The organism is Gluconobacter potus, from assembly GCF_015244705.1.
GTDB classification, from domain to species: domain Bacteria; phylum Pseudomonadota; class Alphaproteobacteria; order Acetobacterales; family Acetobacteraceae; genus Gluconobacter; species Gluconobacter potus.
Genome location: NZ_JABCQF010000002.1, coordinates 342768 through 458110, shown reverse-complemented (window position 1 = coordinate 458110; position 115343 = coordinate 342768). Strand labels below are relative to the sequence as shown.

102 protein-coding genes and 1 tRNA gene (2 of these 103 cut by a window edge) are annotated in these 115343 nt (G+C 61.9%); 42 read left to right on the top strand and 61 right to left on the bottom strand.

All coding sequences use genetic code 11. The features are described from left to right. A protein-coding gene (rpoZ, locus tag HKD31_RS06200) for a DNA-directed RNA polymerase subunit omega (RefSeq protein ID WP_024716831.1) crosses the window boundary here: on the bottom strand, positions 1–196 show its start. The gene continues 200 nt to the left of window position 1, outside the view; the window shows 196 of its 396 coding nt (coding positions 1–196); its start codon is at positions 194–196; its stop codon lies beyond the left edge, outside the window. Between the two features lie 199 nt (positions 197–395). Here rpoZ and HKD31_RS06195 point away from each other — a divergent pair, with 199 nt between their 5' ends. Both HKD31_RS06195 and HKD31_RS06190 read left to right on the top strand, forming a co-directional pair. Then, positions 396–1004 carry a LabA-like NYN domain-containing protein gene (locus tag HKD31_RS06195; RefSeq protein ID WP_062456370.1) on the top strand — a complete coding sequence of 203 codons (609 nt, stop codon included), beginning with the start codon at positions 396–398 and terminating at the stop codon, positions 1002–1004. Continuing rightward, positions 1001–1564 (top strand): uracil-DNA glycosylase family protein, encoded by a 564-nt coding sequence (locus HKD31_RS06190; RefSeq protein WP_041112070.1) that lies wholly within the window; start codon positions 1001–1003, stop codon positions 1562–1564. The genes HKD31_RS06195 and HKD31_RS06190 overlap by 4 nt, the downstream gene beginning before the upstream one ends. 16 nt (positions 1565–1580) lie before the next feature. On the opposite strand, the gene msrQ is transcribed toward HKD31_RS06190, so the two are convergent. Together msrQ and msrP are read right to left on the bottom strand one after the other, a co-directional pair. Continuing rightward, positions 1581–2207 (bottom strand): protein-methionine-sulfoxide reductase heme-binding subunit MsrQ, encoded by a 627-nt coding sequence (gene msrQ, locus HKD31_RS06185; RefSeq protein ID WP_194264148.1) that lies wholly within the window; start codon positions 2205–2207, stop codon positions 1581–1583. Next, positions 2207–3145 carry a protein-methionine-sulfoxide reductase catalytic subunit MsrP gene (gene msrP / locus HKD31_RS06180; RefSeq protein WP_194264149.1) on the bottom strand — a complete coding sequence of 313 codons (939 nt, stop codon included), beginning with the start codon at positions 3143–3145 and terminating at the stop codon, positions 2207–2209. The genes msrQ and msrP overlap by 1 nt, the downstream gene beginning before the upstream one ends. A gap of 80 nt (positions 3146–3225) precedes the next feature. Between msrP and HKD31_RS06175 the strand changes: the two genes are divergently transcribed. Then, positions 3226–4098, top strand: a complete 873-nt coding sequence (locus HKD31_RS06175; protein WP_194264150.1) for an NAD(P)-dependent oxidoreductase — start codon at positions 3226–3228, stop codon at positions 4096–4098. A gap of 68 nt (positions 4099–4166) precedes the next feature. After that, positions 4167–4775, top strand: a complete 609-nt coding sequence (locus HKD31_RS06170) for a superoxide dismutase (RefSeq protein ID WP_011253320.1) — start codon at positions 4167–4169, stop codon at positions 4773–4775. Between the two features lie 90 nt (positions 4776–4865). Here the strand turns inward: HKD31_RS06170 and yajC are convergent, their stop codons facing one another. Then, complete coding sequence (gene yajC, locus HKD31_RS06165; protein ID WP_024716829.1) at positions 4866–5210, bottom strand: preprotein translocase subunit YajC; 345 nt, start codon at positions 5208–5210, stop codon at positions 4866–4868. 119 nt (positions 5211–5329) lie between these two features. Between yajC and HKD31_RS06160 the strand changes: the two genes are divergently transcribed. Together HKD31_RS06160 and HKD31_RS06155 are read left to right on the top strand one after the other, a co-directional pair. Further along, positions 5330–6208, top strand: coding sequence for an ATP-binding protein (locus HKD31_RS06160; protein WP_194264151.1), 879 nt, complete (start codon positions 5330–5332; stop codon positions 6206–6208). 53 nt (positions 6209–6261) lie between these two features. After that, entirely contained in the window at positions 6262–6717 is a 456-nt protein-coding gene (locus HKD31_RS06155) for a hypothetical protein (protein WP_194264152.1), read from the top strand. Positions 6718–6759: 42 nt separating this feature from the next. On the opposite strand, the gene HKD31_RS06150 is transcribed toward HKD31_RS06155, so the two are convergent. After that, positions 6760–8973 (bottom strand): TonB-dependent receptor, encoded by a 2214-nt coding sequence (locus tag HKD31_RS06150; protein WP_370543900.1) that lies wholly within the window; start codon positions 8971–8973, stop codon positions 6760–6762. A 479-nt stretch (positions 8974–9452) separates the two neighbouring features. Here HKD31_RS06150 and HKD31_RS06145 point away from each other — a divergent pair, with 479 nt between their 5' ends. Next, the gene (locus HKD31_RS06145) at positions 9453–10625 is read left to right on the top strand and encodes an aromatic ring-hydroxylating oxygenase subunit alpha (protein ID WP_228120255.1); all 1173 of its coding nucleotides are present in this window, start codon (positions 9453–9455) and stop codon (positions 10623–10625) included. A gap of 1 nt (position 10626) precedes the next feature. Continuing rightward, on the top strand, positions 10627–11634 hold the full coding sequence (locus tag HKD31_RS06140; protein WP_194264154.1) for a bifunctional GNAT family N-acetyltransferase/(deoxy)nucleoside triphosphate pyrophosphohydrolase: 1008 nt from the start codon (positions 10627–10629) through the stop codon (positions 11632–11634). A 1-nt stretch (position 11635) separates the two neighbouring features. On the opposite strand, the gene HKD31_RS06135 is transcribed toward HKD31_RS06140, so the two are convergent. Continuing rightward, complete coding sequence (locus tag HKD31_RS06135) at positions 11636–12529, bottom strand: SMP-30/gluconolactonase/LRE family protein (RefSeq protein ID WP_194264155.1); 894 nt, start codon at positions 12527–12529, stop codon at positions 11636–11638. Between the two features lie 99 nt (positions 12530–12628). Here HKD31_RS06135 and HKD31_RS06130 point away from each other — a divergent pair, with 99 nt between their 5' ends. Beyond that, complete coding sequence (locus HKD31_RS06130) at positions 12629–13399, top strand: competence/damage-inducible protein A (RefSeq protein ID WP_194264156.1); 771 nt, start codon at positions 12629–12631, stop codon at positions 13397–13399. Positions 13400–13445: 46 nt separating this feature from the next. Here the strand turns inward: HKD31_RS06130 and HKD31_RS06125 are convergent, their stop codons facing one another. From HKD31_RS06125 to HKD31_RS06115, 3 genes are all read right to left on the bottom strand, one after another. Beyond that, positions 13446–14420: an acetyl-CoA carboxylase carboxyltransferase subunit alpha gene (locus HKD31_RS06125; protein ID WP_194264157.1), complete on the bottom strand. Its 975-nt coding sequence runs from the start codon at positions 14418–14420 to the stop codon at positions 13446–13448. Between the two features lie 63 nt (positions 14421–14483). Continuing rightward, on the bottom strand, positions 14484–15419 hold the full coding sequence (locus HKD31_RS06120; RefSeq protein ID WP_194264158.1) for a tyrosine recombinase: 936 nt from the start codon (positions 15417–15419) through the stop codon (positions 14484–14486). 10 nt (positions 15420–15429) lie between these two features. Continuing rightward, a complete protein-coding gene (locus HKD31_RS06115; protein ID WP_194264159.1) occupies positions 15430–15840 on the bottom strand; it encodes a hypothetical protein in 411 nt (136 codons plus the stop codon). Positions 15841–15900: 60 nt separating this feature from the next. Between HKD31_RS06115 and aroB the strand changes: the two genes are divergently transcribed. The 8 genes from aroB (at position 15901) to mtnK (ending at position 26118) form a co-directional block, all read left to right on the top strand. Beyond that, the gene (aroB, locus tag HKD31_RS06110) at positions 15901–17592 is read left to right on the top strand and encodes a 3-dehydroquinate synthase (protein ID WP_194264160.1); all 1692 of its coding nucleotides are present in this window, start codon (positions 15901–15903) and stop codon (positions 17590–17592) included. 316 nt (positions 17593–17908) lie between these two features. After that, positions 17909–19048, top strand: coding sequence for an OmpA family protein (locus HKD31_RS06105; RefSeq protein ID WP_041112059.1), 1140 nt, complete (start codon positions 17909–17911; stop codon positions 19046–19048). A 167-nt stretch (positions 19049–19215) separates the two neighbouring features. Continuing rightward, positions 19216–19779 (top strand): GtrA family protein, encoded by a 564-nt coding sequence (locus HKD31_RS06100; protein ID WP_194264161.1) that lies wholly within the window; start codon positions 19216–19218, stop codon positions 19777–19779. An 83-nt stretch (positions 19780–19862) separates the two neighbouring features. Further along, entirely contained in the window at positions 19863–22502 is a 2640-nt protein-coding gene (gene alaS / locus HKD31_RS06095) for an alanine--tRNA ligase (protein ID WP_194264162.1), read from the top strand. A 117-nt stretch (positions 22503–22619) separates the two neighbouring features. Beyond that, entirely contained in the window at positions 22620–23303 is a 684-nt protein-coding gene (locus HKD31_RS06090) for a carbonic anhydrase (RefSeq protein ID WP_024716826.1), read from the top strand. Between the two features lie 17 nt (positions 23304–23320). Next, positions 23321–24163, top strand: a complete 843-nt coding sequence (locus HKD31_RS06085) for an exonuclease/endonuclease/phosphatase family protein (RefSeq protein WP_194264163.1) — start codon at positions 23321–23323, stop codon at positions 24161–24163. A 72-nt stretch (positions 24164–24235) separates the two neighbouring features. Further along, positions 24236–24934 carry a hypothetical protein gene (locus HKD31_RS06080; protein WP_194264164.1) on the top strand — a complete coding sequence of 233 codons (699 nt, stop codon included), beginning with the start codon at positions 24236–24238 and terminating at the stop codon, positions 24932–24934. Next, positions 24931–26118: an S-methyl-5-thioribose kinase gene (gene mtnK / locus HKD31_RS06075; protein ID WP_194264165.1), complete on the top strand. Its 1188-nt coding sequence runs from the start codon at positions 24931–24933 to the stop codon at positions 26116–26118. The genes HKD31_RS06080 and mtnK overlap by 4 nt, the downstream gene beginning before the upstream one ends. 39 nt (positions 26119–26157) lie before the next feature. On the opposite strand, the gene HKD31_RS06070 is transcribed toward mtnK, so the two are convergent. The 3 genes from HKD31_RS06070 to rpsD all read right to left on the bottom strand — a co-directional run bounded on the left by HKD31_RS06070 (position 26158) and on the right by rpsD (position 29091). Next, positions 26158–27705: a peptide chain release factor 3 gene (locus tag HKD31_RS06070; protein WP_194264166.1), complete on the bottom strand. Its 1548-nt coding sequence runs from the start codon at positions 27703–27705 to the stop codon at positions 26158–26160. Between the two features lie 201 nt (positions 27706–27906). Further along, the gene (locus HKD31_RS06065; protein WP_228120253.1) at positions 27907–28311 is read right to left on the bottom strand and encodes a hypothetical protein; all 405 of its coding nucleotides are present in this window, start codon (positions 28309–28311) and stop codon (positions 27907–27909) included. 162 nt (positions 28312–28473) lie between these two features. Next, positions 28474–29091: a 30S ribosomal protein S4 gene (gene rpsD, locus HKD31_RS06060; protein ID WP_011253300.1), complete on the bottom strand. Its 618-nt coding sequence runs from the start codon at positions 29089–29091 to the stop codon at positions 28474–28476. Positions 29092–29455: 364 nt separating this feature from the next. Between rpsD and HKD31_RS06055 the strand changes: the two genes are divergently transcribed. Both HKD31_RS06055 and HKD31_RS06050 read left to right on the top strand, forming a co-directional pair. Next, complete coding sequence (locus HKD31_RS06055) at positions 29456–29926, top strand: BON domain-containing protein (protein ID WP_194264167.1); 471 nt, start codon at positions 29456–29458, stop codon at positions 29924–29926. A gap of 100 nt (positions 29927–30026) precedes the next feature. After that, positions 30027–31241 carry an MFS transporter gene (locus HKD31_RS06050; protein ID WP_194264168.1) on the top strand — a complete coding sequence of 405 codons (1215 nt, stop codon included), beginning with the start codon at positions 30027–30029 and terminating at the stop codon, positions 31239–31241. Here the strand turns inward: HKD31_RS06050 and HKD31_RS06045 are convergent. After that, a complete protein-coding gene (locus tag HKD31_RS06045) occupies positions 31195–32589 on the bottom strand; it encodes an MATE family efflux transporter (protein WP_062495841.1) in 1395 nt (464 codons plus the stop codon). The two genes, HKD31_RS06050 and HKD31_RS06045, sit on opposite strands and share 47 nt — an antisense overlap. An 86-nt stretch (positions 32590–32675) precedes the next feature. Here HKD31_RS06045 and cysS point away from each other — a divergent pair, with 86 nt between their 5' ends. The 4 genes from cysS to HKD31_RS06025 are packed head-to-tail and all read left to right on the top strand — an operon-like array spanning position 32676 to position 36708. Beyond that, positions 32676–34034 (top strand): cysteine--tRNA ligase, encoded by a 1359-nt coding sequence (gene cysS / locus HKD31_RS06040; protein ID WP_194264169.1) that lies wholly within the window; start codon positions 32676–32678, stop codon positions 34032–34034. A 2-nt stretch (positions 34035–34036) separates the two neighbouring features. Next, positions 34037–34813, top strand: a complete 777-nt coding sequence (locus tag HKD31_RS06035) for an RNA methyltransferase (RefSeq protein WP_194264170.1) — start codon at positions 34037–34039, stop codon at positions 34811–34813. Between the two features lie 31 nt (positions 34814–34844). Beyond that, positions 34845–35810, top strand: coding sequence for an ion channel (locus HKD31_RS06030; RefSeq protein WP_194264171.1), 966 nt, complete (start codon positions 34845–34847; stop codon positions 35808–35810). 13 nt (positions 35811–35823) lie between these two features. Continuing rightward, positions 35824–36708, top strand: coding sequence for an aldose 1-epimerase family protein (locus HKD31_RS06025; protein WP_194264172.1), 885 nt, complete (start codon positions 35824–35826; stop codon positions 36706–36708). Between the two features lie 44 nt (positions 36709–36752). Here the strand turns inward: HKD31_RS06025 and gltX are convergent, their stop codons facing one another. From gltX to alkB, 5 genes are all read right to left on the bottom strand, one after another. Beyond that, on the bottom strand, positions 36753–38087 hold the full coding sequence (gltX, locus tag HKD31_RS06020; protein ID WP_194264173.1) for a glutamate--tRNA ligase: 1335 nt from the start codon (positions 38085–38087) through the stop codon (positions 36753–36755). Positions 38088–38186: 99 nt separating this feature from the next. Then, complete coding sequence (locus tag HKD31_RS06015) at positions 38187–38651, bottom strand: hypothetical protein (RefSeq protein ID WP_194264174.1); 465 nt, start codon at positions 38649–38651, stop codon at positions 38187–38189. After that, positions 38648–39862 carry a nicotinate phosphoribosyltransferase gene (locus HKD31_RS06010; protein ID WP_194264175.1) on the bottom strand — a complete coding sequence of 405 codons (1215 nt, stop codon included), beginning with the start codon at positions 39860–39862 and terminating at the stop codon, positions 38648–38650. Before HKD31_RS06010 ends, HKD31_RS06015 begins: the two co-directional genes overlap by 4 nt. Next, positions 39859–41250 (bottom strand): class II 3-deoxy-7-phosphoheptulonate synthase, encoded by a 1392-nt coding sequence (locus HKD31_RS06005; RefSeq protein WP_194264465.1) that lies wholly within the window; start codon positions 41248–41250, stop codon positions 39859–39861. Before HKD31_RS06005 ends, HKD31_RS06010 begins: the two co-directional genes overlap by 4 nt. 47 nt (positions 41251–41297) lie before the next feature. Then, positions 41298–41951, bottom strand: coding sequence for a DNA oxidative demethylase AlkB (gene alkB, locus HKD31_RS06000; protein WP_194264176.1), 654 nt, complete (start codon positions 41949–41951; stop codon positions 41298–41300). A gap of 219 nt (positions 41952–42170) precedes the next feature. Between alkB and HKD31_RS05995 the strand changes: the two genes are divergently transcribed. Beyond that, positions 42171–42578: a hypothetical protein gene (locus HKD31_RS05995; protein ID WP_081107264.1), complete on the top strand. Its 408-nt coding sequence runs from the start codon at positions 42171–42173 to the stop codon at positions 42576–42578. Between the two features lie 64 nt (positions 42579–42642). Further along, entirely contained in the window at positions 42643–43467 is an 825-nt protein-coding gene (locus HKD31_RS05990; protein ID WP_194264177.1) for an alpha/beta fold hydrolase, read from the top strand. A 6-nt stretch (positions 43468–43473) separates the two neighbouring features. Here HKD31_RS05990 and HKD31_RS05985 read toward each other — a convergent pair whose 3' ends face one another. The 3 genes from HKD31_RS05985 to HKD31_RS05975 all read right to left on the bottom strand — a co-directional run bounded on the left by HKD31_RS05985 (position 43474) and on the right by HKD31_RS05975 (position 47901). Further along, the gene (locus HKD31_RS05985; RefSeq protein WP_194264178.1) at positions 43474–45513 is read right to left on the bottom strand and encodes an FUSC family protein; all 2040 of its coding nucleotides are present in this window, start codon (positions 45511–45513) and stop codon (positions 43474–43476) included. Between the two features lie 80 nt (positions 45514–45593). Beyond that, entirely contained in the window at positions 45594–46988 is a 1395-nt protein-coding gene (gene gorA / locus HKD31_RS05980) for a glutathione-disulfide reductase (RefSeq protein ID WP_194264179.1), read from the bottom strand. Positions 46989–47013: 25 nt separating this feature from the next. Next, on the bottom strand, positions 47014–47901 hold the full coding sequence (locus HKD31_RS05975) for a ferredoxin--NADP reductase (protein WP_062456300.1): 888 nt from the start codon (positions 47899–47901) through the stop codon (positions 47014–47016). Between the two features lie 135 nt (positions 47902–48036). Between HKD31_RS05975 and HKD31_RS05970 the strand changes: the two genes are divergently transcribed. Further along, positions 48037–50538 carry a helicase-related protein gene (locus HKD31_RS05970; protein ID WP_194264466.1) on the top strand — a complete coding sequence of 834 codons (2502 nt, stop codon included), beginning with the start codon at positions 48037–48039 and terminating at the stop codon, positions 50536–50538. Between the two features lie 36 nt (positions 50539–50574). Here the strand turns inward: HKD31_RS05970 and HKD31_RS05965 are convergent, their stop codons facing one another. From HKD31_RS05965 to HKD31_RS05920, 10 genes are all read right to left on the bottom strand, one after another. Further along, positions 50575–51186, bottom strand: coding sequence for a helix-turn-helix domain-containing protein (locus tag HKD31_RS05965; protein WP_194264180.1), 612 nt, complete (start codon positions 51184–51186; stop codon positions 50575–50577). A 253-nt stretch (positions 51187–51439) separates the two neighbouring features. Then, complete coding sequence (locus HKD31_RS05960) at positions 51440–52183, bottom strand: META domain-containing protein (protein ID WP_194264181.1); 744 nt, start codon at positions 52181–52183, stop codon at positions 51440–51442. 12 nt (positions 52184–52195) lie between these two features. Beyond that, complete coding sequence (gene serS / locus HKD31_RS05955) at positions 52196–53458, bottom strand: serine--tRNA ligase (RefSeq protein WP_194264182.1); 1263 nt, start codon at positions 53456–53458, stop codon at positions 52196–52198. 27 nt (positions 53459–53485) lie between these two features. Further along, entirely contained in the window at positions 53486–54271 is a 786-nt protein-coding gene (tatC, locus tag HKD31_RS05950; protein ID WP_011253278.1) for a twin-arginine translocase subunit TatC, read from the bottom strand. After that, entirely contained in the window at positions 54268–54870 is a 603-nt protein-coding gene (locus HKD31_RS05945; RefSeq protein ID WP_194264183.1) for a twin-arginine translocase subunit TatB, read from the bottom strand. The genes tatC and HKD31_RS05945 overlap by 4 nt, the downstream gene beginning before the upstream one ends. 9 nt (positions 54871–54879) lie before the next feature. Next, positions 54880–55491 (bottom strand): SMC-Scp complex subunit ScpB, encoded by a 612-nt coding sequence (gene scpB / locus HKD31_RS05940; RefSeq protein WP_370543894.1) that lies wholly within the window; start codon positions 55489–55491, stop codon positions 54880–54882. Beyond that, on the bottom strand, positions 55467–56231 hold the full coding sequence (locus tag HKD31_RS05935; RefSeq protein ID WP_062456284.1) for a segregation and condensation protein A: 765 nt from the start codon (positions 56229–56231) through the stop codon (positions 55467–55469). Before HKD31_RS05935 ends, scpB begins: the two co-directional genes overlap by 25 nt. A 10-nt stretch (positions 56232–56241) precedes the next feature. Next, on the bottom strand, positions 56242–57363 hold the full coding sequence (locus tag HKD31_RS05930) for an SPOR domain-containing protein (protein WP_194264184.1): 1122 nt from the start codon (positions 57361–57363) through the stop codon (positions 56242–56244). Further along, entirely contained in the window at positions 57360–59168 is a 1809-nt protein-coding gene (gene argS / locus HKD31_RS05925; RefSeq protein WP_194264185.1) for an arginine--tRNA ligase, read from the bottom strand. The genes HKD31_RS05930 and argS overlap by 4 nt, the downstream gene beginning before the upstream one ends. Before the next feature lie 43 nt (positions 59169–59211). Next, positions 59212–60375: a deoxyguanosinetriphosphate triphosphohydrolase gene (locus HKD31_RS05920; protein WP_194264186.1), complete on the bottom strand. Its 1164-nt coding sequence runs from the start codon at positions 60373–60375 to the stop codon at positions 59212–59214. Positions 60376–60609: 234 nt separating this feature from the next. On the opposite strand from HKD31_RS05920, the gene HKD31_RS05915 reads away from it, so the two are divergent. Together HKD31_RS05915 and HKD31_RS05910 are read left to right on the top strand one after the other, a co-directional pair. Beyond that, positions 60610–60954, top strand: a complete 345-nt coding sequence (locus HKD31_RS05915; RefSeq protein WP_194264187.1) for a HesB/IscA family protein — start codon at positions 60610–60612, stop codon at positions 60952–60954. A gap of 4 nt (positions 60955–60958) precedes the next feature. Continuing rightward, the gene (locus HKD31_RS05910) at positions 60959–61735 is read left to right on the top strand and encodes an exodeoxyribonuclease III (protein WP_194264188.1); all 777 of its coding nucleotides are present in this window, start codon (positions 60959–60961) and stop codon (positions 61733–61735) included. Positions 61736–61778: 43 nt separating this feature from the next. Here HKD31_RS05910 and HKD31_RS05905 read toward each other — a convergent pair whose 3' ends face one another. The 5 genes from HKD31_RS05905 to HKD31_RS05885 all read right to left on the bottom strand — a co-directional run bounded on the left by HKD31_RS05905 (position 61779) and on the right by HKD31_RS05885 (position 67322). Beyond that, on the bottom strand, positions 61779–62051 hold the full coding sequence (locus HKD31_RS05905; RefSeq protein WP_024716818.1) for a YXWGXW repeat-containing protein: 273 nt from the start codon (positions 62049–62051) through the stop codon (positions 61779–61781). Positions 62052–62249: 198 nt separating this feature from the next. After that, positions 62250–62813 (bottom strand): ferritin-like domain-containing protein, encoded by a 564-nt coding sequence (locus HKD31_RS05900; protein ID WP_194264189.1) that lies wholly within the window; start codon positions 62811–62813, stop codon positions 62250–62252. A 136-nt stretch (positions 62814–62949) separates the two neighbouring features. Further along, positions 62950–64746, bottom strand: coding sequence for an aspartate--tRNA ligase (aspS, locus tag HKD31_RS05895; protein WP_194264190.1), 1797 nt, complete (start codon positions 64744–64746; stop codon positions 62950–62952). A 93-nt stretch (positions 64747–64839) separates the two neighbouring features. Further along, the gene (locus HKD31_RS05890) at positions 64840–66411 is read right to left on the bottom strand and encodes an FAD-dependent oxidoreductase (protein WP_194264191.1); all 1572 of its coding nucleotides are present in this window, start codon (positions 66409–66411) and stop codon (positions 64840–64842) included. A 143-nt stretch (positions 66412–66554) separates the two neighbouring features. Further along, positions 66555–67322 carry a DUF2076 domain-containing protein gene (locus tag HKD31_RS05885; RefSeq protein WP_062495939.1) on the bottom strand — a complete coding sequence of 256 codons (768 nt, stop codon included), beginning with the start codon at positions 67320–67322 and terminating at the stop codon, positions 66555–66557. A gap of 165 nt (positions 67323–67487) precedes the next feature. Between HKD31_RS05885 and HKD31_RS05880 the strand changes: the two genes are divergently transcribed. The 3 genes from HKD31_RS05880 to HKD31_RS05870 are packed head-to-tail and all read left to right on the top strand — an operon-like array spanning position 67488 to position 72454. Further along, a complete protein-coding gene (locus tag HKD31_RS05880; RefSeq protein WP_041112029.1) occupies positions 67488–68366 on the top strand; it encodes a glycine--tRNA ligase subunit alpha in 879 nt (292 codons plus the stop codon). Next, the gene (gene glyS, locus HKD31_RS05875; RefSeq protein ID WP_194264192.1) at positions 68359–70416 is read left to right on the top strand and encodes a glycine--tRNA ligase subunit beta; all 2058 of its coding nucleotides are present in this window, start codon (positions 68359–68361) and stop codon (positions 70414–70416) included. The genes HKD31_RS05880 and glyS overlap by 8 nt, the downstream gene beginning before the upstream one ends. Before the next feature lie 4 nt (positions 70417–70420). Further along, complete coding sequence (locus tag HKD31_RS05870) at positions 70421–72454, top strand: DUF2075 domain-containing protein (RefSeq protein ID WP_194264193.1); 2034 nt, start codon at positions 70421–70423, stop codon at positions 72452–72454. Here HKD31_RS05870 and rodA read toward each other — a convergent pair. From rodA to HKD31_RS05845, 5 genes are all read right to left on the bottom strand, one after another. Beyond that, on the bottom strand, positions 72451–73626 hold the full coding sequence (gene rodA, locus HKD31_RS05865; RefSeq protein WP_370543899.1) for a rod shape-determining protein RodA: 1176 nt from the start codon (positions 73624–73626) through the stop codon (positions 72451–72453). The two genes, HKD31_RS05870 and rodA, sit on opposite strands and share 4 nt — an antisense overlap. A gap of 11 nt (positions 73627–73637) precedes the next feature. Next, positions 73638–75647: a penicillin-binding protein 2 gene (mrdA, locus tag HKD31_RS05860; RefSeq protein WP_194264195.1), complete on the bottom strand. Its 2010-nt coding sequence runs from the start codon at positions 75645–75647 to the stop codon at positions 73638–73640. A 77-nt stretch (positions 75648–75724) separates the two neighbouring features. Continuing rightward, entirely contained in the window at positions 75725–76291 is a 567-nt protein-coding gene (locus HKD31_RS05855; protein WP_194264196.1) for a hypothetical protein, read from the bottom strand. 5 nt (positions 76292–76296) lie between these two features. Next, positions 76297–77226 carry a rod shape-determining protein MreC gene (mreC, locus tag HKD31_RS05850; protein ID WP_194264197.1) on the bottom strand — a complete coding sequence of 310 codons (930 nt, stop codon included), beginning with the start codon at positions 77224–77226 and terminating at the stop codon, positions 76297–76299. Positions 77227–77245: 19 nt separating this feature from the next. Beyond that, positions 77246–78295: a rod shape-determining protein gene (locus tag HKD31_RS05845; RefSeq protein ID WP_194264198.1), complete on the bottom strand. Its 1050-nt coding sequence runs from the start codon at positions 78293–78295 to the stop codon at positions 77246–77248. Positions 78296–78590: 295 nt separating this feature from the next. Between HKD31_RS05845 and HKD31_RS05840 the strand changes: the two genes are divergently transcribed. Next, entirely contained in the window at positions 78591–78845 is a 255-nt protein-coding gene (locus HKD31_RS05840; RefSeq protein WP_194264199.1) for a glycine zipper domain-containing protein, read from the top strand. 48 nt (positions 78846–78893) lie between these two features. Further along, positions 78894–79400, top strand: coding sequence for a hypothetical protein (locus HKD31_RS05835; RefSeq protein WP_194264200.1), 507 nt, complete (start codon positions 78894–78896; stop codon positions 79398–79400). Between the two features lie 25 nt (positions 79401–79425). Here the strand turns inward: HKD31_RS05835 and HKD31_RS05830 are convergent, their stop codons facing one another. The 3 genes from HKD31_RS05830 to HKD31_RS05820 all read right to left on the bottom strand — a co-directional run bounded on the left by HKD31_RS05830 (position 79426) and on the right by HKD31_RS05820 (position 82973). Further along, positions 79426–80193 (bottom strand): sulfite exporter TauE/SafE family protein, encoded by a 768-nt coding sequence (locus HKD31_RS05830; protein ID WP_081108443.1) that lies wholly within the window; start codon positions 80191–80193, stop codon positions 79426–79428. 163 nt (positions 80194–80356) lie between these two features. Further along, on the bottom strand, positions 80357–81928 hold the full coding sequence (locus HKD31_RS05825) for a 2-isopropylmalate synthase (protein WP_194264201.1): 1572 nt from the start codon (positions 81926–81928) through the stop codon (positions 80357–80359). Positions 81929–82136: 208 nt separating this feature from the next. After that, positions 82137–82973, bottom strand: coding sequence for an N-acetylmuramoyl-L-alanine amidase family protein (locus tag HKD31_RS05820; protein ID WP_194264202.1), 837 nt, complete (start codon positions 82971–82973; stop codon positions 82137–82139). Positions 82974–83527: 554 nt separating this feature from the next. Between HKD31_RS05820 and HKD31_RS05815 the strand changes: the two genes are divergently transcribed. Further along, complete coding sequence (locus HKD31_RS05815; RefSeq protein ID WP_194264203.1) at positions 83528–86338, top strand: Rne/Rng family ribonuclease; 2811 nt, start codon at positions 83528–83530, stop codon at positions 86336–86338. A 93-nt stretch (positions 86339–86431) separates the two neighbouring features. Here the strand turns inward: HKD31_RS05815 and HKD31_RS05810 are convergent, their stop codons facing one another. Both HKD31_RS05810 and xseA read right to left on the bottom strand, forming a co-directional pair. Continuing rightward, positions 86432–86794 (bottom strand): hypothetical protein, encoded by a 363-nt coding sequence (locus tag HKD31_RS05810; RefSeq protein ID WP_062495776.1) that lies wholly within the window; start codon positions 86792–86794, stop codon positions 86432–86434. A gap of 36 nt (positions 86795–86830) precedes the next feature. Then, a complete protein-coding gene (gene xseA / locus HKD31_RS05805) occupies positions 86831–88384 on the bottom strand; it encodes an exodeoxyribonuclease VII large subunit (RefSeq protein WP_194264204.1) in 1554 nt (517 codons plus the stop codon). 66 nt (positions 88385–88450) lie between these two features. On the opposite strand from xseA, the gene purD reads away from it, so the two are divergent. Beyond that, a complete protein-coding gene (gene purD / locus HKD31_RS05800) occupies positions 88451–89680 on the top strand; it encodes a phosphoribosylamine--glycine ligase (RefSeq protein ID WP_194264205.1) in 1230 nt (409 codons plus the stop codon). Between the two features lie 19 nt (positions 89681–89699). Beyond that, the gene (locus HKD31_RS05795; protein ID WP_194264206.1) at positions 89700–90851 is read left to right on the top strand and encodes a hypothetical protein; all 1152 of its coding nucleotides are present in this window, start codon (positions 89700–89702) and stop codon (positions 90849–90851) included. A 14-nt stretch (positions 90852–90865) separates the two neighbouring features. Here HKD31_RS05795 and HKD31_RS05790 read toward each other — a convergent pair whose 3' ends face one another. From HKD31_RS05790 to polA, 3 genes are read right to left on the bottom strand one after another with little or no spacing between them, the layout of a single operon-like run. Then, positions 90866–92521 carry an ABC transporter substrate-binding protein gene (locus HKD31_RS05790; protein ID WP_194264207.1) on the bottom strand — a complete coding sequence of 552 codons (1656 nt, stop codon included), beginning with the start codon at positions 92519–92521 and terminating at the stop codon, positions 90866–90868. Beyond that, complete coding sequence (locus HKD31_RS05785) at positions 92522–93130, bottom strand: SCO family protein (RefSeq protein ID WP_062495766.1); 609 nt, start codon at positions 93128–93130, stop codon at positions 92522–92524. A 13-nt stretch (positions 93131–93143) separates the two neighbouring features. Beyond that, positions 93144–95978: a DNA polymerase I gene (gene polA, locus HKD31_RS05780; RefSeq protein ID WP_338085540.1), complete on the bottom strand. Its 2835-nt coding sequence runs from the start codon at positions 95976–95978 to the stop codon at positions 93144–93146. A gap of 117 nt (positions 95979–96095) precedes the next feature. Between polA and HKD31_RS05775 the strand changes: the two genes are divergently transcribed. Further along, positions 96096–97064, top strand: coding sequence for an alpha/beta hydrolase (locus HKD31_RS05775; protein WP_228120251.1), 969 nt, complete (start codon positions 96096–96098; stop codon positions 97062–97064). A gap of 87 nt (positions 97065–97151) precedes the next feature. Beyond that, positions 97152–97228: transfer RNA gene (locus HKD31_RS05770), tRNA-Arg, on the top strand. 85 nt (positions 97229–97313) lie between these two features. On the opposite strand, the gene ade is transcribed toward HKD31_RS05770, so the two are convergent. Next, positions 97314–99011: an adenine deaminase gene (gene ade, locus HKD31_RS05765; RefSeq protein WP_194264208.1), complete on the bottom strand. Its 1698-nt coding sequence runs from the start codon at positions 99009–99011 to the stop codon at positions 97314–97316. Between the two features lie 58 nt (positions 99012–99069). Continuing rightward, positions 99070–99897 carry a pantoate--beta-alanine ligase gene (gene panC, locus HKD31_RS05760; RefSeq protein WP_194264209.1) on the bottom strand — a complete coding sequence of 276 codons (828 nt, stop codon included), beginning with the start codon at positions 99895–99897 and terminating at the stop codon, positions 99070–99072. Positions 99898–99971: 74 nt separating this feature from the next. Between panC and HKD31_RS05755 the strand changes: the two genes are divergently transcribed. The 4 genes from HKD31_RS05755 (at position 99972) to HKD31_RS05740 (ending at position 106265) form a co-directional block, all read left to right on the top strand. Beyond that, complete coding sequence (locus tag HKD31_RS05755) at positions 99972–101195, top strand: TIGR03862 family flavoprotein (RefSeq protein ID WP_194264210.1); 1224 nt, start codon at positions 99972–99974, stop codon at positions 101193–101195. A 4-nt stretch (positions 101196–101199) separates the two neighbouring features. Beyond that, positions 101200–102639: a helicase HerA domain-containing protein gene (locus tag HKD31_RS05750; RefSeq protein WP_194264211.1), complete on the top strand. Its 1440-nt coding sequence runs from the start codon at positions 101200–101202 to the stop codon at positions 102637–102639. A 111-nt stretch (positions 102640–102750) separates the two neighbouring features. Beyond that, a complete protein-coding gene (locus HKD31_RS05745) occupies positions 102751–105147 on the top strand; it encodes a TonB-dependent receptor (protein WP_194264212.1) in 2397 nt (798 codons plus the stop codon). 11 nt (positions 105148–105158) lie between these two features. Continuing rightward, on the top strand, positions 105159–106265 hold the full coding sequence (locus tag HKD31_RS05740) for a glycerophosphodiester phosphodiesterase family protein (protein WP_194264213.1): 1107 nt from the start codon (positions 105159–105161) through the stop codon (positions 106263–106265). A gap of 70 nt (positions 106266–106335) precedes the next feature. Here the strand turns inward: HKD31_RS05740 and HKD31_RS05735 are convergent, their stop codons facing one another. The 10 genes from HKD31_RS05735 to HKD31_RS05690 all read right to left on the bottom strand — a co-directional run. After that, positions 106336–106863, bottom strand: coding sequence for a type 1 glutamine amidotransferase domain-containing protein (locus HKD31_RS05735; RefSeq protein ID WP_172492904.1), 528 nt, complete (start codon positions 106861–106863; stop codon positions 106336–106338). 56 nt (positions 106864–106919) lie between these two features. Next, on the bottom strand, positions 106920–108362 hold the full coding sequence (gene aldA, locus HKD31_RS05730; protein ID WP_194264214.1) for an aldehyde dehydrogenase: 1443 nt from the start codon (positions 108360–108362) through the stop codon (positions 106920–106922). Positions 108363–108507: 145 nt separating this feature from the next. Further along, a complete protein-coding gene (locus tag HKD31_RS05725) occupies positions 108508–109374 on the bottom strand; it encodes a LysR family transcriptional regulator (RefSeq protein WP_194264215.1) in 867 nt (288 codons plus the stop codon). Positions 109375–109429: 55 nt separating this feature from the next. Next, positions 109430–109957 (bottom strand): YaiI/YqxD family protein, encoded by a 528-nt coding sequence (locus HKD31_RS05720; protein WP_194264216.1) that lies wholly within the window; start codon positions 109955–109957, stop codon positions 109430–109432. A 3-nt stretch (positions 109958–109960) separates the two neighbouring features. After that, positions 109961–110497, bottom strand: coding sequence for a gluconokinase (locus HKD31_RS05715; RefSeq protein ID WP_194264217.1), 537 nt, complete (start codon positions 110495–110497; stop codon positions 109961–109963). A 2-nt stretch (positions 110498–110499) separates the two neighbouring features. Then, complete coding sequence (gene rpiA, locus HKD31_RS05710; RefSeq protein WP_011253230.1) at positions 110500–111195, bottom strand: ribose-5-phosphate isomerase RpiA; 696 nt, start codon at positions 111193–111195, stop codon at positions 110500–110502. After that, positions 111192–111932, bottom strand: a complete 741-nt coding sequence (gene pgl, locus HKD31_RS05705) for a 6-phosphogluconolactonase (protein WP_194264218.1) — start codon at positions 111930–111932, stop codon at positions 111192–111194. The genes rpiA and pgl overlap by 4 nt, the downstream gene beginning before the upstream one ends. After that, positions 111929–112789, bottom strand: coding sequence for a Cof-type HAD-IIB family hydrolase (locus HKD31_RS05700; RefSeq protein WP_194264219.1), 861 nt, complete (start codon positions 112787–112789; stop codon positions 111929–111931). Before HKD31_RS05700 ends, pgl begins: the two co-directional genes overlap by 4 nt. 106 nt (positions 112790–112895) lie before the next feature. Continuing rightward, positions 112896–113894 (bottom strand): phosphogluconate dehydrogenase (NAD(+)-dependent, decarboxylating), encoded by a 999-nt coding sequence (gnd, locus tag HKD31_RS05695; RefSeq protein WP_062497486.1) that lies wholly within the window; start codon positions 113892–113894, stop codon positions 112896–112898. 3 nt (positions 113895–113897) lie between these two features. Then, positions 113898–115343 carry the 3' portion of a bifunctional transaldolase/phosoglucose isomerase gene (locus HKD31_RS05690; protein WP_194264220.1) on the bottom strand. The gene runs 1428 nt beyond the window's last position, so only the last 1446 of its 2874 coding nucleotides appear in the window; its start codon lies off the right edge, out of view; the stop codon is at positions 113898–113900.

The window sequence follows — 115343 nt, the reverse complement described above, 5'->3', positions numbered from 1 at the left end:
CTTCGCGCAGGACAGGCAGGCTCACCTTGTCTTCGGCGATTTCGCGCAGGGCGACGACCGTGTTCTTGTCGTTTTCACGATCCAGACGGATTTCCTCACCGCGCGACAGGCCGCGTGCACGCTGTGCAGCAAGCAGAACCAGTTCGAAACGGTTAGGAACCTTCTCGATGCAATCTTCGACGGTTACGCGCGCCATGCGACAGGCCCCCTTCGGGTAAGACTAGGAATAAAATAAGAGAGAATGCTGGCAATAACATGCGGTTCATGCGATTGCAATCCGCACCTGCCTCACCTCCGGAATTGAACCTGAGTGCATCCAAGCTCGTTCGCAGCTGGAAGGCAGCCTCTGCCCCTGTCGTACAGGGAAACATATTTTACATACCAGGATTACCATTATGCTTCTGCGCCAGAACGAACGCACAGCCCTTTTCATCGACGGCGCCAGCCTCCATCACGCAGCCCGCAATCTGGGGTTTGAAGTCGACTTCCGCAGCCTGCGCAACCTGTTTGAAAGCCAGTGCCTTTTCCAGCGTGCCTTCTATTACGCCGCAATGCCCGAAACGGACGACTATTCCCCCCTTCGTCCCCTGACCGACTGGCTGGCCTATAACGGCTACCACCTCGTGCTGAAAAATGCCCGGGAGTTTACGGATCATTCAGGAAGACGGCGTATCAAGGGAAACATGGATGTCGAACTGACAGTGGATCTTCTGGAGCAGGCCGGCCGTCTCGATCACGCCGTGATCGTGAGCGGTGATTCCGACCTGCGGCGCGCCGTGGAAGCGGTACAGGCGCGCGGGGTCCGGGTCACGGTCATTTCCTCGATGCGCTCGACGCCCCCCATGATCGGGGACGACCTGCGCCGTCAGGCTGACCTGTTCGTGGAACTGGCCGACATTGCGCCCTCGTTCACGCGCCGTCAGGCGGAACCGCGCAATCCCCCCAGACAGGGACCTGTCCGTCATCCTGCCGACATCAACAGTGACGAGACCAGCGATTCATGACACCTCGGGCTTCTACCGGACCGACCGCTTCCCCGCCGCCGCCTCTTCCCGCTTCGGAAGGGGGGCGCTCAGGGATTGGGCCTCTTTCAGCCGAGATGCTGATCGTGTGCCTCGATCCGGAAGACGCCGTGGAGACTCTGGGCTCCTTTCTGCGGGCCAACACTATCGTTTTCGATGCAGCGCCCGCATCGCCGGACGCGATCGTGGGGCGCATCACCACCGTGATGCAGCCCCTCTCTCCCCAGCCGCTGGCCCTTCCATCCGAACTTGAAGAGTGCAGCGCGGCCCTGTGTACCGAACTGCAGAACATGCACAGGCTGAAGCTGGTCCTGACGCTCGGGATCAGCGCGCACATCGCCGTGCTCGGGGCATGCGGAATTCCGCTTTCGCGGCTTGATTTCCGGCCCGGCGAAATCACCCATCTGCCGGACGGGTTGCTTCTGGCGGATGGATGTCACTTCCCGACCCGCCCCATCCCGGCTGACATGCTGACGCAGCGGCGCTCGGCCCTGACGGAGCTCTCTCCGAAAATCCGTGCAGCCCTGCGGCCGGCAGCCTGAGCAGCCTGCCTTGTGACTAGGTCCCGTTTCCTATCCGTGACCGCGGCAGGAAACGGCTCAGCAGAATCAGGGCCAGGGCTGCGAGATAAGGAGCGGACACACTGTTCAGGGTCTTGAAGGACAGGAAAAAGTGGATGCCCGCCAGAATTGCTGCGGGATAGATCAGCCGGTGCAGAAACTTCCATCGCCGCTTGAGCAGACGCATGGACAGGGCATTGGACGTGAGGGCAAGCGGAATGAGCAGGACGAGCGCACTCATTCCCAGAATAATGAAATAGCGGTGTGTCATGTCCGACCACAGGACTGACCAGTCAAAGCCGTGATCGAGGCCGACATAGGCCAGCAGATGCAGACTGGCATAGAAAAACGCCAGCAGGCCGGTCAGGCGCCGGTATCGGAGCAGGTTCAGGCCTGTGAAACGCCTCAGCGGCGCAAGGGCGAGACAGGCCAGCAGGAACCGGAACGCCCAGAGACCCAGTGAGCGTTCAAAGACATTGACCGGATCAGCGCCGAGCGCGCCATGCTGCCCCTGCCAGACGAGCCACACTGCCGGGATCATGCCGACGGGATACAGAACCAGGCGCCAGTGCCGTTTCAGAACGCCGGGTATCTTTGAAACGGCAGGCGGGGGGCGTGCCGGCATCAGAAGTTTTTCCGCAGATCCATGCCACGATAAAGATCTGCGACCTGCTCCCCGTAACCATTGAACATCAGGGTCGGCTGCCGCGTGGCGCCGAACAGGGAATGCGCGCCGATGACCCGCTCGGTCGCCTGGCTCCAGCGGGGATGATCGACCTGCGGATTGACGTTGGCGTAGAAGCCGTATTCGTCAGGAGCGAGCCTGTTCCATGTTGTCGGAGGCTCGTGGTCCAGCAGGCTGATGCGCTGGATCGACTTGATCCCCTTGAACCCATATTTCCAGGGGACGACCAGACGCAGGGGCGCACCGTTCTGGTTCGGCAGGGTCTCACCGTAAATGCCCAGTGCCAGAAGGGTCAGCGGGTTCATGGCTTCGTCCAGACGCAGTCCCTCAACATAAGGCCACTGGATTCCGGAGAGCGCCTCGTTCTGACCGGGCATTTCGGAGGGCCGCACGATGCTTTCGAAAGCGACATGCGTGGCGCGAGGATCAGGATCAGCATCCTTCAGCAGCGTGGCAAGCGGGATACCATCCCAGGGGATGACCATGGACCACGCCTCTACGCAGCGCATGCGGTAGATGCGTTCCTCAATCGCCGGGGAGCGTAGAAGCTGCTCCACATCCAAGCGGACCGGCCTGCGAACGAGGCCGGTGATTTCGAGCGTCCACGGCAGAGGATGGAAAGCCTGCGACTGAGTCGCGGGGTCAGCCTTGCCCATGCCGAATTCATAGAAGTTGTTGTAATGCGTCACGTCTTCGTGTGGCGTGGGCGTAAGGTTTCCCGAATATGGCCCTGGATGTGTCTGGAGTGTTGCTGCGTCAGCAGTGGCGGAAACTGCGCCCAGCGCTGCCGCACCGCCGATGAGGCTGCGTCGCGAGAGATACATCTCCCTCGGCGTGATTTCGGACGGCAGGGGGCGGGGATAGCGAAAAAGCGCCATGATCAATTTCCGGACTCTGCGAAACTCTGGCACCTATGATGCGTGAGTCTGTTGCAACGCATCACAAGGAGCCAGTTTCCATGTCCAGTCCAAAGATCGGTTTTATCGGTTATGGCGCCATGGCCCAGCGTATGGGGGCCAATCTTCGGAAAGCCGGTTATCCGGTGGTGGCTTATGCCCCGTCGGGCGGCAAGGACGAGACCGAAATGCTCCCCTCGCCCCGTGCGATTGCCGAAGCTGCCGAGATCATCATCTTCTGTGTGCCCAACGATGCGGCGGAAAACGAATCCCTGCATGGCGAGAACGGAGCACTTGCGGCCCTGACACCCGGCAAGCTCGTTCTCGATACCTCCACCGTCTCCCCCGATCAGGCCGACGCCTTTGCCAGCCTTGCTGTCGAACATGGGTTCTCGCTGCTTGATGCCCCCATGTCCGGCAGCACGCCTGAAGCCGAGACCGGCGATCTGGTCATGCTCGTGGGCGGCGATGAGGCGACGGTCAAGCGTGCGCAGCCGGTGCTGGACGTCATCGGCAAGCTGACGATCCATGCCGGTCCTGCCGGTTCGGCGGCGCGGCTGAAGCTGGTTGTGAATGGCGTGATGGGGGCTACGCTCAACGTCATCGCGGAAGGCGTCTCTTACGGGCTGGCCGCAGGACTGGATCGTGATGTCGTATTCGACACGCTTCAGCAGGTGGCTGTTGTCAGTCCGCACCACAAGCGCAAGCTGAAGATGGGCCAGAACCGCGAGTTCCCGTCCCAGTTCCCGACCCGCCTCATGTCCAAGGATATGGGGCTTCTGCTGGATGCCGGGCGCAAGGTCGGCGCGTTCATGCCCAGCATGGCCGTCGCCGATCAAGCGCTGGCCCTTTCGAACCGTCTACATGCGAATGAGGACTACTCGGCCCTCATCGGTGCGATGGAACACAGCGTTGCCAATCTTCCCCATAAATGAGAACGATATGCGGGAGCGGCCGCCCCTGAGGGCGGTCACCTCGTCTTATTCTGCCAAGGAGTGACATCATGGCTTTCGAACTTCCCCCCCTGCCCTACGCAGAAAACGCCCTCGCCGGTGCCGGCATGTGCCAGGAAACGCTGGAACTGCACCACGACAAGCACCATCAGGCCTATGTCACGGCACTGAACGGTTTCGTCGAGAGCAAGCCGGAACTGGCTGGCAAGACGCTTGAGGAGATCATCGCGTTCTCCTACGGCAAGCCCGAGATCGCTCCGGTCTTCAACAATGCAGGCCAGCACTGGAACCACATCCTGTTCTGGAAGAACCTGTCCCCCAAGGGCGGTCAGATCCCGACCGGCCTGGAAAAGAAGATCGCTGAGGACTTCGGTTCCGTCGAAGAGTTCAAGAAGCTCTTCAAGCAGGCTGCCACGACGCAGTTCGGCTCGGGCTGGGCCTGGCTGGTTCTGGACAAGTCCGGCAAGCTGGCTGTCACGAAGACGGCAAACGGCTCCAACCCGCTGGCTGAAGGTCAGGGCAAGGCACTGCTGGGCCTCGACGTGTGGGAGCACGCCTATTACCTCGATTTCCGCAACCGTCGTCCGGACTACATCACGAACTATCTGGACAAGCTCGCCAACTACGAGTTCGCGGAAGCCGAACTGAAGTCTGCCTGATCCCTTCCGGGTTCATCAGAATAAAAAAAACGCCCCGTCCGGTTTTCCGGGCGGGGCGTTTTTCATGAACGGGTCTTGTAGAAGACCAGATCAGGAATCGTTGGCGGGCTTGTCGCGCGGCATGATGTTCGTGATCGTGCTGCGGACGATCTTCACGCGCACGCCCTGAGCGATCTCGACATCCACTTCGTCGCTGTCATCGCGGGTCGCCTGCACAACGCCGACGATACCGCCTGCCGTCACGATCCGGTCACCGCGACGCAGGGAGCCCTGCTCGTCACGCAGCTTGCGGGCGCGCTGCTGCTGGGGACGGATCAGCAGAAAGTAGAACACCACGAAGATGAAGATCATCGGGGCGAACTGAAGCACCTGCGGATTGGACAGGAGGCCACCACCATCGGCGGCCTGGGCGGAAGAAATGAACAGACTGCTCATGGATGTAAGGGTCCAGTCTTGAGTGAAGCTGGCGGGGACCATATCGTCCGGGGGCTGCCCGTCAAGCACGGCGCCGATGTCTTTTGATCTCAACCCCTTTCGTTTCGGGACCGTTTTCCATGACCGACCATGCCCTGCTCAGTGCTCTCGAACGTATTGCCGACAGTCTGGAGAGGATGAGTCCGCCTCCGCCGAGTGCGGATATCCTGCACAGGCACGACGCCTTTCTGTGGCAGGCTGCTCTGGGTGTGCTGACACCGGTCGAGAAGGTTTCGGGTGTGCCGCTGTCGCTGCTTCAGGGCGTGAAGCGACAGATGGATCAGGTCATGACCAATACCCGGCATTTCGCGGAAGGCTTCAGCGCGAACAACGTGATGCTGTGGGGCGCGCGCGGAATGGGCAAATCCTCGCTGGTGAAGGCGTCCGTCGCGGCCGTGAACGAGGAACAGCGGGCAAAGGGCGGCGGCACACTCGCGCTGATCGAGATCCAGCGTGACGAGCTGTCTTCGCTGCCGAAGCTGCTGGCCGTTCTGCGGACCACGAAGCGTCGCTGCATCCTCTTTTGCGATGACCTGTCGTTCGAAAGCCAGGATGCGGATTACAAGTCTCTCAAATCCGTTCTCGATGGCGGGATCGGGGGACGGCCGGAGAACGTGCTGATCTATGCGACGTCGAACCGGCGCCACCTGATGCCGCGTGACATGATCGAGAATGAAACAGGCAGCGCGATCAACCCATCGGAAGCCATTGAGGAAAAGGTCTCGCTTTCAGACCGGTTCGGGCTGTGGATCGGGCTGTATGGCGCGACGCAGGACGATTATCTGGCGATCGTCGAAGCGTATGCGGCTTATTACAAGCTGCCGGTTCCGCGCGATGAGCTCCGCCGGAAAGCCCTGCAATGGGCCATGGCGCGCGGCAGCCGATCCGGTCGTGTGGCCTCGCAGTTCATCAGCGATCTGAGCGCCGAACTGGGTGTAACCCCCGAACAGGATGCCTGAATTTCAGGGCTGTTTGTGCTCGCACAAGACGTTGAACGCACGAGAGTAGCAATATGATCATCCTGATGATAATCGCCGCATTTTTTCTGGCTTATGCGGCTCCAGATACATCTATCGGCAAAATCTGTCGTGATCGGCTTGTGACACGTCCCGTCAGATGGGTGAGAGAGTTTCCCTACACTGCAGGCATTCTTGCGCTGGGAACTCTTCTGCTTGTGGGCTGTGCCACGTGGCTACTGGGCCATGATGGTTTTGCCGCAAGCCTACAGATGGCTCCGGATGTTCTTGGTTTCGCTACCAGTTTTGAAGTTATGTCCTTCGTCGAAGCGGCGTCCAGCCTTGCGTTCGCGATGCTGCTGACGGGAGCAGGAAAAAATATCCTCGTTCTGTGGCAGTTGTTCCGACGCACTGTGAGCCGGAGCAGACGTGTTGTGAGTAAGGCCCGCGCATGTCTGACGGGACGAAACGCCGACGACCCTGACCCGGCCGTTTTGCCCGTTTTCTCCTGACCATGAAGGCAGGCGCTCGAAGTCGCCTGCCTCTTCCGCCAGTCAGAATGACGCGCTGATGGTTCCGAAAAACTCCCGAACGGCGCCGCGCTCCATCGACTGGTAGTCGCCGACGGCAGGGTTGTCGTTCTCGCCCATCATGGAAATGTATTTGGTGTTGAACAGGTTATAGACGTTAAAGCTTGCCGTGACGTCCTTGAGAACGCTCAGCTTGCCGAAACGGTACTGTGCACCCGCATTGGCCAACCAGTATCCACCGATCGAAGTGTCGTTCATGAAGCTGTAATACCGGCGGCTGTAGTAATTCGCATCGAAATGCGCGGTCATGCCTTTCCAGCTATAGGCAATCGCTGCCTTGTACATCCAGGCCGGGTAATTGACGATGTTCTTGCCAGCCAGGGCGTAATAGCCGCCAACCGTGTCGACATTTCGGTCGTAAGTGCCCTTGTTGTAGCTCAGATTGTTGCTGATACTAAGGCCGTCGATCGGGGTGAGGGTGATGTCACCATTCGCACCCGTCATGGAAATGTGGCCGAAATCGATGACCTGCGAGACCGGATTGGTCAGGGAGCCAACCGCGGCCGCCAGGATCGGGTGGATCAGGCTGGCATGATAGACGGTGGCGTTCGCCTGAAGGTACTTCGACGTATAGCGGTAGCCGCCGAGATAGACCCACGCCTTGGACGGTTCGAGGGACTTCTTCTGGGCCTGAAACGTGGCCTGATCCTGCACGGAATAGACCGAGTTCGCCACGCCATAGGCCGAGACCTCGTAGGCGCGCATATTCTCCGCCACGTCCACATAGATCTCGTGGTGGCGGTTGATGTGCCAGTCCAGATTGACGTGCGGCAGGAAGGCCTGTGAGGCGGTCAGAGAACCATTCGGCAGAGCATCGGCCCCCGTCCAGTCAGCATTGTTGTACTGCGCACCGCCGGACGTGGTGGCCGTCATGGACTTGAAGCCGGCATGCAGCGTCAGACCCTGAGCGAGCTGGATGCTGTCCTGCAGATGGAACTGCATGACGTTCGTGGTCCACTGGAAGTTGTAGCCTTCGAGGAAGGCCGGGCCGTAAACGTCATAAGGACCCACGGCCTTGAGCGGCGCACCCTGCCCCAGAAGCGGTTCCTGATAATTGAACAGGCCTGCCTGCTGGTTGTTGTTCTCGTACCACACGCCCCCCTCGAAAGTATGACGGCCCCACTTGTAACGCAGGCTGGTGTCGAGACCGTAACGCTCCTGACGGTTCTGCCAGACCTCTTCGGAGAATGGCGCCCCATTCGGCGAGGGATCGTCCGAGTCCGTATAGCTGTAATAGCCGGTCTGACTGTGACCGTAGATCGTGGTGTTCCAGGTCAGGTGATCGGTCAGGGCGAGGTCAAAATGCAGGCCACCCATATAGTTGGTTTCAGCCTGGCCACCGTCATACATGGCGATGTTTGAGCCATCGATACCCGGTACATTCCCGTAACCGGCCGGCAGCGGACTCGTCCCGTTGGCAATCCCGTAAGCCAGACCATAATTCGGATAGAGATGTGGTGTGCGCCAACCGAGGCTCTTCAGGATGCCGATGGACGTATCCGGATAGTTCCACTGCGCCAGACTGGACCAGTTGAAGAAAGCCGACATGCGGCTGCGTTCATTGATCGGCTGGACGAGCTTGGCATCGACCTGCTGCATGAACTGGTCGCCGCTCCCCATCCACATGCCTTCATCGGTGCGGGCATAGGAGGTGTAGAACTTCGTGCCGGTCGGGTTCAGCTTGCCGGAGTCCAGACGGACATAGGTGCGATACGACCCGTAGCTGCCGAAAGACTGGCTGACCTTGCCGCCACGCTTGTCCTCGGGGTCCGAGGAACCGATCTGGATCGTGCCGCCCAGCGTGTTGGTCGAGGGCAATTCGACCGAACCTGCACCCTGCGACATGCGCATGGACTGGATGTCGTCGGGGATGATGGCGGAGGCGAGGCTCATGCCACTGACGGACTGGTACGTCTGATCGTTCAGGGGAACGCCATCCACCGTGACGCCCATCTGGTTCATGAAGAAGCCGCGGACGTAGAGATTGGCGCCGAAGCTGTCGATTCCGAACGGATCGGTGGACGAGAAGCTCACGCCCGGCGTGCGATCCAGCATCTTGTAGGCGCTGGTTCCCGGAACATACTGGCGCATGATGGCCTTGGAGACGGCCTGCTCGGCATCGCGCCCGGTCAGCTGACGGCCGGTAACAGCGACACTTTCCGTTGCACGGGATTCCAGCGTCTCGACCTTATGGCGTGCAGACGTATGCCGGGGCGGCGTGTTTTTGGCTCCCGCGACCGGAGCGGCGTTTCCAGCATGGCGCGATGCCGCATGGGTGCGGGCATGGGCCGTGACCGCCGCCGCATCGTCGGCTGCCGGAAGAGGCTGGTGACCTGCGGCCAGTGCTGACTGACGGACTGCAAACAGTGCGATGGAGGAAAGAAGCAGGGATCTGGTTCGCACCGTGGCCGAAACTCCGGAATCTGGGATTTATGAACTTTGGGAAGCGGTCTCCTAAACGTGCCTGCATCGCCCGAAAAGCGCCAGCATTGCCAGATGATGTTTCAATGACACGAAAAAAATGGTTTTTGTGCCGCATGTTGCGGGAAAGACGCGCTGCGGCCGTGAAGAATGATCTCTTCCTGTGGTGGGGCTTTGCCTGTTAGGCTGATGCCCAACAAGACGACGTCGCGGTTTCATCACGGATCAGGATACTCATGTCGCAGACTATTTCTGCCTCTTCTGCTACTGTCGAAAGCACATCTCCGGACACCGATCGGGTCATCGCCCCGGATATCGGTGAATATTCTCCTGTGGAAGATGTGGTCCGGAAGACCGGGGATCTCCGGCGCGTGCTGTCCAATCCCGACTACTGGTATCCGGTCGCCTGGTCGCGCGAACTCAAACGCGGCAAGACCATCGGCACGCGCTATGCCGGGCAGCCGATCGCGCTCGTACGCCCCATGGACGGCAGCGTGTTTGCGCTGGAAGACCGCTGTGCTCATCGGCAGGTTCCGCTCAGCCTTGGCAAGGTGAGTGGTGAAGCGGTCCAGTGCTGCTACCACGGATGGGCCTATGGCCGTTCGGGCCGCTGCATCGACGTGCCATATCTGGGCAAGGGCAAGCTCCCCAATGGTGTTCGGACTTATCCGTGCCGTGAGGAAGGCGGGCTGATCTTCATTTTCCCGGGCGATCCGGCAAAAGCCGAGAGCACACCATTTCCGCAGCTGGGCTCGGTGGGCAACCCCGAATACAAGACCCGCCGTTTCGGTGAGACGGTCGCCTGCCATTACAGTTTCATGCATGAGAACCTGATGGATATGAACCATCAGTTCATGCACATGAAGCAGATGGGCCAGATGAAGCCGCGTTTCCTCGGCGGCAGGGACGAGCCGACGCTGGTCGAGGCGCGCTACAGCTTCGCCCGTACCGGCGGCAAGCAGCCCTGGGGCGAGACGTTCATCTTCGGTGAGCGTCGCGACGCAAGCGAGAAATACGCCCACAAGGATGTCATGACGATCCGGACGGAATATCCGTACCAGACGCTGCGCATCGCAACCGGTGACGAGCCGCCGGTCATGGATCTGTGGATCGTGTACGTGCCGCAGGACGCTGAAGAGAAAACCTGCCGCGTGTTCGGGCTGCTGTCGATCCGCCGCCCGAAGGCGAAGCTGGTTCTCGACATCGCCTGGCCGTTCCTCGTCGCGTTCACGGAGCGGATCTTCAAGGAAGACCGGGACATCGTGGAGCTGGAACAGGCGGCCTGGAACGAACTGGGCGGCGACCACAACCAGGAAGTCTTCCCGGTCATCAACATGCTTCGCAGGCTTCTGGCCCGGTGTGGCGTTCCGGCCGACAAGCCGGCGGGCAACCAGGTGTCTTCGTCCTGACATGACACCGGAACTCAAGGCAGGGAGACTCGTTCTGCGCTCCCTGCATCCGGGTGACGCCCCGGCAATCCATCGTCTCATCAATGACTGGAGCGTCGTCCGGATGCTCAGTCGCCTGCCCTTCCCCTATCCCCGCGAACTGGCGGAGCAATGGATCGACTCCACCCGTCGCGACAGCGCCCAGGGCAGCGCGCATCATTTTGCCATGACCCGTGACGGAGCGCTTCTGGGGGCGATCGCGCTCGTGCTCTCCGATGACCGGCGTTCCGGCTCGCTAGGATACTGGCTAGCCCCCACGGAATGGGGGCAGGGCCTGACCACGCAGGCGGGTCAGCGCGTCGTTGAATGGGGGCTGACGGTTCTGCGACTGGAAAAGATCACGGCAGATGCCGCGCAGGACAATGTCGCGTCAGCAGCGGTTCTGGGAAAGCTCGGCTTTGTGAAGACGGGAACCTCCAGCCGACGTTTCGTCTCGCGCGGACAGGACTGTCCAATCGATCTGTTCGAACTGCCGCGCGCAACGTTCCTCGCCAAGACGCAGGAACCAGTCGAGGCCCCCGCTCCACCCTCGGCTGAGGTCACTCCGGTCGTCGCCGAACCGCCCAAACCCCGGACATTGCTGGTCGTAGCGGCTGCCCTGCTCGACGCGCAGGGGCGGATCCTTCTTGCCAAGCGTCCGGAAGGGAAACGTCTTGCGGGACTTTGGGAGTTCCCCGGCGGCAAGGTCGAACGGGATGAGACGCCGGAACAGGCGCTGATCCGGGAAATGCGCGAGGAGTTGGGGCTGGATCTGACGGGGGCCTGCCTAGCGCCCTTCACCTTCGTCAGCGAAAACGCCGGGCCGTTTCATCTGCTGATGCCGCTTTATGTGGTGCGGCGCTGGCGGGGTGTTCCCACCCCGCGCGAAGGCCAGACGCTGGAATGGGTCGCGGCCGCCGATCTCAGCCGCTATGCCATGCCCGATCCTGACCTTCCCCTGATCCCGCTTCTGCAGGAGCTTCTGGGCTAGGTCAGCCGTTCAGGCGAAACACCTGCTGCGGAACGCCCGCGACATCTGTGCGGAAGGCGAACAGAGAGCCGGCCTGCGGCTCTTTCGCCAGCGTCTCTGCGTCCAGTCCCTTGCGCGCGGTCGTCACGAAAACCGTTTTCAGGTCATCGCCACCAAAAGCGACTTTCGTGACATTCGTGACGGGCATGGGAATCGGCGGCAGTTCCGTACCATCGGATTTGAAACGCGCCACACGGCCCCCACCCCAGGTTCCACACCAGATGGTCCCTTCGCTGTCGGTCACGATTCCGTCGGGATAGCCGTGCTCCAGCCGGGCAAAGACACGCTCGTTTGCGAGATTGCCATCTGCTTCGATATCGAAGGCGTAGATGGTCTGTTCCGGGCTGTCGCAGACATACAGCACCTTGCCGCACGGAGAGACGGCGGGACCGTTGGAAACGGTATAGCCTTCGTCGTGATGGGTGATGTTCAGACCCTTGCCGTCGTGAACGACGCGATAGATCGAACCGGACGGGTTCTCCTCGCCATCGTCCATGGTACCAAACCAGACACGCCCCTGCGGATCGACACAGCCGTCATTGAGCCGGTTGCGGGGCTTTTCGGCTTCCACGATCGTATGCTCGGAGAAGCTGCCGTTACGCGGGTCGAAGCGGCGCAGGCCGTCCGGCATCCCGGCGAGGAATGTCCCGTCCGCGACGGGAAGAAGAAACGCCACGCGGTCCGGCGCGGACCATGTCTGATGGGCACCGCTGGTGGGTGTAAGGCGATGGATCTTCGCTTCGGGAATATCCACGAAATACAGGCTTTTTTCGCCTTCAATCCAGACAGGCCCCTCCCCCAGCGTCGCGCGCAGATCGAGAATGCATTCGGGCTGATGAAGCAGGATGCTGGTCATGGTTCCTCCTGATGAAAACGAAAGTTCGGAGCGGGTTTGTCCTCGACAACGCGAGGCGAGCCGTTACGTTCTGTGGCGAAGACTATCAGGAGCGGACACATGCTTCAAAAAACTGCCTGTTTTCTCGTCATCGGCAACGAGATCCTCTCAGGACGCACACAGGACGCCAATACGCGGGTTCTGGCTCAGGCGCTCAATGCGCAGGGCATCCGGCTCATGGAAGTCCGGGTCATTCCTGACATCGAAGAGCGGATCGTCCAGACCGTCCGCGATTGCAGTGCCGCCTTCGACATCGTTTTCACGTCCGGCGGCATCGGACCGACGCATGACGACATCACGGCCGAATGCGTCGCCACCGCGATGGGAGCACCGCTGGTCCGGCATGAGGAAAGCTTCCGCCTGCTGGAGGCTGCTCTGGGAGCGGACCGGTTCAACGCGGCCCGCCAGCGCATGGCCTATCTTCCGGAAGGCTCCACGCCGATCCTCAACACGGTATCCGTGGCGCCCGGCTTCAGCATCGGCAATGTCCATGTCATGGCCGGTGTACCGTCGATCTTTGCCTCGATGGTCGCGTGGCTGGTGCCGCAGCTGGAAAAGGGCGCGCCGCTCGTTTCCGCAAGCTGGCATGCCGCAGGCCTGAAGGAAGGCGATTTCGCCGCCGATCTGGCGACGCTACAGAAAACATTCCCGATGGTCGATCTGGGGTCCTATCCCTACCACCTGCCGGATGGCGCAAGCGGTGTGGCGCTGGTCGCCAAGGGCTATGACGGGGATCTGGTCGGGAAAGCGGCGCTGGCGCTACATGATCTGATCATGGCGCATGGACGCGAGCCGCTGGCTGGAGAAGCGGCGCACAAGCAGCCAGCCTGAAAAAACAAAAGCCGCTGCGGGGAAGCAGCGGCTTTTGAAGGCTCCCTCAGTGCAGAGGGGCGCGGGTCATGGAGAGGAACTTGTCCCGGCGCTTCTGGATCAGTGCCGGGCCGGTAAGTCCCTGAAGGGATGCAAGCTCTTCGGCAATCGCATTCCCAACCGCCTTGACGGCTTCTTCCGGAGCGCGCTGGGCGCCGCCCAGGGGCTCCGGAATGATGCGGTCGATCACGCCGAGGGACTGAAGATCCTGCGCGGTGAGCTTGAGAGCTTCCGCCGCGGCCGGAGCCAGCTTCGGATCGCGCCACAGGATGGACGCTGCCGCTTCCGGCGAAATCACGGAATAGATCGAGTGCTCGAGCATCAGAATGCGGTCGCCTGCACCGATGGCAATGGCACCACCTGAGCCGCCCTCACCAATCACGGTCACGATCAGCGGCACGGGTGCCTTGAGGCAGACATCAATCGACTTTGCGATGGCCTGGGCCTGTCCGCGTGCTTCTGCGTCGATTCCGGGCCAGGCACCGGCAGTGTCGATAAAGCTCAGGATCGGCAGGCCAAAGCGACCGGCCATTTCGACCAGACGCTGCGCCTTGCGGTAACCTTCGGGGCGGGCCATGCCAAAATTATGCTTCAGGCGCGTTTCGGTGTCGTGGCCACGCTCGGTCCCGACGACAATGACCGGTTCTCCACGGAAACGGGCCAGCCCGCCGATCATGGCGTCATCGTCACCAAAGGCGCGGTCACCGGCCAGCGGCGTATAGTCCGTTACCAGCTGATGCAAGTAATCCAGAGCCTTCGGGCGCTGGGCGTGACGGGCCACCTGCACTTTCTGCAGCGGCGTCAGCTTGGCATAGGTCGAGCGGAGCTGCTTGTCGGCCTTTTCGGACAGACGGGCAATCTCGTCATCGATATTGATGCCGCTGGTGCCGGAGTCCTTGCCCTGGCTGCCCATCTGGCGGAGTTCGTCGATCTTGGTCTCGAGTTCGGCGACCGACTTCTCGAAATCTAGGAATTGGCGCATGGCCAGCCCGATAGCACGCCTACGCGTCCGGAAACAGTCCCTGCGACAAGCGGAATGATCGGTTCAGTCCGCATCGACCGGGGCCCCGGCTTTCCGTGCCAGCGGATGATGCGCCGCCACGGCCTGTCGCAGGCGCTCGGACATGACCTGCGTATAGATCTGCGTGGTGGCGATATCGGCATGACCCAGAAGCATCTGGAGCGCCCTCAGATCGGCCCCGTGCGCCAGAAGATGGCTGGCGAACGAATGCCTCAGGACGTGGGGGCTGACGCGGTCCGGATCCAGCCCGGCTTTCAGGGCGCAGGCGAGCAGGATTTTGTCGAATCCCTGCCGCGTGAGATGTTTCTGCGGATCGCGGCCGGGAAAAAGCCAAGGACTGCCGAGATCACGATCGAAATGCACGAGTTGATCCGCCGCCTCCCGCGCACTCTGGGACAAAGGCACCAGTCGTTCGCGTCCGCCTTTCCCGCGCACCAGCAGCATCGGTCCTCGGACATGCACACAGGTTGCCGGCAGGGCCAGCAGTTCGGAAATGCGCAGGCCGGTCGTGTAGAGCAGTTCGAGTGCGGCGCGGGAGACGATGTCCCGGCGTTCGTTTTCATGGCCGCGCGTGCCGGTTTCCAGCAGAAGACGGATTTCGTCTTCATCCAGCGGCCTGGGAAGAGAGGACGTTATTCGGGGGGCCTGCTGGCGCTCGGTCGGATCGTCCTCACGTACCGACTCGAGCATCAGGAAGCGATAGAACTGGCGCAGGCAGGACAGGCGCCGGGCCGCTGTCCGCGCCGCCAGTCCCGCACGGGAGAGTTCAGCAAGATAGGACTGGACCTCCTCTCCCCGCGCTTCGGAAAGGGAGAGCGGCGCGCAGTGCGTTGCGAAGTCGGCGAGGTCCGAGGCGTAGGCCTGACGGGTTTTCAGCGCCGCGCCGCGCTCGGCGGCCAGCATCTCTAGAAAAGCCTCGACATGCCTGCAGTCCCCCTGGACGTCACTGTCGCGCGCCATGAAGAATGGATCAGTGCGTGGGAGCCGGTGCGACCGGAGCAGCAGGCATGGGCTGGGCCGGCGCGGCCCTGGGAGCCGGCATCGTCGGCAGCGGTGTGGAAGGCGTCAGTTGGGCGGCGGGGGCCGCCGGAGCGGCCGCGGCGGGAACGGAAGCCGGAACCATGGCAGGTGCCGGAGCCGGCTGGGCAGCAGGCATCGGTCCGGCTGCCGGCACGGGCGGCATGGCCGGGAGCGCAGCCTGCGGGGTGGCGGAAGCGGCGAACGCGCCTCCGAACAGATCCTTGTGAACCATGGTCTGGGCCGGCGGAGTAGCCGTCATGCCCAGACGCAGAAACGCTCCGCCGGCACCCAGAACAAGAAGGACGGCAACAGCCCCGCCGATCATCGGCAGGCGGAAAAGGGAACGATCAAGATTTGCCATTGAAAAAGGTCTCAAAGTGAGGGCAGGACGTGTTCCTTCTCCTATGATAGGTAGCAGGGCATGTCACGCCTGCCTTTCCCCCTTTCAGCCAAGCCGGAACCCTTTTTCTCGCCCGATGGCATACCGTCACGCACGGTTGTGCTCGTTGGAATGATGGGGGCTGGCAAAACCACCATCGGACGGCGCCTAGCCCAGATCTGCGGGCTGCCGTTCGTGGATGCCGACATCGAGATCGAAAGAGCGGCCGGCTGTTCGATTCCCGAAATCTTCGCCCGCCATGGCGAGGCGTCGTTCCGGGACGGCGAACGCCGCGTCATCCAGCGACTCCTCGACGGCCCACCCTGCATCCTCGCCACGGGCGGTGGGGCCTGGATGGATGCCCAGACGCGCCATCTGGTCCGCCGCCATGCGGTTTCGGTCTGGCTGCGCGCGCCGGTGCACGTCCTCGTCAAGCGGGTTGCCGGACGTGCGGGACGTCCGCTTCTGGCGCAGGGACGGCCGGATGAGGTGCTGGAGCGGCTGGTCGGGCTGCGTTACCCCGTCTACGCCGAGGCGGACATCATTATCGATTGTGGAGATGACACGGTGGAACAGGGCGTGCAGCGCGTACGGGAAGTCCTGGAAGAATATCGCAGGCCGGAGACAGTGCATGTCTCGCTCAGCCATCACAGTTATGATGTGCTGATCGGGCCGGATCTCATTTCGCGGGCCGGAGCCCGGCTGGCCCCTCACCTCCCCCAGAAGCGCGTCGTCATCATTACGGATGCGACCGTGGCTGAACTGCATCTGCCGCGGCTTCTGGCGTCGTTCGAGGACACCGGCATCCGCGCGGATGTGATTTCGGTTCCCGGCGGCGAGGAAAGCAAGTCCCTCGCCTGCTATGGCGAGGTCATGAACCAGCTTCTGTCCACGGGCATTGAGCGCAAGACAACCATTGTCGCTCTGGGGGGCGGAGTCGTGGGCGACCTGGCCGGGTTTGTCGCGGCGACAGCCCTGCGTGGACTGCCCTTCGTGCAGATCCCGACCACACTGCTCTCACAGGTGGACAGCAGCGTCGGCGGCAAAACAGGAATCAATGCCGCAGCGGGCAAAAACCTGATCGGCGCGTTCCATCAGCCCATCGCGGTTCTCGCCGACAGTTCCGCTCTGGCGACCCTGCCCCGTCGCCAGCGCGTTGCGGGATACGCCGAGATCGTCAAATCCGGGCTCATTGCAGATCCGGAGCTTTTCGCCTGGTGCGAAGCGCATGGACACGCGGTGCTGGACGGCGATCCCGCTGCCCTGGCGGAAGCCGTCCGTCAGGCCTGCGCCTTCAAGGCGGCGGTCGTGGCGGCTGATGAAAAGGAACAGGCTTCTGTCGGCGGCCGGGCGCTGCTCAATCTGGGGCATACGTTCGGACACGCCCTGGAAGCGGAACTGGGATATGACGGACGCCTGCTCCACGGCGAAGGGGTCTCGATCGGGATTCACCTGGCCATGGCCCTGTCGGTGGAACTCGGGTACGCGCCCGTCGAGGACCTGCATCGACTGGACCGTCATCTGCGGAGTCTGGGCATGCCGGTGAGCTTTGACTGGTTCCGGGAGTCGTTCTCTGCCGACATACTTCTGCGCCACATGACTCGGGACAAGAAAATGCAGGACGGGAAGGTTGCCTTCGTTTTGCTCCGCGGGATCGGGAAGGCCTTTACGACCCGCGAAATTTCCTCAGAAACAGTGCGTAATCTGCTCATCCGCGAAGGCTGCTGTCCGTGAGGAATGTTAAAATTCCGTCACATGGCAGCTAAATGCCTGTTTTGCTTCCATTTTTGCATAGCTGCTTTCTGCACGAGCCTCTGGCTTCTGGTGGAACCATGAGCTAAGGCAACGTAGACGCGAGGCGTAGATCGTGAAGCGGGCGAAATGGATTGTGGCTTTTATGTCACTCCCCTACCCCGAGTAGAGCCTGAAGACCCTGACTGGCTTTGTCCCGGGGAACTCTGCGCTCTATATGCGCTTATGCATCGCGCTGGGTCCGTTGGTGAAAGCATTTTCCAACGGCTCGAACGTTAGTCACTAAGAGGACGAAAACATGCGTCTCCGCACGGCACTCCTTGCCATGACGTCGATGGTCGCCGCACCGTCGCTTGCCATGGCCAGCACGATCACCGGCCCCTATGTCAACATCGGCGGTGGTTACAATCTGGTTCAGCAGCAGCACGGCTCCTTCTCGCCGACGACGCAGGCTGACGGCACGAGCAGCAACGCTGCTTCGAGCTCCCGCTACCGCCACCACGACGGCTTCACCGGTTTCGGTGCATTCGGCTGGGGCTTCGGTAACGGCCTGCGCGTTGAAGTCGAGGGTCTGTACAACTACTCCCAGATCAACCACCGTCGTCCGACGGCTGTTAACGGCATGACCCACGGGTCCGACCAGGCTTATGGTGGCCTCGTCAACGTGCTGTATGACATCGATCTCGCCAACTTCGGCCTGAACGTCCCCGTCACGCCGTTCGTCGGTGTCGGCGCTGGCTATCTGTGGCAGCACTACAACCCGACCACGACCAACTACGTGAACGGCGCTGTTGACCGCATGGGCGGCACGCAGGGCAGCTTCGCGTACCAGGGCATCGTCGGTGCAGCCTACGACATCCCGAACGTTCCGGGTCTGGCCGTCACGACGGAATACCGCTTCATCGGTCAGGACTTCGTCAACGGTCCGTATCGTTCCACGGCCTACAACGCTTCTGGCGTTCACAAGGGCAACGTGAACTTCGACCAGCGCTTCTCGCACCAGTTCATCCTGGGCCTGCGCTATGCCTTCGACACGGCTCCGCCGCCGCCGCCGCCGGCTCCGGTTGTTGTTCCGCCGGCTCCGACCCCGGCCCGCACGTATCTCGTGTTCTTCGACTGGGACAAGTCTGACCTGACGGGCCGCGCCCGTGAGATCGTTGCCCAGGCAGCCCAGGCTTCCACGCACGTCCAGACGACGCGCATCGAAGTCAACGGCTACACGGATAACTCTGCTGCTCACCCGGGTCCCCGCGGCGAGAAGTACAACCTGGGTCTGTCCAACCGTCGCGCTTCCAGCGTGAAGGCTGAGCTGATCCGTGACGGTGTCCCGGCTGCTGCCATCGACATCCATGGCTATGGCGAGTCCAAGCCGCTGGTTCCGACCGGCCCGAACACCCGCGAGCCGCAGAACCGTCGCGTCGAGATCATCCTGAAGTAATTCAGACATGATCTGACGCCGGGTCTTCGACTTCGGTATTGAGAAAGGCGTCCTTCGGGGCGCCTTTTTCTTTGGGCAAATGCGACGTTCAGGACGAAACTCCGCTTGCGATTGCCTTTCCCGGCACGCTAGAGCCAGCACATCCCGATATTCCGGAGACATGTTCCTTGCGACGCAGCCGTATTTTCTATCCGCGCAGCCGACCGGAAATCATCGATCAGTTCCTGCGCTTTGGAACCGTCGGTGCCTTCGGTTTCCTGGTGGACTGGGGAACGGTTTCCCTGCTGCGCGTTCCTGCTGGTCTGATCGCAGCCACATTGATTGCCTATTTCGTAGCAGCAACAGGGAACTGGTGCCTTAACCGCGTCTGGACATTCCGGCTGTCCGCGGTGGAAAACCAGCACATGGTTCTGCAATGGCTGCGGTTCCTGCTGGCCAATTCATTCGGTTTTCTGCTCAATCGCGGCATGGTGTTCCTGCTTTACGCGACGGTTCCACTAACAGTGCACTATCCTGAGCTTGCGCTGGCGGCAGGCGCCCTGTGCGGCATGGTGGCGAACTTCAATCTTTCCCGTCGTCTTGTCTTCCGGGCGCAGACACCCGAAACACCGCTTGAACTGGTTCAGATGGCTGTGGAGATCCCTGCGGCGGGCCTGACGGCTCCCGAACCTGAACCGGATCTGTCTGCCCTTCCCGACAACGGCATCAGACCGCATGGCCGCAATGACTGAGGGCTGCATTTCCAAGGCGGCCACAATAGTCTAAGGACAGGCAGATTATTTCCCTGTCTTCCCGGAACTGACGCTCCCTCATCATGACCAGCACCAACGATATCAGATCGGCCTTTCTCGAATACTTTGGTTCGCAGGGCCACCGCATCGTTCCTTCGGCATCCCTGGTGCCGCAGAACGACCCGACACTGCTGTTCACCAATGCTGGCATGGTGCCGTTCAAGAACGTCTTCACCGGCCAGGAAACACGCCCCTACTCCCGCGCCACCACGGCGCAGAAGGTCGTGCGCGCAGGTGGTAAGCATAATGATCTCGACAATGTCGGATATACGGCGCGCCACCACACGTTCTTCGAAATGATGGGCAATTTCAGCTTCGGGGATTACTTCAAGCCTGAAGCCATCGAATTCGCCTGGACGCTGCTGACGCGCGATTTCGGACTTCCGAAGGACAAGCTGCTCGCTACCGTCTATGCGAAAGACGAGGACGCGGCGGACCTGTGGAAGAAGATCGCCGGCCTGTCCGACGACCGCATCATCCGCATCGGCACCTCCGATAATTTCTGGCGCATGGGTGATACGGGCCCGTGCGGTCCATGTTCCGAGATCTTCTACGATCACGGCGACAGCGTATTCGGCGGCCCCCCGGGAAGCCCCGATGAAGACGGTGACCGCTTCGTCGAGATCTGGAACCTCGTGTTCATGCAGTTCCTCGACCAGCCGGATGGGTCGCGCGATGCCCTGCCCCGCCCGTCGATCGACACGGGCATGGGACTGGAGCGTTTTGCCGCGATCATGCAGGGCAAGCGCGACAACTACGATACCGACACGATGCGCGCGCTGATCGAAGCTTCAGCCGAAATCATGCACCAGGATGCCGATGGTCCGTTCAAGGCCAGCCATCGCGTTGTGGCCGATCATCTGCGCTCCACCGCGTTCCTGATCGCCGATGGCGTGCTGCCGTCCAAGGAAGGCCGCGGTTATGTGCTGCGTCGCATCATGCGGCGCGCCATGCGTCATCTGCACATCATGGGCGCGAAAGAGCCGGTGTTCTATCGCCTGCTTCCGGCGCTGATCCAGCAGATGGGTGCGGCCTATCCGGAACTCGTGCAGCATCAGGCCCTGATTGCACAGACGATGAAGGGTGAAGAAGAGCGTTTCACCGCTCTTCTGGAACGCGGCCTGACGCTGCTCTCCGACGAACTGGATCGTCTGGGCGACAAGGAAGCCCTTCCGGGCGACGTGGCGTTCAAGCTCTATGACACGTTCGGTTTCCCACTGGATCTGACGCAGGATGCGCTGCGTGAAAAGGGCCGCACGGTTGATGAAGCCGGTTTCGAGACCGCCATGGCCGAGCAGCGCAAGCGTGCGCGTGCGGCCTGGGTCGGCTCGGGAGATGCCGCGGCTGAAACGGTGTGGTTCGACGCACGCGACAAGCACGGTCCGAGCGAGTTCCTCGGTTATGTGTCTGAAAAGGCCGATGCGGAAGTCCAGGGCATTTTCCGTGGCAATGACGAACTGGCCGTGGCTCCTGCGGGGGACGACACGGTTGCGATCCTGCTGAACCAGACGCCGTTCTATGGCGAAAGTGGCGGTCAGGTTGGCGATCATGGAACGCTGACGGCTCCGGGCGTACGCGTCGAGATCACCGATACGCAGAAGCGCAACGGCGACCTGATCGTGCATTACGGCAAGGTTGTCGAAGGGACTCTGAAGCCGGGTATGGCGGTTCATGCCGAAATCGACCATGCACGTCGCACGGCGGTTCGTGGCCATCACTCCGCAACCCATCTTCTGCACGAGGCCCTGCGTCGGCAGATCGGCACGCATGTCACGCAGAAGGGCAGCCTTAATGCGCCGGAGCGTCTGCGCTTCGATATCAGCCAGCCGCGTCCGCTGACGGATGAGGAACTGGCTGCGGTCGAGGCCGAGGTCAATGCCCGCATCCGCGAGAATGCCCCGGTCGAGACGCGCCTGATGACGCAGGAAGAAGCCGTGGCGGAAGGCGCCATGGCGCTGTTCGGCGAGAAGTACGGCGATGAAGTCCGCGTGGTCTCGATGGGCAAGGGCGACGATGATCGTCCGGCCTATTCCATCGAACTGTGCGGCGGCACGCATGTCGGCCGCGTCGGCGAGATCGGGCCGTTCCGGATCGTCTCGGAAAGCGGCGTCTCGGCTGGCGTGCGCCGGATCGAGGCCGTCTGTGGCCTTGCTGCCGAAGCACTGGCGCTGGAAACCGAGAGCCGTCTGAAGCAGATTGCGGATCTGCTCAAGGTTCCGGTTGCCGATGCCGCCTCCCGCGTGGCGGCTCTTCTGGAAGAGCGCAAGTCCCTGACGGCGCAGGTTTCCGATCTTCAGCGCAAGCTCGCGACCGGCGAAGGCACCAGTGCCACGGAAAGCATTAACGGCATTACGCTTTCGGCGCGTGATCTGGGCGATGTCAGTCCCAAGGAACTCAAGGGCCTTGCAGAAAGCATCTCCAAGCAGATCGGTTCGGGTGTCGTGGCGTTGATGTCCAGTGCCGATGGCCGTGGCAGCATCGTGATCGCCGTGACCAAGGACCTCACGGACCGCCTGGATGCGGTCAAGCTGGTGCGCGAGGCTTCGGCGCTGATGGGTGGCAAGGGCGGCGGTGGCCGCCCCGACATGGCGCAGGCCGGCGGTCCGGAGGCGGACTCGGCAACGGTGTTTGCAATGCTGCGCAAGACACTGGAATCTGCATAAGAAAACACGTCATGGTATGTCAGGGCGGTTACAAAGCATGGGTTGACCGGAATCATGCTTTACCTGCCCTGACAAAGCCTTCTAACTGCCCGGTAGTTCAAGATGAAGGAGAACACCATGGCCTGTGGTCGTGATACTCTGGCGAAACTGCTGGGCGGCGTCCGGAAATTCGAAACGGACGTCTATCCGGAAAATGCGGAACTGTTCGAGAGCCTGGCCTCCAGCCAGTCTCCGTCCACCCTGTTCATTACCTGTGCCGACAGCCGGATCAGCCCCAGTCTCATTACCCAGACGGAGCCGGGCGAACTCTTCATCGTTCGCAATGTCGGCAATATCGTGCCTGCCTATGGCGAGATGTTGGGTGGGGTGTCGTCTGCCATTGAATACGCGGTTGGCGCACTCAAGGTGAAGAACGTCATCATCTGCGGTCACTCCAACTGCGGCGCCATGGGCGCGCTGATGGATCTGAACTCGCCGAAGCTCGACAGCCTGCCGACAGTCAAGAGCTGGATGCGCCATGGCGAAGCCGCACGCGCGGCGCTTGGCGATCTGAAGGCCGAGGACGCCGGGCCGGAAGACATCCGTTCGCTTGCCGAATACAACGTACTACTCCAGCTCGTGCATCTGCGCACGCATCCCACAGTCGTCCGGGCGCTGGCACAGGGTGCGCTGAAGCTTCAGGGCTGGTTCTACGACATACCCAAGGGCGAAATCCTCATTCTCGACGAGGGCACGCGCAAGACGCGCACCGTTGAGAACGTGCTTGAGGAAATCCGCGCGACCGAAGGACAGGCAGCCTGAAGCAGGCTGCGGCTTCCATGCTGGCCGGTCTTTTTCTGGCCGGCAGCATGGAGCCCGTTTCGGCCCATACCCTCAAACTCTCGACCTGGAACATGGACTGGCTGACACTCCGCCCGTCCGGAGATCCGGCCCTGCCGGAAGATGTTCCAGGGGGCGAGCACCGCGATTTCGCAAAACTCGCGGCTTATGCCCGACATCTGAACTCGGATGTCGTGGCTTTCGAAGAAACGGACGGCCCCCTCGCCGCATCCCGTGTTTTCAGTTCCACAACCTATCAGATCATCCTGACGCCCGATCCTGTGGTCCAGCGGGTGGGCGTGGCCGTGCGTCGCGACCTGCACGTGACGGTCAACGATGAACTCTCAGCCCTGAACGTCGCAGGCCCGGACGCACCGCACCAGTTGCGGGGGGGGCTGGATGTGACCATCAGCGATGGTCAGGCGAACCTGCGTCTTCTGGTGGTGCATCTCAAGACGGGATGCTGGGACCAGCCGCTGAACCAGCGCCAGCATTCCTGCCCGACTCTGTACCAGCAGGTCCGCATCATGCAGGACTGGATGCTGGAACGGCAGGATGAGGGCGAAGCCTATGCGGTTCTGGGTGACTTCAACCGCCGTCTGACGTTGCATGATCCGCTGATGCAGCAGATCGAGACCGAAACACCTGTTACGCTCACGACGGCGGGCAAGGCCAGTCCCTGCTGGGGCGGGGAATATTTCATCGATCACATCCTGCTGGGTAATGCCGCGCGGAACTGGCTCGTGCCCGACAGCCTGCGGATCATGACCTACAGGAACGATACGGTACCTGCCGGCCTTTCAGATCACTGCCCGGTTTCAGTCCGGCTTGAAATGCCCTGACGGCACGTTGCGGGGCCGGATATTCCGGTCCATGAAAGAGGCCCCTTTCCGCTGCCTCGTCCGGAGCGTCAGATGCCCCCTTCCCCGTCAGAATGGCCTGTGACGCCTCTGGAACCCGACGTCATTATGCAGGTCGGACGTTCCATGCCGGTGCTCTCTCCGGAAATCGAAGCCCGCGTGGCGTCGCACTGGAATGCCGCACTTGCGAAGCATCCCAGCCTGTATAACGGCCGCGTTTTCTGTGCGGATGTAATCGGGCCTGACGTCATCAGCGGTCACTGGTCCGAATACCGCCGGGTTCTCGCCCAGATGCGTGAGCCGGATCTTTACGGCCCGCAAACGCTGCGTCCGCTGGCGGTTGTTGGACTGCTGCGGACTCTCGAGGGGCTCGTGATCGGTCAGCGGTCGGAACACTCCATCTATCTTCCCGGCTACTGGCAGGGCGCTCCGGCGGGTAATGTGGAAAGCCGCGAGGGCGAGGCGGAGATCGATCTGGCGGTCCAGCTTCGGGCGGAATGTCACGAGGAACTGGGTCTGACGGAAGCCGACTGTCAGGTCGGGGGCTGTCTTCTGGCCTGCGAACATCCCCGGACGCATATCGTGGATATCGGAATGGATCTTACCACCACACTGGATTTCGAAGCCCTGAAAGAGCGTTGCCGTCGTCTTGGCAATGCGGAATATCAGGCGCTGAAACTGGTTCAGCCTGATACGGAACTGCCCGAACGGCTCGTCCCCACCCTGTCTGCCATGCTGGAGCAAACCCGATGACCTACCGTATTCTCGATGCCCCGGCCCTGCGGGACTGGCTGGCCCAACGGCATGATCTCTCAGGGCGTCTGGGCGGCGCGGCTGCCGACTGGGACATTCGCGAAGTCAGTGACGGCAATCTCAATACGGTGTTCCTGGTGAATGGTCCGGCGGGAGCATTGTGCTGCAAGCAGGCGCTTCCCCATGTGCGCGTGGCGCCGGACTGGCCGATGCCTCTGGAACGCGCCCTGTATGAGTCGCGCTACATGCAGGCCGTCGCCCCTGCCGTTACGGGGCTGATGCCCGAACTTTTCGCTTATGATCCGGATCTGTTCCTGCTCGTCATGGAATGCCTGACGGACCATGACGTGTTGCGTTCGGCCCTGATCGCCGATCAGGCCGTTCCGGGATTTTCCGCCGTGATCGGGTCGTATGTCGCCCGCACCGTCCACGCGACAGGCTGGGTCAGCCAGCCCTTTGAAACCGGGGCGCATCTGCTGGAACAGTTTTCCGGCAATACCGCCCTTACCCGCATTACGGTCGATCTGATCCTGACGGACCCGTATCGTGTCTGCGACCGCAACCCCGAGCCGGAAGAAGGCCTGCGGGCGGATGTGAAGGCACTTCAGACCGATCAGGTTCTGCATCAGGCCGTCGGACGGCTTCAGGACCGCTTCCTGACAGCCCGGCAGGCCCTGTTGCACGGGGACCTGCATACAGGCTCCATCATGCTGGATGGCACGGATGTACGGGTCATTGACGGTGAGTTCGCAACGATGGGTCCCATCGGCTTTGACTGCGGGCTCTATCTGGGCAATCTGGCGCTACATCTCTGTGCGGCCCCGCACAAGGCGGACGCAATCCGGACAGAGATGCTGGCCTTCTGGCAGAAGTTTTCCGAAGAACTGCGAACCGGCCTTCGGGCAGGCTGCGGAGATATGTGGGCCCTGTCCGGCCCCGCTACCCGACCAGCCCTCATCGAAACCTTCCTGAGCGAAATCCTGCGCGACACGGCCGGGTTCTGCGGGCTGGAGATGATCCGCCGGACCGTCGGGTTTGCTCAGGTGGCGGATTATGATCTCTGCACGACGGAACAGGAGCGTCTGCTCGCACGGCAGAAGGCGCTTCAGATCGGCCGGACGCTGATTGTCGAAGGCGCATCGCTCCGATCCTTCGACAGCGTTCTTTCCCTGATGGGACTGTAAGAAAAAACCCCGCTCCTTACAGAGCGGGGTTTTTCCGTTTCAGACCGAGGCCATGCCGATCTGCTTGATATCGTGGAACTCCAGATCGGGGTTCATCTCGATGGTCCGGCGCATCATGAAGGATGACGTTGCGAGGAAAACCGGATCTCCGTCCAGATCGTCGGCCATGGCGGATCGGTTCAGATCCTGAAACGCCTCGATCTTGGCGCGGTCACCGGTGATCCAGCGGGCCAGAGAATAGGGCGTGCTCTCGAAGCCAATGGCCACGCCGTACTCACCCTGAAGCCGGGACTGAAGCACGTCGAGCTGAAGCGTTCCGACCACGCCCACGATCGGCGAAAGCCCATCCTGCGGGCGGAAGAGCTGAACCACGCCCTCTTCGGCCAGCTCCACAAGAGCCTGACGGAGCTTCTTGGCCTTCATCGCATCATCAAGGCGGACACGACGCAGGATTTCAGGCGCGAAGTGCGGCACGCCGGTGAAGCGCAGGTCTTCGCTTTCGCTCAGCGTATCGCCGATCCGCAATGTGCCATGGTTCGGAATACCCACAACGTCTCCACCGAATGCTTCTTCGGCAAGCTGGCGGTCACGGGCGAAGAAGAACTGCGGCGTGTGCAGGGCAAACTGTTTGCCAGTGCGGACATGCTTGAGACGCATCCCACGGGTCAGACGGCCAGAACACACACGGGCGAACGCCATGCGGTCGCGGTGATTGGGATCCATATTGGCCTGGATTTTGAACACCAGAGCCGTGACCTGATCCTCGCTCGCCTTCACTTCCCGGGTCTCGGTCTGCTGGGCACGCGGGGCCGGGCCATAGGCGACGAGCGCGTCGAGCAGATCCGTAACGCCGATTTCCTTCATGGCCGAGCCGAAGAACACCGGAGACAGATGGCCTGCATCGAAGGATTCACGATCGAATTCCGGCAGGGCGGCTTCGGCCAGTTCGACTTCCTCGCGCATCTGGATGATGCGGGGATCGTCCTCGCCGACGGGCTCCTTGGTGTGCACTTCCTTCGTGCGCAGGTCGTAGGTGCCGATGAACTTTGCGGCACGCCCGATCGGCCAGGTTGCCGGGGACGTATCGAGGGCCAGCGTACTGGCGATTTCATCGAGCAGCGAGAAACAGTCCTGCGCCTCGCGGTCCATCTTGTTGATGAAGGTGACGATGGGGATGTCGCGCAGACGGCAGATTTCGAACAACTTGCGGGTCCGGTCCTCGATGCCCTTGGCGGCGTCGATAACCATGACCGCACAGTCCACGGCCGTCAGGGTACGGTAGGTATCTTCGGAGAAGTCTTCATGGCCTGGCGTGTCGAGCAGGTTGAAGACGCAGTCGCCATATTCGAAGGTCATGACCGAGGTCACGACGGAAATGCCACGATCGCGCTCAATGCCCATCCAGTCGGACTTGGTGCGGCGGCGCTCGCCCTTGGCGCGGACATTGCCCGCCATCTGGATGGCACCACCGGCACGCAGGATACGCTCGGTCAGGGTCGTCTTACCGGCATCCGGATGGGAGATGATGGCAAAGGTGCGCCGCCGGGCGATCTCGCGGTTAATTTCTGCGCTCAACGCCTCTGACATGGTGCCTCCGGTAAAAAGAAAAACCCGGGACTGGAACCTTCATGGTGCCCAGACAGGCAGATCACCTGGCAGCAGAAGCAGAGGACAACCCTGATCGAAGTCTATTCCATCGGGAGGCGGCAATGTGCAGAAGGACCCCTGCCCCGTCAAGGGATGGGAGGGCTACTCGTCCGGAAAATGCCGGTTTGACGACAAAGCCGTCTAATCCACGGTGTTCCCATGAGGTGCGACCCCGGTTCCCATAGGACCTGATGTGGCATAGGCCTCACCAAATTTTTCAATGGCACTCCCTGAGACGGGATCATGCAGGCTGCCGGTATCTGGCGCCTCCCCTTTCCCGCCGGGCAAAACACTGCGCAGGATCTGCCAGACTTTTCCTGCACGCGTAAGGCGCATTGGAGGCGGCGCCATGATCCGTGCCTGCGGGGCATCCACATAATGTCCGGGGCTTCCCGATATCTGTGCAGACGTCACAGTATAAGCAGGCGGAAGATCAGCCGGAATACGCGCTGGCGGAACGAAGGTGTTGATCCCCCTGGACAGGACCGGCGGGCAGAGGAGCATCGGAAGCATTGCGCACAGTCCCGCAGCCATGAGAGGACGCATCCCCGGATCCTTCGCCAATCTCACATTATGGTAACGATCAGCAGAGGCTCGGCGCAACATGAAAGACGCTTGGCATCCACAAAACGAAAAAACGCCGGACGGGAGACCCGCCCGGCGCTTTCCGGTCGCTTTCTGATCCGGGCCAATAGGCCCGGGATCGGATTAGCGGGAGTAGAACTCGACGACCAGGTTCGGTTCCATCTGCACCGGGTACGGCACGTCGGAGAGAACCGGGGTACGAAGGAACGTGCCCTTCATCTGGCGGTGATCGACTTCGACGTATTCCGGCGTGTCGCGCTCACCCGTCTGCACAGCGTCGAGCACGATGGCGAGCTGCTTGGAGGAGTCACGAACCTCGATGACGTCGCCTTCCTTCACGAGGTAGGACGGGATGTTCACCTTCTTGCCGTTGACCGTGACGTGGCCGTGGCTGATGAACTGACGCGAAGCGAACGGCGTGATCGCGAACTTCAGACGGTACACGACGGCGTCCAGACGACGCTCGAGCAGACCGATCAGGTTCTCGGACGTATCGCCCTTGCGACGGACGGCTTCGTCGTAATACTTGCGGAACTGCTTCTCGCTGATGTTGCCGTAGTAGCCCTTGAGCTTCTGCTTGGCCATCAGCTGGATGGAGAAGTCGGACGGCTTCTGCTTGCGGCGCTGACCGTGCTGGCCGGGACCGTATTCGCGACGGTTGACCGGGGACTTGGCACGGCCCCACAGGTTGACGCCGAGGCGGCGATTGATCTTGTACTTGCTCTCAAGACGCTTTGACATGGGTTGACCCCTGTACTCATCAGAACCGCCCCATGCTGCACGGCGGTCCGTTTTGTTGTGCCGGTAGGCCCTTCCCCGGATTGGAAAGGACGGGCGCGCACCCAGATGCCGGGCCGGTGGGATGCAGAATCCCGCACTGATGGTCCGGCCGGTACGTCCACGTTTCCGGCTGTGCCGTCGCGCCTACAGGAGTCCCCGGTTTGGGTCAATCAAAACCTGCTTGCCAGCCCTGTGATTTTCTTGCAGTGGGGGTTCGGAAAATGCGCAACCACTTTATGTCCGGCTGCGCTAACGGTCCGGAACTCCCCCTGTGCTTCTGAAGAAGCGCGCCTTGGGGGAGCAACACGCTTTTTCGAGTTTTTGCATGAAAATCTATCGCTTCAATCCCAAGGCCGGCCGTATCGGCGAAGGCTCCCTCGAAGGACTGGTCCAGTCCCTTGATGCGCCCCTGCCCCCCAAGCCCGGGGAAAGCGTCATCAAGCGTGCTTTCAAGAGATTTGGCCTCGCCCAGATGCACATGTCCCATCTGGTGATCGATGACCGCACCATCTATCTGCGGGGCAAGGCAGACAGCGCCAAAGAACGTGACCAGATGATCCTGGCGGCCGGCAACGTCGCGGGTGTTTCCGCGGTCGAAGCCGAAATTGCAGTACCCGCCGGAACGCCCGATCCGGAGTTCCTGGAGATCAAGACCAGCAAGACTCTGGACGAGGTGGCCGAGAAGCTGCCGCAGGATGTCACGGGTGATGAGCTCCTTGATGCAAATCAACCGCTTGTCACATCCAAGGATGACATTTATCCGGGTCAGACCATCCGTCTGCCAACCGAGAACTGATCCGTCCGTAACGGCTCCTCCCTCTCAGGGAGCCGTTACCGCTTTTCATTATCCGGCAATGGCAGGGCGGTCCTGACCTCCATTCCCGGACTTACTTCTTATGGACTCCATCGAACCTCTCGACGTCGAGCGGGTGCGCCCACCCCACGGTGTCGGACCGGCCATGCTGTCCCTCATGCTGGCAACTTTCACCATCGGAACCGGCGAATTCGCCATGATGGGACTGCTGCCGGAATTCTCCCATTCCCTGAACATCACCATTTCGCAGGCAAGCTGGGCAATCTCGGCCTATGCGATGGGCGTTGTCATCGGCGCCCCGCTGATTGCGATCCTTGGTGCCCGCCTGCCCCGCCGCACGCTCCTGCTCTGCCTGCTGTGCTTGTTCATCGCGGGCAATATCGGCAGCATCCTGATGCCGGGCTTTGCCGGTATCGAACTCATGCGCTTCATCACCGGCCTGCCTCACGGGGCCTTCTTCGGTGTTTCGGCGTTGATCGGCGCGTCGATGGTCGAACGTGCCCGGCGCGGACGGGCCGTCGGGCAGGTGCTGTCGGGCATCATGATCTCGACGGTGATCGGATCGCCGCTCTCTACCTATGCCGCCAATCATGTGGGGTGGCGCGTGGCTTACGGCAGCATCGCAGCACTGGGCGTGTTGTGCTTTGTGGGCATCTGGTTCTTCGCGCCACGCGACAGACCGCATCCGGGCGCAACGGCACTGTCCGAACTCGGCGCATTCAAGCGCCCGCAGGTTCTGCTGACGCTGCTGACCAGTGCGGTCGGATTTGGTGGCCTGTTCGGGATCTATACCTTCCTGACAACCGGGCTGACGCAGGTGACGCATCTGCCGGGCTGGCTGGTCGCCGTCTATCAGGTCGTGTGGGGGCTGGGCATGGTGGCGGGCAATGCGCTTGGTGGCACCATGGCGGATCGCAGCATTGACCGGACGGTGATTGTCTCGCTGACGGCAAGCATCGTCTTCATGCTGGCATTCTGGCTGCTGCTGCCTTCACCCTATGCCATGCTGCCGGTCACATTCCTTGTCCCGGCCGGGATCATCATGCTCTCCCCGGCGCTTCAGACACGTCTGATGGAAGTTGCCGGAGACGCACAGACACTGGCGGCCTCGCTCAACCATTCAGCCTTCAATCTGGCCAACGCCTTTGGCGCCTGGCTGGGCGCCGTACTGGTCAGCTCCGGGTTTGGACTGGGATCGGTTGGCTGGGGTGGAGCCGTGTTCTCGGCTCTGGGTCTGCTGATCTATTTCATCACGATCTGGCAGGGACGGGCTTGCGCATCACACGCAGCAGCCTGATCCCGAAGGCCACGCAGGTCGTGGCCAGCGCCAGCGCCATGCCGATCCACAGGCCTTCCACACCGACATGCTGGTGGAAGGCCAGCCATCCCCCGAAAACCAGACCGATCAGACCATAGCTGGCCACGGCGATCAGCATGGGTGTCACGGCGTCACCACAGCCCCGAAGCGCGCCACTGAACACACATTGCAGCCCATCCACGATCTGATAGAGCCCGGCGGTCCGCAGCAGGATGACGACGAGCGCCGTCGTCTCGGGATCGGGTGCGCGATTCGAGAAGTAAAGCGGCAGGATTTTTTCCGGCCAGATCAGCAGCAGCGAGGATGTGGCGAGGCTCCACATCAGGACGATGCCCGTGCCGGTCAGGGCCGCACGACGGCTCTGCTCCATGCGCCCGGCACCACGCCAGTAAGCCACGCGGACATTGGTCGCCTGCCCGATCGCCAGACACACCATGAACAGCAGGGAACTGACATTCAGCGCCACCTGATGGGCGGCCAGACTATGGGTTCCAAGCTCGCCGGCCCGCAGACTGGTGATCTGGAACATCAGGATTTCAGCCGCTGCCCCCATCATCATGGGCGCCCCCAGCTTCAGCAGGTCTTTCAGAACGTCCCAGCGGACGGGGGCTGGCTTCAGCACCGCCCTGACGCGCGGATGGGTCAGGCACAGTCCGAAAAGTGCAAAACTGACGACCCAGCCGGTCAGCGTTGTGGCGGTTGCAGAACCGTAAAGCCCCATGGCTGGTAGCCCGGCCCAGCCATGAATCAGCGCCGCATTGGTCAGACCATTGCAGACTGCCATGGCTGGCATGATCCACAGCAGCAGCGTCTCCGCCCCCAGCGCCGGAAGCGCTACCCGCAGGACGCCGATGACCGCCAGATCGGGCAAAAGCGACAGCAGAAGGATGTCGATGAAATGGCTGCCGTGAAGCACCACTTCGACCGGCTCTCCCATGATGCCGAAGATCGTCTTTGAGAAAGCCAGCAGCAGGGCACAGGGAATGAACACCGCAATGGCGAGCATGAGCGTCGCACTCATGACGCTGCGACCGTCATGGGACGTCCGGCCGTGTTCTTCGGCGCCGCGTCCATGTGACAGAAGCACCCCCGCTCCGCCGAGAATGGCCTGGAATGTCACCATCGTCGTAAAGAAGAACGTGCTCGACAGGCCACCGATGGCCACTTCCGTCACGCCCAGCCCACCCAGCAGGATCGTATCCGTGACACCCATGGCCATTTCGGAGAGCTGCGACAGGGCAAGGGGCAGAGCGACCCGCACGAGCGCCAGCGCGTGACTGCGTAGGGTTGTCGGATCGGTCGGCGGACTGGAAAGGGCACTGCTCATACGCCCCCTATTACAGGGGCCAAACCTTCCGACAAGAGTAACAAAGCCTGTTGCACCTGAACCAAGGCTGGCGCATTGATCGGCGTATGGCCGATCCTGCTTCAAACGTGCTCCGCCTGCACGATACCCATCTTCGCGACAAGCGACCGTTCACGCCCCTCGATCCTGCGAATGTGCGCGTCTATTTCTGTGGACCGACCGTCTATGACCGCGCGCATCTGGGCAATCTGCGGGCCATGATGTGCGCGGATATCCTCATCCGCCTGCTGCGCACGATGTATCCGCGCGTGACCTATGTCCGCAACGTGACCGACGTGGATGACAAGATCAACGCGCGCGCGAAGGAAAACGGGGAAGACATTTCCGCCCTGACCGAGCGCACGACACAGGCCTTTCATGAAGATCTCGCGTCACTCTTCATTCTGCCGCCCGATATCGAGCCGCGCGCGACCCACCATATCGACGACATGCTGGAAATGATCGGGCGTCTGGTCGAGAACGGCCATGCCTATGTGGCCGAAGGGCATGTGCTGTTCGCGGTGCGCAATTTCCCGTCCTATGGGGAGCTTTCCGGCCGTTCGCTGGATGACATGATTGCGGGTGCGCGTGTTGAAGTCGCGCCCTACAAGCGTGATCCGGGCGATTTCGTGCTGTGGAAACCGTCCGAGCCGGACCTGCCGGGCTGGGACAGCCCGTATGGGCGCGGACGTCCGGGCTGGCATATCGAATGCTCGGCCATGTCACACCGTTATCTGGGCGAGAGCTTCGACATTCATGGTGGCGGCGACGATCTGCTGTTCCCGCATCATGAGAACGAGCGCGCGCAGTCCATGTGCTGCTACCCGCATGGCAAGTTCGCCACGCACTGGGTCCATAACGGGATGCTGCTGTCGAACGGCGAGAAGATGTCGAAGTCGCTCGGCAATTTTTTCACGATCCGCGAAGTGCTGGACCGCTCGCCCGCCGAGCCCCTGCGCCTGCTCTATCTGGGCGCGCATTACCGTTCCACACTGGATTTCAGCTGGGAGAAGCTTGAGGAAGCGCGGCGGGTTCTGGACCGGCTGTACCGGGCGCTGGAACGCGGAAACGCGCAGCCCGGCGCTGCCGTCCCCGCTGCGGTCATGGACGCCCTGTGCGATGACCTGAACACGCCGCTGGCGATTACCGCACTCCATCCGCTGGCGGATGCCGCCATGCAGGGCGATCAGGACGCGGCGTCAGGTCTGCTGGCGGCTGGCAAGATGCTGGGCCTGTTCAATGTCACGCCTGCCGAGTGGTTCCAGTCCGGTGTGGACGCCGGCGCCATCGAAAAGCTGATTGAAGAACGTCTTGCAGCCCGCAAAGCCCGCGATTTCGCTCGTGCCGATGCCATCCGTGCACAGCTTGCGGCTGACGGCATCACTCTTGAAGACGGCCCTGGTGGCACAACATGGCGGAAGACGTAACCATGACCGGACGTGACGGCGGGGCGAATATCGGCCCTCTTGGTGATTTCGATCCGGTCGTGATCCTGGTGCGCCCGCAGCTTGCCGAAAACATCGGCACGACCGCGCGCGCCATGGCAAATGGCGGCCTGTTCCATCTGCGCATCGTGGCCCCGCGTGACGGCTGGCCGCAGGAACGCGCCTGGTATGCATCTTCAGGCGCGGACCGGATTCTGGACGCGGCTCAGGTGTTCGAAACGGTGGACGACGCAGTTGCTGACCTGCACCGCATTTTCGCGACCTGTCCGCGCCCGCGCCATGTGGTCAAGCCGGTCATGACCGCGCGCGGAGCCGCGGCGGAACTGCGTGTTGCGGCCAATCGCGGCCTGCGCACCGGCATTCTGTTCGGCCCCGAGCGTGCCGGACTGGACAACGAGGACATGGCCCGCGCCGATACGCTGGTCCGCTATCCGCTCAACCCGAAATTCATGTCGCTGAACCTCGCACAGGCCGTGTTGATCATGGCCTATGAGTGGTTCCTGACCGAGGACATGACGCCGCCGCGCGAACTCATGACCAATGAGACGCATGTGGCGACCAAGGGGGAGATGGAGAATTTCATGTCCCATCTCATCCGCGATCTGGATGAGACCAATTTCCTTCGAAATGAGCAGAAACGCCCCGGAATGGTGCGGAACCTGCGTCATTTCTTCACCCGAGGCGAAGTGACGGAACAGGAGCTTCGCACCCTTCACGGCGTTGTCAGCGAACTGAGCAGCGCCCGCAGGAACAGGAGCTGACCCCATGATCCACTGGCGCCACAGGAAACGGATGGCACACCGGCCTGAGCCCGGGGCGCCAGTTACACCGCAGGAGCATCCGACCGTTGTCGAAACGGTCAACAGGATCCGCGCGCATGTTCTCGAAGAGAACGGTCGGAGCGACATCATCCGCACCGGTCTGGATGCAGGCGTTTTCGGGGACCTCTACCATACCCTGATGACCATGAGTTGGTTCACGTTCTTCTGGGCGTCCCTGGGCCTGTATCTGGTCATCAATGTCGCCTTCGCGCTGATGTATTATGTCATCCCTCACAGTGTGAGCGGTGTCCCGCACGGCGATTTCCTCGACGATATTTTCTTTAGCGTTCAAACGATCTCGACCGTCGGTTATGGCACCATGTCCCCCGTCGGGCGGCTGACGAACACGATCGTCTCCTTCGAAGTGCTGGCGGGCATGATGCTGAATGCCGTGGCGACCGGACTGGTCTTCGCCCGTTTCTCCCGTCCCCGCGCCAGGGTGCTGTTCAGTCATGTGGCGGTCGTGTCCTATGACGACGTGATCCCGACGCTGACGATCCGCCTGGCCAACCAGCGCCGGACCCTGATCCTCTCTGCCAATATCGAAATGACCCTGACGCGCCTGATGCCCGATGAGCGTGGACGTCTGGTCCGGCGGTTCGACCGGCTGTCGCTTATTCAGTCCCACATGCCGATCTTCCGGATCAGCCTGAACGCAACCCATCTGATTGACGAACACAGCCCGCTCTACGGCCTGTCCGCGGAGACGCTGATTGGCCAGAACGCGGAAATCATCATCACAATGGATGGTACGGACGAGATTTCGTCCCAGACCGTTTTTGCCCGTCACGCCTATGAGATCGGACATGTGAAACACGGTTACCGTTTTTCGGATATGATCGAAAATCGTCCGGATGGCCGGGTGGAGGTCGATTTCCGTCGCTTCCATACGACTGAGCCGGGCGATATGCCCAAGGCACCTGATCCTACCCCCTGACAGGAGATATCCCATGACGGATTTCGTGACGGACGACAGACATGATTTCGGCACCGGCCTGCTGAAGGCCTCGGTCAGACGTCATGGCGCCGAACTGGTCGCCCTGCGCAGCGGATCGGAAGACCTGCTCTGGAACGCGGGGCCGGCCTGGCCGAAACATTCGCCGATCCTGTTCCCGATCATCGGGAAACTCCCCGATGACAGGTCCACGCTCAATGGACAGCCCGTGCATCTCAGACAGCACGGACTGGCGCGGGACCGGGTGTTCCGATGGATCGCGCGGACGGCGGAAGGCTGCACGCTGGAACTCGTGGACGATGCGGAAAGCCGTGCCCTCTTTCCTGCCGCCTTCCGCCTTCAGGTGGTCTATCTGATCGAGAACGCCACGCTGCGGGTCTCGTACCACCTGCACAACCCGGACAGCAGCCAGACACTCCATGCCTCGCTCGGCGCACATCCGGCATTCCGCTGGCCGCTGAAGGAGGGGGTAGCAAAAGAGAACTACAGGCTGGTCTTTGAATATGACGAGCCCCTGCCCGTCCGTCGGATCGGTGCCGATGGGCTGATGCTGCCCGAGAAGTTCCATACACCGGTCAGGGACAATATTCTTCCCCTGACGGATGCGCTGTTTGCAAAAGACGCCCTCATCCTGGAGAAGCCGGAAAGCCGGTCCGTGGATATGGTTGATCCGGACGGGCATGGCATCCGGTTCGTCTGGGGCGGCTTCCGGGAACTTGGTCTGTGGACAAAGCCAGGCGCGGAATTCCTGTGCATCGAACCCTGGTACGGATATGCGACACCGGTGGGATTTGCGGATGATTTTTCATGCAAGCCCGGTCTGCTGCACCTGAAACCGGGTGAGAGCTGGACGGCGTTCTGGTCCGTCCGGGCAATCTGAAAAAAAGCCCGTCGCGCTTTTGAACAGCGTGACGGGCAACAGGCTCAGGCCTGAATGGCATCCCGCAAACGCGCGACCGTCCGCTCACGGCCCATCAGGCCGAGCAGGACATGCAGTTCCGGCCCTGCGTCCTCACCCGTCAGAGCCAGACGCAACGGCATGAACAGGCTGCGGCCCTTGCGGCCGGACTGCTCCTTGAGCGCGTTGGTCCAGTCCTTCCACGTCTCCTCGCCCCACGGCTCGGGCGGGAGGGTGTCGAGGGCCTGCTGAAGGAATGCACGGTCTTCCGGCTGGGACGGCGGAATGATCGTACCATGCACCACGTCCCACCAGTGCGGGATTTCAGCCGACAGATCCACATTGCCACGCACGGCATGCCAGAATGTCTCGTCGGCTTCGGGCGGCAGGTGAATCTTCGCGGCTTCAAACGGCAGGTTGTGCAGTGCGCGCCGGTTCAGGGCAAGAAGCTGCGTCATGTCGAAACGGGCGGCCGACTTGGACACATGCGAGATGTCATAGGCCGCAATGGCCTCGTCCATCGTCATGACCTGCGGATCATCCGAAGAACCGACGCGGGCGAGATAGGAGACGATCGACATCGGCTCCAGCCCGTCCTGACGCAGGGATTTCAACGCCAGCGAGTCAAACCGCTTGGACAGCTTGCCACCATCGGAATCCAGCAGAAGCGGCAGATGCGCGAAGGTGAAATGGTCGGGCTTTGCGCCAAGCGCCTCGGCGATGTCAATCTGCACGCCGGTATTGGTTACATGGTCTTCGCCGCGGACGATATGGGTGATGCCCATGTCCAGATCGTCGATGACGGAGGCCAGGGTGTAGAGGATCGTCCCGTCCCCACGCACCAGAACCGGATCGGAAATGGCCGTCAGCTTGACCGAGCACTCGTCCATGACGAGATCCTGCCACTTGCGGCTGCCATCGCTGAGACGGAAGCGCCAGTGCGGCGTCTTACCGTTGGCTTCGGCGCGGGCGCGCTGTTCGGCGGTGAGCTTGAGCATGGCACGATCATAGATCGGCGCCTTGCCGGCACGGATGCGGGCTTCACGCTTGGCGTTCAGCTCATATTCCGTCTCGAAGCACGGATAGAGACGGCCGGACGCCTTCAGCTTTTCGATGACTTCGGCATAGCGGTCGAGACGCTCGGACTGGCGCACATACTCGTCCCATTTCAGCCCCAGCCATGACAGATCCTTGCCGATGGCTTCTTCATATTCGGGCTTGCCGCGACTGGTATCGGTATCGTCGATCCGCAGCAGGAACTTGGCGCCGTTATGGCGTGCGAAAAGGAAGTTGGCGACGGCAAGGCGCGCATTGCCAACATGCAGGTAACCGGTGGGGGACGGAGCGAAGCGCAGTTTCATGACGCCTTAATGCCGCATGATGCGCCGCGTTGCCAGAGCGGGTTTTTATGAAAGGCCGCGCATAGGAAGAAGCGCATGCCCCTTCCCTGCAGCGGGTGTTCAGTGACGGATCACTTCGTGACGGTTTTCATCATCCTCGTCGTCTTCATCATCCGGCGGACCAGCGATTTCCTCGTCATCGACGAGGCGGCGCGGGTCAATGGCGCGCCAGTCGCGCTCCATCGGAGTGGCGCGGCTGGCGGCGAAGTCCTCAAGTTCCGTGGACGATTTCCAGCCGTCTTCGCCAGCATCCACGACTTCGGCGTTCTCACCGAAGGCGAGCCAGTTCTCGATCACTTCCTTGCTGCTGGCCCCCGGCGTACGGCAGCGCTCGATGCTGTCACGGACATAGGCGCGAGCATAGGCATTGGCATGCATCAGGTCGATGAAGTCTTTCACGACCTCGACCGTATCATCCTCGCCTTCCGACGCGCCGGACAAATCGATGATGCGTACGCTCCACGTTCCCGGCTCAGTGACGGTTTCGGGTGCGCCTTCGACAGGGTCAATCGTATCGTCGGTCATGAAATGTCCTTGGGTGTCTCGTGGCTGTCACGCACCTTCTGGAGCAGGAACTCGCGTCCGAGCTTGACGCGGGGCTGCCCGTCATAGGCCACGATGTCAGCCGTTGCATAGGTTTCGGACCAGCGGTCGGGGATGAAGGACCCGCTGCCGATCACGTCGATCGGGGCATGAGCGTCCCGCATCGTCGAGCATTTAGCGACATTGAAGCCGGAGGACACGACGATCTTCACATGGTGGAAACCGGCATGGTCCAGAGCTTCGCGCATGCGCCAGATGGCTGCGGCCGATACACCCGTCCCCACCAGATCCCGCAGTTCCTGATCGGAACGGTAGCGGCGGATGGTGCCGGGCGTGTGACGCTCAAGCACTCCATATGAGGACTGGGGGTCCAGTCCTTCAAGGAAGCGCCCACCATGCGTGTCCAGACGGACACTCAGATGGCCCCTTGCAGCACGCTCGGGAAAGCGGCGGCAGACAGCAAGAGCATCCGTGATTTCCTGCCCGAAGTAATCCACAAGGACCGTGAGCGGATCGTTCGGATAGACCTCGTCATACATCTCCGCCGCCCGCAGCGTGGAGCCGGCATAACCGATCAGGGCATGAGGCATCGTGCCCAGACCGGCATCGAGACCGAAGAAACCAGCCGTCGCGTCATTGGCATTGCCGATGAAGCCGCGGGCCCCTTCCTTCCGCGCGGCGCGGGAGCCGACGCCTGCCGCATAGGCCATCTGTTCCTGCATCTCGAAACCCGCGCAGTGCCGGGCGTCCATTGCAAGAAACGGGATGGACGGCAGCGCCATGGCCATCTGATAGGCGTTATGGGCGGCCACGCAGGTCGCGCCGATCCGCTGGAGCACCAGTGTTTCCAGCGGGGCCAGCCGGGTGAAGCTGCCGGTCAGGTACAGCAGCGGTTCACCCGCGCCGACCCACTCGCCCTCGGCATACATTTCCCGACAGTCCAGAGCGAAGCCCTGGGCCTTTGCCACGTTCTTCAGCCACTGGACGACCAGCCCACAGGCCGCAATCACCGGGCGGCGGATGAACACCGCATAGGTGACGCGGGAATCCCCGAAATGCTCCACGATGTGCCGCGTTCGCCCAAAATAGGCATCCGTGCGCGCTTCGATTGTTTTCTCGTCCAGCGGGCCGAGTGTTCCAAGCGCGCGCTGAAGCGCGGCCTGCGGAGAATTCTGGGGATCAGAGGCGGTCATTCTTTCTTTCCTGCTCGTCCCGTCAATTCCTGAGCAAGAAGGAAGGCCATTTCAAGTGACTGTTCCGCATTAAGGCGCGGATCACAGAATGTTTCATAGCGACCGGCCAGATCGTCCTCGGTCAGGCACTGCGCACCACCAATGCATTCCGTGACGTCCTGACCCGTCATTTCCAGATGGATACCCCCCGGACGGCGGCCAATGGCCTCAAACACGTCGAAGAAGCCGAGGACCTCGCCCAGGATGTTGTCGAAGGAGCGGGTCTTGATCTTGTTGGACGTTGTCGTGGTGTTGCCGTGCATGGGATCGCACAGCCAGGTCACGGTGCGCCCCGTGCGGTTCACGGCATCGAGCAACGGCGGCAGGTGATCGCGCACCTTGTCCTTGCCCATGCGCGAGATCAGCGTGATACGCCCGGCCTCGTCCTTCGGGTTCAGGATTTCGAGCAGCTTTTCAAGATCCGCGACCGTCGTGGTCGGGCCGACCTTGATGCCGATCGGGTTCTGCACCCCACGCAGGAACTCGACATGCGCGCCGTCCGGCTGGCGGGTGCGGTCACCGATCCACAGGAAATGCGCCGAGCAGTCGTAGTAATCGCCGCTCGTGCTGTCCACGCGGGTCAGAGCCTGTTCGTAAGGCAGCAGCAGGGCTTCGTGGGACGTGTAGAACTCCGTCTCATCGATCTGCGAGGCCGAGCCATCGAAACCGCAGGCGCGCAGGAACGAGAGCGTCTCATCAATGCGATGGGCCAGATCCTGATAACGGGCAGCCAGCGGGGAACGCTCGACGAATCCGAGGTTCCAGCGATGGACCTGATGCAGGTTCGCATAACCGCCATGCGCAAAGGCGCGCAGCAGGTTCATCACGCCTGCGGACTGGAAATATCCGGTTTCCATGCGCGCGGGATCGGGGATACGGGCCTCGGGTGTGAACTCGGGACCGTTGATGATATCGCCGCGATAGCACGGCAGCGTCACGCCATCGATTGTCTCAGTGTTGGACGAACGCGGCTTGGCGTACTGGCCGGCCATACGACCGATCTTCACGACGGGTACCTTGGCGGCGAAGGTCAGGACGACAGCCATCTGGAGCAGGACGCGGAACGTGTCGCGCACGATGTCGGCGGTGAATTCGTCGAAGCTCTCGGCACAGGCGCCGCCCTGCAGGACGAAGGCTTCTCCGCGCGATGCGGCGGCCAGACGCGTCTTGAGACGGCGGGCTTCACCCGCAAAAACCAACGGGGGATATCGATGCAGACGAGCTTCGACAGCAGCAAGCGCCGCTTCATCCGCATAGGATGGAGCCTGGACGATGGGACGGGAACGCCAGCTTGCAGGAGACCAGGACATCGTGTTGGTGGACGTCGGGGTCTGGCTCGAGGGGTGCATCAAATGCCCTCCGGATGAGTGTGAATGCAGAAGTTGCGGGGCGCTGGTTATGGCCGAAAAAGCGCGGCGTTGATAGCGCGAAACGTCAGATTGTATCGCATGGCACCTGTCTGCTGATGGAATGTTTCGCGGACGGGCGAAACCCCATGCCACGCAAACCGCGATACCCCACCCCACACCACCACATCGCCGTCGAGCAGTTCGATGATGCGTTTCGGGTCCGTGCGGTGTAAGCCACCGAACGAAAAACGGGCGGGTACGCCAAGGGAAACCGAGACAACCGGAGCCTCGGGCATCCCTTCATCCCTGTCCTGATGCAGACCCATTTTCGCTCCGGGTCCATAGCGGTTGATGAGGCAGGACGCAGGGTCGAAGCCCTCATACCCCGCTTCGGTTGCCGCCCGGACCGCAAGGTGACGAAGTGCGTCTGGCATGGCGGGCCAGAATTGGCCGGTCTGCGGATCGGTTCGGGAATAGCGATAGCCCGATGGATCGGCGACCCAGCCACAGGCGCCACACGATGTCATCGCAGCCGACATCTGGCCCATACGGGTGCGGAAATGGCGGAAAGGCGCCTGTGCGCTCACCTGTGCAATGGCCTGATGGAGCCCCTGCGCTTCGGACAGGGCAAAACCCGGCAGCCATACGACCCCCTCGGCAAGGACAGTTCGCGGACGGACGGATGCGAGAAGATCATCCATCAGCCACCGCCCCGAACTGGAAAAACCAATACTGATATCGTCATGTCCTCTGATATGGGGCGGCCCTGAAACGGTTCCAGAGGAAAAGAAGTCTTGAACACGGCGGAAAGCGGGCCGATTATAGACTGATATGCCGCCTTGCCGGGGATGTCAGAGCCTGACGTCGCGTTTCCTCCGGAAGGCAGCCTTGTTGTCATGATCGGCCAAGGACCGGATCACATGTTGTCCTCTTCCCGTTTCTTCTGCCACGCCCTGCTGGCGACCGCTCTGCTGGGAGGGGCGGCACAGGCCCAGACCGCATCCTTCGGTCAGCCTTACGCGGCCGGCACGACGCTTCCGACGCAGTCAGGTCAGAGCGATGCGCAGTCCCAGACCACGACTGGCGGTGAGCATTTCCGTGCCCGCGGCCATCGCAAGCCGCCGCCGGGTTATTCCGACACGCCGTCCAACGAGTTCGAACATGGCCCCGATCCGGACCATGAAGCCGGTGTGGAGCGCGATTCCGTGACGGGTGCGAACATCTCCAAGTTCGGTTCGTCCTATCAGGGCAGCAACAATACGCAGTCCGGACAGCTGGGTGACGCATCGGGCAATGGCTGGACAGCCCCGCGCGGAAACGGCTGGTAAGACGCAACCAAACTCCCGGCAGCAAGTTCTGGTCCTCGTATGAATGTCTTCGAGGATCAGAACCATGCCGTATATCACCGCTACTGATGGAACGAGCCTTCACGTCAAGGACATGGGAGCGGGCAGGCCCGTCGTCCTGATCCACGGATGGCCCCTCACCGGGGACATGTGGGAAAAGCAGACGCTGGCTTTGGTCGAGGCGGGCTACCGCGTCGTCACCTATGACCGCCGCGGGTTTGGCCAGTCAGGCCATCCGATCAACTGCTACGACTATGACACGCTGGCCGATGATCTGGCCGTCATCCTTGAACAGCTTGATCTGTGGGATGCGACGCTGGTCGGGTTCTCCATGGGCGGCGGAGAAGTCGCACGCTATCTGAGCCGTCATGGCCGCTCACGCATTTCCAAAACGGTACTGCTGTCTTCGGTCGTCCCCTTCCTGCTCAAAACGTCCGACAACCCTAGGGGCGTGGACATTTCCGTCTTCGACGGCGTCAAGCAGAAGATCCGGCAGGACCGCTTTGGCTTCCTGAAGGATTTCATTCCTGATTTCTATGGTGTCAGCCTGATGCATCGTCCGGTCAGCCAGGGCGTGCTGGACTGGACCTTCATTCTGGCCTGCATGGCAAGCCCGATGGCGACGCTGGACTGTGTGGATGCCTGGGGGACGACGGATTTCCGTCCTGATCTTCAGGCCTTTACCGTTCCCACGCTGGTCATTCATGGTGGGGGAGACACTACTGTCCCGGCAGAGATCGCCGGGGAAAAAGCTGCGGCCGCCATCCCGGGATCAACGTGGATTTCCTATGACGGCGCCCCGCACGGGCTATTCATGACGCATGCCGAACGGGTGAACGAAGACCTGCTGCGGTTCCTCGCCACACCCTGACGGGCTTCAGAACGCGCCCTTGAGAAAGGCCCTGCTGACCGGCATTTCGGTGCGCACGATCAGCAGCGAGCCGATGGCCAGCACCAGATCATGCCGGATCGACGGGTCCTGTGACTGACGCTCCAGCGCATAGAGTTCGTCCAGGGTCGGATCGATCGTGGCGGTCGTATGGGTCAGGGGCAGCTTGCGACGCAGCAGGTTGCGGACCAGCCCATCCACCGCCGTCACCGCCGTATCCGGCAGGCTTCCATGCTCTGCAAGTTTGCGGAGCATCAGCACGTTCCGTCCTACTGTCAGGACGGAGAGCGTCCCGCGCAGCATGGCTTCCGCCCGCTCACTGGACAGGGAGCCGGCAAAGCGCACGGCACGCTCCATGCTCTGTGTGCCCTCGTTGATCCAGACATATTCGTCCATCACCACACCCGGCAGCGCCAGCCGTCGCAGGCTCCGCTTGAGCTGGTAGCGCAGGACCTCGCCCGCGCGGGCCGGGGTAAAGGGCAGGACGGCGCGGAAAATCACCACACCGGCACCAAGACCCAGCAGAAGCGCAATGGTGGTGTTGAACCAGCCGAGCTCGTTGATGCGTCCCTGGTTGTCCATGCCCAGCAGGAACGGGAAGAACGTGCCATAGGACGCGGCCATGACGGCAGTGGACGGATTGCGGGACGCCAGCCCGCCCAGCATCATGAAGAAGCCTGCCACAAGGCAGAAGAACGGATAATTGGCCGTCACCGGCATGACGATGAACACCGGAATAACACTTGCCAGAGCAGCGAAAACCGCACCGTAGAAGAAAGCCGCACTCAGCAGGACAGTGTTCTCGAAGGTTGCGAAACGCGCACAGACCACGGCGATGAAGGTCAGGAACACGCCCCCCTGTGGCCAGGCTGTGACTTCCCAGACATAGGCGCCGAACAGCAGCGCCACGGTCGTGCGAACGCCATTGCGCATCGAGGCACGCCAGTCCGGATTGCGGGTCAGGCGATGGCGTTCGGACACCGGAGCGCCATCCACGCTGGCCCGGTAGGAACGCAGGGTCTCGCACAGATCCGACAGCATGACTTCCACGCCGGTGAGAATGATCCCTTCGTTCAGGGAATCCTCATCGTCGCGGGGCAGGATCGTCTGCATGCGGCCCCGGCACTCCGCCAGAAGGGCTTCGGTCTGCACCAGGGCCGCGATACCGCGCCGATCCGTGAGCAGCCGCTCCGGCAGGCCGTCCAGGGCAGTGGCCATGTCTTCAAGAAAAGGCCGCAGGGCTTCGGGCTGATGCGTGACGGACGTCATGCGGGTCCGCAGGCCCAGCCCGCGCGACAGGACGCGCGCGACCAGCCCGAGCGTGACATAGGCGTGCTCGACTTCGTTGCCCTCGCTGCGGATCTCGATGCGGCTGAATTCGATCTGGTCGCTGGAAGCCTGAAGCGAGCCCAGCAGGGTGGACAGGTCGTCCGTAGCACCCGGCTTCTGGCGCAACACAGCCGTCAGGGCAGGAATGGCCCGGGTCAGAATACCCTGAAGACGCTTGCGCAGTTCCTCACGTGCGCGGCCTGCGACATTGGGCAGGGCAATCATGCCCATCGCCGTCTCGCAGATCACACCGAGGAAAATATAGGTGCCGCGCGCCATCGCGACGTTGAAGACGTGATCGGGCTCCTTGACCGCACCGAGCGCAATGATGGTGCAGGTATAGCCGGCCAGCACGAGGGCATAGCCGCGGAAGTTGTGCGTCAGCGTCGCAAGACCGGCACACAGCCCGACCCAGAGCGCGAGGGCTGGCAGGAACAACCAGGGATATTGCGGAAAGGCCGCCATGAGCACGATGGCCATCACCATCCCGATCACGGTACCAACGAGACGCCAGCGGCCCTTGGAAATACTTTCGCCGCGAGAGTTCTGGGCGACGATCCAGACGGTCATGGCCGCCCATTGCGGCTCACCGAGTTCCATCCACAGCGCGATCGCCAGCGCCAGAAGCGCTGCGATCGTGGTGCGGAGAGCAAACATGACGGACGTGATGGACGGGGCAAACAGCCAGCCAAACTTCATGCCCGGTGCTGCCTTTCAGAAACTGTGTGACGGCCCGACTGCGGGGCCTCCGTAAGACCGTTACGCGCCGCCATGATGGTTCAGCCTGCTTTTCGGGGGACGTGACGTGTGAGGCTCCGCATGGTCACGAACTCCTCCGCACTGGTGGGGTGCAGGCCGATCGTGCGATCGAAATCCCGCTTGGTCAGCTTTGCCGTGATCGCAATGGCGAGGCCCTGGATGATCTCGGGCGCATCGGGACCGATCATGTGCGCACCGAGCACGATCTTGCTCTGCGCATCAACGACCAGCTTCATCAGGGTCTTGCCCTTGCGGCCCGAAAGCGTCTGGCGCATCGGGGTGAAGCTGGACGTATAGATGTCCACGTCATGGCTCTGCACGGCTTCTTCTTCGCTCAGGCCGACCGTGGCGAGCGGCTGGGAGAAGAACACGGCCTTGGGCGTCGTGGCAAAGGACCATTCGCGGCCCGGTTCGCCAAACAGACGCTCGGCCAGAATGTGGCCTTCAGCAATGGCCGTGGGCGTAAGGTTATAGGTGTCCGTCACATCCCCGATGGCATAAATGCCCGGCACGTTGGTCGTCGCATCATCGGGCTTGGCCGGAATACGGCCATCCCACGTGGCAACGCCTGCATTGTCGAGCTTCAGCGGGGCCAGATTGGGGTGACGGCCCGTCGCCATGAACACGCAGTCCGTCTCGATAACGTCACCGCCCTCAAGATGCAGACGATAGCCGTCCGCAACCTTTTCGATCCGCTCCGGGGAGCGACCGGGATGCGCCTTGATGCCGTTCAGCGGCAGCAGTTCGGCCAGATGGGCGCGCAGTTCGTTGTCAAAACCGCGCAGGGGATGAGGCTGGCGGAAAACCAGATCCACCTTCGAACCCAGTCCCGCAAAAATCCCGGCAAACTCGATGCCGATATAGCCGCTGCCGATCACGGCGACGCGCTCGGGACGGTCAGAGAGATGGAAGGCATCATCCGAGACGATGGCATATTCGGCACCGGGAATGTTCAGGCGCGTAGGCGTGGATCCGGTGGCGATGACAATGTTCTTTGCCCGGACACGCTGGACGGACGCATCCGGCGCGAGTTCGGACGGGCCGATTTCAACCGTATGGGCGTCCACGAAGCTGGCATCGCCTGTAAACAGCGTGACCCCGGCCTTTTCCAGCATCGAGACATAGACGCGGTTCAGGCGCTCGATCTCGCGGTCCTTCGCGCTGATCAGCGTGGACCAGTCATGAGCAACCGGTTTGACGTCCCAGCCATAGGACGGGGCATCGGCGATCTCGCGGCCATACTCGGCCGCATAGACCATCAGTTTCTTGGGCACGCAGCCGAGATTGACGCAGGTTCCGCCCCAGTGTCGACGCTCCGCAATCGCGACGCGCGCTCCGTTCTGGGCGGCAATGCGCGCACAGCGCACCCCGCCCGAACCGGCACCAATAACGAACAGATCAAAATCCTGCATCATCCCGGCCTTTCGTGCCTTTGAGACCTCAGCGCTCGGCAAAGGCCTTTTCAACGACATACGAACCCTGATGGCTCATATTGCCTTCCACGAAACCCATACGCTCGAGAAGGGCTTCGGTGTCGGCCAGCATTTCCGGCGAACCGCAGATCATGACGCGGTCATGCTCGGGATCGAGCTTGTCGATACCCAGATCCTCGAAGATCTTGCCCGTCTCGATCAGCTTGGTGATGCGATCGGTCACGGCATAGTCTTCACGCGTCACGGCCGGGTAGTAGCGCAGCTTGTCCTTGACGAACTCGCCCAGGAACTCGTGCTCCGGCAGTTCGTGGCGGATATGGTTCTCATAGGCCAGTTCGCCCGAGATGCGGACAGTGTGGCTGAGGATCACGTTCTCATAGCGCTCGTAAGCCTCGGGATCCTTGATGAGGCTCATGAACGGCGCCAGACCCGTACCCGTGGACAGGAAATACAGGTTGCGGCCCGGCTTGAGGTTGTCGAGCAGCAGCGTGCCGACCGGCTTGCGGCCGATCAGGACCGTATCGCCCACCTTCACATGGCGCAGACGCGAGGTCAGCGGACCATCGGGGACCGCGATGGAGAGGAACTCCATGTGGTCTTCATAGTTGGCGGAGGCGATCGAATAGGCGCGCAGAAGCGGCTTGCCTTCGACCTCGATGCCGATCATCGCGAACTGGCCGTTCTCGAAACGCAGGCCGGGATCACGCGTCGTGGTGAAGCTGAACAGGCGGTCCGTCCAATGATGAACCGTCAGCACCTTGGCGGGATACAGATGCGCATATTCCTTGCTCGGCTCGGCAAGGCGGTACTGCTTCGGATGGCCTTCGAACGGCACCAGGCCGGTCAGGGGCTCGTCGATGGTCGGAGTCGGGGCGGCAAAAGTCGGGGTGGACATGTCTGGTTCTGTCTCCGGTTCGGAACGGATAACAGGTCACGGACCTGATAATGGTCGGGTCTTTTAGCCCAATCGTTGCCGCTCGGGAAACCCATGCGCGTTGAAGCGCATGCCGGAATGACGCACAAGACTCTTATGACAGACGACTCCATGCCGGACGCCACTCTTTCCGACTCTTTTTCCCCGGCCGAACGCGCCCTTCAGCGGGCCGAGGCTGAATTCGGGACCCCGCTCGACATCACGCCGCGCGAGCGCCCTGCCCTGCTGCGTCAGGTTGCGCGCAGGCTTGAAGGGCCGGAGGCGGCCCTTTCCCATGACGGGCTGATCGAGGCGCTGTGCGTCGTGCGCCGCAAGACCTGGGCCTCCCAGCTCATGAATGTGTGCCGCAGGGCCGGCGAGGTCTGGGTCGGCAAACCCGATACGCAGGAAGCTGCGGCCCGCATCCATGATCCGCGTGCCGACATGCCAGCCCTGCGCCGGACGCTTGATGATGTCCTGATGACGCGCTGGCAGGAAATGGGCGACTCCCCGCGTGCCGTGCTGGAAGACGTCCGCGCCGATCTGGCCGATACCGGTGTGATCCTGTCGAGCGGCCAGCTTGAAAAACTCTCCCAGAGCATCGCGGCTGCATTCGGCAGCGTTGATCTCGGCTTCGAAGACGATCTGCGGATTGCCGAAGAACGCCGTGCCCGCGAACAGGCCGATATCCAGGCCCGTGCGGAAGAACGCAGGGCGCGTGAGCTTGAGCGTCTGCGCCAGTGGGAAGAAGGGCTGGTCAGCTTCGATGAGCTGCCGAATGTCCTGCACTGCTCGCGCCGCGAAGCCCTGCGCTGGATTGCCGAAAACCGGATTCCCATCGCCCGTCGCGAAACGCGGCCGGACGGGATCGAACTGTTCTTCTTCGACCCGTCGGAGCTCAAGCGGCTCCGGACGTTCCTTCCGCAGTGGCGCAGCGGAACCAAGGACCGGCCGGAAGTTCTGGATCTGGGCAACAAGGCGGGTAACGCCGCCATTGCCCGCGTGGCCGCGCTGGACCGGTTTGCCGGGCATTTCCGCACGGCGCGTGCGCTGAAACGCCGCATCACGCTGGTGACGGGTCCGACGAACTCCGGAAAGTCCTATACGGCGCTCAACGCGCTGGCGAATGCCGAGAGCGGTCTGGCGCTCGCACCGTTGCGACTGCTGGCCCACGAATTCCGCGAGTCCCTGCTCTCACGCGGCGTTCCGGCGTCCCTCTCCACGGGTGAAGAGCGGATCGAAATGCCGGGCGCACGTCATCTGGCGGCGACGGTCGAGATGTGTCCGTTCCACAATCCGGTGGATGTGGCGATCATCGACGAAGCACAGATGCTGGCCGATCCGGACCGGGGTGCTGCCTGGACGGCTGCCATCATGGGTGTCCCGGCCCGGCATGTCTTCATCCTCGGCGCGCCGGACTGCATCCCGCTGGTCAAGCGCATTGCCGAACTCTGCGACGATCCGGTGGATGAAATCCATCTCGAACGCAAGAGCCCGCTCAAGGCAGGCGAGACGCTGCATCTCGATGAGCTGAAGCCCAGCGATGCCGTCATCGCTTTCTCCCGCCGCGAAGTGCTGGATCTCCGCGCCGAGCTTATGGCGCGGGGGCGTCGTGTTGCCGTCGTGTACGGAGCCCTGAGCCCGGAAGTCCGCCGTGCCGAAGCCGCCCGCTTCAACAGTGGTGAGGCCGATATCCTGATCGCGACGGATGCGATCGGCATGGGGCTGAACCTCTCCATCCGCCGTGTCGTGTTCAGTGCGCTGCGCAAGTTCGACGGACGCCAGACGCGCGATCTGGTCTCCCAGGAGGTCAAGCAGATCGGCGGCCGCGCGGGACGTTACGGCAAGCATGAAAGCGGGCTGGTCTGCGTTCTCGCCGGCGCCGGCAGCCCGACCTTTGTGCGAAAAATGCTGAGCGCCCCGCCCGAAGAGATCAAAGAACTGCGTCCCCTCGTGCAGCCGGATTCGGATATCGTCCGGGCCGTCGCCGAAGAGATCGGCAGCGACAGTCTTTACGGTGTCCTGACCCGCATCAAACACGCCGTTCTGCGGGCGGACGATCCGAATTACCGTCTGGCCGATATGGAACAGGCGCTGGAAATCGCGGCCGCTCTGGAGGGTGTGGAAAACCTCGATCTCTCGACACGCTGGACCTATGCCATGTGTCCGATCGACGAGCGCGATAACGGTATCCAGCGGCTTGTCCAGTGGGCGGCGGACCATGCTGCGGGCCGGCCGGTGCCACCGCCAGGCACGGGACGCCTGCCGCATCCGGAGCAGGCCGGGCGTGAGGAACTTGAGCGGGCGGAAAAGCGGCACAAGCGGCTGGTGGCATGGCGCTGGCTCGCGCTGCGGTTCCCCGACGCCTATCCGGCCCGGCAGGACGCAGAAATCAACACGTCCATTCTCAACGACTGGATCGAGCAGGTCCTGCGAACGCAGAGCCGGATGCGCGAGAGTCAGAAGCAGCAGCGCGTCGGGGGCCGCCCAGGCCGCAGCGGCCATACCGCCAGACCGGGCAGCAGGGCGGGTTTTTCCGGCCCCAAAAAGCCGGGCGGCCGCAGCTTTCCTGCAAAAGGAAACCGGCGACCGGGGGGACCGCGCAAGCGGCCGTCATAAAACGCAGACCGGCCTGACATCTGTCAGGCCGGGAGATCAGGCCCTTTTAGGCTGACGGACAGACTTTGTGTCCTGCTCTTCGTCCGTCTTGTTGCGTACCCGACGCTCGATCCATTTCTGGGCCTGAAGCTTGATGAGGGGATCAAGCTGCCGGTAGAGGGTAAGCATCGTGTTTTCGTCTGGAGTAAGAGTCGCCTGGATGGCCTTGTAGGCCATCCCTGTCAGCAGGACCTCGGGCTCGACGCCCAGAACCTGCGCGAGACTTCCCAGATGCTTGCCGACATGACCCGAGCGGCCCGTTTCCCAGAACGCAACGGCCGAACGCGAAATTCCGACTTTTTCCGCAAGCTGCTGCTGGCTTAGCCCGGCCATTTCCCGCAGAAGCCGGATGCGGCGACCGAGTTCAAGCCCCGGAGAAAGCTGTGCCGCTGGGATGGCATCTCTGGTCAATATGGCCTCCGTCTCTGTGATCCATACCCTATACGCCGCCTCGGAGACCTGCGTCAGAGCCAGCGATTGGTTTTCCACCCGGAAACCAACCCGACCGGCTCCGAGAGTCATGATCTCCCTGACCTCACCTGCCCCCTGCTTCGCAGTGGCCGATGCCGTCCATTTCTGTCCCAGCCCAAGCTGGATCGTTGTTTTCATTCCCAAGCCTCCGGCCTGATAGCAATAGCGCGTCACGCCATGCGACAAAAAACCTCTGCCGGTCAGAGGACTCCCGCGATGACGGGAGAAGATCTTTTTGCTCAATCCATCTGGAATATGGAGATAGCTGGATCATACTAGTCCTATTTCCGCTTTCAGGGAAAGAGGCGTGATACCCCCCCTGTCCTTCGAAAAAAGCGTGACACAGCAAAAGTTTTTTTGAAATCCGACCAGAGATGGCTGGCTGGAAAGGCTACTGGGCATCCTGTGGGACAAGAACCATTGTGCTGCCAGCAGACCCATTTCCATGCAGCACCAGATGATTTTCGCTGTCACGCGACCATGAGGTCACGCTCGGCCGAAAAGCCCCGATCTGCTGCTCCTGCGTCATCAGGGCTGGCAGACAGGCCTTCCGGGTCATGGCGAGAGGCAGGAAATGAAGCGTCTGCCCTGAGAGGGTAAAATGCCCCATCAGACGGTTGCAGCCATCCGTGCCGTAAACCGTACCATCCTGTTGCAGGGTCAGGCCAGGCGCTTCGGCAGTATTGTCGAAATGAAGACTGCCCACGCTCTGGATCCGCCATGTCCCGTAAGGCGCGCGGATGGCCGTGCCCGCCACATGCCGCAGCAGGAGCCGGGGATGATCCAGAGGCGTGCCGCCGTCCGGCGTGGCAAAAAGCCTGCGTCCCTCGACCGTGATTTCGGCATTCAGCACGTAATGTCCGCCCGGCGGCAGAACCGGGTAGGTCAGTGTGTAGGGGATGGGCACGCCACGATGGATCTCTTCGCGCTGCTCGGCCATGACCAGGGGGGCGCCATGCGTGGCACCTGTATCCTCGATCCAGACACTCAGGACGGCACCCGGCGGCAGGGCCATGCGCTCACGGTACAGCGCCTCACCGTGCAGGGTGCGCATGCTGTCTGCCTCGGCGGGGCATGAGGCGAGAACGGTGCCTGCGGCCAGAAGAGCCAACGCGAAACGACGGATCGTGATCATGCCTGAAAGTCCTCAGCCGATGCGGTTCAGCCCGCCCATGTAAGGACGCAGAACCTCTGGAATATCGATGCTGCCATCTTCGTTCTGATATGTCTCCATAACAGCAATCATCGTCCGACCGACAGCAAGACCGGACCCGTTAAGCGTGTTGACGAAGGCCGGTCCATTCTCGGCACGATAGCGCGCATTCATGCGGCGTGCCTGAAAATCGCGCGTATTCGAGCACGAAGAAATTTCGCGCCATGCTTTCTGGCCCGGAAGCCAGGCTTCCAGATCAAACGTTTTGGCCGCACCGAAGCCCGTATCGCCCGCGCAGAGCAGCATCCGGCGGAAGGTGATGCCCAGACGTTCCAGCACCGTTTCGGCGACCTGCGTCATGCGCTCATGCTCGGCGTCGCTGTCTTCTGGCTTCACGACGGAGACCAGCTCGCATTTCGTGAACTGGTGCTGGCGCAGCATGCCGCGCACGTCACGACCGGCCGAACCGGCTTCGGAGCGGAAGCACTGCGACAGCGCGGTCATGCGGATCGGTAGGGCATCGGCGGGCAGGATATCGCCCATGACAGAGGCCGTCAGCGGGACTTCGGCGGTCGGGATCAGCCAGCGGCCATCTTCAGTGCGGAACGAGTCCTCGGCAAACTTGGGCAGCTTGTCCGTGCCGTACATCGCTTCGTCATTGACCAGAAGCGGCACGCTGGTTTCGCTGTAGCCGAACTCGGTCGTGTGGGTGTCGAGCATGAACTGGCCAAGTGCACGTTCCAGACGGGCAAGCGCACCACGCAGAACGACAAAGCGTGTGCCAGACAGCTTGGCGGCGGTCGGGAAATCCATCAGCCCCAAGGCTTCACCCAGCTCGAAATGCTGTTTCGTCTCGAAGGCAAATTCGCGCTTCTCGCCACGGACATGGACGACGACGTTTTCGTCTTCGCTCTTTCCGTCCGGCACGGAGGCATCGAGGCGGTTCGGCAGGGATTTCAGCACGTCGTCGATACGGGTCTGGATCGTGTTGGCCCGCTCTTCCAGACCGGCGATCTGGTCCCGCAGGGCCACGGCTTTCACTTCGATTTCGGCGGTGTCGAGCTTCTGGCGCTTGAGCAGGCCGATTTCCTTGGCCAGCGCCTTCCGCGCGCCCTGTGCTTCCTGAAGCGCGGCGAGTGCGGCGCGGCGTTCTTCATCATCACTGACAAGCTGCTGTCCCACGGGTGACAGGCCCCGACGTGCGAGAGCAGCGTCAAAAGCGGCCGGGTTGGCGCGCAGGGCTTTCAGGTCATGCATGGTTCAGGGCTCCGGCAGGTCTGGTCATCAGTCTTCATCAGCGGCCATGGGTTTCGGTTCGACGAACCGGGCCGTGAGGATGGATACCTCGTACAGGGCGACGAGGGGAATGGCGAGGCTCAGCATCGTAATCGCATCAGGCGGAGCAATCACGGCGGCCACCGCAAAGGACGCAACGACAGCATAACGGCGGAAACGCTTGAGCTGCGCCACACTCAACAGGCCCACGCGCACCAGCAGGGTCAGCACGACGGGCAGTTCGAAACAGACTCCGAACGCCAGGATCATTTTCGTGACCAGCGTCAGATATTCCGAGACCTTGGCCTGAAGCTCGATCTGCATGCCACCATTGGTGCTCTGCGGTGTCTGGAACGACAGGAAGAACTGCCATGCGTAGGGGAACACCACGTAATAGGCGAGTGCCGCACCGATCAGGAACATGATCGGGGTGGCGATCAGGAACGGGGCAAAGGCGCGCTTTTCACTGCGATACAGGCCGGGCGCGATGAAGATCCAGGCCTGGATGGCGATCATGGGAAACGAAAGGCAGGTCGCACCAAAAACGGCCACGCGGATATAGGTGAAGAAGGCTTCATACAACGCGGTATAGATCAGGTGCGGCTGCTCCCCGTTCTTGCGCATGATGTTGCCGAGCGGGGCCGCCAGGAACCGGTAGATCTCGCCCGAATAATGGTAGCAGATGGCGAATGCGATCACGAAGGTCACGATGGACCAGATCAGCCGCTTGCGCAGTTCCACGAGATGCTCGAGGAGCGGCATCGGCGTGTCATTGATGCTGTCGGTATCGGTCATTCGCCGTCCTTTCCGCTCGCAATAGTCACGCGCCGGCCGGCATGGATGGCGCGGACGGGCGGCAGAATGTCAGGGGCCCGCCAGCGGGAGCGCTCGTGCAGGAGCCGTCTTGCCGTGCTGGGGGGCAGAATGGACGGAGCGTCCACGACATCGTCGTTGGGCTCGGGTTCCGGTTCGACGGGGATGTCTGCGGCCGGCTCGAACTGCGGACGGGCATTATAGGGCACCGTTTCCAGATCGGTCAGGGGCGGCGGTGGAAGCGGCGGTGCGGGTGGAACTTTCGGAAGATCGGCGGCGGACGCTTTTGCGGGCGTGCCGAGTTCCAGACTGCGGCGGATGGAATTGTCGCCGTCGATGGCCTTCGTGACACGGTCGCGCAGGTTGAAGTTCTTTAGGTCCCGGAACTGGTCGCGCGCTTCGGAGAGATCGGCTTCACGGACCATCTCGTCCACATGGGACTGGAATTCAGCCGCCATGCGCCGCATCGCCTTTAACCCGTTCGACAGGGTGCGGATGGCAACCGGCAGATCCTTCGGACGGATGAAGACCATCGCCACCATCACGAACAGCGCGATTTCCGAGAAACTGAAGTCAAACATGCATCATTCCTAGCCTGTCTGCTCCGTTCCGCCTACGGCAGAAGCATCGTCTTCTGCTTCCGTAGGCGCGCGGTCCAGCAGGAAGTCCTCCCGGCGGGGCAGCGCCCGCAGATCCGGCAGACCGAAACTTTCCAGAAAACTGGCCGTGGTGCCCCACAATACGGGACGTCCGGGAACTTCCTTGCGGCCTTTGGGGGCAATCAGACTGTCTTCCAGAAGGGCGTCGAGAACCGCCTGCCCGAGCGAGACGCCACGGATGGCCTCGATTTCCGCACGGGTGCAGGGCTGGTGATAGGCGATGATGGCCAGTGTTTCCATCGCGCCGCGACTCAGGCGACGGGGCTTTTCCACGACTTTGGTCAGGGCGGATGCAAATTCCGGTCGGGTGCGGAACTGCCAGCCGCCTGCGACCATCACCATTTCGACCGCGTGATCGGCGTAGCGCTTCCGCACAGCCTCAAGCGCCTCTTCGACGGGCACGGGGATGGATTGGGCAGTCAGAAGCTCGGCAATGGCCGCAGGCTTTACGGGCTCAGGGCTGGCAAAAACGAGTGCCTCCACGAGAAGGCAGGCCCGGTCGAGCATTGGGGAATCCATCATGAGGGCGTGGCCGCCCGCCATTCGATTTCCCCGAACGCCTCGGGCTGACGCAGTTCAAGCGCACCGCCCTTGGCCAGTTCCAGCCCCGCCAGAAGTGTGCCTGCGAGAGCGGCATTGCGCCCGTAAGGCCCCTCTTCGCCGTCCAGTTCATCCGGATCCGGCAGAAGAGAGGTCAGGGTCTGCCAGCCGACAACATGGTCTGTCCCGAGCAGGCGCTTGAGGCGGGACAGCGCATCCTGCACGCTCCAGTAACGGCGGGCGCGTGGCGCATAGACACGCCTGCGCCCGGTCCTGCGTCGGGCAGAAAGATAGGCCGTGATCAGCGCGGGCATGTCCACGCGCAGACCAGAGCGGTCGATTTCGGTATGATCTTCCCCCTGCCCGCGCCGGAACACGTCCAGCCCCAAACGTGGCTGTTCGGCCAGCCACTGGGCGGCGGCACGCATCCGTTCGAGTTCGATCAGACGTTCCTGGAGAAGCTCGATCGCGTCTTCGGCGTCCGGGTCTTCGTTTTCGGCAGGCAGGAGCAGCTTGGATTTCAGCCAGGCGAGCCAGGCGGCCATGACCAGCCAGTCCGCCGCCAGCTCCAGCCGCAGGCTCCGCGCTTCCGCACGGGCTTTTTCCACGACGGCCAGATACTGCTCCACCAGTTGCAGGATGGAGATTTTCGCCAGATCCACCTTCTGCTTGCGGGCCAGATCGAGGAGCAGGTCCAGCGGCCCCTCGAACCCGTCAAGCGTCAGATGAAGTGTCTCGCTCAAACGCCAGCTCTCAGAACTGGGCCGGCGTACAGGCGACGGACTGCGCGTGCAGCTTCACGCAGTAAGCACGCGCAGACTTGAGATCCGCAAAGCCACCGATCCGCAGGCGCACGAAGGTATGGTCCCCACGCGTGGTCTTTTCGAACAGCGGCGTATGGCCGGCGAACAGGGCCGGAGCCTGATGGCGCAGGCTGTCCCATTCCTTGCGGGCTGCGGCTTCGCTGTCGAGCGCGCCAAGCTGGACTTCATGCGTCCCACCCGATGTTTCCGCCTTCTCCGCAGCCGGAGCGGCGGCTTTCAGCGGTCCGACATTCTCAGGGTCCGGAACCGGCGCGGGCAGCGACTTCTCAGCCGGTCGTGCGGCATGATGGACAGGCGCCTCTTCCTTCTTCGGCGCTTCCTTGGGCGTTGCAGCCTTCGGCGCCTCGGCAGGTTCGCCGGCCTGATCCTGCGGCTTCTCCGGAACCGTGGCAGGCAGCGCGGTGCCCGGAGACATCTGCCCCGTATCGGCAGGCGCAGCGGCTTCAGGCGGGATGGCAGGCGTCTGGGCTGCCGGCGCGTTATCTGGTGCGGCACCATCTGCCTTGGGGGCATCGGTCTTTGGTGTTTCCGGCGCAGGCGTTCCAGGGGGAACGCCGTACTGACGGGCCAGCGCCTTCGTGTCGGGCTGTTCCGGACCGGGGGCAAGATGGGCCTCGCCATTGCCGGTCATGTCGGTTTCGCCGTCGTCACCACCCATGATCTGCATCCCCCCTGGATCGGCCGGACGGTCCTTCACGGGGCCCGGCGGCGGACCGATGATGGGAATACCGCCGTGATGGCCGCCGGTCAGGGACCAGCCGCCCACTGCCAGAAGCAGCACGACGCCGATACCAACCGCACCGCCGACCAGCTTGCGCGTGGCGGGATCACTTCCCAGCAGGGACGTCAGGCGACCGGCGCCAGATGCGCCACCGGCAGCAGCCGGACGGCGACGCGGCGGGGGCTCGTCGTCATAGTCGTTGCTCAGCCGCTCGCGGTCAAAACGCGCCTGCGGACGCGCTCCGGGAGGCGCACCCGCAGGCTGTTTCGGGGCGCGGGCGTAGTCGCCGGGATCGGGGCGGTTGCGATCCTGATCGTTTTCCGGGCTCATCGCATTTCCTCTACCGGCACGACGCCGAGAATGGTGAGGGCACAGCGCAATGTTCCCGCAATAGCCGAAACCAGCGCCAGCTTGGCGAGGCTGGTTGCGCGGTCGTTCTCGTGCAGGAAGCGCAGGGTGGTGTCTTCGCGGCCCCGGTTCCACAGGGCATGAAAATCGGAGGCCAGATCAATGCAATAGGTCGCGATCCGATGCGGCTCACGGGCCGTGGCAGCAGCTTCGACACTGCGCGGGAAAGCAGCCAGACGGCGCAGGACGGCCAGTTCCACATCCGAAGACAGGTTGGACAGATCGGCGCTGCACAGGGCTTCCGGCGTTACGGCATCCGCGCCGAACATTGTCTCGGCCGAACGCAAAACCGAGCGGCAGCGGGCATGGGCGTACTGGACGTAGAACACCGGATTGTCGCGCGTCTGGGCGACGACGGCGTCCAGATCGAACTCCATCTGCGCGTCCGCCTTGCGGGTCAGCATCGTGAAGCGCACGGCGTCACGGCCCACTTCGTCCAGCAGGTCGCGCAGGGTGACGAACGTGCCGGCACGCTTGGACATGCGGACGGGCTCGCCGTTCTTCACGACGCGCACGATCTGGCACATCACGACTTCAAAGCCGGTCTTGCCATCCGTCAGGGCGGAAATGGCCGCCCGCATGCGGGAAACGTACCCGCCGTGATCGGCGCCGAGGACGTCGATCAGGACGTCGGCATTCTCGGCCTTCTGGGCGTGATAGCCGATATCGTTGGCGAAATAGGTGTTGGTGCCATCGGATTTGCGGAGTGCACGGTCCTGATCGTCGCCGAACTCGGTCGAGCGGAAGAGCGTCTGCGGACGGGCTTCCCAGTCTTCCGGCATCTTGCCCTTCGGCGGCTCCAGCACGCCTTCATAGAGCAGGCCCTTGCTGTCGAGCTTTGCGATCGCGGCATCCACGCGACCACTGGCCAGCGTTTCGGCTTCGCTGGCGAAGACTTCGTGCGAAATGCCCAGCGCTTCCAGATCTTCGCGGATGGCCGCCATCATCTGCGTCAGGGCTTCACGACGGACCGTCTCGAACCAGACGGACGGATCGGCCGGGCCACCGTCAGCGTTGGCGAGTGTGCGACCGTGTTTGTCAGCGATGCTCTGGGCGACGGGGATCAGGTACTCACCCTGATATTGCAGGCCGTTCGGGGTCAGCGGGCTGAAATCGTCTGCGGAAATCTCCGTGCCGATGACCTGCAGATAACGCCAGTATGTGGCCCAGGTCAGGGCGACGACCTGCGTTCCAGCATCGTTGATGTAGTATTCACGCGTGACGGTGTTGCCAGCGGCTTCGAGCAGATTGGCCAGCGCATCACCGACGACCGCACCACGGCAGTGACCAACATGCATCGGGCCGGTCGGGTTGGCGGAGACGTATTCCACGTTCACGCGCGTCCCCTGCCCCATCGTGGAACGACCATAGCGGTCGCCAGCCTTGAGGATCGAGACGGCAACGCCCTGCAGGACTTCGGGCTTGAGCGTCAGGTTCACGAAGCCCGGGCCTGCGGCTTCAGCCTTGGCAACTTCCGGCAGGGCGGAGAGCTTCTCGACCAGTTCGGCGGCGATTTCAGCGGGTTTGCGACGGGCGGGCTTGGCGGCGAGCATGGCGGCATTGGTCGCCATGTCACCGTGGGACGGGTCGCGCGTAGGGGTCAGATCGACGCGCTGCACCACTTCTTCCGGCAGGCCGGGGACGACCGATCGCAGAGCGTCGCACACCTGAACCCGGGTGCGGGCAAAGAGACAGTCAGTCGTAAGGGTCGTGGTGTCAGCGGCCATTTCAGCTCGATTCCTGTAACGCGTCGTCAGATCAGAGGCTCTATCAGCCCAGCACGGAGAGGTCCGTCAACCGTCGATGTTCTTCCATCGCGAAACGATCGGTCATTCCGGCAATATAATCGGCCACCAGACGCCTGCGCTGCACGTCATCGGCGGCTTTTGCCCGCCCGCGCAGCGGATCGGGCAGAAGGCCGGGATCTTCGGAGAGGATGTCGAAGATTTCCCGGACCGCGATCTTGGCCTTCCGCGCCATGCGGTTGACGCGCCAGTGCCGGTACATGCGGGCATAAAGGAACTTGCGGATGGCCTTGTTGGCTTCGCGCATTTCCGGGCTGAACGACACCACAGGATAACCGGCATGGCGGATGTCATCGGCCGATTGAGGGTTAAGCGCTTCGAGGTTCCGCCGCGTCTGCTCCGTCAGGTCGGTTGCGAGCTGGTTGATGACCACGCGGATGGTTTCATGCCGCACGCGCTGGGCCTGATCGGACGCCTCCCGCCCGATCTGACGCTCCATCTCACGGGACCGGCGCAGGGCTTCGCCGACCAGCGGCAGGTCTTCGATATCCTCAAAAGACAGCAGCCCGGCGCGCAGGCCGTCATCAAGGTCGTGGCCATGATAGGCGATATCGTCCGACATGGCGGCGACCTGCGCTTCAGCCGAGGCATGGCTTTGCAGGTCCAGATGGTGCTTGGCGTCGTATTCCACGAAATAGGGCGTCGGGCGTTTGACCGGGCCATTATGCTTGGCCAGCCCTTCCAGCGCCTCCCAGGTCAGATTCAGACCGTCGAAGGCGTGATACCGGGCTTCAAGCGCGGTCACGAGACGCAGGGACTGGGTGTTGTGGTCGAAACCGCCCCATTCTTTCATGGCAAGGGCAAGTGCGTCCTCCCCGGCATGACCGAACGGCGTATGGCCGAGATCATGGGCGAGCGAGACGGTTTCCGTCAGATCCTCGTTCAGGTCCAGACTGCGGGCAATGGAGCGCGCGATCTGCGCGACTTCGAGCGAATGCGTCAGGCGCGTGCGGAAGAAATCGCCTTCATGATTGATGAAGACCTGCGTCTTGTATTGCAGGGTACGGAACCCGGCCGAGTGCAGCACACGGTCACGGTCTCTCTGCCAGGGAGAACGGACGGGGCTTTCCACTTCGGGATAAAGCCGCCCCCGGGAGCCGGAGTCCTGTACCGCGTAGATCGCTACCATCAAGACATGTCCTGTGTGTGAGCCGTCTGGCTGTGAACCCTGCCCCGAAGCCTCATTGGCCGGTAGAGCGCCGTTTCCGGCCGGATCACGGTTCCATTCTACGCCAGCCCGGCGCGCGTGCAACCACACGGCCTTTGCCCTCGGCGCCGCTCTGACCATATAATCAGGACCGCAGCCGTCTTGCTGGGTCCAGCAGGGTCCAGCCGCCTTTTCAGATTTCGGGAACACACGCCCATGTCCGACACCGTGCCTTTCAGCATCTCCGCCAGCGCCGCCGCCCGCATCAACGAGATCATTGCAGCCCAGCCCGAGCCCGATGGGCTTGCACTGCGCGTTGCGGTTCTGGCGGGTGGCTGCAACGGGTTTCAGTACCAGTTCCGGCTGGAGCGGGATCAGGCTGCGGACGATGTCGTCATCGAGCGCGATGGGGCGAAAGTGCTCGTTGATACGACCAGTCTGGACCTGCTGGAAAATGCCGAACTGGAATTCGTGGACAAGCTGATGGGGGCGCATTTCACGGTCACGAACCCCAATGCCGCCTCGTCCTGTGGCTGTGGCACCAGCTTTTCGCTGGCCTGATCCGATGAGCACGACGCCCTTCACTTTCGCAAGCTGGAACATCAATTCCATCCGCGCCCGCGCCCATCACGTTCAGGACTGGCTGGAGCGCCATCCGGAATGTGATCTGCTGTGCCTTCAGGAAATCAAATGCGAGAACAGCCAGTTTCCGGCCGTGTTCGCAGAAGCCGGGCTACATGTCGCGACCTCGGGGCAGAAAGCCTATAACGGCGTGGCCCTGATCGGGCGTCGGCCTTTTACGGTCACGCATCACACCTTGCCCGGCTTCGATCATCCGTCTGCCCGCTACATCGAGGCGGAACTCGATGGCATCACGATCGGTAATCTCTATCTGCCCAACGGCAATTCCGGCGGTGAGGACGGTTACGCGACCAAGCTCGCCTTCTTTGATGCGCTGGCGGCGCGGGCGCGGGTTCTGCTGGATGCGGAAAAGCCCTTTGCGTTCATCGGGGACTTCAATGTCTGCCCGACGGACGAAGATCTGGCTCCTGGCGCCCTTTCCACGGATGACGCGCTGGTGCGGCCCGAGACGCGGGCGGCTTTCCGCAGGCTGGAATGGATGGGGCTGACGGATGCCCTGCGCGCCCTGCATCCCACTGGTCGTCATTATACGTTCTGGGACTATCAGGCGGCAGCGTTCCAGCGGAATTCAGGGCTGCGGATCGATCATGCGCTGCTGTCCCCCCGCCTGACGGAACGGCTGAAATCCTTCGTGATCGACAGGGACGAGCGCGCGAAGGAAAAGGCCTCCGATCACGTTCCGGTCCTGGTCACGGTCTGACAGCACAAGGGGGCCGGAGACACGGCTCCGGCCCCTGCCCGTATCAGGCGTGACGGAGATTGAATCGTCGCGTCAGATGTCCTGGCTGCCACTGATAGCCGTTCCCGCTCCAGCGCCAGTGCCCCGGAATCCAGCGCATGTCGCCATGATGGGGCGGAACGGGCTCGGGCAGCACATGCGGGGGCGGAGGCGGCTGGCGGTAAGGGCCGCTATAGGGCACGAACTGTGCATGGGCTGTTCCCGTCATTGGCGCAATCGCCATCGTACCTGCAAACAGGGCGGAAACAGCCAAGATCCCTGACAGATGTTTCAGCATCAATGCTCTCCTTCTCATGACGCCTTGTCACGGAAAGATGATGCACGGCTTGTGTTGGCGCGTCTGAGGCGCATCTGTGGCGGAATCCGGGCAGTGCATAATTTTATGTTTCCGGATTTCGTGATCCCCGCATAACCGCAAAAAAGGGCGCTTCCCGTGGCAGGAAGCGCCCTTTTTCAGATGTCCGGTGGACCGCGATCAGTTCAGGAAGGGCTTGCCTTCATGAGCGACCAGCAGGTCGTGCAGATCGGTAGCATGATCTTCCTCGTCGGCCAGGAAGCCTTCGAGCATGATGCGGGTCGTGGGATCGTTGTCACCGAAATAGCGGATCAGTTCCTGATAATGCTCGATCACGACGCGCTCGGCGATCAGATCCTGCTTCGCCATTTCAACAAGATTGCCGCCATTGCCGTATTCGGTCGCGGAACGCGTGGCCAGGCCTTCCGGATTAAAGTTCGGCACGCCACCGAGCTGGTCGATGCGGTTGGCAGCGGCCAGCATATGCTTGCGCTCGGAGGCTGCGTGCTCGTTGAACTCGGCACCGACGCTTTCGCTGGTCAGGCCTTCGACGGAAATGGCGTGCATCGTGTAGCGCAGGACGCAGACCAGTTCGGTCGCCACGACGGCCTGAAGGATGTCGATCGCTGTTTTGACGTCACCCTTGTAAGTTGTGGTCACGGCGCCATCGTCGAGGGATTTTTTTGCGTTTGCGCGCAGCGTCTGCACGTCTGTCAGGAAGGCATTCTTCTTGTCGTCGGCCATTGGAGTGTCTGCCTTGAAGGTTGGGATCTGTTTCTCCAACGATAGAAATGACGAAGTGTTGCAGACGACATGAAAAAACCGGCATCTCCCGAAAGGAAGATGCCGGCTCTCAACAGCGGATAAGGCTGCGTCAGGCTTACTTGCTGGCGGTCGGCTTGGGCTTCGGCAGGTCCAGAGCCAGATGCAGCTCCTTCAGACGGGCCGGTTCGACGGGGGCCGGTGCTTCCATCATCAGGTCCTCGCCGCTCTGGTTGAGCGGGAAGAGGATGACTTCGCGGATGTTCGGCTCATCGGCCAGCAGCATCACGATACGGTCCACGCCCGGTGCTGCACCACCATGCGGCGGGGCACCGTAACGGAAGGCGTTCAGCATGCCGCCGAAGCGCTCTTCCACGACTTCGGGGCCATAGCCTGCGATCTCGAACGCACGCAGCATGACGTCCGGCAGATGGTTCCGGATGGCGCCCGAGGACAGTTCCACGCCGTTGCAGACGATGTCGTACTGGTAGGCGTTGATCGTCAGCGGATCCTTCGTGTTCAGCGCTTCGAGGCCACCCTGCGGCATGGAGAACGGGTTGTGCGAGAAATCGACCTTCCCGGTTTCCTCGTTCAGCTCATACATCGGGAAGTCCACGACCCAGCAGAAGCGGAACGCGTTCTTCTCGATCAGATCCAGCTCGGTTGCGACCTTGGTGCGGACAACGCCGGAGAACTTGGCGACTTCATCGCCCTTGCCTGCGGCGAAGAACACGGCATCACCGGCCTTAAGGCCGCAGATTTTACGGATGCTCTCGACGCGATCGGCTTCGAGGTTCTTGGCGATCGGGCCCTTGCCGCCCTCTTCCCCGAAGATGATGTAGCCCAGACCACCGGCACCGTTTTCACGGGCCCAGCTGTTCAGCTTGTCGAAGAAGCCGCGGGGACGGTCTCCCGCACCCGGAGCCGGAATGGCGCGGATCTGGCCACCAGAGGCTGCGATCTTGGCGAACAGGCCGAAACCGGAATCGCGGAAGGCGTCCGTGACGTCCTTGATGATCAGCGGGTTACGCAGGTCCGGCTTGTCGGAGCCGTAGTCACGCATGGCGTCGGCATACGGAATGCGCGGGAATGCGCCGTCCGTGATCTTCCAGCCTTCGGGCGTAAATTCGTTGAACACGCCAGCAAGGACGGGTTCGAGCACGGTGAAGACGTCTTCCTGCGTGACGAAGGACATCTCGAAATCGAGCTGATAGAACTCGCCCGGGCTGCGGTCGGCGCGGGAGGCTTCGTCACGGAAGCAGGGTGCGATCTGGAAGTAGCGGTCGAAACCGGCAACCATGGCGAGCTGCTTGAACTGCTGCGGAGCCTGCGGCAGGGCGTAGAATTTGCCCGGATGCAGACGCGCCGGGACGAGGAAGTCACGCGCACCTTCCGGGGACGAAGCCGTCAGGATCGGGGTCTGGAACTCGGTGAAGCCCTGCTCGATCATGCGGCGACGCAGGCTCGTGATGACCTTGCTGCGGAGCATGATGTTCTGGTGCATCTTGTCGCGGCGCAGGTCGATGTAGCGGTACTTCAGACGCAGGTCTTCAGGATAGTTCTCGTTGCCCGCCACCTGGAACGGCAGGACTTCGGCGCTGGAGCGTACCTCAAGGGCATCAGCCAGGACTTCGACGTCACCGGTCGGCAGGTTGGGGTTGCGCTGCGAGCCATGACGCACCACGACCTTGCCGGTCACGGTGATGACACTCTCGACGCGCAGGCGCTCGGCCTTTTCCAGCAGGTCCGTGCCAGCGGGAATGACGATCTGCGTTACGCCGTAATGGTCGCGCAGATCGATGAACAGCAGGCCGCCATGATCGCGCTTGCTGTGCACCCAGCCGGAAAGGCGGACAATCTGCCCGGCATTCTCCTCACGCAGGGCGCTACAGTCATGGGTGCGGTATGGATGCATGTCGGGCCTCTTCAACGTCCTGTGCGGATAAGTGGGCGCAGGAAGCCGGGACGGCCCTCTCATGTCAAGTTTTCTGCGACCTCGGGGGCGCGTTCAGGCCTTTTCCTGCATGAAACCATCGAAATCGACCGCAGCCCGCGCCATGTCGGCGGCATGCCCGGCCCCAGCCAGGGCGATGGGCCTGCCGTCTTTGAGATAGGTCGCGAGGAACTTGAATCCGCGGATATCGCCTTCCAGCGCCACGTTATCGAAGCTCTCCCCCCAGCCCAGAAGCTCGATCTTCTTGCCGAACTGCTGCGTCCAGAACCACGGCATCGGCACGTTGGGTGTGTCATGTCCCATCATGGCCAGGGCCGCGATCCGCCCCTGCACTTCGGCATGACGCCAGTGCTCGATTCGCCGTGGTGCGCCGTCATGGAAAACGGCGGAGGCATCCCCGGCCGCATACACACCGGAATAGACCCCGGCCTCACCGCCTCTGGTCACGCGCATCTGATCGTTCACGACAATCGCGCCGCTCTCATCGCGCTCCAGACCCGACACATAATCCGTGGCGGGTGCCACACCCACGCCCAGCAACACGAAAGCAGCAGGCAGACGGGTGCCGTCGTCGAGTTCCACACCCGAAGCCGTTCCGTCCTTGCCGTCCTCGGCATAGATCTTCGTGACCCGCGCATCCGAGACGAACGCCACGCCGTTTTCTTCGTGCAGCTGGCGCAGGCGAATACCGATTTCGCGGCCGAACTGCTTTTCCATCGGGATTTCGCTGTCGGAGATGATCGTCACGCCCACGCCGCGTTGCCGCAGGGACGAGGCCGCCTCAAGCCCGATGAATCCTGCCCCCACGATCGTCACCGCCAGATCGGGATCCAGAATGGCGGCGATCCGCTCCGCATCTGCCTCGCGATGCAGCGTATAGACGCCCTTCATGTCCACGCCCGGAATATCCGGCTTTCTGGTCACGGCCCCCGTGGCAATCAGGACGTGATCGGCCGTCAGTTCCGTCCCGTCCTGTAGTCTGGCCGTGCGGGTCTGCGGATCGAACTGCGCCACATGGCCGCGGACGCGGGTAATGCCGCGCTGGGTATAGAATTCCTCTTCCCGAACCGGGGGCGCATGAGCCTTTTCGGATTCGCTGACGAGAACGGTCTTGCTCAGGGCGGTGCGGTCATAAGGAAGATCCTTTTCCTCGCTGACCATCGTGATGGTGCCCGCAAACCCTTCCGCGCGAAGCGTCACCGCCGCACTGACCGCCGCAGCTCCGGCGCCGAGAAGCAGGACACTTTCGTTTTCCTGTCGTTTTTCCGGAGCCTGACGCTGCTTCGGCTTCAATCCGACCAGCACACGGTCATCAACGATCTGCACCGGATATTGCGGCAACGGATCGAGTGCCAGTGGTTCAACGAGGCTGCCATCCGTCGCATCAAAAACCGCCTTGTGCCAGGGACAGACCAGCACACTGCCTTTTTCCGTCTTACAAAAAGCCCCCTGCTCCAGCGGTGCCTCCTTGTGGGGGCACTTTCCGGCAAAACCATGCACATTTTCCCCATCCCGGATGAGCACCACCGGCGTGCCGTCCAGGGAAAACGGCGTGATTTTCCCCTCTTCGAGCGCATCAAAAGCGCAGAGATCGCGGAAATCGGCGGTCGGGGCGGATTGGGACATCGGATATGGCCTCCCGGCTGGGAAATGGGGACAGTCATGAAAGCGAACGCAGCATAGGCCGCCCGGTTGGCAAACATCAAAAAACCCGCCCGGACCTCAGGTCCGGGCGGGTTTTGAAAAACATCTGTCTGGCGAGGACAGAATCAAAACATGTCGTCGAATCCGCCGCCGCCATCGCCACCACCGAAGTCACCGCCGCCAGAATCGCCGCCGCCAAAGTCAGAGCTGGAGAAATTGCTGGCATCAGTGCCCGAGCCGCCGAAGGGATCGGCCGCCGATGCATCGCTGCCGTAGTTATTGATGATGGTGTCGCCACCCGCCCCCCAGCCACCGGCGGCATCACCAGCATCATGATGATCGGAGAACAGGCCTTCAAGCGCATTGGCGGCCATCATGCCGCCCGCCACACCCGCAGCCGTCGTCAGGGCAGAGCCAAGGAAGCCTGAACCGCCACGCTGGAACATGCCCGGCTGATAACCCGGCGGATAGGCATACTGCTGCTGCGGCATGAAGTTTGGCGGCGGAGCGGCCTGCGAACCCCAGCCCGGCGGCGGTGCCGACTGCTGCGGACGGTTGCCACCACCGAACAGGCCACCAAACAGGCCAGGCTTGGAACCGCCGCCTGACTGCTGCACCTGTGCAAGCTGCTGCTGGGCCTGCTGAAGCTGGAACTCGAGCTGGCGGATGCGGTTTTGTGCCTGCGCCAGCGCGGCTTCCTGCACCACGGCCATCTGGGTGACGCGATAGCGGGCTTCCGGATATTTCTGGAAGTTCTCGGCGATGAAGCGGTCCGCTTCAGGGTCGATCGGCGGCAGGGGCGCGGCCGGTGGCTGTCCAGGCCCCGTGACCTGCGGCCCTCCCCCGACACGGGCGACGAAACGGGCGATCAGATCGCGTTCTTCGTTGTTCATCGTCATCATCCTTCCAGATGAAGAAATTGCAGAGCGTCAATCATATGATGCACGCGCACGCAGTCTACAAGATCCGCCACAAGATCACGAAATGACGCTCCCTTCCGGTTAAGGGCCTGTGCCTGTAAGGTGGCGCCCGATTTCTGCCAACCGGAGCCTATCGAATTGTCTGCGACCCGGCCGCTCTGCTTTCAGGACCTGATCCTGCGCCTTCATCAATTCTGGTCCGAGAAGGGCTGCGCCATCCTGCAGCCTTACGATACCGAACTCGGAGCAGGCACGCTCTCCCCTCACACCACGCTCCGCGCGCTCGGTCCCAAGCCTTGGGCCGCCGCCTATGTGCAGCCCTGCCGCCGTCCGTCGGATGGCCGCTATGGCGAGAACCCGAACCGCCTTCAGCACTATTACCAGTATCAGGTGCTGCTCAAGCCGACGCCGGAAGACAGCCAGCAGCTTCTGCTCGACAGCTATCGCGCCATCGGGATCGACCCTGAGCTGCACGATATCCGATTCGTCGAGGATGACTGGGAAAACCCGACCATCGGCGCCTGGGGACTGGGCTGGGAAGTCTGGTGTGACGGGATGGAAGTCTCGCAGTTCACCTATTTCCAGCAGGTTGGCGGTATTCCGACTGTCATGCCGTCCACGGAGCTGACCTACGGGCTCGAACGTCTGGCGATGTATGTGCAGGGCGTCGAGAACGTCTACGATCTCGATTTCAACGGCAAGGGCCTGACCTATGGCGACGTGTTCCTGCGCGCCGAGCAGGACTATTCGCGCCATAATTTCGAACTCGCCGACACGCAGATGCTGCTGACCCATTTTAACGATGCCGAGCGTGAGTCCATGCGTCTGGCCGAGGCCGGCGTGGCCCAGCCCGCCTATGACCAGTGCCTCAAGGCCTCGCATCTGTTCAATCTGCTTGATGCACGGGGCGTGATCTCCGTGTCCGAGCGCGCATCCTATATCGGGCGCGTCCGAGCGCTTGCCAAAGCCGCCTGCGAAGCCTGGCTCGCCGGTGAGGAGGAGACGTCCCATGGCTGAACTCTTTATCGAACTGTTCAGCGAGGAAATCCCCTCCGGCATGCAGGCCCGCGCGGCCGATGATCTGGGTTCACTGCTGACGAAAGCGCTGGATGGACTGAATCCGCGCGATCTGCGCACGTTCTTCGGCACCCGTCGCATTGCGGCAATCCTGACCGTCGATGCCGAAATCCCGGCCCGCAGCAGCGTCTCCGAGCGCGGCCCGCGTGAAGGTGCGCCCGAGAAGGCTCTGGCCGGGTTCACCCGCAAGCATGGCGTCACACCTGATGAGCTGACGCTGGAAAACGGCTTCTGGGTCCTGAACAAGTCGCTCGATCCGGTGAGCGCGGAAAGCCGCGTGGCCGAAGCCGTGCCCGAGCTCCTGTGGAAGTTCCCCTGGCCGAAGTCCATGCGCTGGGGTGCGGGCTCGAACTTCACCTGGGTCCGCCCGCTCCGCCGGATTGCCTGTCTGCTGGATGGGCATGTCGTGCCGTTCGCCCTCGCCCGCGAAGGCGACGACGCGCATGCTCTGAAGGCGTCCAACCTGTCCGAGGGCCATCGCTTTCTCGCTCCGGGCGCGTTCGAGATCCTGTCCGGCCAGCAGTGGCAGGAAGAGCTTGAGACGCGCTCGGTCATCGTGGATATGGACAGCCGCCGCGACATGGTGCGCACCGGCGTGGCACGTCTGGCGGGCCAGCATGGCATTACGGTCGTGCAAGATGACGAGCTGGTCGATGAAGTCTGTGGACTGGTCGAATATCCGGTGCCGCTTCTGGGCAAAATCGACGCGGCATTCATGGATCTGCCTGCCGAAGTGATGCAGGTCTCCATGCGGATCAACCAGCGCTATTTCGCCCTGCGCAATCCGGACGGCAAGGCCGCACCGTATTTCGCGTTCGTCGGCAATCTGCCGTTCAAGGATGGCGGCAAGCTGACCACGGCGGGCAATGAGCGCGTGCTCCGCGCCCGTTTTGCCGATGCGCGGCATTTCTGGGATCTGGACCGCAAGACAAAACTGGCCGACCGCGTTCCGGCACTGGCAGCCGTGACGTTCCATGCCAAACTCGGCACGCAGGCCGAGCGCGCCGAGCGGATCTCGAAACTTGCGGGTACCGTGGCGCAGGCCATGGGGCTTGATGGCGCACAGATCGCGCAGGCTGAACGGGCGGGTCTGCTGGCCAAGGCGGATCTGACGACCGGCATGGTCGGCGAGTTCCCGGAACTTCAGGGCGTCATGGGCGGCTATTACGCGGCGCATGATGGCGAGGACGAGGCCGTCTCCCGTGCCGTGGCCGAGCATTATCTGCCGCGTGGTCAGTCAGACGACACCGCGAAGGCACCGGTTTCGGTCGCGGTTGCCATTGCGGACCGGCTGGACCTGCTGGCCGGGTTCTTTGCCATTGGCGAACTGCCGAGCGGTTCGGGCGATCCATATGCGCTGCGTCGTGCGGCACTCGGCATCATCCGCACGATCCGTGACAACGGGCTGCGTCTGGACCTGACGGAACTGTTCGCACAGGCCGCGAATGGCCGGACGGGCGGTGAACTGGCCAAGCTGCCGGACTTCATTGCCGAACGTCTGCGTGTGCAGCTTCGCAGCGAAGGCGAGCGGCATGACGTGCTCGCAGCCATGCTGACGGATGGATTGGATGGTGATCTGGTGCGGCTTCTGGCCCGGACTTCGGCACTGTCGGAAATGATCCAGACGGAAGACGGACGCAACCTGCTCGCCGCCGCCAAGCGTGCCGCCAACATCCTGCGCATCGAGGACAAGAAGGACGGACCACATACCGGTACGCCCGATCCGGCCCTCTATACGCAGGACGAGGAACGCGCACTCGCCGCCGGTCTGGATCAGGCCGTCCCTGCGATCGAGACGGCCCTGAAGGAAGAGCGCTTCACCGATGCGATGCAGGCCATTGCGGCCCTGCGTCCGACGCTGGACCGGTTCTTTGAGGCCGTGACGGTCAATGCGCCGGAACCGGAAGTGCGCGCCAACCGCCTCAAGCTTCTGTCCCGCTTCCGCGAGACAACGACCCTGATCGCCGATTTCGGCCAGATCGAGGGCTGAGGCCATGGGAGCGTGGTGGTCCGGATCCGTCACCACGCTCCTTCACACTCCCCCAGACCAACTCTGCGCCGCCCTATCCCACAAGGTGGTGCAGAACCGTTTTCAGGGCGAGCCGCAGCAGGCTCGCGCCTGGCAAGCGCAGATCGATCTTCTGCGAGACATTCTACCGACAATTCCCAACGCACAGAACTGGCAGGTTCTGTTTGAATTCCCGATCCCGCGGCTTGGCGGCCGGATCGACACCGTTCTGGTCTCGCCGGGCGCAATTTACGTGCTGGAATTCAAGATCGGCGCGTCCAGTTACGACGCGGCCGCTCTCTCCCAGACGGAAGGCTATGCGCTCGACCTGCTGGATTTTCATGCCGCCAGCCGAAATCATCCGCTTATTCCCGTTCTGGTCGCCACGGATGCGCCGCCCCGCGCCCAGACAACGCCTCTTCTGCTGCCGCTGGGCGTCACAGAAGTCCAGCGCGTCAATGCAACCGGGCTGAAAACGCTCCTGACCACGCTGGCAGTACAAACGGCTCATACCAAAAATCCGCTGATCCCCGCGGAGTGGGAACATGCTCCTTACGATCCGGTCCCGAGCATCGTGGAAGCGGCACGGCAGATTTACGCCACACATAGCGTTGCCGATATCCATACTGCCCGTGCGGATGCGACAAACCTGACGCAGACCTCTGCCTGCATCGCCAGCATTCTAGAAAAAGCCCGGACGGAAGGACGCAAGGTGATTGTGTTCGTCTCCGGTATTCCGGGCGCGGGCAAAACCTTGTGCGGGCTAAAAGCGGCTTTTGCGGATGGAAGCGACGGGACGGGTGCGACTTTCCTGACCGGGAACCCGACCCTTGTTTCGGTTCTACGGGAAGCCCTGACGCGCGATACGGTCAGCCGTGGGCAAAAACGTCCCCTCGTGGAGCAGCGGATGGAGTCCACCATCCAGTCCCTGACGAAATTCCGCGATCACTATGTCGGGCGGCCAGCGGAATGTCCGCCTGAGCATGTCATGGTCATCGACGAGGCCCAGCGCTGCTGGACGCAGGCTCAGGCCGTGCGCAAGAGTGCGTCACGGCATGTGAAGCTGACAGAGTCCGAACCTGCGCATCTGCTGGACATCATGGGACGGCATGACGGGTTCGCGGCCATTCTGTGCCTGATTGGACATGGGCAGGAAATCAATGACGGTGAAGGCGGTCTGGCCTGCTGGGGCGAGGCCCTTCTGAGCCGCCCGGTATGGCGCGTCGAGGCGGCTCCGGACGTGATCGGAACCGGGGATCTGACGCATCTGCCCGCAACGCTTAAAGCCGGACGGCAGCGCTTTTTGCATCTCGGTGTGGCCATCCGCTCCCTGCGCGAGGAAACCGCGCCGCGTTGGGTCAACGCCGTTTTGAACGGAGACGTCGAGACGGCTCGACGGCTGGCCGCCCAGACGGACCTGCCGTTTCGTCTCACACGCAGTCTGAACGATCTGCGCGCGGGGCTACGACACCGCTCACGCCTGACCTATCGGTGCGGACTGGTGGCGAGTTCAAAGGCCAAGCGGCTGCGGGCCGAAGGGCTTGGCTGTAAAGTCCCGCATATGGACGACAAGGCGGTCTCCCAATGGTTCCTGAACCGCTGGGTCCCAGATCGGGATATCCGGGCCTCTGATGCGCTGGAGACCTGTGCGACGGAGTTTGCCATTCAGGGGCTGGAACTGGATTTTGTGGGACTGTGCTGGGACGGCGATCTGATCCGCGCGCCATCAGGCGATTGCTGGCAGCCTCGCCGCTTTTCAGGCACGAAATGGGCCAAGGTCAGCTCAGCAGAAGCGACGCTGTGGCGGCTGAACACCTATCGCGTTCTGTTGACGCGGGCGCGTTACGAGACCCTGATCTGGGTGCCTCAGGGCAGCGCGGATGATCCAACGCGCGATCCGGAAATGTTAGACCGGATTGCGGATTTCCTGATGATGTGCGGCGTGCCCCTTCTGGAGCCTGCAGCCCCTGCACGGCCCTTCACTTTGCAGAACGATCTGGCAGACCTGCTTCAGGACTAGTCGTCGTCATCGTCTTCCGTTCCGGGATCACGCTCGTTGCGATGTACCCAGGCGGACATGAGCAGGCCGAAGCCGAACATCATCGTCAGCATGGCCGAACCGCCATAAGAAATGAGCGGCAATGGCACACCACCCACCGGGATGGCGCCCATGACCATCGACAGGTTCACCGCACAGTACAGGAAGAAATCCATCGCAATGCCCAGACCCAGCAGCCGCCCGAACTGGTTGCGGCTGCGGATGGCAATGAGCATACCGCCCATGACGAGCGTTCCGAGCAGCGTAATGACGGCGATCCCACCGACGAAGCCCCACTCTTCACCGATCATGGTGAAGATGAAGTCCGTCTGTTTTTCCGGCAGGAAGTTCAGCTGCCCCTGACTGCCATGCAGGTATCCCTCGCCCCACATGCCGCCAGAGCCAAGTGCGATCTTCGACTGGATGATGTTGTAACCTGCACCCAGCGGATCATGTTCAGGATGCAGGAACGTGTCGATCCGGGCTTTCTGATAGTCGTGCAGATGGCTGTAGATCAGCTTGCCCATGAACGGCAGCGGCGCCACGAGCAGCAGGATCTGCCATAGCCGCATCCCGGCCGCGAAGAACATCGTCGCACCGATGACGCCGATGATGGTGGCGGTTCCGAGATTGGGTTCCTTGAGCACCAGCAGGACCGGCAGCAGCGTTAGCAGTGCTGGCGGGATCAGGCGCAGCGGATTGCCCATCCGCTCGTTGCCGATGCGGTGAAACCAGGTCGCCAGCATCAGCACGAGGCCAATCTTGGCGAATTCGGACGGCTGGAACTGCATGCCCGCCAGATTGATCCAGCGTTCCGCCCCCTTCCCCACATGCCCCATCCGCAGCACAAGCGCGAGCAGCGTGACGGAAAGCAGGTAGATCGGCAGGGACGCCATGCGCAGGATACGCGGACTGACGAGCGAGACGGCGATCATCATCACAAGACCAAAACCGAACCGCACCATCTGCGGCCCGGCAAACGGCTTGGCAGACCCGCCACCGGCCGAATAGAGCGCAATGTAACCGACGCCTGCCAGCACACAGACCAGCAACACATAAAGCCAGTTGACCTGAAGCAGGCGCGCCATCGGACGGAAATCGGGTTCGGCCCGCAGGAGCCGCCGGTCGGATTTAAGGAAGCCGAACGTGTTCATGCCGTTCCGTCTCATTGCGCCGCTCCCGGATCTGGCTGCCCCTGTCCTGTTGGCTGCGGAGCCGGAGTGGGCGCTGTATCCGCAGGCTGGGCACGATCTGCGGCAGGCTCCGTAGCCGGAGCAACCACGGGCGCAGGCGGACGCACATCGCTGGCGGGATCGCGCAGCAGGGTGTCAGTCATGATGAGCTTGGCCAGTGGGGCGGCTTCGTCCGCACCCGCGTTACCATGCTCCACAACGATCGAGACCGCGTATTTCGGATTGTCGTAAGGCGCAAAACAGATGAACAGCGCGTGGGGACGATACTCCCAGGGCAGGTTCATGGAATTGAAGTGTCCGGATTCACGCAGCGCACGCGACACGCGCCGCACCTGTGCCGAGCCAGTCTTGCCCGCCATCTGGATGCCCGGGAGATCCAGCCGCGCCTTGGGGGCCGTGCCGTGCGGGTCATTGACGACCGCGAACATCCCCCCGCGCACCACGTCCAGATACTCGGGGGGCAGATCGACCTTGGCCACATCGTCCACGGAAGCCATCGCGGACATCTGGTCATTGGTCGCCCGCAACAGATGCGGCTGCACATCCCGGCCCGAGGCAATGCGCGAGACATACGTGGCCAGCGCCAGGGGCGTCACCTGCACGAAGCCCTGCCCGATGCCTGCATTGACCGTGTCGCCACCGTTCCAGTGGAAGCCGTGCTTCTGCCGCCATTCCGGAGTAGGAATGACGCCGGAGCGGACATGCGGCAGTTCGATGTCCAGTTTGACACCCAGCCCCATCGCATTACCCACGGCCTGGATCGGGTCCATGCCGCAGCGGCGCGCCACTTCATAGAAATAGACGTCGCAGGAATATTTCAGGCCTTCGCGCATGTTGATGAGGCCATGCCCCCAGCGGTTCCAGCAATGGAAACGCACCCCGCCGAGATCATAATATCCCGGACAGTTGAAACGGTCCTGAGCCGTAACGGAACCGGATTTCAGAGCAGCAAGGGCTACGGCAGGCTTGAAGGTCGAACCGGGCGGATAAAGGCCGGACACCGCCTTGTCCACCAGTGGGGTGCGTGGATCATTGGCCCATTCATTCCACTGCGCGTGGCTGACACCGGAGTCAAACAGCGACGGATCGAAGGACGGCGTGCTGACCATCGCCATCACCTCGCCATTGCGGCAGTCCATGACCACCGCACTGGCGACACGATCCTCAAGGCGGTTGAGCACCTGCTGCTGGAGCACGGAATCCAGCGTCAGGCGCACATCTTCGCCCTGCTGGCCTTCCACGCGATCGATCTCGCCAATGACACGACCGACCGCGTTGACTTCCATCTCCACGGAGCCTGGCTCACCGCGCAGCACGGCTTCCTGCGTCTGCTCAATCCCGGCACGCCCGACGCGCATGCCCGGAAGCGAAAGCGTCGTGTCCTTTGCCACGTCCTCTTCGTTGGGAGGAGCGACATAGCCCACGATATGGGCCGTCAGATCCTTGAACGGGTAAAGCCGCGTCGATCCAACATCGACCAGAACGCCTGGCAGAGACGGCGCATTAAGCTCGATGCGCGCCATGTCGTCCCAGGACAGGAACTCATGCAGGGTGACGGGGACGTATTTATGAACATGCCGCAGGTCGCGTTCGATCCGGGCACGGTCATGTTCATCCAGCGGGACGATCTGGGAAAAGCGCTCGATGACAGCCGGAATATCCGTCGTCTCTTCCGGCATCAGAAGGGCACGCCAGCTCACCTTGTTGTCCGCCAGCGCCACGCCGAAACGGTCATGGATTGTGCCGCGAGCCGGAGCGAGCAGACGCTTGCTGGTCCTGTTGCGCTCGGCAAGCTGGCGCAGATGGCCACCATCCACGACCTGCAAAGTGTAGAGCCGCCGCCCCAGCGCTCCCAGAACCCCTGCTTGCACCGCCATCACCAGCAGAGCGCGGCGCGTGAAGACGCCACGCCCCGACCGCACAGGCTCAGCCTGGCGCTTCTGGCGTATCCGAGACCGGAAAGGGTTGTTTCGGGAAAACATCAGGGCAGGAATTCAGGATCCGGAAAAGAAAGCGGCTCTCCGCGCGGCACAGGGCGTGCGGAACACAAAAGACGCTGTCAGGCCTGATCGGGATTGGCAAATGTGCGGCGTCCCCAGACAAACAGCGCTGTCAGGCTGGGATAGATACCGATTGTCAGCGCTGCCTGAAAGAGGCCGGGTGCAGGAGAAAGAAGTGCCACGGCATGCAGGCACACGAGCGCCCACTGGAAAAAGGAAGCGAGAGCGGCAAAAATGCTGAAGATCAGCCATCCCGCAATGAAGCCCAGACGAGACAGGCCATAGCGCCAGTGATGCGCCACACCGTAGATCACCAGCAGTGACAGCAGCACGGTCCCCGGTGGCCCGAAGCTGAAGATCTCCACCACCAGTCCACACAGGAAAACCGCCAGAGCGGGCATAGAGCGCGGACGGCTATAGGCCCAGAACCAGACCGTGCACATTGCAATCCCGAACTGAAGCTGAGCCTGACCGGGGATCCCGAAGGGCGCGGAAAGCAGGATCGCGGAAAACATGACGAACAGGGAGGGCATGGCTGCCCGCGCCGCCATGTCGAGCGCACGGCGGAAGGTCTGTTTCGGCTCAACGGCCGAGTGCAGATGCGGCGTGGAGTTTTCGGCAACCATGGCGCTTACTGCCCTCCCCGGCCCGGCATATCCGGCAGGTTGGGCAGCCATGAGAACGGCAGAGGGCCGGTCAGCGGGTTCTGCGGCAATTTCTTCACGCGCACGCGTCCGGGTGCGTCCGGAGCCTGCGAGTCGTCATCCCCGTAATCGAACACGCGGACGATATCCAGCCGGTCCAGATCCGCATCCGGTACCACAACCGGCCGATTGGGCGCGCTGTAATGGACCGTGCCCACCGGCAGTCCGGCCGGCATCGTGCTCTGGCCGCGGGTTTCCACACGCTCGCCTTCAACGGGATGGTGGTCCTGCGGATAAAAGATCAGGCGTGGGGACGCCGTATCATCCCCGGCCATGATCGCATCGCCATGCGAGCTTCCGAGGGTAACGGGAATGCGGCTCGCATCGTCGTTGATCATCAGGACGCGGACCGTATGGGGGCCCACTTCCGTGACACGTCCCAGCAGTCCGGCAGCATCCAGCGCGACATCCCCGATCCGCACGTCATGGCCGCTTCCGACATCCAGCAGGACCGCGCGGGAATACGGTCCGCCATCGTCGCGCGTTACCCGGCCGGTCACATACTGGGGTACCGTCTCGGGGATCCAGTGCAGGCTTTTCTTGAGGCGGCCATTTTCCGCCGCAAGCGCCACGGCAACATCATACCAGTGGCGCAGGGCGCGGTTTTCGTCCCGCAGACGGGCGTTTTCCTTCGCCAGATCCGTCGCACCGCGCAGATCCGTCAGCCAGACCTTCGCCCGCTCCTGAGGCCAGACCAGTCCATGATAGGCCGGCGCCATGAAATCCGTCGCCATCAGACGCACCCCGTCAACGGCCGGACGACGAACCAGTCCGAGAAGGACGAGCCCGACCGCCAGCAGGATCAGGATAGGCAGGACGGCCTTTGCAAGCACCTGCCGGGCATGGATGGACAGCATTCCGGCGTCAGCCAAGTCCTCAGTACATGCTGCTCAGAACACTGCGCAAACGACGCATTTCCTCAAGCGCCCGTCCCGTTCCGAGGGCCACACAGGACAGGGCATTTTCTGCAACCGTCACGGGCAGACCCGTGTACAGACGCAGCACCTCGTCCAGACGATACAGCAGCGCACCGCCACCGGACAGGACGATGCCCTTGTCCACGATGTCGGCGGCCAGTTCGGGCGGCGTGTTCTCAAGCGCGGTCGTCACGGCATCGACGATCTGCATGACCGGCTCGGCCAGGCTTTCGGCGATCTGAGCCTGGCTGACGATCACTTCGCGAGGCACGCCGTTGATGAGGTCGCGGCCCTTGATTTCCGTCAGCGGGCCGTCAGGGTTCGCGGGATCATCCGGCATCATGGCCGAGCCAAGCTCGATCTTGATACGCTCTGCCGAGCTTTCGCCGACCAGAAGGTTATAGGTCTTGCGAATATAGGAGATGATGGCTTCGTCCATCTTGTCCCCGCCCACGCGCGCCGAGCGCGCATAGACGATGCCGCCAAGGGAAATGACAGCTACTTCCGTCGTCCCGCCGCCGATATCCACGATCATGCTGCCCGAAGGCTCCGTGACCGGAAGGCCCGCGCCGATGGCTGCCGCCATGGGCTCCTCGATCAGCATCACCTTGCGCGCACCCGCGCTCTCGGCACTTTCCTGGATCGCGCGGCGTTCAACGGCCGTGGCGCCGGAGGGCACGCAGATGATGATCTGCGGGCTGGCAAAGGCGCGGCGGTTGTGAACCTTGCGGATGAAATGCTTGATCATTTCTTCCGCGACTACGAAGTCTGCGATCACACCATCGCGCAGCGGACGGATGGCCGTGATGTTTCCTGGCGTGCGGCCAACCATTTGCTTGGCTTCGTTACCAACTGCAAGAACCTGTTTCTTGCCCCGCACCTCGGCGATCGCCACAACGGAGGGTTCGTCGAGAACAATACCGCGACCCTTGACATAAACGAGCGTGTTGGCAGTGCCGAGGTCGATGGCCATGTCGGCAGACATGAGACCCAGCAGACGAGAAAACATCCAAAACTCCTGGCGCGGCTCTGTGCGGGGGACAGATGGCGGATCGTGATTGCGGGGCGGTTCCCCGCGGGTGGACTTAACCAGACACAGCAGGTTCAGCAAGGCCCGGAGAGTCAATATAATGCGCCGGATCTTAATGGATCGTACAGATCCCATCAGGGGACATCGAAAAAAATAATCGTGCGCCCCGATCCTGCCACCCTTCTGTCACGTTCTGTGTGTCTAGATCCGCGAAACCGTTCCCTCGCGCCGATCATCGGACTGCGGACCGGAACGCTCAACAGGATATTTTGTCATGAAGACCTTCACAACACCCCGCTTTCTGGCAGCTCTGGCTCTTTGCAGCGTCGCGCTCACGGGGTGCGGCAGCCCGTATAACAGTGGTGCCCGCGCCGGATCGGGGGCCCTGATCGGCGGTGCCGGTGGTGCGGCCATCGGCGCACTGGCGGGCGGTGGCACGGGCGCTGCCATCGGAGCCCTTGCCGGAGCCGGCACAGGTGCGGCAGTTGGTGCAGCGACAACGCCCAACCGCCCACGCAACGGATATTGAGCTATAAGAAGCGCTCCCTTCCGTTAGAGACGATCAAGGATTCGGATTATGAGGACCGCTTTTTCCCACTCTGCCCTGCGCGGTACGGCGCTGGTTGGAGCATTCGCCACAGTCATGGCTCTTGGTGGATGTCAGGGAAACTATGATCCTGGCTCGCGCGCACTGGGAGGCGGCCTTCTCGGCGGCGGAACGGGTGCTGCGATCGGTGCTCTCGCCGGCGGTGGCCGCGGTGCTGCGATCGGCGCGCTGGCTGGCGGTGTTCTGGGCGCCGGCGCAGGTGCACTCACCACGCCTAATCGCCCCGGCTATCAGAGCGGCTATGCCAATGGCCAGCAGCAGGGTTATTACAACGGCCAGCAGAGCGCCTATCCGCAGCAGCAGGGCCAGTACATGCAGCCGCAGTACCAGTGTCCTCCGGGCACCACCTGCCAGCAGCCCCAGTATCAGTGCCCGCCCAACACGAACTGCCAGTATCCGGCCAACAGCGGATACTCACAGCAGGGTGGCTATCAGCAGCAGCCTGCCCAGAACTATCAGGGCGGTTACGGTTACTGAGACCTGACGTCTGAAACCATCGGTCTCAGATCATTCTCAGACCGATGATCGCCAGGAGGATGCCCAGAAACCATCTCTGCGCATCCTCTGGCAGACGTCCGGCCAGCAGCGTCCCGAGCAGGATGCCTGGAATGGACCCCATAAGCAGTTCCACCAGCACAACGGTATCAACCGCGCCCTGAAGCCAGTGTCCGCCACCCGCCAGAAGCGCCAGCGGAACAGCATGGGCGATATCCGTCGCCACGAGTTCCCGGGTGCTGACCCGTGGATAAAGCACCGTCAGCGCCGCCATTCCGATGGCCCCCGCCCCCACCGACGACAGCGTCACCAGCGTACCCAGCACGACACCCAGAAAAACCGTCAGTACATCAACGGTCTGCGGGCGCAGCGTTCCCGCACCGATGGACCATTTCTGGAGCCATGGCTTGAACAGGATGGCAGGAACCGTCAGCAGGAGCGCCACGCCCAACACTTCGGTAATCAGCTTCGAGACAAACGGACTCGGGCCGAAATGGCGCAGGAAAATCAGGCACAGGAGTCCTGCGGGAAGACTGCCGGCCATCTGAAGAAGAACGATTCTCCAGCGTACAACACCATGATGGCGATTCAGCGCCGTGCCGAAGATCTTGGTAATGGCGGCATAGAGAAGATCCGTCCCCACAGCCGACTGCGGTTTGACGCCAAAAAGCAGGATCAGCAGCGGTGTCATCAGGGAGCCGCCACCCACACCGGTCATTCCCACCAGAAAACCAACCAGCAGTCCTGAAAGCGTATAAAGCCATGAATGCGGCATGACAGTCCCTTATTCCACAGATAAGGGAACCATACCGATCGTGTTATGTTTGTCTACTTCTTATATAAACTATTATATTTAGTTATTTATATCCGTGTCAAAAAAAACAGGCATGCAGGTCTCCCCGCATGCCCGTTTCGTGAAAGCACCCTGGTCCCGTGGATCAGGACAGCGCTTCCGGCTCCGTCCGCTCACGCTTGGTCAGGAGTTTGTTCAGCGCATGGATATAGGCGCGGACGGCGGACACCACCGTATCGGCATCGGCCCCCTGCCCGTCCACGAGTTTGCCGTTTTCCTGCAGGCGCACCGTGGTGCGGGCCTGGGCATCCGTGCCTTCGGTAACATTGGCAACCGAAAACAGTGCGAGTTCGGCCGTATGCGGGAATGCTTCCCCAATGGCGCGGAAGGCCGCATCGACCGGTCCGTTGCCGCTGACGGCTGCATACTGGATGGCGCCATCGACGCTGATTTCGAGCTTGGCGTGGGACTTCTGCTTCGTGCCGGACGCCAGTTCCAGCGAAATCAGGTGGACCCGCTCGTGATCGCGGCTCTCGTCATCGACGAGCGCGCGGATATCGTCATCGAACACGACCTTCTTGCTGTCGGCCAGATCCTTGAAGCGCGCGAACGCGGCATTCAGGGCCTCGTCTTCCAGCGGCGGGTAACCAAGCTGCGCCAGTTTGTCGCGGAAGGCCGCACGACCGGAATGCTTGCCCATGACCAGCGAGGTCTTGTTCCAGCCCACGCTTTCCGGCGTCATGATCTCGTAGGTCGCAGCGTTCTTCAGAATACCATCCTGATGGATGCCGCTTTCATGCGCAAAGGCATTGCGACCGACGATGGCCTTGTTCGGCTGGACATCAAAGCCCGTGATCGTGGCCAGCATGCGGGACATACCCAGCAGCTTCGTCGTCTCGATGCCGGTCGTCTTGCCGTACTGGTCGTGACGGGTCCGCAGCGCCATGACGATTTCTTCAAGCGCCGCATTGCCTGCGCGCTCGCCGATGCCGTTGATGGTGCATTCGATCTGGCGTGCGCCACCTTCGACGGATGCCAGCGTGTTGGCAACACCGAGGCCCAGATCGTTGTGGTTATGTGCGGAGAAAATGACCTGATCCGCACCCGGCACGCGCTCGCGCAGCATGGTGAAGATGGCGCGCATTTCTTCCGGCGTGGCAAAGCCGACCGTATCGGGAATGTTGATCGTGTTGGCGCCATTACGGATCGCCACTTCCACGCAGCGGCACAGGAAGTCCGGATCAGTGCGGGAACCATCCTCGGCCGACCATTCGACGTCATCCGTGAACTGGCGTGCCTTCTGGTTGCCCGAGGCGATGATTTCCAGAACCGTCTCCGGCTCCATCCGCAACTTGTACTTCATGTGCAACGGCGAGGTGGAAATGAAGTTGTGGATGCGCGGACGCTCGGCCTTCTTCAGTGCCTCACCGCAGGATTCGATATCACGCTTGCCACCGCTGCGGGCCAGACCGCAGATCACCGAGCCACGGACATCTTCGGCAATGCGACGCACACTCTCGAAATCGCCTTCGGAAGCCACCGGGAAGCCAGCCTCAATCACGTCCACGCCCAGATTGCTCAGCGCATGGGCCATGCGGAGCTTCTCTTCGAGGTTCATCGAAAAGCCGGGGGACTGTTCGCCGTCGCGCAGCGTGGTGTCGAAAATGATGACGCGGTCGTCGGCGATCGTGCCGAAAGACGGATGCTGGAAGCTCATGATTGTGATCGTCTCGTCTGGTTCAGGATGGTTTTCGGTCTGTTATCCCCTGAACGCAACGGAGCGCTGTCCGCCTTGGAAAGGCGTTCAGGGGCCGATAAGTCGAAGCGAGAGGATCGAAAGAAACGTCATGGCTGCGTTAAATGACCGATTCTTTCCTCATGCGCAACCCGCATGACCATGAACTCTCCATTGCATGGTGGGCGGATCAGCCCGTCATGACACCGGCATGAGTAGCAAAATAGCGGTCTATGGCTGTTTTCATGGCGCTGGCGACCTGCGTGCGATGCACGGCCTGACGCAGTGCCGCTTCATCCAGCCGGTTGGACATGAATCCCATTTCCACCAGAACAGATGGAATTTCGGACGATTTCAGAACCACGAACGCTGCATGACGTGACGGATGAGTTAGTAGTCCGATCCTGTTCCGGAACGAATTGACGACACTTGCCGCCATATGCGCCGAACCACGCCGCGTTTCTTCGGAAACAAGACTGGCCAGGATCTGCTGCACGTCGGGCGACATGCCGTGAAAGGCTGGCCCGGCAAACCGGTCCGCACTGTTTTCACTCCGCGCAAGAGAGGCCGTCTGCGCATCCGAAGCGCCACTGGACAGTGTATAGACGCTTGCACCCCGCACATCCCTGTCATGCAGGGCGTCTGCGTGCATGGAAATGAAGAGATGCGCCTGATGCCGCTGGGCCAGTTCGACGCGTCCTTCCAGCGGGATGAAGCGGTCTTCGGAGCGTGTCATGGCGACACGGTACTGGCCCGATGCGAGGAGCTGACGGCTCAGTTCGGACGCGGCGGCTTCCGCAATATGCTTTTCGTAGGTGCCGGAAATCCCGATCGCACCGGGATCCTTCCCGCCATGGCCAGGATCCAGCATGACGAGCGGCTTCGGAGGTGCAGCACCGCGATGCACGGCGGGCGTGTGCAGTTTTCCATGGAGCGGATGACGCCCGAACGCCGTCATGGGCAGCAGCAACGGCAGCCCTGAAAGCCCCGTGAACAGACCACCGGCCAGTGTGCGTCGCGTGAGCATCCCTTGTTCCCCGGTACAGCGGTGAATGACGGAGAACCATACAGCATGAAACCCTGTCAGGAACATGGCACGATGGCGCTGGAAAATATCGCACGGACAAATGAAAAACGCCGCGCTTGCCACGGAAGGCGGTTTCGGCCATCCTGTGTGTCAGGGACCTGTAAAGCGCGGTCCGACCGGACACGGGCTCACGCCTTTCCCGTACCGCTCCCGCCTTTTCCTGTCCCCGCCACGACGTCCCGTCGTTTGACAGATGCGCGACTAGCCCTCCGCATCCTGTCCTGACCGGATCGAACTGGCGATCTTATGGATTCCGGTACAGGCCAGCCGCCCGTCCGGATCAGGTTTTTCATCCGGCTCCAGACTCTGGACCGGCCGTCTGTTCAGGGGACGAATGTCACTCAACGTGCTTGCAGCGAACGACCTCACCGGAACGGGACCCAACGTGTCCCGCCGCTGTGCGTTCGGACTGCGCCGTTCCCTCCACCCCACACAATCTGACGTTCCGCCCGGCCAAGGCAGCCATTGTGGAGCGTCGTGGAGTTCAGTTTTCCATGACCAAGCGTATGCTCATCGACACCACACACGCGGAAGAAACGCGTGTTGTGGTCATGGATGGTGACCGCGTCGAAGATTACGACGTCGAGACATCGACCAAGAAGCAGCTCAAGGGCAATATCTATCTTGCCAAGGTCATTCGCGTAGAGCCAAGCCTTCAGGCCGCTTTCGTCGAATATGGCGGCAATCGCCACGGCTTCCTCGCCTTCAGCGAAATCCACCCCGACTATTTCCAGATTCCTGTCGCAGACCGCGAGAAGCTCATCGCGCTCCAGGAAGAGGAAATTGCCGAGCGCGGTGAGTCCTCCGATGATGGCGATACCGAAACGGTTTCCGAAGACGGCACCGAGAGCGAAGACGGCGACAACCATGACCGCCGCGCGCCCGAAACCGTTGGTGGCGAGCACGACACGGGTGAGGAAAGCGCATCGTCGCGTCGCACGGCCCGTTTCCTGCGCAACTACAAGATCCAGGAAGTCATCCGCCGCCGTCAGGTGCTGCTGGTGCAGGTTGTCAAGGAAGAGCGTGGCAACAAGGGCGCTGCCCTGACCACCTACATCTCCCTGGCTGGCCGCTACTGTGTCCTGATGCCGAACGCCCTGCGTGGCGGTGGCGTTTCGCGCAAGATCACGTCCGATTCCGACCGTCGCCGCCTGCGCGACATCATCGCGGAACTGGACCTGCCGAAGTCCATGGCAATGATCGTCCGCACCGCCGGTGCCGGTCGCCCGGCGCAGGAAGTGACGCGCGACTGCGAATATCTGCTCCAGCTCTGGGACGACATCCGCTCACACGCCCTGTCCTCGGTCGCACCGACGCTGGTCTATGAGGAAGCAAGCCTTATCAAGCGCGTCATCCGCGACCTCTATTCCAAGGACATCGAAGACATCCTCGTGGATGGCGAAGCGGCCTGGAAGAGCGCGCGCGAGTTCATGCGCCTGCTGATGCCGAGCAATGCCAACAAGGTGAAGCTCTGGCAGAACCGCGGCCAGAGCCTGTTCGCACGCTACAATGTCGAAGGCCATCTGGACGCGATGTTCTCGCCGACGGCCCGTCTGCCGTCGGGTGGCTATCTGGTCATCAACCAGACCGAAGCCCTCGTTGCCATCGACGTGAACTCCGGCAAATCCACCTCGCAGCGCAATATCGAGGAAACGGCCCTGCGCACGAACCTCGAAGCCGCCGAGGAAGTCGCCCGTCAGCTGCGTCTGCGCGATCTGGCCGGTCTGGTCGTGATCGATTTCATCGACATGGAAAGCCGCCGCCACAATGCGCAGGTGGAAAAGCGCCTCAAGGAAGCCCTGCGCTCCGACCGTGCGCGCATCCAGGTCGGGCACATCTCCCATTTCGGTCTGCTGGAAATGTCCCGCCAGCGCCTGCGTCCGTCCATTGCGGAATCCGTCCTGACGCCCTGCCCCCACTGTCAGGGCACCGGCTTCATCCGTGGAACGGAAAGCTCGGCTCTGCATGTCCTGCGCGCCATCGACGAGGAAGGCGCCCGTCAGCGTTCGGCCGAAATCGAAGTGCATGTGGGCTCCGACATCGCGCTCTACATCCTCAACCACAAGCGCTCCTGGCTGGCGGACATTGAACGCCATCACCGCATGCAGGTAATTTTCCGTACGGAAGAAAACCTGGCGGCAGCTGACATGCGCATTGAGCGCCTGCAGGCCCAGATCCCCGCTCCTGCTCAGGTCCGTGCGCCGGAACGCGCTGTCGAGCGTGCTCCCGAGCATGTCCGTACGATCGAAATCATCGAGGAAGAAGCGCCTGTCGTCGTGCGGACGGAAACGCCGGTTGTCGACGCCGAGATTATCGAGGACGTAGCCACATCCGAGAGCGAAGAGGAAAGCAACGGCGGTCGCCGTCGCCGTCGTCGTCGCCGTCGTGGTGGCCGTCGTGAGCAGAACGAAGACATGCCGACAGCGGAAAACAGCCAGGAGCAGGATGCCCCCAAGGCTGAAACGCGCGAGATCGCTGCTCCCGAAGCCGCTGACGAAAACGGTATCATCCCGGGCCGTCGCCGCACCCGCTTCAAGCGCGTCGTCAAGGACACCGAAGGGTCTGAAGATACGGCTGCACAGCCCGTATCCGAGGCTCGTGACGTCGCCCCGGCGCGGTCGGCTGCGACCACCCGTTCGAACGCGCCTGCCCCGTCCCGTACCCCGCGTCGTCGTGAAGAGCGCGAGGAGCGTCCGGCACCGCGTCGCTATACGGGTCCGACGCCTGCCGATCCGTTCGGCGGCAGCTTTGACATCTTCGACGTGATCGAGCAGGCCGAATTTGAAGGGACAACCGAGGCCCTTCAGACCGGGATCAGCACGCCCACGGAAATCGTGATCGAGCATGTTCCGGCTGCTGAAACGACCATCGTCGTGGAAGAACCGCTGGCCGAGGAGGCCCCCAAGCCCCGCCGTGGTCGCGGACGTCGCCCGGCCCGCGCCAAGGCTGTGGAAACTGCTCCGGCCGAGACGGTCGCTGAAGCTCCGGCAGCAGAAGCCGCTCCGGCTCCGGAAGAGCCTGTGACCGAAGAGACGCCCAAGCCGCGTCGGACCCGGACCCGCCGGACACCAAAGGCTCAGCCCGTCGAGGCTGAAGCCCCGGCTGAGCCCACTGCCGAAGTCGCTGCGGCTCCCGCGGAGACTGTTTCCGAAGAAGCCGTCAAGCCGAAGCGCACCCGCGCCCGTCGCACAGCGAAGGCCAAGCCTGTCGAGGCTCCGACCACCGAGGAAGGAAATATCCTTCAGCCGGTGAACATTGATGAAGTCGCGCCGACGAAGCGTCGTGCCGGCTGGTGGAAGCGCTGATCCGTCAGCGCGTTCCGCGAACCATGAAAAAGGCCGGTCGGGATATCCCGACCGGCCTTTTTTCTTTTGTCCCGGATAACCCTGAAGTCTGCTTTAGCGGCAGACGCTCTGTGCGCCGGTTGCTGCGATATAGGTCCCGGTCAGCGGCTGGAAACAGGCATTGCGCGGGCAGGAACTCGTGCTCGCCACGCTCTGCGGGTAGATCGCCGCCCCCGCCTGCGCCTGTTCCTGAAGCGCCGTTCCACAGAGCGGCGTATTCAGCGGAGCCGACGGATCGTTAAACAGCTTCTTCTTGCCGTCTTCAGACGTCTCCTCGGCCAGACCCGGCGCAAAGTCCTGCGGCGGGATTTTGGCCTGCGTTGGGGGCGAGCCCGCAGGACGCGCTGGCGCCGTCGGCTGCTGGGCACAGGCTGCAAGCAGCGGCAGGGCAACGAGACTCAACCAGAACGAACGCATGCAGACTCCGGATCACAGATCGGGTGGATGAAAGATTTACAGCCCAAGATCGCCCTGCGGCGACAGGCTGTCCAGTCTTGCCCCACGATCACCGTCGGCGAAAGACAGAACGACGCGATCCGCAACAGGACGGGCCTCCGCACTCGTGACAGGCTGTCCGTTCACATCCTGCACGAGGACATAGCCGCGACTGAGAATGGCACGGGGAGAGACGGCCTCGAGATGGCTGCCCAGTCCCTGAAGCCGGGCCTGCTGAAGACGGATGGCGCTTCTGAGAATATCGGGCGACAGGCGCTGGCGTTCCGTTCGGAGCTGGAAGGTCTGGAGCGCGCGCTGCCAGGCCGTATCCAGTTCACCAGAAACCACACGCAGGGCGGCCCGGCGGCGCTCGATTAGCAGTTCCGGGCTAGGCAGATGAGTCGTGGGGGCCGTCAGGCGGGTACGGGCGCGGCTGACAAGAAGCTCGGGCGCAGGCAGACGCAAAGCCTGCAACCCCGCGCGACTGCGCCCGATCAGAAGTTCCGGCGATGGCAGGTGCATCCCCGGTGCATCCAGCCGGTTGCGCACCCGCATAACAAAGGACGGAAGCGCCAGATCGAGCCGCTGGCCCCGATCGTCCAGACGCATCCGGGCGGAATCCAGCAGACCCGGCAGATCGGGCAGACGGGCGGCGGCCTGATCCAGTCGCGCACGCGCCGTCTGGATAATACGGGTCAGTGCCCCGGTCAGACGCGCATTGCGATGCGCCATGTCCGCGACCATCTCCGAGCGCAGAGGCACGGCCATTTCAGCGGCAGCGGTCGGTGTGGGTGCCCGACGGTCCGAAACAAGGTCGATCAACGTCGTGTCGGTTTCATGGCCGACAGCGGAAATGATCGGCACTGGACAGTTTGCCACGGCACGCAGAACGCGCTCGTCATTGAAGGCCATCAAGTCTTCAAGCGAGCCACCGCCACGCGCGACGATCAGCACATCAGGCGTGCGCGGACGGCGGACGGACATGCCTTCAATGGCAGCGGCAATCTGCGCGGCCGCCCCCTCGCCCTGAACCGGTACCGGCCAGAGCAGCACGTCCCGCGGGAAGCGACGGCTGATTGTCGTGATGATGTCGTGCAGCACCGCTCCCGAGCGCGACGTGATGACGCCAACCAGAGACGGCAGGAACGGGATGGCTTTTTTGCGCTCGGGGTCGAACAGGCCCTCTTCAAGCAGCTTGCGACGCAGGCGCTCGATATTGGCGAGCAGAGCCCCCTCGCCCGCGAATTCCATACGGTCGATAACGAGCTGGTAGCTGGAGCGCTCGCCGTAGGCCGAGACGCGGCCGGTTGCGATCACCTCGTTGCCGTTCTCAGGCGCCATGCCAAGGCGCGAAACACTCCCGCGCCAGATCACCCCGGCGATCTTGCCGCCCTCATCCTTGAGCGACAGATAGACATGCCCGGAGGGATAGCGCTTAAGTTCCGTGACCTCACCGCGCACGCGCACACGGCCGAATCCACTCTCCAGCGTGCGTTTGATCGCCCCGGAAATCTCGGAAACCGAATATTGCGGAACATTCCCGCGGATCGATGCGCCATCACTCTCCATCATGGCGCCAGTCTATGCTACGCACGCCGTCAAACGAAGCCCACGATTGCATAATAAAGGATAAGCGGAATGCGCGTTTTGCTGGTCGGGTCCGGAGGGCGTGAACATGCCCTGGCTACATGTCTTGCGCGCTCACCGGGTCTGACCGCCCTTTATGCGGCACCGGGCAATCCGGGCATGGCGTCTGTCGCAACGCTCGTTCCGCTCAAGGCCGATGATGTCGCGGGGCTGGTGCATTTTGCGCAGGAGCAGAAGATCGACCTGATCGTGCCCGGCCCGGAAGCGCCGCTGGTGGCCGGTCTGGCGGATGCCTGCGCCGAAGCGGGCATTCCGTGCGCAGGTCCGACGAAGGCGGCGGCCCTGCTGGAAGGCAGCAAGGCGTTCACGAAGGATGTGGCGGACGCGGCTGGCATTCCGACGGCGCGCTGGGAGCGCTTTGAAGAGGAAGCTCCGGCCATTGAGTTCGTACGTCGTCGTGGCGCTCCGATCGTCATCAAGGCCGACGGCCTGGCTGGCGGCAAGGGCGTGGTTGTCGCCCAGAGCGTTGAAGAGGCCGAGAACGCCATCCGTCAGCTCGGCATGCCACTTGTGATCGAGGAATGTCTGGTGGGCGAGGAAGTCTCGCTCTTTGCTTTCTGCTCGGACGACAAGGCCGTGCTCATCGGTGCGGCCCGCGATCACAAGCGCCTCGGTGACGGCGATACCGGCCCAAATACCGGCGGCATGGGCGCGATTTCCCCTCCCCCCGCTTTCGATCGAGTCATGCAGGAAAAGGCGCTCGATAGCATGGTCCGCCCGATGCTGGCCGAGATGGTCCGACGCGGCACGCCGTTCCGTGGCGTGATCTTCGCCGGGTTGATGCTGACCAGCGAAGGACCGAAGCTGATCGAATACAATGTCCGCTTTGGTGATCCAGAAGCGCAGGCGCTGCTGATCCGTCTGAAATCGGACCTGCTGCCGATCCTCGCTGCACTGGCACAGGACAGTCTCGAACACGCAGCAGCAGAATTTTCCGACGAGCACTCGATCTCGCTGGTGCTGGCAGCGAACGGCTATCCGGACGCCCCGAAAAAGGGGGGCCGGATCAGCGGGATCGAACGCGCCGAGGCCGTTCCGGGCGTCTCGGTCTTCCATGCGGGTACGAGACTGGTCGATGGCGTTCTGGTCGCAAATGGCGGGCGCGTCCTGACGGTCTGTGCAAAAGCTGCAACGCCTGAAGAGGCCCGGAAACTGGCCTATGAAGGCGCGTCTGCAATTCAGTGGGACGACAAGATCTTCCGCAGCGATATCGGGTTGTAACAGAATAAAATTTGGCTAGATGACAGTAATTATCGCAGAAATCCGTGACGGCGTGCCTATTCTCATCGGAGACATGGCCGTCTTCCATTTTGGCACCCCGGTTGACGATGGCATCGTCATGCCGCTCAGCAAGTCCATACCGAAAATCCAATCGGCCCAACAAAAGATCATGCGACTCAACAATGTCTTCGCAATCGGTGGGGCAGGAGATGCGGCAACTATCCAGAAGTTCTGTTATCAACTGCGGGAGAAAGCTGAAACTATTCGAAGATTGGAAGATCTGCGAAATTTTTTAGCTGACCGTCCTGTTGATTTCACAACCAATACAGACATCGCAGGTGTTTTTTCGGGCTCAGCAGACTATCCGGCAACAGCCTTCAAGATCGACCTCCGTCAAGGACTTTCTCTCAACGAGCGTTTCCAAACCGGAAAATCCTTCGTGTTGGGAGAAAAGGGCGCTCAAGCTGTCGTTGCCCGAAAGATGCGCCTTTGTGACAATCAGCTTCATCTTGATCCCGGCAATACAACCGAGACTGAAAACAGCCTGATAACCATCATGAATCATCTCATGCTGGATGAAAGAGGCACGCAGGCACCCCTCAATAACAATTATGGCCTCGCCTATAAATGTCTGTGGCATGACGGAAACGATTTTCGACCTATTCCCGGATGCTTCTCGATTTTTGGAGATCTCGCTCTTCAGCTATCGTCCAACGATGCCTCTGGTAAAATCCATTTGAATTATAATTGGCTTCCCGGGAGCCGTTCTTTCTTTTTCTATACCGATACGGGTCAAACCGTAGACATTACCGTTTTAGGTGAAGACCATCTGGGGCAGAAATGGGAAGTTCCTCCGTTGCTGGAGACGTCCATCCCTTTGGAGGAAGTCACATATTCCAAGGCGGATATCACCAGACCCATTGCTCCCCAGGTTTCGGGAACGGCACCCAAAAGCATCCTATTATGTGTAGATGTACATATTCACAAAGCAGGACAAACATCTACCAAAGTCGTACCTGTAGTATATTTCTGGTCTCTCATGAAATACGATGTGCCCGACATGAATAACTTCAATTATGATCCATACCTTGTTCCGGATGAGGCTATACAGAACCTAATTACCACCGCTATAAGCAAATATTTTCCATGCCACGATAATATATCAGGTTAATTTGCCATTTTTCGTCATTGCACCCACACATGTGAAAACAGCATATGGTTCAGGAGTGTCGAGTAATAGTTCCCCAGCCGTCTGGAGACGAAATCGACGGTACGCATCTGGATCATGGGGGCGCCGGGCATCTGCTGCATGATGGCGTGTCCGGCCTCCTGCCAGATCGGGGCGGCTTTTGTGGGGTCTGTCTGGGAGCGGGCCTGATCGAACAGGGCCTGGACGCGCTGGTCGCAGAAGCCCGTATAGTTCGGTGAAACGGCCGAGTTTGGATGGTAATTGTCGCAGCCGAACAGGTCGTCGAGAAAGGTTGAGGCGGACGGATAATCCGCGAACCAGTAGGACAGCGCGATCTGGACGTGATTGGCGGTGTTCTGCTCGTAGGATTCCGCAAGCCCGGCCGTGATCGGGCGAAGCTGGGCGTTCAGCCCGGCGGATTGCAGGGCATTGCGCAGATAGGTACCCATCCCGAGTTCCATGGCCCGGTTGGGAACGACCAGCGTGACGGACGCACCATCCGCCCCGGCTTCATGGATCAGACGGCGCGCACCCTCCAGATCCTGCGGGCAGTCCAGCCCCAGATCGGCGCCCGGAATCCCATGCGGCACCATCTGGCATAAAGGCTCGGAAATCGCGCTGCCACCGAACAGGATTGTCATCGCATGGCGGTTGACGGCCATGCTGACCGCCCGGCGCACGCGGACATCCGTGAACGGCTTTTCATGCGTGTTCATCGCCAGATAATACAGGCCCAGAAGCGGCTCGATATGAACCTGGGACGTGTAATTCGCGCCCAGCTCTCCCAGCCGGTCGGCAGGCTTGGCATCCAGCATCCAGTCGTACCGCCCCTGTTCGACCGCTGTGACCTGCGCCTCGTCCGACAGCCCGAAATCATATTCGATGCGATCCACGAAACCGTCCGTCTGGGCCTGGGGGTTCCAGACGTGGAAGTACGGGTTGCGCTCCAGAACCATGCCGTGTCCCGGGTCGTACTGCGTGATGCGATACGGCCCGGTCCCAGGGACCGTTGTGCCGCCCATATCATGAACCGGGGTTGAGGCCGGCAGAATTACAGCGTGCGGGAATGCGAGTTTGTAGAGGAACTCGCCGTCCGACTTCGTCAGATGAAAGACGATCTCGCCGGTTTCCGGATGCCCCTCAACACCAGGCAGCGTGCAGCGATCGGGCGTTTCCAGACATTCCGCAGCGCCTGCGATGCCGCCATAGAACGAGGCTGCGGTTGGGCTGCCCGCACGATAGATCCGACGGAACGACGCTACCACGTCTTCGACACGCACGGGCGCACCATCGGAAAAATGCAGCCCCGGGCGCAGATGCAGGCGCCATGTCAGACCATCCGGACTGATCTGCGGCATGGCATCAGCAAGGTCCGGTACGACCTCCAGTCCCGCCGTTCCCCGCGCCAGCCGAAAGGTCAGCAGCGGGTCGTACATGTTGACGAACACCTGCATGTACTGGGTGCCGTAATTGATCTGCGGATCCAGCGTCCCGCCGGGGCCATCTGCCGTCAGATGCAGCGTGCCGCCACGATGGGGACAGCCGAGCGTGATGCCGTTCCAGTCAGGCGGGATCTGCTCTCCGGCAAGTGCCTGAGAAGCGCCAAGCCCCAGAAACAGCCCCGCCGCGAGAAGCGCAGCCCCCCGCTTCATTCAGCGCTTCGCCAGTTCACGCAGACGCGCGATCAGAGCATCTGCGTTGCCATCAGCCGGAATGGTGCCGGCATAACGGGCATTCGGGTCCATGATGACGATCTGCGGCGCGGGAACGAAATGGTCCCCTTCCTTCTGAAGCGGCGCATGATATTCGGCCGTCATGGCCTTGATCATGTTCGGCGTGGCCGTGAACGGCATGACATGCGGTGCGACAGGCAGGACATATTCCTTGAGCGGGTCAGCCTCGTCGAACGGATTGAGCGAGACAGCCAGCGGCGAGACGCGGATCCCCTCGGCCCGGAGTGTGACCAGCGCCTGTTCCATGCTCTTCAGCACGGGCTTGCACTTGTCCTCGGGGCAGTTGGCATCGAAGAACCAGACCAGCATCCAGGTGTTGTGGAAATCGCCTTCGGTGACGGTGCTCTCGCCCAGCGAGTCCAGCCGGAAGCTGCCGCCGACCTCATTGCCATTGGACTGGACCAGAAGGCCCGGACCACCATTGGACGCAAGATGGAAGCCGACATATCCCAGAACGGCCGCCACAGCGAGAACGCTCCAGATGATGCGATTGCCGACCCGCTTGCGGCGTTCGTGATTGGTCTGCATGACCTTCCTGTCTTTAATGTGCGTCAGCCCAGCTTGGGCCGATACCGGTTTCTACTTCAAGGGCCACGTCGAGTTTGGCGGCCCCTTCCATTTCCGTGCGAACGAAATCCGCCAGCGCCTTTGCATCCTGCTCCTCGACTTCGAAGAGCAGTTCATCGTGCACCTGAAGAACCATTTTCGCCTTCAGACCCGTCGCCGGCAGACGCCGCGCCAGATGGACCATGGCGCGCTTGATGATGTCCGCAGCGCCTCCCTGAAGCGGCGCGTTGATGGCCTGACGCTCGGCATAGGCGCGGCGGGCACCGTTCTTCTCGGTGATGCCCGGCACATAGCAGCGGCGCCCGAACGGCGTCGTGACATAGCCATGCTTTTTCGCCTCTTCCTTGGTCCGCTCCATATAGGCGCGGATGCCGGGATAGCGGGCGAAATAGGCGTCGATATAGGAGCGCGCCTCGCCCGGCGAAATCTGGAGCTGCTGCGCCAGACCGAAAGCCGAAATGCCGTAAATGATGCCGAAATTGATGGCCTTGGCCCGGCGACGGGTCAGCGGGTCCATGCCTTCAAGGGGAATGCCGAACACTTCGGATGCCGTGCGGGCATGAATGTCCTGCCCCAGACGGAACGCCTCAAGCAGCGGTTCAATCTTTGCGACATGGGCCAGAAGGCGCAGTTCGATCTGGCTGTAATCCGCGGACAGCAGAACGCACCCGGGAGCGGCGACGAACGCCTTGCGGATGCGCGCACCTTCTTCGGTGCGGATGGGAATGTTCTGAAGGTTCGGCTCGTTCGAAGACAGCCGCCCCGTCGTGGTGATGGCCATCTGAAAGGACGTGTGAACCCGCTGCGTGTCCTGATCCATCTGCTGGACCAGCGCATCGGCATAGGTGGATTTCAGCTTGGCAAGCTGACGCCAGGCCAGGATTTTCTGCGGCAGTTCATGCCCCTGCTCGGCCAGGGATTCCAGCACCCCGGAATCCGTGCCCCAGCTTCCGCTCTTCGTCCGCTTGCCGCCGGGCAGACCCATTTCATCGAACAGGATTTCGCCAAGCTGCTTGGGGGAGCCGACATTGAAGCTCCGCCCGACCTGCTCGTGGATTTCCTGCTCGATCGTCGCCATACGCTCAGCAAAATCAACGGACATGCGGCGCAGTTCGGTAGCGTCCACCTTGATGCCGACATCTTCCATATCCGTCAGGATCTGGATCAGCGGACGCTCGATTTCCTCATACAGCGCCAGCGCCTGACGGGTCCGCAACTGCGGACGCAGCACCTGCCACAGACGCAACGTCACGTCAGCATCCTCGGCGGCATAGGCGGTCGCGGCTTCGATTGCCACCTGCGCGAACGGAATACGCTTGCGCCCCGTTCCCGTCACGGAATCATAGGTAACAGGCGTGTGGCCCAGGTGCAGTTCCGACAGCTCATCCATGCCCTGCCCGTGCTCACCGGCGGACTGGGCGTAGGAAATCAGCATCGTGTCGTCGATGGGCGTGATCTCGGGAACACCCGCGCCGCGAAAGACGGTCAGATCGTATTTCGCGTTCTGGAAAACCTTCAGGACGGATGGATCCCGAAGCAGCGGGACCAGACGTTCCAGTGCCTCGCTCCGATCCAGCTGCCGAACGAAAGCTTCCCCGGTCGAATCTTCTTCCAGAAGATCGCGTATGGTTTCGTGCAGGAACGGCACATAACAGGCCTTCCCCGGCGCAACCGACAGCGACAGCCCGACCATATTGGCCTGCCGCGCATTGAGACTGTCCGTCTCGGTATCGACGGCCACCACGCCCGCGGCCCGCGCGTCCGCAATCCAGCGGTCCAGCGCGTCCATGTCCGTCACGGTCTCGTACGGACCATAAGGCGCATCGGGGATCGTGACGGCCGCAACCTCATCCCGTGCAGCCGCCTTGTCCTCGGGCCGGACAATCTGGCGTGTGAACGGGCGCGGCTTTGCGGCCAGACCCAGCCCCATCCGCTGGATGGTGGAATGGAATCCCATTTCTTCCAGCCAGTCCCGCAGGGTCTCTCGAACAGGCTCGCGGCAGCCGAGCTCACTGATCGGCTGAGGCATCGGCGCGTTATCGTCCAGCAACACCAGTCTGCGCGACATGCGCGCGGCATCGGCATGCTCGATCAGATTGTCACGCCGCTTGGACGCCTTCATGCCCGGCGCGGCGGCGAGGATCTGCTCCAGCGTGCCGTACTCGTTTACGAGCTGCGCCGCACCTTTCGGACCAATGCCGGGCACACCGGGAACATTGTCAGTCGAATCCCCCATCAGAGCCTGTACGTCCACGACCTGATCGGGACGGACACCGAACTTGGCCTCGACCTCGGCCTCGCGGATCGGCTTCTGCTTCATCGGGTCCATCAGCTCAACGCCGGGACGCACGAGCTGCATCAGATCCTTGTCGGACGAAATGATGGTGCAGCAGCCACCCGCTTCCACGGCCGCTTTTGCATAGGCTGCGAGAAGGTCATCCGCTTCCCATCCGGCAAGCTCGATCGACGGCACGTTGAAAGCCGCCGTGGCATCGCGGATCAGACCGAACTGCGGGCGCAGGTCTTCCGGAGCTTCCGGCCGGTGCGCCTTGTACTGTGGATAGATCTCGTTGCGGAACGTCGTGCGGCCGGCATCGAAGATCACGGCCAGATGCGTTCCCACATGGTCCCGCAGCAGACGCGCCAGCATATTCGTAAAGCCATAGACCGCATTGACCGGCACACCCTGGGGGCTGCTCATCGGCGGCAGGGCATGGAACGCGCGGAAGATGAAACCGGACCCGTCGATCAGTACCAGATGAGGCTTTTCCAGATCGGCTTTTCCCAGATCAGGTTTTTCTGGCGGCACGAATGTCTCCCTTCTCGCCCCGAAGGAGCGGACGTTCTAAAATCATCCGTGATGATAGGCTCATTCCCTTCCGTTTCAAACCGCCTCGGACGTCTTTCCTTCGGACTGCTCTGCCTGATGACCCCGCTGGCGCTACAAGGCTGCACGGCACCCCATATTCCGGACCTGCATCCGACAGCACAGGAAACGGCCCTCATCCCCCCGACACTCACACTCGACATGTCGGATGGCGCCCATATTCCCCTGCGACTGTATCCGGCCCTCACACCCAGCCCCCGCGGCATCATTCTGGCCCTGCATGGTTACGGCGACAGCCGGGATGCCTGGGAGTTCGCCGCACCGGCTTTCACGTCCCAGGGCTTTACGCTCGCCGCGCCGGACATCCGGGGCTTTGGCGGAACTGCGGACCGGGGTGGATGGAGCAGCACGGCCAGACTGGTGCAGGACGCCCGCGAACAGGTGCTCTGGCTACACACCCGCTATCCCGGCACACCCATTCACGTCATGGGAGAAAGCATGGGGGGCGCCATAGCCCTGCTTCTGGCCGCGACAGACACGCCCCATATCAGCAGTACAATCCTGCTTGCCCCTGCGGCGCTCGATATCGGTCAGCCCTGGGAGAGCATTCTGGGTGGTCTTGATCTCCTGACCCCGCACTGGAAGCTCGACGGATCGGCCGTTCCCGGTCACCGGGTTGCAAGCGACAACCTCAAGGCCCTGCGGCGGATGTATTTCGATCCCCTCACCCTGCACAATTCGACGCTCCACCCGCTCTATGGCCTGACCCTGCTGATGCAGGCCGCCTACAAGGCCGCCCCCCGGGCCCGGATCCCGCTGCTCATTATTTTTGGTGGCCGTGACCAGTTCGTCCTCCCACCCTTCACGGCGCGCCTGCTCCGCAAACTGCCCCCCGACACGCGGATCGACGAACTGCCCGGCGCCCATCATCTTCTCAGCCGGGACCACCGGGGCGCAGCACAGGATGCCGTCTCGTGGCTGGCAGACCCCGACCGCTTCCTGCCATCAGGCGGCGATATCGCCGCTGCCGCATGGCAGGCCACCGCCCAGACACAGACTTTTCCATGACCTTCTGCCAAGCGTATGTCCGGACGACAGAACTTTCAAAAAAGAGGGCTGGCAATCTGTCGCCGAAGCAGTTATCTGAGGGCGCATGGACCTGTAGCTCAGCTGGATAGAGCGTTGCCCTCCGAAGGCAAAGGTCACGCGTTCGAATCGCGTCAGGTCCACCACTCCCCAAAACCAGATACACTCTGCCTGATCAGCGTGGCTGTCCCGACCGAGATCAATCTCAGGCCGAGACTTCCTTTTCCTGTTTCAGACTATGCTCATGGTCCGGACATCGATCATCCCGAAATCCGTAATCTTGAGATGAGGAATCACGGGTAGCGGCAGGAAGGCCAGTTGCAGAAACGGCTCTTCCAGAACAACGCCCATCGTCTTCGCCGCCTTGCGCAGGATGATGAGCTCATCGCGGACCTGCTCGTAAGGCGCATCGCTCATCAGGCCGGCGACCGGAAGACGCAGGTCCGCCAGAACCTGTCCATTGCGGACCGCCACGAAGCCACCACCGGTTTTTTCCAGATGGTTCACCGCACAGGCCATGTCGGAGTCACTGGTTCCGACAACGCAGATATTGTGGCTGTCATGGCCGACGGACGACGCCAGCGCGCCTTCTTTCAGGCCAAAACCCCGCACGAAACCGCGCCCGATATTGTCGTTATGCCCATGCCGCGCCACGACGCAGACCTTGGCGACATCCTGTTCCAGATCCGGCAGAACGTGGCCATGGTCTTCAGGCAGATCGAGCCGCAGGAAATCCGTAATGATCTGGCCCGGAATGACCCCCATGACAGGGCGGTCTTTCCCGCTGCCCTCAACCACCATGTCCTGCGCGATGACCGGACGCGGCAGTTTCACGCTCTCCAGCCCGACAGGCGATACGATCTCGCGGCCTGCGAACAGCGCATCATTCACCAGACGACCGGCGGAAATGACGTCCGACACCTGACAGCGCTCAAGATCATCGAGCAGGACGATATCGGCCCGTTTCCCCGGCGCGATCTGTCCACGATCCTTCAGGCCAAAAGCTGTGGCCGCAGACAGGGATGCGGCACGATACGCAGCCAGCGGCTCCACGCCCAGTTCGATGGCCCGGCGGATCAGGAAATCCAAGTGGCCCTCATGGGCGATTTCAAGCGGATTGCGGTCATCAGTGCAGAACGCGAAGAACGGCGAAGTCGCGACGTTCAGCAGCGGCACCAGCGCTTCAAGATCCTTGCAGACCGATCCTTCCCGGATCAGGACCGTCATGCCCTTGCGGACTTTTTCCAGCGCTTCATCAGCAGCCGTGGCTTCGTGGTCGGTTGAAATACCAGCCGCCAGATAGCCGTTCAGGGCCTTGCCGCGCATGAGCGGTGCGTGACCGTCGATATGCCCGTCCGCAAAGGCCGCCAGCTTGTCCACACAGCCCGGATCGCCGTTCAGAACGCCTGGGATGTTCATGAATTCGGCCAGACCGATCACTTTCTGATGGTCCCGATAGGCCAGCAGATCATCCACGTTCAGAACCGCGCCCGATGTCTCCATGGACGTCGCCGGCACGCAGCTCGACAGGTTGACGCGCAGATCCATGATGGTCCGCTCGGCGGCAGCCAGAAAATAATCGAACGCCGCACGCCCCAGCACATTGGCCATTTCATGCGGATCGCAGATGGCCGTCGTCACACCATGCGGCAGCACACAGCGATCGAACTCGAAGGGTGTGACGAGCGAAGATTCAACGTGCAGATGGGTGTCGATGAAGCCCGGTACGGCGATCCGGCCCGCACCATCGATCATCCGGACGCCTTCGTATTCACCGTAAGTCCCGACGATCCGATCGCCGCAGATGGCGATATCGGTCGGGATAAGATCGCCCGTGACCAGATCGAACAGCCGGACATTGCGGATGACCAGATCGGCGGGTTCGTGGCCCTGACCCTGGGCCACGCGACGCATGATGGTTTTCTGCATGCCTGAAATCCTCCGTACGTCAGCAGTGCATGCTTATACCGCACGAAGGGTGAGCAACTCAAAGCGGCATGTTGTCGATCAGCCGGACCTCCCCGGCCCGCACGGCCAGAAGCGCCAGAGCGTTATCGGAACAAGGCTGTTCGCGGCGGAACGTGTCTGCGTTCACAACCGTCGCATAGTCGATATCCGGAAGTCCGGCTTCGGTCAGGACCGCGCGCATGGCATTTTCCAAAACGTCCACATCCCGCTCGCCATTACGGAACAGCCGCGTGGCTTCCTGCAAAGCCCGAAACAGGGCCGGAGCTTTCTGACGGTTTTCGGCTGTCAGGCGCACATTACGGCTGGAACGCGCAAGCCCATCCGCTTCACGCGCAATATCGCAGACCACGATTTCAACCGGAATATCCAGATCCGCCACGAAGCGGCGCACAACCGCGCATTGCTGGGCATCTTTCTGCCCGAAATAAGCCCGCTGCGGCTGGACGATGTTGAACAGTTTGGTGACCACCGTCGCCACACCGGAGAAATGTCCGGGACGGGACTGGCCTTCGAGTTCTTCTGCTACACCGCCGACTTCAATCCGGGTGACAGAACCCGGTGGATAGAGCATATCGGGCGTTGGCAGAAACGCCAGATCGGCCCCGGCCTCTTTCAGAAGCGCCAGATCTCGCTCGGGATCGCGCGGATAGGACGCATAGTCCTCATTCGGGCCGAACTGTGTGGGATTAACGAAAATACTGACCGCCACCGCGCCGTTTTCCGCCTTAGCCCGCCGGACCAGTCCGAGATGGCCTTCATGCAGAAACCCCATGGTCGGAACGAAACCGAGGGTCGGATAGGCCGTCCGCGCAGCGCGGAACGCGCCGATTGTCTCAAAAACCTGCATGTCATGTTCCTTTCCCGCCAGAACTGCGGGCGCGGAGCCTGACAAACCCTGCTCCACATGGCAATCAGGCGCTTATGAATGCTGCGCCCCCTCCCCCATCCATCGCCATTATAGGAGCCGGTCCCGCCGGACTGTTCGCGGCAGAAATCCTGTCCGCGCGGGGATGTAAGGTGCAGGTTTTCGACCGGATGCCAAGCGTGGGACGCAAGCTGCTCATGGCAGGACGCAGCGGCCTGAACCTGACCCATTCGGAGCCGCTGGACTGTTTTCTGAGCCGCTATGGCAAAGCACAGGACTGGCTCGAACCCGCCATCCGCGCGTTTTCGCCATCCGCTTTAACAGAATGGGCCGAGGGACTTGGACAGGCCTGCTTTTCCGGCTCCTCAGGGCGTGTCTTCCCTACGGCCATGAAAGCCTCTCCCCTGTTGCGCGCCTGGCTCCGCCGACTGGCCGAACAGGGCGTCCAGATCCACACCCGGCATCGTTTTGTCGGCTGGGACGGCGCAACTTTGCGCTTCGACACGGCGGACGGTCAGACATCCGTCAGAGCCGATGCGACCGTTCTCACAATGGGGGGCGCAAGCTGGTCCCGGCTGGGATCGGACGGCCGCTGGGCGGATTTCATGACGGATGAGACAGCGCCTTTCGCCCCCGCGAATTGTGGTTTCCTGCCCGACTGGGCCGCAGATTTTGCGGCAAGGCACGAAGGCAGCGTGCTTCATTCCGTTGGCTTGACCTTCGGCACGCGGCAGACCCGTGGCGACCTGACCCTCACATCGCGCGGGCTGGAAGGCTCGGCACTCTACGCGCTTTCAGCAGATCTGCGGGAAAGCATCCTGAATGAAGGACGCGCAGTCCTTACGCTCGACCTCCGCCCCACGCTTTCAGTCGATGACGTCCTGAAACGCCTGTTGGCCCAGCGGGAACGCGAGAGCCAGAGCAACCGGCTTCGCAAGGCCCTGTCGCTGGATGCCCCCTCCCGTGACCTTCTGAAATCCGCCACCCCGAAAGACGTCACGCCTCTTCAGCTTGCCCAGACAATCAAGGCCCTTCCCCTGCCACTGATCGGTATGGACGCGCTTGATCGCGCCATCTCCACAGCCGGCGGCATACGGCAGGATGCCGTGGACGAGCGGTTCATGCTGAAATCCCGCCCCGGGGTTTTCGTGGCAGGTGAAATGCTGGACTGGGAGGCACCGACGGGCGGTTATCTGCTTCAGGGCTGTTTTTCCACGGCCTATGCCGCAGCAAATGGCGTCCTTGGGTGGCTAGAATCGTCCAATTCCGCTATCGCCTGACGCCATGACATCCATCATTCTCGGACAGGGCCGCGACGGCTCCGACACCTGCATTGATCTGCCGGAACTCCTGGCCACGCGCCTGCTGGTCCAGGGCAATTCCGGCTCGGGAAAATCGCATCTTCTGCGACGCCTGCTGGAGCAGACGGCCACCCTTGTCCAGCAGGTCATGATCGATCCGGAAGGCGATTTCGTCACCCTGGCCGACCATTACGGCCATCTGGTGATCGACGTTGAAGACCAGTCCGAAGCCAGCCTGCGCGCGGCGGGCGAACGCGTGCGCGCCCATCGCGCGTCCGTGGTGCTGAACCTTGAGCAGGTCGAAGCCGAAATGCAGCTTCGGGCAGCCGGCGCGTTCCTTAACGGCATGTTCGAGGCCCCCCGCGCGCACTGGTATCCCGTTCTCGTCGTGGTCGATGAAGCCCAGCTTTTCGCGCCTGTGGCGGGCGGTGATACATCCGACGAAGCCCGCCGTCTGTCGCTCGGGGCCATGACAAACCTCATGTGCCGCGGCCGAAAGCGCGGTCTGGCCGGGGTCATCGCAACGCAGCGTCTGGCCAAGCTGGCCAAGAACGTCGCAGCCGAAGCGTCCAACTTCCTGATGGGCCGGACCTTCCTTGATATCGACATGGCGCGTGCGGCCGATCTTCTGGGCATGGAGCGCCGGGCGGCGGAGTCCTTCCGGGATCTGGCGCGCGGTCAGTTCATGGCGCTCGGGCCGGCCCTGAGCCGCCGTCCGAAGCTGGTGACCATCGGCCCTGTGACGACCGCGAGCCACGCCACGGGGCCGGTTCTTCTGCCGCTTGAGCCTGTCTCAGCCGAAGACCTGCGGGACATCATTCTCGAGCCGGTCCACGAGTTTACACCCCGTCCCCGCCGGGAGTCCCGTCCGCCCCCGCCAGACCTTCTGGCACAGCTCGATGCCTATGGCGCTGAACGCGAAGCTGAAGAACCCGCTCCGGCAGCCGTCGTCGTCGAAGCCGATCCCGACCAGCTCTGGTCACTGGTGGCCGAAGTCGTGGCCGGTGAAGGCTCGGACTACAAGCCGCTGGCTACTCTGTATCAGGACTTCCAGCTCCGGGCGAGGATTCAGGGCCTGTCGCGCAATGTGCTGGAGCTGGGACCGTTCCACCGGATGCTGGCCACCATCCGCGCCGGACTGGACCGGGCGCGCGCTGACAGCGAGGACTGGAAGCAGGCCCAGGCCATTGCCGCGACGCTGCCCGAAGATGTGCAGGGCGTCTTCCTGCTCCTCGCCCGCACCGCACTCGACGGCGAAACCTGCCCAGGCGACGAGGCTCTGGCTCGCGCCTATGGAACACACTCGCTTGGCCGCGCCCGGCGGCAGCTGAACTATCTGGAAGAGCGCGAGGTTATCGTCCTTCAGGAGACGCCGCTGGGCCGTCGCGTCGCCATCGTCGGGCTGGGATGGCAGACGGTCTGACGGCTGTCACAGTTCTGCAACGGTACGTTCACAGGAGCTTCACACGCAGTTCTTTCAGGAAAGATTAGGGTCCGCCGCGTTCGATCTCTTCTCCATCCGGAAAGACTTTCAATGCCGCGCAACCTGCTGCGTTCCCGCCTGCTCCTGACCGTTTTCTGCTCGCCATTTGCGCTGGCTGCAGCCCTTCCCCATCCTGTCGAGGCAGCAACGACAGGAACGAAAAAAAACACGACCGCCAGACATGACACCAAACACAAGGCCAAGGTTGACGCCGTGGCCAGCGGTACGGAACAGCTCGTCATCACCGCACGCCGCACGCGCTCCGAACAGGGGCTGAGCCACGTCCAGATCCAGCGTATCCTTCCGGGCGTGAACCCGATCAAGGCGCTGGAAATGCTGCCGGGCGTCGTGTTCAACAACGCCGATCCGTGGGGCAATAACGAGCAGAACTCCTCGCTCTACGTTCACGGCTTCAACCAGAACCAGCTCGGCTACACGCTCGACGGCATTCCGCTGGGCGATCAGGCCTATGGCAACTATGACGGCCTGTCCCCGCAGCGCGCGGCAATCAGCGAGAACATCGGCTCGGCGTCGGTCTCCTCGGGTGCCGGTGCGCTCGGCACGGCATCCACATCCAACCTCGGTGGTACGCTCCAGTTCACGACGCAGGACCCGCTGAAGAAGCGCGGCGCGCAGATTGAACAGGTATTCGGAAGCTGGTCCACGTTCCGCACCTTCGCACGCCTCGATACGGGTGAGTTCGGCAATGGCAACTCGGCCTATGTCTCCTTCGCGCGTCAGGACGCCCGCGCCTGGGACTTCGCCGGCCATCAGGGCGGCTATCAGGTCAATGCGAAGTTCGTGCACAACAGCGAACACGATCATTTCTCGACGTTCTTTGACTGGTCCCAGAAGGTCGAGCCGAACGAGGACAGCATCACGCTGCCGAACGGTTATGGCACCTATGTGCGTCCGTTCACCTATCCGAATTTCGCGTATGCCAAGTCGTACATCAACTCCGCAGCCTACACGAATGCTGGGTTGAACTACCGGAACTACTATTCCGCAGCACAGCGTGAGGATTTCCTCGCCTATGCAAAGTGGACGCATGATTTCAGCGAAAACCTGCACTGGGACAACAGCATCTATTATCACCACGATCTGGGTGAAGGCGTCGTAGCCGGTCCGATCTCGGCCGCTGGCCTTCCGACGTTGTTCGCCGCCTATTTCCCGGGTCAGGATCTGAACACCGTTTTCGGCGGTTCGGGCTATGCCACGCGAACGACCGAATACTGGGACAACCGCGGCGGCCTGATGTCCACGCTGCGCTACCATCTCGGCAAGCACTCGATCGAGCTTGGCGGCTGGTATGAGCGCAACAACAACACGCAGGCCCGTCGCTGGTATCCGCTGGATGCCAACAATCCGACCACGCCTTACGAGCGCCAGCAGAACGCCCTGATCGACCAGTACACCAACAATTTCTACACCAACACGTTCGTCACGCATCTGCAGGACAACTGGCAGATCTCGAAGACTTTCTCCCTGATGGCGGGCTTCAAGTCCGAGCTGGTCTATACGAACGGCACCCTGCCGGTCGCCGCCAAGGCGGGTTCGCTCTCCCCGTCCTATGCCGTGACGGCACCGGGTGGCGAGATCGATGCCGCCAAGCCGTTCCTGCCCGCCTTCGGCGCGGTCTGGGACATCACGAAGCATGAACAGTGGTTCGCCAACATCCAGGAAAACATGCGCTCCTATCAGGACGCAGGTTACGGCAATGCCACGCCCTGGGGCGCCACCAGCCAGGCCGCCTTTGAAGAATTCAAGAAGAACGGCAAGCCCGAAACCTCATGGACGTATGAGACCGGCCTGCGTGAACACCGTCAGGTCCATCTCGGGCCGCTGACGGCGATCGAAGGTCAGGTCGAGTACTATCACGTCCACTTCTCGAACCGTCTTCTGGCTGTTGCAACGACGCAGACGCTGTCGTCCATTATCGGTTCGGCCACCACGCTTGCAAACGTAGGTTCGGTCACGACGGATGGCATAGACTTCTCCTTCACCACCCATTTCGGCCCGCATTTCTCGCTGTATAACGCGCTGTCCTACAACAAGTCCGTTTACAACGATAACTACAGCACGGGCTCGAGCGTCATCCATACGGCTGGCAAGAACGTCGTCGGCATGCCGGACTGGTCGGAGAAGTTCGTCTTCACCACCAACTGGGGCAACGCCTATGGCCAGTTCACCGGTGACGTCATCGGCAAGCGTTATGCGACCTATACCAACGACATGTGGGCCGCACCCTATGCACAGTTCAACCTGAACGCGGGCTACACTTTCCACAACATCCCGCATCTGGCGTCGCTGAAGGTCCAGGGCAACATTACCAACCTGACAAACACCAAGGGGTGGTCCACGATCAACGCGACCCAGACTTCGGGTCAGTTCTCGGCCTATCCCATCGCGCCGCGCATGTTCTTCCTGAGCATCAGCGCCGCCCTGTAAGGAGTTCCGTCATGCTGTCACGCCGCCGCGCACTGGGCCTGCTGGCTGCCGGAGTTCCCGCTCTCCACCTGCGGGCAAAGGCAGCGCCGTCACTGGCACTGAAGCCTCTCGTGTTCGCCCATCGTGGGGCCTCGGCCCTGCGTCCGGAGCACACGCTGGCCTCTTATGCCCGCGCCATGATGGACGGTGCGGATTTCATCGAGCCTGATCTCGTCATGACAAGGGACGGCCATCTGGTCGTGCGCCATGAGAGCAACATCGCCGGCACGACGGACGTGGCGGACCATCCGGAATTCGCCTCCCGTCATCGTACGCTGAAGATCGACGGAAAGACCGAAACCGGCTGGTTCACCACAGACTTCACACTGTCCGAACTCAAGACCCTCCGCGCCCGCGAGCGCCTTTCCACGATCCGGGTGCACAACACCCGATATGACGACCATTTCGAAATCCCGACCTTCGAGGAAGTCATCGAACAGGTCGCCGCACAGTCAGCCGCGACTGGCAAGGTCTTTGGACTCGTGCCGGAAATCAAGCATTCCACCCATTTCAACAGCCTCGGCCTGAACCCCGAAGCCGCGTTCCTGCGGACCATCGCCGCCCACGAGTATACCCGGCAGGCCCCGCTGGAACTCCAGTCTTTTGAGACCGGCAATCTGGGCCGCATCCGGGCGGACGTGCTGTCCATCAACCCGCAGGCGCGTCTGATGCTGCTCATGGGCGAGCGCAAGGACGTCCCACCGGATCTTCTGGCAGCCGGCAAGACCACGACGTTCGGAGATCTCATGACGCCCGATGGGCTCAAGGAGGTTCGCCACTATGCCGACGTGATCGGTCCCTCCAACACGGACCTGATCCCGCGTGACAGCAAGGGTGCGTGGCTTGAGCCCTCCACGCTTGTAACGGATGCCCATAAGGCCGGACTGCTGGTTCATTCCTATACGGCACGGCCGGAAAACCACTTCCTCCCGGCCCAGCTTCGCAGCGATGCCGGAGACGCCGCCCGCAACCCCAAGGGCATGATCACGGAAGTCCGCCGCTATCTGGATATGGGGATCGACGGCTTCTTCACGGATGATCCCGCACTGGGACGCATTGCCGTGAAGGGCATAATCTGAAGGCCGCTGCCACAAAAAAGGAGGCCTCCCTGATCGGGAGAGCCTCCTTTTTTGTGACCTGACAGAAATCTCAGGCGATCTTGAAATGCTTGATGATCGCCTTGTTGAAAGCCGGAATATCATCCGGGCAGCGTGAGAAGACATAAGGTCCGTCAACAACGACCTCATTATCCACCCAGGTCGCGCCAGCGTTTTCCAGATCAGTTCGGATGGCCGGCCAAGATGTGACAGTCCGACCTTTGAGTTCATTCACTTCAATCAGCGTCTGCGCGCCGTGGCAGATGGCAGCAATCGGCTTGTTCGCCTTTACGAAAGCACGGGCGAATGCCACGACATCCTTGTTCATCCGCAACGCATCCGGAGAGGCCAGACCGCCCGGAAGCAGCAGCGCGTCATAATCCTCGGCCTTTGCATCGGCAATCGCCAGATCGGCGCGGATTTTGTTGGACGGATAGATGTCCTTGTTCACGGCCTGGAATTCCCCTGCCTTGAGGGAAATGACCGTGACGGTCGCACCGGCTTTTTCCAGCGCTTCCTGCGGACCCGTCAGTTCGATTTCTTCGAGGCCGTCAGTGGCCAGTGCAGCGACTTTTACCATGATTGCGGTCCTTTCAGAGAGTGTGGGCGACGGAGAGGCCGCCGCCCGTTAGAGAATTAGGCGTTGAGATAGATGGTCTTGGTCTGGACATAGGCTTCCATGCCGTGCTGCCCGTCTTCACCGCCCAGGCCACTTTCCTTGTAGCCATGATGGAAGCCCTGCGGCGCCTCACCACCCGGACGGTTCACATAGACCTCACCGAATTCCAGATCGCGGGTCATGCGCAGGATCCGGCTCAGATCGTTGGTGAAGAGATAGGCTGACAGGCCGTAACGGCAGTCATTGGCCCAGGCGATCGCCTGATCGAAATCCTTCACGCGGATCAGCGACATGACCGGACCGAACACTTCGTTATGCACGATGTCCATGTCCTGCGTGACATCCGTCAGCAGCGTCGGGGCGTAGAAATAGCCCTTGTCATACACGCCGCCTGTCAGACGCTTGCCCCCGATGGCCAGACGCGCGCCCTGCCGGACAGCATGCTCGACCATTTCATGGACCTTGTTGAGCTCGTCCTCGCTCACCTTCGGGCCCATATCCGTGGACGGGTCCGTCGGCAGGCCGACCTTCAGGGCCTCGATCTTCTCACGGACCTTCTGGACGAACCTGTCGTAGACGGCCTCATGAATGTAGGTGCGCTCGTTGCAGGTGCAAACCTGACCGGCATTGCCGAAGCGCGACGCCACCGCAGCATCGGCGGCTTTGTCCAGATCGGCGTCTTCCATGACCATGAACGGCGCCTTGCCGCCCAGCTCAAGCCGGACTTCCTTCAGCGTCTCGGACGCAGCGGCCATGATCTTCTTGCCGGCCGGAGTCGAGCCCGTCATCGTAATGAGCTTGATGTCCTTATGCGCCACCAGTGGCACGCCGACATCCTTGCCATCGCCCGTCACGACATTGATGACGCCGTGCGGAATCTTCGCTTCCTCAGCCAGCTTCGCCAGATGCAGGCAGGCCAGCGGCGTCAGTTCATGCGGCTTGACGACGATGGTATTGCCCGCGGCCACAGCCGGACCGATCTTGCGGGCACACAAGGCCAGCGGGAAGTTCCAGGCCGTGATTGCGCCGATAACGCCCAGCGGCACACGGTCGATCAGGATCTTCTCTTCCGGGGAGCTGCCTGGAATGATTTCACCCTGAAGCCGCAACACGTTCTCGGCTGAGAAGCGCAGCAGACCAATAGCAAAATCCACCTCGATCCGGGCTTCCTTCAGCGGCTTGCCCATTTCTGACGTGATGATGGCGGCCAGCTTTTCCTTGTCGCGCTTCACCAGATCCTTGAGCGCGTGGATGTAATCGGCACGTTCGGTCGCCGTACGGCGGCTCCAGCCAACAAAGGCTGATTTCGCGGCAGAGACCGCCGCATCCACATCGGCCTGACTGCCCTTGGCCACTTCGCCGACAACCGCTTTCGTGGCCGGGTTTTCAACCTTGATCCACGCGCCATTCTTGGGGGCGACCCAGCTTCCATTGATGAAAAGATTGCTTTTCTCAGTCATGAAATTTCCTGCATTTTCTGTGTGGCGACCCTGCGCTCCGTGATGAAACAGACGCATCAGCCAACCAGCAGTTCATTCGATGACCGTAAGGTGCAGGCATTCCCCGATAATAAAAAGTGATGATTCGTGAGCCCGGGACTCACTTTTAATGAATATCTGTATGGGGCGGCGTATAGTCCAGAAATCTCCGCCCGAGATCATTCAGTCCCGGCTCACGCCAGATGAAATAGACTTCACTGCCTTTCAGATCTTCCGGATATGTAAACGCGATCCCCTCACGACGCCGTTTCTTGACCTGTGAAATGATGCTGTGCGGAACACAGGAAATACCCAAGCCCGCCTGAACGCAGGCAAGAATGACGTCATAGGATTCAACCGTGTGGATGATCGCGTTCGAGACGCCATGCCGCTCAAGCCAGGTCTCGAAATAGCGGCGGTAGAAGCAGTCGGTGTTGAACAGGAACACATGTTGCCCGTCCCGCGCGCCTTTCTGTCCTTCCGGCATGGCGAGCGCCAGTTTCTCGCGAAAGGCAAAGCGGCTTTCCATCAGGGGATGAACGATCGGCCCGTCCGTCAGCGCCAGATCGATTTCCCCATCCGCCAGCATGCGCTCCAGCGTATAGGTCGGGCGCTGGAACATCTTCAGTTCCACACCCGGGCAGGCTTTGAGAAACTCAGGCACGATCCGCGGCAGATAGCCCTCAAGAGCGACATCCAGCGCCCCGATATTCAGGACACCGCGCGGAGTGCCCTCGGAAAACAGATCCGTCAGGCTCCGTGCGCCAGCCACGACCGGCAGCGCCTGCTGATAGAACAGACGACCTTCGGGAGTGAGGGTCAGACGCCCTTTTTCACGCAGGAACAGCTCCTGCCCGACCAGAAGCTCCAGTTCCTTCAGCCGCGCCGTCACATTGGACGCCACACAGTTCAGGCGCCGGGACGCTGCTACGACCGTCCCCTCCTCCACGACCGCGCAGAACATTTCAAGCTGGGCGAGGCGGAGTGGATTCATGGGAAAATATCCTTATCGGGGCGGGATTATCCCCCGGTAGAAGATATCCCCAGAATCAGGGAACATCTCCGGGGAAGGGCCTGTGGATTGTTTCTGACGAACTGGGGACCGATTGCGCCAGGGCAGCTTTCCTGCGGAGTCGCACGATGAGCGTATCGAGCGCGGATAAAAACCGGCTCCGGTCGTTTTTCCCGAAGGACGGATTGTAGGTCGTGACCGCTCCCGTCTCGCGCAGACCCTGCATCAGGTCCCGCATGGCCGAGACCATCCCCACGGAGCGTTCGTCGATTTCCTCGCCATTCGGCCGCAGGACAGAGGCTTTTTTCGCCAGACAGCGCACCGCGAGCGGAATGTCGCTGGTGATGACGATATCCGCAGGCGTCACCTGTCCCGCAATCCAGTCATCTGCCACGTCCGGCCCTTCCGGCACCACGACGCGCTCGATAAGCGGCGACTGCGGGATATTCATCCAGCTATTGGCAACGATGACCGTCTTAAGGCTGTAGCGTGCCCCGACCCGGTAGATCTCATCCTTGACCGGGCACGCATCGGCATCCACCAGAAGCCGGGTGGTCTCGGCCATGGATCAGTCCTCCGCCTGAAAATGGCGGATCAGCTCCTCCAGCACCACATCGGGGTGCTTCTCGCCCGAGACCCGGATTACAGGCTCGTCGTCGCCAGGTACTTCAAGTGTCGCAAGCTGGCTGGGCAGCAGGCTCGCCGGCATGAAATGCCCTTCCCGGCGCTGCAAGCGTTCAGCAAGTTCCCCGGCCGACGTATCGATATGCACGAACTCGATCGGCAGGTCCTCGCCGCGAAGCTGCTCACGATAGGAGCGCTTGAGCGCGGAACACGTCAGGACGGCGCCATGTCCGGCCTTCACCTGTTCGCGCAGCCAGTCATGACAGAGCGCAAGCCAAGGGGCGCGATCCGCATCGGTCAGCGGCTGACCGGTGCTCATCTTTTCGACATTGGCCGGCGGGTGCAGTGCATCGCCTTCCTGAAAATGCCAGCCCAGACGCGTGGCCAGTCCGGTTGCAACCGTCGTCTTGCCTGTTCCGGACACGCCCATGACCACGAGAAAACGCGGCTTCAGACCCAGCTGTATTTCATTTTCCGTCATTTTCATGGCTCCCAGTGCTCCACACCATCCGGCGTCGCCACGAGGACTTCGGACGCCATGTTGAGAAACATGCCGTGCTCCACGACACCCACGATCCGGTCGATTTTCTCAGCCAGTTCCTCGGGCTTTTCGATCGGTCCAAAATGGCAGTCCAGAATCATGTTGCCGGTATCGGTTACGAACAGCGATCCGGCCCGGTCCGTCCTCGGCTTCACGCCGCGTGCGCCACAGGCTGCCAGACGTTCTGCCGTGCATTCCCAGCCGAAGGAAATGACTTCCACCGGCACCGGCGCACGTTCGCCCAGCAGGTCCACGGGCTTGGTGCCGTCCACGATCACCACGAACCGCTTGGCTGCCTGCGCCACAATCTTTTCACGCAGCAATGCCCCGCCCAGCCCCTTGATAAGATTGAGCGAACCACGCTGGACCTCGTCCGCGCCATCAATGGCAATGTCGATCCGGCGATGCGCGCTGAAATCGGTCAGCGGAATTCCGGCCTTGAGCGCCTTGTCCTCGCTGTCATCCGAGGTCGGAATGCCAAAGATCTCCAAGCCTTCCGCAACGCGCTCGCCCAGACGCTCGATCATGTACGCCGCTGTGCTGCCGGTCCCGAGCCCCACGACCATGCCGCTTTTGACCATATCCGCAGCTTCACGGGCAGCCGTGCGCTTGTGAACGTTCATATCCGTGCCGCTCATGCGTCTTCTCCCACCGCAGCGCGGTCTGCCAGAATGATGATCCGTCCCTCGCTCGTCACCCGTGCGGACGGGATGGAACTGTCGCCCTCGACCAGGCGCTCCAGCATCTCGACCTTGGAGGCCCCCGTCACGAGGAACACGACCAGCGCGCTGGACTGGATGGCGGGATAGGTGAGCGTGATGCGCTCGTAAGGTGCTGTGGACGGTGCGGCCGTCCCGACCCAGGCCGTCCGCTCCTTCAGAACCGGCTGCCCGGGAAACAGCGAGGCCGTGTGACCATCGGTACCCAGACCTAGCATGACCAGATCAAACAGCGGGCGCTGCGGATCGAGCGTTGCGGAGCCATAAGCGGCCTGAAGGGTCTTTTCGTAGGCCTTCGCATCCTCTTCCACCGTACCAGCGGTCGGAATGGCATGGACATTCTGCGCTGGCACCGGAACGCGGGACAGCAGGACGGACTGGCCGACCGTGTGGTTGCTGTCCGCATGGCCTTCCGGCACGTGTCGCTCGTCGCCGTAGAAAATCTCGACACGCTCCCACGGGATCAGCTTTGCGCGGGACGGCGTAGCCAGGATCTCGAACAGGCGCTTGGGCGTGGAGCCGCCGGACAGGGCAACCCGGAACGGGCCATCCGTCTTGGCCAGAATCCCTTCGACGAGAAGATCCGCCATCCGCAGGGCAACGGCTTCAGAGTCAGGAAGGGTTTCCAGCGTGGCGGCACGAATGTCGGTGGTCATGGATTGGGAACTCTCGGCAGGATGTAGCGCTCGACGGCCTTGGCCCAGCCATCGCGCTCGTTGGTGTCTGTGAGAACCTGCGCGGCGGCTTTCACATCGTCTTCGGCCTGCCCCATCGCAATGCCCAGTCCCGCCACCGAAAACATCGGCAGATCGTTATGGGCATCACCAAGACAGGCGACCTCGTGTGGCGCAATGCCGTGAGCAAGCGCCAGTTCGCGAATGGCCTCACCCTTGTTGGCCAGGGCCGGCGTCACGTCGAGAAGAATATCGGAAGAACGGCGCACGCTCGCGTCGCCCTGGAGCATGACCCCAAGCTCGGTCTCAATGTCCTGAAGCAGACTGGTATCGCTGCTCACGCCCATCACCTTGCCGATGCCCTCGAACTCCTTGCGAAGATCGGGAACCTGATGTGGTGTCAGGCCGGTGATGCCCTGTTCGTGCTGGACGAAGGGCGTATAGGCGTCCCTCACCATCCAGTAGGACTGCCGCAGGAACCAGGTCTCGATCCCGTGCAGATGCAGCATGTCATGGACGATCGACAGCACATCGGGGGACAGAACACGACTGACGGACGTGGTGCCGTCAGGCTTGAAGATGATGCCACCATTGAAGCCGGCATTCTGCCCGGTCAGGCCGAGCTGCTCGATATAGGGGACCATGGCGGCAGGCGGTCTTGCACTGGCCAGACAGAGCGGAATTCCCCGCTCCTGCAGCACCCTGACCATGGCCCGCGTCGAAGGCGCGATGGTCTTGTCTGACGTCAGGAGGGTTCCATCCATGTCGGACACGACCATACGGATGGTCTGTGGCAGCGGCGGCAGATCCGCATGGATGGCGTCGAGGTCAACGGACATAAAAGCCCCTGTAAAAACCCCCGTCAGAGTCTTTGCGGGGGCTGGCTGGTCATCGATGGCAAAACCATACCCTGCCAGCCAGTCCTTGCCCATGCGGGGCGCAGGCTTATTTCTTTTCGACGTGTCCGCCGAAACCGAAACGCTGTGCCGAGAGAATTTTCTCGGCAAAATTATTACCCGACCGTGAGCGGAAGCGCGTGAACAGCGCAGCCGTCATGACGGGAGCCGGCACGTCTTCTTCAATAGCGGCCTCGATCGTCCAGCGACCCTCACCGGAATCCGCAACTTCGCCGGAGAACTCGTTGAGAGTCTCCGAACGCGTCAGGGCCTCGGCCGTCAGGTCGAGCAGCCAGGACGACACGACACTTCCGCGACGCCAGACTTCCGCGATGTCACCCATGTTGAGCTCGAACCGGTCCTTTTCCGCGAGGACCGGGGAGTTCTTGCTCTTCATGATATCGAAGCCTTCGGCGAAGGCCTGCATCATGCCGTATTCGATGCCGTTATGGACCATCTTCACGAAGTGGCCCGAACCGGCGGGACCACAGTGCAGATAGCCCTGCTCGGCCCGCGGATCATGACCCTTTTCGTCACGGCCCGGCGTGCGCGGCACATCCCCGATGCCCGGCGCCAGCGCGCTGAGGATCGGGTCGATGTATTCGGCGGTCTCTTTCGTACCGCCAAACATCATACAGTAGCCACGTTCCAGACCCCAGACACCGCCCGAAGTCCCGACATCGACATAGGAAATGCCCTTTTCGGCCAGTTCGGCCGAGCGGCGGACATCGTCCTTGTAGTAGGTGTTGCCGCCATCAATGATGATATCGCCACGTCCGAGCAGACCACCGAGTTGCTGAACGCAATCCTCGGTGATGGCTCCTGCGGGCAGCATGACCCACACCACACGGTGCTCGTCGCCCTCAAGCAGTTTTGCCATATCGGCCAGCGTATCGGCAGGCGTTGCGCGCCCGGCTTCACAGCGGCTGACGACCGACGTGGTGACTTCCGGCGTGCGGTCATGCACGACAACATCATGCCCATGCCGGGTCAGACGAATAGCAATGTTGCCGCCCATCCGTCCCAGTCCGATGATTCCGATCCGCATGACTTATGCTCCTGCCAGTGCTTTGTGAATCGCCGTTTCCAGAGCCTTCAGCCCGTCCTCCAGCGGTCCATCGATATGAACGCGGAGGGCACGACGACCACGGGCCGCGAGCACCTCGAAATCGCCTCGCGCCTGTGCCGCTTTCACGACACTGAAGCTGAAGCCATGGCCCGGAACCGGCACATCCGCCGCATCCGTCGCCGTAACCTGCAGGAACACGCCGCTGTCGGGTCCGCCCTTGTAGGCCTGGCCCGTCGAGTGCAGGAACCGGGGCCCGAATTCAGCGGCTGTTGCCACCTTCAGCGCGTCCCGAAGCTCCATGCGAACGGACTGTGCCCAGTCCCGGGTCTGCTGGTCGCGCCTGATATAGGCGAGTAGCCCGACATAGTCACCCGGCTTTACGCGATCAAAGAGCGCCTTGAGGATGGAGACCGCATCACCTTTGTTTCCAGAGGCTTCCGTGTTCTTCGCATCCGCGTAAAAGGACAGCGGACCATCCTTGGCGAAGGGCGTTTCCGGCGGTAGCGAGCCTGTCTCAGCATAGGCCGAGGTCAGCTTGCGCGTCTCAAGCTTGCTGAACTCCACATCCGGCTGATCGAACGGGTCGATCCCGAGAACCGCACCGGCAACAGCGGTAGCGAATTCAAACAGGAAGAATGCCTGCCCAATCTGGGACGCATCGGCCAGGCGGATGGTGACTACAGGGGCACCAGCGGCGCGCAGGGCGCCAAGGCGGCTGTCGGGAACATCCTCGCCCAGCAGCAGATCCACGAAGACACGGTCTGTTCCGTAGACATCCGGCGTCCCAAGCTCTTCCTCATCGATGGGGATGAGTCCGAGGCCCTTCTTGCCGGTGCTCTCGGCAATCAGCTGTTCGAGCCAGGCCCCTAGTGAGGCAATCCCGTCAGACGCCAGGATCGTCACCTTGTCACGGCCAAAGCAGTGCGCGGCATGACCCAGGATCAGACCAAGGACCGCACCCGGATTGGCAGAAGGGGGTGCACTGCCGTCACAGGATTCCACCATCAGACGCGTGATCGTCAGCAGCTTGCGGACATCGATGCCGCTCGCGGCAGCCGGGACAAGACCGAAATTGGACAGGACCGAATAACGGCCACCGATTTTCGGATCGCCATAGAAAATGCGCCAGAAGCCGTTTTCCTCGGCCACCTTCTGCATGTGCGAGCCCGGATCGGTGATGGCGATGAAGCTGTCACCCGGCTTCTTGCCCAGAGCCTGCCCCGCGACCTGCCAGAAATGCGCGAACAGAATGTTCGGCTCCAGCGTACCGCCGGACTTGCTGGCCACGATGAACAGGGTGTTCTTCGGATCGATGGCTTTTTCGAACGCCGTAACCTGCTGCGGGTCCGTGCTGTCGAGCACATGCAGCTTCGGCCAGCCTTCGCGCTGCCCGAACGTCTCGGCCAGAACCTCGGGACCAAGGCTCGA

Coding starts and splice junctions, on each gene's coding strand:
- HKD31_RS06195 (WP_062456370.1), top strand. CDS start 396: ATGCTTCTGCGCCAGAACGAACGCACAGCCCTTTTCATCGACGGCGCC.
- HKD31_RS06190 (WP_041112070.1), top strand. CDS start 1,001: ATGACACCTCGGGCTTCTACCGGACCGACCGCTTCCCCGCCGCCGCCT.
- msrQ (WP_194264148.1), bottom strand. CDS start 2,207: ATGCCGGCACGCCCCCCGCCTGCCGTTTCAAAGATACCCGGCGTTCTG.
- msrP (WP_194264149.1), bottom strand. CDS start 3,145: ATGGCGCTTTTTCGCTATCCCCGCCCCCTGCCGTCCGAAATCACGCCG.
- HKD31_RS06175 (WP_194264150.1), top strand. CDS start 3,226: ATGTCCAGTCCAAAGATCGGTTTTATCGGTTATGGCGCCATGGCCCAG.
- HKD31_RS06170 (WP_011253320.1), top strand. CDS start 4,167: ATGGCTTTCGAACTTCCCCCCCTGCCCTACGCAGAAAACGCCCTCGCC.
- yajC (WP_024716829.1), bottom strand. CDS start 5,210: ATGAGCAGTCTGTTCATTTCTTCCGCCCAGGCCGCCGATGGTGGTGGC.
- HKD31_RS06160 (WP_194264151.1), top strand. CDS start 5,330: ATGACCGACCATGCCCTGCTCAGTGCTCTCGAACGTATTGCCGACAGT.
- HKD31_RS06155 (WP_194264152.1), top strand. CDS start 6,262: ATGATCATCCTGATGATAATCGCCGCATTTTTTCTGGCTTATGCGGCT.
- HKD31_RS06145 (WP_228120255.1), top strand. CDS start 9,453: ATGTCGCAGACTATTTCTGCCTCTTCTGCTACTGTCGAAAGCACATCT.
- HKD31_RS06140 (WP_194264154.1), top strand. CDS start 10,627: ATGACACCGGAACTCAAGGCAGGGAGACTCGTTCTGCGCTCCCTGCAT.
- HKD31_RS06135 (WP_194264155.1), bottom strand. CDS start 12,529: ATGACCAGCATCCTGCTTCATCAGCCCGAATGCATTCTCGATCTGCGC.
- HKD31_RS06130 (WP_194264156.1), top strand. CDS start 12,629: ATGCTTCAAAAAACTGCCTGTTTTCTCGTCATCGGCAACGAGATCCTC.
- HKD31_RS06125 (WP_194264157.1), bottom strand. CDS start 14,420: ATGCGCCAATTCCTAGATTTCGAGAAGTCGGTCGCCGAACTCGAGACC.
- HKD31_RS06120 (WP_194264158.1), bottom strand. CDS start 15,419: ATGGCGCGCGACAGTGACGTCCAGGGGGACTGCAGGCATGTCGAGGCT.
- HKD31_RS06115 (WP_194264159.1), bottom strand. CDS start 15,840: ATGGCAAATCTTGATCGTTCCCTTTTCCGCCTGCCGATGATCGGCGGG.
- aroB (WP_194264160.1), top strand. CDS start 15,901: ATGTCACGCCTGCCTTTCCCCCTTTCAGCCAAGCCGGAACCCTTTTTC.
- HKD31_RS06105 (WP_041112059.1), top strand. CDS start 17,909: ATGCGTCTCCGCACGGCACTCCTTGCCATGACGTCGATGGTCGCCGCA.
- alaS (WP_194264162.1), top strand. CDS start 19,863: ATGACCAGCACCAACGATATCAGATCGGCCTTTCTCGAATACTTTGGT.
- HKD31_RS06090 (WP_024716826.1), top strand. CDS start 22,620: ATGGCCTGTGGTCGTGATACTCTGGCGAAACTGCTGGGCGGCGTCCGG.
- HKD31_RS06085 (WP_194264163.1), top strand. CDS start 23,321: ATGCTGGCCGGTCTTTTTCTGGCCGGCAGCATGGAGCCCGTTTCGGCC.
- HKD31_RS06080 (WP_194264164.1), top strand. CDS start 24,236: ATGCCCCCTTCCCCGTCAGAATGGCCTGTGACGCCTCTGGAACCCGAC.
- mtnK (WP_194264165.1), top strand. CDS start 24,931: ATGACCTACCGTATTCTCGATGCCCCGGCCCTGCGGGACTGGCTGGCC.
- HKD31_RS06070 (WP_194264166.1), bottom strand. CDS start 27,705: ATGTCAGAGGCGTTGAGCGCAGAAATTAACCGCGAGATCGCCCGGCGG.
- HKD31_RS06065 (WP_228120253.1), bottom strand. CDS start 28,311: ATGCGTCCTCTCATGGCTGCGGGACTGTGCGCAATGCTTCCGATGCTC.
- rpsD (WP_011253300.1), bottom strand. CDS start 29,091: ATGTCAAAGCGTCTTGAGAGCAAGTACAAGATCAATCGCCGCCTCGGC.
- HKD31_RS06055 (WP_194264167.1), top strand. CDS start 29,456: ATGAAAATCTATCGCTTCAATCCCAAGGCCGGCCGTATCGGCGAAGGC.
- HKD31_RS06050 (WP_194264168.1), top strand. CDS start 30,027: ATGGACTCCATCGAACCTCTCGACGTCGAGCGGGTGCGCCCACCCCAC.
- HKD31_RS06045 (WP_062495841.1), bottom strand. CDS start 32,589: ATGAGCAGTGCCCTTTCCAGTCCGCCGACCGATCCGACAACCCTACGC.
- cysS (WP_194264169.1), top strand. CDS start 32,676: ATGGCCGATCCTGCTTCAAACGTGCTCCGCCTGCACGATACCCATCTT.
- HKD31_RS06035 (WP_194264170.1), top strand. CDS start 34,037: ATGACCGGACGTGACGGCGGGGCGAATATCGGCCCTCTTGGTGATTTC.
- HKD31_RS06030 (WP_194264171.1), top strand. CDS start 34,845: ATGGCACACCGGCCTGAGCCCGGGGCGCCAGTTACACCGCAGGAGCAT.
- HKD31_RS06025 (WP_194264172.1), top strand. CDS start 35,824: ATGACGGATTTCGTGACGGACGACAGACATGATTTCGGCACCGGCCTG.
- gltX (WP_194264173.1), bottom strand. CDS start 38,087: ATGAAACTGCGCTTCGCTCCGTCCCCCACCGGTTACCTGCATGTTGGC.
- HKD31_RS06015 (WP_194264174.1), bottom strand. CDS start 38,651: ATGACCGACGATACGATTGACCCTGTCGAAGGCGCACCCGAAACCGTC.
- HKD31_RS06010 (WP_194264175.1), bottom strand. CDS start 39,862: ATGACCGCCTCTGATCCCCAGAATTCTCCGCAGGCCGCGCTTCAGCGC.
- HKD31_RS06005 (WP_194264465.1), bottom strand. CDS start 41,250: ATGCACCCCTCGAGCCAGACCCCGACGTCCACCAACACGATGTCCTGG.
- alkB (WP_194264176.1), bottom strand. CDS start 41,951: ATGGATGATCTTCTCGCATCCGTCCGTCCGCGAACTGTCCTTGCCGAG.
- HKD31_RS05995 (WP_081107264.1), top strand. CDS start 42,171: ATGTTGTCCTCTTCCCGTTTCTTCTGCCACGCCCTGCTGGCGACCGCT.
- HKD31_RS05990 (WP_194264177.1), top strand. CDS start 42,643: ATGCCGTATATCACCGCTACTGATGGAACGAGCCTTCACGTCAAGGAC.
- HKD31_RS05985 (WP_194264178.1), bottom strand. CDS start 45,513: ATGAAGTTTGGCTGGCTGTTTGCCCCGTCCATCACGTCCGTCATGTTT.
- gorA (WP_194264179.1), bottom strand. CDS start 46,988: ATGATGCAGGATTTTGATCTGTTCGTTATTGGTGCCGGTTCGGGCGGG.
- HKD31_RS05975 (WP_062456300.1), bottom strand. CDS start 47,901: ATGTCCACCCCGACTTTTGCCGCCCCGACTCCGACCATCGACGAGCCC.
- HKD31_RS05970 (WP_194264466.1), top strand. CDS start 48,037: ATGACAGACGACTCCATGCCGGACGCCACTCTTTCCGACTCTTTTTCC.
- HKD31_RS05965 (WP_194264180.1), bottom strand. CDS start 51,186: ATGAAAACAACGATCCAGCTTGGGCTGGGACAGAAATGGACGGCATCG.
- HKD31_RS05960 (WP_194264181.1), bottom strand. CDS start 52,183: ATGATCACGATCCGTCGTTTCGCGTTGGCTCTTCTGGCCGCAGGCACC.
- serS (WP_194264182.1), bottom strand. CDS start 53,458: ATGCATGACCTGAAAGCCCTGCGCGCCAACCCGGCCGCTTTTGACGCT.
- tatC (WP_011253278.1), bottom strand. CDS start 54,271: ATGACCGATACCGACAGCATCAATGACACGCCGATGCCGCTCCTCGAG.
- HKD31_RS05945 (WP_194264183.1), bottom strand. CDS start 54,870: ATGTTTGACTTCAGTTTCTCGGAAATCGCGCTGTTCGTGATGGTGGCG.
- scpB (WP_370543894.1), bottom strand. CDS start 55,491: ATGGCGGGCGGCCACGCCCTCATGATGGATTCCCCAATGCTCGACCGG.
- HKD31_RS05930 (WP_194264184.1), bottom strand. CDS start 57,363: ATGAGCCCGGAAAACGATCAGGATCGCAACCGCCCCGATCCCGGCGAC.
- argS (WP_194264185.1), bottom strand. CDS start 59,168: ATGGCCGCTGACACCACGACCCTTACGACTGACTGTCTCTTTGCCCGC.
- HKD31_RS05920 (WP_194264186.1), bottom strand. CDS start 60,375: ATGGTAGCGATCTACGCGGTACAGGACTCCGGCTCCCGGGGGCGGCTT.
- HKD31_RS05915 (WP_194264187.1), top strand. CDS start 60,610: ATGTCCGACACCGTGCCTTTCAGCATCTCCGCCAGCGCCGCCGCCCGC.
- HKD31_RS05910 (WP_194264188.1), top strand. CDS start 60,959: ATGAGCACGACGCCCTTCACTTTCGCAAGCTGGAACATCAATTCCATC.
- HKD31_RS05905 (WP_024716818.1), bottom strand. CDS start 62,051: ATGCTGAAACATCTGTCAGGGATCTTGGCTGTTTCCGCCCTGTTTGCA.
- HKD31_RS05900 (WP_194264189.1), bottom strand. CDS start 62,813: ATGGCCGACGACAAGAAGAATGCCTTCCTGACAGACGTGCAGACGCTG.
- aspS (WP_194264190.1), bottom strand. CDS start 64,746: ATGCATCCATACCGCACCCATGACTGTAGCGCCCTGCGTGAGGAGAAT.
- HKD31_RS05890 (WP_194264191.1), bottom strand. CDS start 66,411: ATGTCCCAATCCGCCCCGACCGCCGATTTCCGCGATCTCTGCGCTTTT.
- HKD31_RS05885 (WP_062495939.1), bottom strand. CDS start 67,322: ATGAACAACGAAGAACGCGATCTGATCGCCCGTTTCGTCGCCCGTGTC.
- glyS (WP_194264192.1), top strand. CDS start 68,359: ATGGCTGAACTCTTTATCGAACTGTTCAGCGAGGAAATCCCCTCCGGC.
- HKD31_RS05870 (WP_194264193.1), top strand. CDS start 70,421: ATGGGAGCGTGGTGGTCCGGATCCGTCACCACGCTCCTTCACACTCCC.
- rodA (WP_370543899.1), bottom strand. CDS start 73,626: ATGAACACGTTCGGCTTCCTTAAATCCGACCGGCGGCTCCTGCGGGCC.
- mrdA (WP_194264195.1), bottom strand. CDS start 75,647: ATGTTTTCCCGAAACAACCCTTTCCGGTCTCGGATACGCCAGAAGCGC.
- HKD31_RS05855 (WP_194264196.1), bottom strand. CDS start 76,291: ATGGTTGCCGAAAACTCCACGCCGCATCTGCACTCGGCCGTTGAGCCG.
- mreC (WP_194264197.1), bottom strand. CDS start 77,226: ATGCTGTCCATCCATGCCCGGCAGGTGCTTGCAAAGGCCGTCCTGCCT.
- HKD31_RS05845 (WP_194264198.1), bottom strand. CDS start 78,295: ATGTTTTCTCGTCTGCTGGGTCTCATGTCTGCCGACATGGCCATCGAC.
- HKD31_RS05840 (WP_194264199.1), top strand. CDS start 78,591: ATGAAGACCTTCACAACACCCCGCTTTCTGGCAGCTCTGGCTCTTTGC.
- HKD31_RS05835 (WP_194264200.1), top strand. CDS start 78,894: ATGAGGACCGCTTTTTCCCACTCTGCCCTGCGCGGTACGGCGCTGGTT.
- HKD31_RS05830 (WP_081108443.1), bottom strand. CDS start 80,193: ATGCCGCATTCATGGCTTTATACGCTTTCAGGACTGCTGGTTGGTTTT.
- HKD31_RS05825 (WP_194264201.1), bottom strand. CDS start 81,928: ATGAGCTTCCAGCATCCGTCTTTCGGCACGATCGCCGACGACCGCGTC.
- HKD31_RS05820 (WP_194264202.1), bottom strand. CDS start 82,973: ATGCTCACGCGACGCACACTGGCCGGTGGTCTGTTCACGGGGCTTTCA.
- HKD31_RS05815 (WP_194264203.1), top strand. CDS start 83,528: ATGACCAAGCGTATGCTCATCGACACCACACACGCGGAAGAAACGCGT.
- HKD31_RS05810 (WP_062495776.1), bottom strand. CDS start 86,794: ATGCGTTCGTTCTGGTTGAGTCTCGTTGCCCTGCCGCTGCTTGCAGCC.
- xseA (WP_194264204.1), bottom strand. CDS start 88,384: ATGATGGAGAGTGATGGCGCATCGATCCGCGGGAATGTTCCGCAATAT.
- purD (WP_194264205.1), top strand. CDS start 88,451: ATGCGCGTTTTGCTGGTCGGGTCCGGAGGGCGTGAACATGCCCTGGCT.
- HKD31_RS05795 (WP_194264206.1), top strand. CDS start 89,700: ATGACAGTAATTATCGCAGAAATCCGTGACGGCGTGCCTATTCTCATC.
- HKD31_RS05790 (WP_194264207.1), bottom strand. CDS start 92,521: ATGAAGCGGGGGGCTGCGCTTCTCGCGGCGGGGCTGTTTCTGGGGCTT.
- HKD31_RS05785 (WP_062495766.1), bottom strand. CDS start 93,130: ATGCAGACCAATCACGAACGCCGCAAGCGGGTCGGCAATCGCATCATC.
- HKD31_RS05775 (WP_228120251.1), top strand. CDS start 96,096: ATGACCCCGCTGGCGCTACAAGGCTGCACGGCACCCCATATTCCGGAC.
- ade (WP_194264208.1), bottom strand. CDS start 99,011: ATGCAGAAAACCATCATGCGTCGCGTGGCCCAGGGTCAGGGCCACGAA.
- panC (WP_194264209.1), bottom strand. CDS start 99,897: ATGCAGGTTTTTGAGACAATCGGCGCGTTCCGCGCTGCGCGGACGGCC.
- HKD31_RS05755 (WP_194264210.1), top strand. CDS start 99,972: ATGAATGCTGCGCCCCCTCCCCCATCCATCGCCATTATAGGAGCCGGT.
- HKD31_RS05750 (WP_194264211.1), top strand. CDS start 101,200: ATGACATCCATCATTCTCGGACAGGGCCGCGACGGCTCCGACACCTGC.
- HKD31_RS05745 (WP_194264212.1), top strand. CDS start 102,751: ATGCCGCGCAACCTGCTGCGTTCCCGCCTGCTCCTGACCGTTTTCTGC.
- HKD31_RS05740 (WP_194264213.1), top strand. CDS start 105,159: ATGCTGTCACGCCGCCGCGCACTGGGCCTGCTGGCTGCCGGAGTTCCC.
- HKD31_RS05735 (WP_172492904.1), bottom strand. CDS start 106,863: ATGGTAAAAGTCGCTGCACTGGCCACTGACGGCCTCGAAGAAATCGAA.
- aldA (WP_194264214.1), bottom strand. CDS start 108,362: ATGACTGAGAAAAGCAATCTTTTCATCAATGGAAGCTGGGTCGCCCCC.
- HKD31_RS05725 (WP_194264215.1), bottom strand. CDS start 109,374: ATGAATCCACTCCGCCTCGCCCAGCTTGAAATGTTCTGCGCGGTCGTG.
- HKD31_RS05720 (WP_194264216.1), bottom strand. CDS start 109,957: ATGGCCGAGACCACCCGGCTTCTGGTGGATGCCGATGCGTGCCCGGTC.
- HKD31_RS05715 (WP_194264217.1), bottom strand. CDS start 110,497: ATGACGGAAAATGAAATACAGCTGGGTCTGAAGCCGCGTTTTCTCGTG.
- rpiA (WP_011253230.1), bottom strand. CDS start 111,195: ATGAGCGGCACGGATATGAACGTTCACAAGCGCACGGCTGCCCGTGAA.
- pgl (WP_194264218.1), bottom strand. CDS start 111,932: ATGACCACCGACATTCGTGCCGCCACGCTGGAAACCCTTCCTGACTCT.
- HKD31_RS05700 (WP_194264219.1), bottom strand. CDS start 112,789: ATGTCCGTTGACCTCGACGCCATCCATGCGGATCTGCCGCCGCTGCCA.
- gnd (WP_062497486.1), bottom strand. CDS start 113,894: ATGCGGATCGGAATCATCGGACTGGGACGGATGGGCGGCAACATTGCT.